Origin of the sequence: Agromyces italicus DSM 16388 (assembly GCF_000421545.1) — a bacterium.
In the GTDB taxonomy this organism is placed as follows: domain Bacteria; phylum Actinomycetota; class Actinomycetes; order Actinomycetales; family Microbacteriaceae; genus Agromyces; species Agromyces italicus.
Window position 1 is genome coordinate 1 of the sequence record NZ_ATXF01000009.1, and the last position, 112,512, is coordinate 112,512.

Annotated in this window: 103 protein-coding genes and 2 pseudogenes (1 of these 105 only partly in view); 49 read left to right on the top strand and 56 right to left on the bottom strand. The window is 71.5% G+C overall.

Features of this window, described 5'->3' with window-relative positions; genetic code table 11:
* Positions 1 to 448: 448 nt before the first annotated feature.
* The gene (locus tag H516_RS0113655) at positions 449 to 970 is read left to right on the top strand and encodes a hypothetical protein (RefSeq protein WP_022890273.1); all 522 of its coding nucleotides are present in this window, start codon (positions 449 to 451) and stop codon (positions 968 to 970) included.
* Positions 971 to 1,006: 36 nt separating this feature from the next.
* On the opposite strand, the gene H516_RS0113660 is transcribed toward H516_RS0113655, so the two are convergent.
* The 3 genes from H516_RS0113660 to H516_RS0113670 form a co-directional block, all read right to left on the bottom strand.
* On the bottom strand, positions 1,007 to 1,627 hold the full coding sequence (locus tag H516_RS0113660) for a GNAT family N-acetyltransferase (protein ID WP_022890274.1): 621 nt from the start codon (positions 1,625 to 1,627) through the stop codon (positions 1,007 to 1,009).
* Positions 1,628 to 1,732: 105 nt separating this feature from the next.
* Positions 1,733 to 3,613 carry a helicase HerA-like domain-containing protein gene (locus H516_RS0113665; protein WP_022890275.1) on the bottom strand — a complete coding sequence of 627 codons (1,881 nt, stop codon included), beginning with the start codon at positions 3,611 to 3,613 and terminating at the stop codon, positions 1,733 to 1,735.
* A gap of 36 nt (positions 3,614 to 3,649) precedes the next feature.
* Positions 3,650 to 4,108, bottom strand: coding sequence for a hypothetical protein (locus tag H516_RS0113670; RefSeq protein WP_157432270.1), 459 nt, complete (start codon positions 4,106 to 4,108; stop codon positions 3,650 to 3,652).
* A gap of 339 nt (positions 4,109 to 4,447) precedes the next feature.
* Between H516_RS0113670 and H516_RS20185 the strand changes: the two genes are divergently transcribed.
* Positions 4,448 to 5,749 carry a DNA polymerase domain-containing protein gene (locus tag H516_RS20185; protein WP_022890277.1) on the top strand — a complete coding sequence of 434 codons (1,302 nt, stop codon included), beginning with the start codon at positions 4,448 to 4,450 and terminating at the stop codon, positions 5,747 to 5,749.
* Complete coding sequence (locus H516_RS0113680; RefSeq protein WP_022890278.1) at positions 5,746 to 6,663, top strand: aminoglycoside phosphotransferase family protein; 918 nt, start codon at positions 5,746 to 5,748, stop codon at positions 6,661 to 6,663. The genes H516_RS20185 and H516_RS0113680 overlap by 4 nt, the downstream gene beginning before the upstream one ends.
* 53 nt (positions 6,664 to 6,716) lie before the next feature.
* Here H516_RS0113680 and pucL read toward each other — a convergent pair whose 3' ends face one another.
* The 12 genes from pucL to H516_RS0113740 form a co-directional block, all read right to left on the bottom strand.
* Positions 6,717 to 7,700 (bottom strand): factor-independent urate hydroxylase, encoded by a 984-nt coding sequence (gene pucL / locus H516_RS0113685; protein WP_022890279.1) that lies wholly within the window; start codon positions 7,698 to 7,700, stop codon positions 6,717 to 6,719.
* 7 nt (positions 7,701 to 7,707) lie between these two features.
* Positions 7,708 to 8,058, bottom strand: coding sequence for a hydroxyisourate hydrolase (uraH, locus tag H516_RS0113690; RefSeq protein WP_022890280.1), 351 nt, complete (start codon positions 8,056 to 8,058; stop codon positions 7,708 to 7,710).
* Entirely contained in the window at positions 8,055 to 8,552 is a 498-nt protein-coding gene (gene uraD / locus H516_RS0113695) for a 2-oxo-4-hydroxy-4-carboxy-5-ureidoimidazoline decarboxylase (protein WP_022890281.1), read from the bottom strand. Before uraD ends, uraH begins: the two co-directional genes overlap by 4 nt.
* Positions 8,553 to 8,716: 164 nt before the next feature.
* On the bottom strand, positions 8,717 to 9,193 hold the full coding sequence (gene bcp, locus H516_RS0113700; protein WP_022890282.1) for a thioredoxin-dependent thiol peroxidase: 477 nt from the start codon (positions 9,191 to 9,193) through the stop codon (positions 8,717 to 8,719).
* Between the two features lie 178 nt (positions 9,194 to 9,371).
* Complete coding sequence (gene allB, locus H516_RS22835; protein ID WP_022890283.1) at positions 9,372 to 11,852, bottom strand: allantoinase AllB; 2,481 nt, start codon at positions 11,850 to 11,852, stop codon at positions 9,372 to 9,374.
* 10 nt (positions 11,853 to 11,862) lie between these two features.
* The gene (gene gcl / locus H516_RS0113710) at positions 11,863 to 13,671 is read right to left on the bottom strand and encodes a glyoxylate carboligase (protein ID WP_022890284.1); all 1,809 of its coding nucleotides are present in this window, start codon (positions 13,669 to 13,671) and stop codon (positions 11,863 to 11,865) included.
* Between the two features lie 53 nt (positions 13,672 to 13,724).
* Entirely contained in the window at positions 13,725 to 14,708 is a 984-nt protein-coding gene (locus H516_RS0113715; RefSeq protein WP_281166833.1) for a 2-hydroxy-3-oxopropionate reductase, read from the bottom strand.
* On the bottom strand, positions 14,660 to 15,478 hold the full coding sequence (locus H516_RS20190; protein ID WP_022890286.1) for a hydroxypyruvate isomerase family protein: 819 nt from the start codon (positions 15,476 to 15,478) through the stop codon (positions 14,660 to 14,662). Before H516_RS20190 ends, H516_RS0113715 begins: the two co-directional genes overlap by 49 nt.
* Before the next feature lie 281 nt (positions 15,479 to 15,759).
* The gene (locus H516_RS0113725) at positions 15,760 to 16,572 is read right to left on the bottom strand and encodes a bifunctional allantoicase/(S)-ureidoglycine aminohydrolase (protein ID WP_022890287.1); all 813 of its coding nucleotides are present in this window, start codon (positions 16,570 to 16,572) and stop codon (positions 15,760 to 15,762) included.
* A gap of 75 nt (positions 16,573 to 16,647) precedes the next feature.
* Positions 16,648 to 17,967, bottom strand: coding sequence for a DUF6986 family protein (locus tag H516_RS20195; RefSeq protein ID WP_022890288.1), 1,320 nt, complete (start codon positions 17,965 to 17,967; stop codon positions 16,648 to 16,650).
* A gap of 3 nt (positions 17,968 to 17,970) precedes the next feature.
* The gene (gene aceB / locus H516_RS0113735) at positions 17,971 to 19,593 is read right to left on the bottom strand and encodes a malate synthase A (RefSeq protein ID WP_022890289.1); all 1,623 of its coding nucleotides are present in this window, start codon (positions 19,591 to 19,593) and stop codon (positions 17,971 to 17,973) included.
* On the bottom strand, positions 19,590 to 21,029 hold the full coding sequence (locus tag H516_RS0113740) for an NAD(P)-dependent malic enzyme (RefSeq protein ID WP_022890290.1): 1,440 nt from the start codon (positions 21,027 to 21,029) through the stop codon (positions 19,590 to 19,592). The genes aceB and H516_RS0113740 overlap by 4 nt, the downstream gene beginning before the upstream one ends.
* Before the next feature lie 220 nt (positions 21,030 to 21,249).
* Between H516_RS0113740 and H516_RS0113745 the strand changes: the two genes are divergently transcribed.
* The 7 genes from H516_RS0113745 to H516_RS0113775 all read left to right on the top strand — a co-directional run bounded on the left by H516_RS0113745 (position 21,250) and on the right by H516_RS0113775 (position 28,682).
* Positions 21,250 to 22,005, top strand: coding sequence for an IclR family transcriptional regulator (locus H516_RS0113745; RefSeq protein WP_022890291.1), 756 nt, complete (start codon positions 21,250 to 21,252; stop codon positions 22,003 to 22,005).
* A 337-nt stretch (positions 22,006 to 22,342) separates the two neighbouring features.
* The gene (locus H516_RS0113750; RefSeq protein WP_026378787.1) at positions 22,343 to 22,636 is read left to right on the top strand and encodes a GIY-YIG nuclease family protein; all 294 of its coding nucleotides are present in this window, start codon (positions 22,343 to 22,345) and stop codon (positions 22,634 to 22,636) included.
* Between the two features lie 152 nt (positions 22,637 to 22,788).
* Positions 22,789 to 22,953 carry a hypothetical protein gene (locus H516_RS22235; RefSeq protein WP_022890293.1) on the top strand — a complete coding sequence of 55 codons (165 nt, stop codon included), beginning with the start codon at positions 22,789 to 22,791 and terminating at the stop codon, positions 22,951 to 22,953.
* Between the two features lie 168 nt (positions 22,954 to 23,121).
* On the top strand, positions 23,122 to 24,603 hold the full coding sequence (locus tag H516_RS0113760) for a xanthine dehydrogenase small subunit (protein ID WP_022890294.1): 1,482 nt from the start codon (positions 23,122 to 23,124) through the stop codon (positions 24,601 to 24,603).
* Positions 24,600 to 27,017, top strand: coding sequence for a xanthine dehydrogenase molybdopterin binding subunit (gene xdhB / locus H516_RS20200; protein WP_022890295.1), 2,418 nt, complete (start codon positions 24,600 to 24,602; stop codon positions 27,015 to 27,017). Before H516_RS0113760 ends, xdhB begins: the two co-directional genes overlap by 4 nt.
* 13 nt (positions 27,018 to 27,030) lie before the next feature.
* A complete protein-coding gene (gene xdhC, locus H516_RS20205; RefSeq protein WP_022890296.1) occupies positions 27,031 to 27,918 on the top strand; it encodes a xanthine dehydrogenase accessory protein XdhC in 888 nt (295 codons plus the stop codon).
* Positions 27,915 to 28,682: an SDR family oxidoreductase gene (locus H516_RS0113775; RefSeq protein WP_022890297.1), complete on the top strand. Its 768-nt coding sequence runs from the start codon at positions 27,915 to 27,917 to the stop codon at positions 28,680 to 28,682. Before xdhC ends, H516_RS0113775 begins: the two co-directional genes overlap by 4 nt.
* 312 nt (positions 28,683 to 28,994) lie before the next feature.
* Here H516_RS0113775 and H516_RS0113790 read toward each other — a convergent pair whose 3' ends face one another.
* The 3 genes from H516_RS0113790 to H516_RS0113800 all read right to left on the bottom strand — a co-directional run bounded on the left by H516_RS0113790 (position 28,995) and on the right by H516_RS0113800 (position 32,501).
* Positions 28,995 to 30,227: an MFS transporter gene (locus H516_RS0113790; RefSeq protein WP_022890298.1), complete on the bottom strand. Its 1,233-nt coding sequence runs from the start codon at positions 30,225 to 30,227 to the stop codon at positions 28,995 to 28,997.
* A 140-nt stretch (positions 30,228 to 30,367) separates the two neighbouring features.
* A complete protein-coding gene (locus H516_RS20215) occupies positions 30,368 to 31,912 on the bottom strand; it encodes an NCS2 family permease (protein ID WP_022890299.1) in 1,545 nt (514 codons plus the stop codon).
* A 13-nt stretch (positions 31,913 to 31,925) separates the two neighbouring features.
* A complete protein-coding gene (locus H516_RS0113800; protein ID WP_022890300.1) occupies positions 31,926 to 32,501 on the bottom strand; it encodes a nucleoside deaminase in 576 nt (191 codons plus the stop codon).
* A gap of 230 nt (positions 32,502 to 32,731) precedes the next feature.
* Between H516_RS0113800 and H516_RS0113805 the strand changes: the two genes are divergently transcribed.
* From H516_RS0113805 to moaA, 5 genes are read left to right on the top strand one after another with little or no spacing between them, the layout of a single operon-like run.
* A complete protein-coding gene (locus H516_RS0113805; RefSeq protein WP_022890301.1) occupies positions 32,732 to 33,136 on the top strand; it encodes a TOBE domain-containing protein in 405 nt (134 codons plus the stop codon).
* Complete coding sequence (gene modA, locus H516_RS0113810) at positions 33,133 to 33,966, top strand: molybdate ABC transporter substrate-binding protein (protein WP_022890302.1); 834 nt, start codon at positions 33,133 to 33,135, stop codon at positions 33,964 to 33,966. The genes H516_RS0113805 and modA overlap by 4 nt, the downstream gene beginning before the upstream one ends.
* On the top strand, positions 33,963 to 34,808 hold the full coding sequence (locus tag H516_RS0113815) for an ABC transporter permease (RefSeq protein ID WP_026378790.1): 846 nt from the start codon (positions 33,963 to 33,965) through the stop codon (positions 34,806 to 34,808). Before modA ends, H516_RS0113815 begins: the two co-directional genes overlap by 4 nt.
* Positions 34,805 to 35,962, top strand: a complete 1,158-nt coding sequence (locus H516_RS0113820; RefSeq protein ID WP_026378791.1) for a sulfate/molybdate ABC transporter ATP-binding protein — start codon at positions 34,805 to 34,807, stop codon at positions 35,960 to 35,962. The genes H516_RS0113815 and H516_RS0113820 overlap by 4 nt, the downstream gene beginning before the upstream one ends.
* A 40-nt stretch (positions 35,963 to 36,002) precedes the next feature.
* A complete protein-coding gene (gene moaA, locus H516_RS0113825) occupies positions 36,003 to 37,130 on the top strand; it encodes a GTP 3',8-cyclase MoaA (protein WP_022890303.1) in 1,128 nt (375 codons plus the stop codon).
* A gap of 14 nt (positions 37,131 to 37,144) precedes the next feature.
* Here moaA and H516_RS0113830 read toward each other — a convergent pair whose 3' ends face one another.
* Together H516_RS0113830 and H516_RS20220 are read right to left on the bottom strand one after the other, a co-directional pair.
* Positions 37,145 to 37,558, bottom strand: a complete 414-nt coding sequence (locus tag H516_RS0113830) for a molybdenum cofactor biosynthesis protein MoaE (RefSeq protein ID WP_026378792.1) — start codon at positions 37,556 to 37,558, stop codon at positions 37,145 to 37,147.
* A 73-nt stretch (positions 37,559 to 37,631) separates the two neighbouring features.
* Positions 37,632 to 38,804, bottom strand: a complete 1,173-nt coding sequence (locus H516_RS20220) for a ThiF family adenylyltransferase (RefSeq protein WP_022890305.1) — start codon at positions 38,802 to 38,804, stop codon at positions 37,632 to 37,634.
* A 70-nt stretch (positions 38,805 to 38,874) separates the two neighbouring features.
* On the opposite strand from H516_RS20220, the gene H516_RS0113840 reads away from it, so the two are divergent.
* Positions 38,875 to 39,123: a MoaD/ThiS family protein gene (locus tag H516_RS0113840; RefSeq protein WP_026378793.1), complete on the top strand. Its 249-nt coding sequence runs from the start codon at positions 38,875 to 38,877 to the stop codon at positions 39,121 to 39,123.
* A 43-nt stretch (positions 39,124 to 39,166) separates the two neighbouring features.
* On the opposite strand, the gene H516_RS20225 is transcribed toward H516_RS0113840, so the two are convergent.
* Positions 39,167 to 40,399 carry a nitrate/nitrite transporter gene (locus tag H516_RS20225; protein ID WP_084620714.1) on the bottom strand — a complete coding sequence of 411 codons (1,233 nt, stop codon included), beginning with the start codon at positions 40,397 to 40,399 and terminating at the stop codon, positions 39,167 to 39,169.
* Between the two features lie 226 nt (positions 40,400 to 40,625).
* Here H516_RS20225 and H516_RS0113850 point away from each other — a divergent pair, with 226 nt between their 5' ends.
* From H516_RS0113850 to H516_RS0113880, 7 genes are all read left to right on the top strand, one after another.
* Complete coding sequence (locus H516_RS0113850; protein WP_022890307.1) at positions 40,626 to 44,396, top strand: nitrate reductase subunit alpha; 3,771 nt, start codon at positions 40,626 to 40,628, stop codon at positions 44,394 to 44,396.
* 31 nt (positions 44,397 to 44,427) lie between these two features.
* Positions 44,428 to 46,068, top strand: coding sequence for a nitrate reductase subunit beta (gene narH / locus H516_RS0113855; protein ID WP_022890308.1), 1,641 nt, complete (start codon positions 44,428 to 44,430; stop codon positions 46,066 to 46,068).
* A complete protein-coding gene (narJ, locus tag H516_RS0113860) occupies positions 46,068 to 46,799 on the top strand; it encodes a nitrate reductase molybdenum cofactor assembly chaperone (RefSeq protein ID WP_022890309.1) in 732 nt (243 codons plus the stop codon). The genes narH and narJ overlap by 1 nt, the downstream gene beginning before the upstream one ends.
* Entirely contained in the window at positions 46,796 to 47,560 is a 765-nt protein-coding gene (narI, locus tag H516_RS0113865; RefSeq protein ID WP_022890310.1) for a respiratory nitrate reductase subunit gamma, read from the top strand. Before narJ ends, narI begins: the two co-directional genes overlap by 4 nt.
* Before the next feature lie 347 nt (positions 47,561 to 47,907).
* Positions 47,908 to 49,194 (top strand): molybdopterin molybdotransferase MoeA, encoded by a 1,287-nt coding sequence (locus tag H516_RS0113870; protein ID WP_033197238.1) that lies wholly within the window; start codon positions 47,908 to 47,910, stop codon positions 49,192 to 49,194.
* Positions 49,187 to 49,669, top strand: coding sequence for a cyclic pyranopterin monophosphate synthase MoaC (gene moaC / locus H516_RS0113875; protein ID WP_022890312.1), 483 nt, complete (start codon positions 49,187 to 49,189; stop codon positions 49,667 to 49,669). The genes H516_RS0113870 and moaC overlap by 8 nt, the downstream gene beginning before the upstream one ends.
* Complete coding sequence (locus H516_RS0113880) at positions 49,666 to 50,169, top strand: MogA/MoaB family molybdenum cofactor biosynthesis protein (RefSeq protein WP_022890313.1); 504 nt, start codon at positions 49,666 to 49,668, stop codon at positions 50,167 to 50,169. The genes moaC and H516_RS0113880 overlap by 4 nt, the downstream gene beginning before the upstream one ends.
* A 735-nt stretch (positions 50,170 to 50,904) precedes the next feature.
* Here H516_RS0113880 and H516_RS20230 read toward each other — a convergent pair.
* A complete protein-coding gene (locus H516_RS20230; protein ID WP_022890314.1) occupies positions 50,905 to 51,675 on the bottom strand; it encodes a phosphatase PAP2 family protein in 771 nt (256 codons plus the stop codon).
* A gap of 58 nt (positions 51,676 to 51,733) precedes the next feature.
* Positions 51,734 to 53,020, bottom strand: a complete 1,287-nt coding sequence (locus tag H516_RS0113890; RefSeq protein WP_022890315.1) for a multidrug effflux MFS transporter — start codon at positions 53,018 to 53,020, stop codon at positions 51,734 to 51,736.
* A 245-nt stretch (positions 53,021 to 53,265) separates the two neighbouring features.
* Here H516_RS0113890 and H516_RS0113895 point away from each other — a divergent pair, with 245 nt between their 5' ends.
* Positions 53,266 to 54,636, top strand: a complete 1,371-nt coding sequence (locus tag H516_RS0113895; protein ID WP_022890316.1) for a GNAT family N-acetyltransferase — start codon at positions 53,266 to 53,268, stop codon at positions 54,634 to 54,636.
* A 54-nt stretch (positions 54,637 to 54,690) separates the two neighbouring features.
* Here the strand turns inward: H516_RS0113895 and H516_RS0113900 are convergent, their stop codons facing one another.
* Complete coding sequence (locus H516_RS0113900; RefSeq protein ID WP_211217099.1) at positions 54,691 to 55,818, bottom strand: AI-2E family transporter; 1,128 nt, start codon at positions 55,816 to 55,818, stop codon at positions 54,691 to 54,693.
* Between the two features lie 165 nt (positions 55,819 to 55,983).
* On the opposite strand from H516_RS0113900, the gene H516_RS0113905 reads away from it, so the two are divergent.
* Positions 55,984 to 57,366: an MDR family MFS transporter gene (locus tag H516_RS0113905; RefSeq protein WP_084620723.1), complete on the top strand. Its 1,383-nt coding sequence runs from the start codon at positions 55,984 to 55,986 to the stop codon at positions 57,364 to 57,366.
* Between the two features lie 344 nt (positions 57,367 to 57,710).
* Here H516_RS0113905 and H516_RS0113910 read toward each other — a convergent pair whose 3' ends face one another.
* The 3 genes from H516_RS0113910 to H516_RS0113920 are packed head-to-tail and all read right to left on the bottom strand — an operon-like array spanning position 57,711 to position 61,401.
* Positions 57,711 to 59,156: a lipase maturation factor family protein gene (locus tag H516_RS0113910; protein WP_022890319.1), complete on the bottom strand. Its 1,446-nt coding sequence runs from the start codon at positions 59,154 to 59,156 to the stop codon at positions 57,711 to 57,713.
* 47 nt (positions 59,157 to 59,203) lie between these two features.
* On the bottom strand, positions 59,204 to 60,667 hold the full coding sequence (locus tag H516_RS0113915; RefSeq protein WP_022890320.1) for a phytoene desaturase family protein: 1,464 nt from the start codon (positions 60,665 to 60,667) through the stop codon (positions 59,204 to 59,206).
* A gap of 2 nt (positions 60,668 to 60,669) precedes the next feature.
* Positions 60,670 to 61,401, bottom strand: coding sequence for an NUDIX hydrolase (locus H516_RS0113920; protein ID WP_022890321.1), 732 nt, complete (start codon positions 61,399 to 61,401; stop codon positions 60,670 to 60,672).
* 60 nt (positions 61,402 to 61,461) lie between these two features.
* Between H516_RS0113920 and H516_RS0113925 the strand changes: the two genes are divergently transcribed.
* Positions 61,462 to 62,295 (top strand): MBL fold metallo-hydrolase, encoded by an 834-nt coding sequence (locus H516_RS0113925; RefSeq protein ID WP_022890322.1) that lies wholly within the window; start codon positions 61,462 to 61,464, stop codon positions 62,293 to 62,295.
* 69 nt (positions 62,296 to 62,364) lie between these two features.
* On the opposite strand, the gene H516_RS0113930 is transcribed toward H516_RS0113925, so the two are convergent.
* A complete protein-coding gene (locus H516_RS0113930) occupies positions 62,365 to 62,937 on the bottom strand; it encodes an NADPH-dependent F420 reductase (RefSeq protein WP_022890323.1) in 573 nt (190 codons plus the stop codon).
* Between the two features lie 101 nt (positions 62,938 to 63,038).
* Here H516_RS0113930 and H516_RS0113935 point away from each other — a divergent pair, with 101 nt between their 5' ends.
* From H516_RS0113935 to H516_RS0113945, 3 genes are all read left to right on the top strand, one after another.
* Positions 63,039 to 63,575 carry a MarR family winged helix-turn-helix transcriptional regulator gene (locus H516_RS0113935; RefSeq protein WP_022890324.1) on the top strand — a complete coding sequence of 179 codons (537 nt, stop codon included), beginning with the start codon at positions 63,039 to 63,041 and terminating at the stop codon, positions 63,573 to 63,575.
* Positions 63,576 to 63,830: 255 nt separating this feature from the next.
* Positions 63,831 to 64,451, top strand: a complete 621-nt coding sequence (locus H516_RS0113940) for a ClpP family protease (protein WP_022890325.1) — start codon at positions 63,831 to 63,833, stop codon at positions 64,449 to 64,451.
* A complete protein-coding gene (locus tag H516_RS0113945) occupies positions 64,448 to 65,074 on the top strand; it encodes a ClpP family protease (RefSeq protein ID WP_022890326.1) in 627 nt (208 codons plus the stop codon). Before H516_RS0113940 ends, H516_RS0113945 begins: the two co-directional genes overlap by 4 nt.
* Here the strand turns inward: H516_RS0113945 and H516_RS0113950 are convergent.
* The 6 genes and pseudogenes from H516_RS0113950 to H516_RS22240 form a co-directional block, all read right to left on the bottom strand.
* Entirely contained in the window at positions 65,056 to 65,427 is a 372-nt protein-coding gene (locus H516_RS0113950; RefSeq protein WP_022890327.1) for a helix-turn-helix domain-containing protein, read from the bottom strand. The two genes, H516_RS0113945 and H516_RS0113950, sit on opposite strands and share 19 nt — an antisense overlap.
* A 116-nt stretch (positions 65,428 to 65,543) precedes the next feature.
* A complete protein-coding gene (locus H516_RS0113955) occupies positions 65,544 to 65,846 on the bottom strand; it encodes a DUF1540 domain-containing protein (RefSeq protein WP_022890328.1) in 303 nt (100 codons plus the stop codon).
* Between the two features lie 175 nt (positions 65,847 to 66,021).
* A complete protein-coding gene (locus H516_RS20235; RefSeq protein ID WP_022890329.1) occupies positions 66,022 to 66,213 on the bottom strand; it encodes a hypothetical protein in 192 nt (63 codons plus the stop codon).
* 91 nt (positions 66,214 to 66,304) lie between these two features.
* Entirely contained in the window at positions 66,305 to 66,433 is a 129-nt protein-coding gene (locus H516_RS22840; RefSeq protein ID WP_022890330.1) for an N-acetyltransferase, read from the bottom strand.
* Between the two features lie 43 nt (positions 66,434 to 66,476).
* Positions 66,477 to 66,584 (bottom strand): annotated as a pseudogene (locus H516_RS22940) (GNAT family N-acetyltransferase); the annotation flags it as partial.
* Between the two features lie 4 nt (positions 66,585 to 66,588).
* Positions 66,589 to 66,759, bottom strand: coding sequence for a GNAT family N-acetyltransferase (locus H516_RS22240; protein ID WP_157432271.1), 171 nt, complete (start codon positions 66,757 to 66,759; stop codon positions 66,589 to 66,591).
* A 430-nt stretch (positions 66,760 to 67,189) separates the two neighbouring features.
* Here H516_RS22240 and H516_RS0113985 point away from each other — a divergent pair, with 430 nt between their 5' ends.
* Positions 67,190 to 67,687 (top strand): NUDIX hydrolase, encoded by a 498-nt coding sequence (locus H516_RS0113985; RefSeq protein ID WP_026378802.1) that lies wholly within the window; start codon positions 67,190 to 67,192, stop codon positions 67,685 to 67,687.
* A gap of 11 nt (positions 67,688 to 67,698) precedes the next feature.
* Here the strand turns inward: H516_RS0113985 and H516_RS0113990 are convergent, their stop codons facing one another.
* Complete coding sequence (locus H516_RS0113990) at positions 67,699 to 68,400, bottom strand: NAD-dependent deacylase (protein WP_022890334.1); 702 nt, start codon at positions 68,398 to 68,400, stop codon at positions 67,699 to 67,701.
* A 59-nt stretch (positions 68,401 to 68,459) separates the two neighbouring features.
* On the opposite strand from H516_RS0113990, the gene H516_RS20240 reads away from it, so the two are divergent.
* Together H516_RS20240 and H516_RS0114000 are read left to right on the top strand one after the other, a co-directional pair.
* Positions 68,460 to 69,392 carry a hypothetical protein gene (locus H516_RS20240; protein ID WP_022890335.1) on the top strand — a complete coding sequence of 311 codons (933 nt, stop codon included), beginning with the start codon at positions 68,460 to 68,462 and terminating at the stop codon, positions 69,390 to 69,392.
* Between the two features lie 9 nt (positions 69,393 to 69,401).
* A complete protein-coding gene (locus tag H516_RS0114000; RefSeq protein WP_022890336.1) occupies positions 69,402 to 70,484 on the top strand; it encodes a trans-sulfuration enzyme family protein in 1,083 nt (360 codons plus the stop codon).
* A 6-nt stretch (positions 70,485 to 70,490) separates the two neighbouring features.
* On the opposite strand, the gene H516_RS0114005 is transcribed toward H516_RS0114000, so the two are convergent.
* Entirely contained in the window at positions 70,491 to 71,324 is an 834-nt protein-coding gene (locus tag H516_RS0114005) for an alpha/beta fold hydrolase (RefSeq protein ID WP_022890337.1), read from the bottom strand.
* A gap of 56 nt (positions 71,325 to 71,380) precedes the next feature.
* Between H516_RS0114005 and H516_RS20245 the strand changes: the two genes are divergently transcribed.
* Positions 71,381 to 72,151, top strand: coding sequence for an EI24 domain-containing protein (locus H516_RS20245; protein WP_022890338.1), 771 nt, complete (start codon positions 71,381 to 71,383; stop codon positions 72,149 to 72,151).
* An 80-nt stretch (positions 72,152 to 72,231) separates the two neighbouring features.
* On the opposite strand, the gene H516_RS20250 is transcribed toward H516_RS20245, so the two are convergent.
* From H516_RS20250 to H516_RS0114025, 3 genes are all read right to left on the bottom strand, one after another.
* Positions 72,232 to 72,819 carry a class I SAM-dependent methyltransferase gene (locus H516_RS20250; protein WP_022890339.1) on the bottom strand — a complete coding sequence of 196 codons (588 nt, stop codon included), beginning with the start codon at positions 72,817 to 72,819 and terminating at the stop codon, positions 72,232 to 72,234.
* A 203-nt stretch (positions 72,820 to 73,022) separates the two neighbouring features.
* The gene (locus tag H516_RS0114020) at positions 73,023 to 73,550 is read right to left on the bottom strand and encodes a hypothetical protein (protein WP_026378803.1); all 528 of its coding nucleotides are present in this window, start codon (positions 73,548 to 73,550) and stop codon (positions 73,023 to 73,025) included.
* 33 nt (positions 73,551 to 73,583) lie between these two features.
* On the bottom strand, positions 73,584 to 74,375 hold the full coding sequence (locus H516_RS0114025; protein ID WP_022890340.1) for a siderophore-interacting protein: 792 nt from the start codon (positions 74,373 to 74,375) through the stop codon (positions 73,584 to 73,586).
* A 191-nt stretch (positions 74,376 to 74,566) separates the two neighbouring features.
* Between H516_RS0114025 and H516_RS21415 the strand changes: the two genes are divergently transcribed.
* Positions 74,567 to 76,441: a choice-of-anchor A family protein gene (locus H516_RS21415; protein WP_169513527.1), complete on the top strand. Its 1,875-nt coding sequence runs from the start codon at positions 74,567 to 74,569 to the stop codon at positions 76,439 to 76,441.
* A gap of 163 nt (positions 76,442 to 76,604) precedes the next feature.
* Here the strand turns inward: H516_RS21415 and H516_RS0114035 are convergent, their stop codons facing one another.
* Positions 76,605 to 77,159, bottom strand: coding sequence for a TetR/AcrR family transcriptional regulator (locus H516_RS0114035; protein ID WP_022890342.1), 555 nt, complete (start codon positions 77,157 to 77,159; stop codon positions 76,605 to 76,607).
* A 77-nt stretch (positions 77,160 to 77,236) separates the two neighbouring features.
* Between H516_RS0114035 and H516_RS0114040 the strand changes: the two genes are divergently transcribed.
* Positions 77,237 to 78,142, top strand: coding sequence for an alpha/beta fold hydrolase (locus H516_RS0114040; protein WP_022890343.1), 906 nt, complete (start codon positions 77,237 to 77,239; stop codon positions 78,140 to 78,142).
* Between the two features lie 3 nt (positions 78,143 to 78,145).
* Here the strand turns inward: H516_RS0114040 and H516_RS0114045 are convergent, their stop codons facing one another.
* Positions 78,146 to 78,571, bottom strand: a complete 426-nt coding sequence (locus tag H516_RS0114045; protein ID WP_022890344.1) for a VOC family protein — start codon at positions 78,569 to 78,571, stop codon at positions 78,146 to 78,148.
* Between the two features lie 168 nt (positions 78,572 to 78,739).
* On the opposite strand from H516_RS0114045, the gene H516_RS0114050 reads away from it, so the two are divergent.
* Positions 78,740 to 79,342 carry a dihydrofolate reductase family protein gene (locus H516_RS0114050; RefSeq protein WP_022890345.1) on the top strand — a complete coding sequence of 201 codons (603 nt, stop codon included), beginning with the start codon at positions 78,740 to 78,742 and terminating at the stop codon, positions 79,340 to 79,342.
* A 35-nt stretch (positions 79,343 to 79,377) separates the two neighbouring features.
* Positions 79,378 to 79,704 carry an RNA methyltransferase gene (locus tag H516_RS20260; protein ID WP_022890346.1) on the top strand — a complete coding sequence of 109 codons (327 nt, stop codon included), beginning with the start codon at positions 79,378 to 79,380 and terminating at the stop codon, positions 79,702 to 79,704.
* Between the two features lie 24 nt (positions 79,705 to 79,728).
* Here the strand turns inward: H516_RS20260 and H516_RS0114060 are convergent, their stop codons facing one another.
* A complete protein-coding gene (locus H516_RS0114060; RefSeq protein ID WP_022890347.1) occupies positions 79,729 to 81,258 on the bottom strand; it encodes an ATP-dependent DNA ligase in 1,530 nt (509 codons plus the stop codon).
* A gap of 138 nt (positions 81,259 to 81,396) precedes the next feature.
* On the opposite strand from H516_RS0114060, the gene H516_RS20265 reads away from it, so the two are divergent.
* Positions 81,397 to 82,278, top strand: a complete 882-nt coding sequence (locus H516_RS20265) for a hypothetical protein (protein WP_022890348.1) — start codon at positions 81,397 to 81,399, stop codon at positions 82,276 to 82,278.
* Between the two features lie 151 nt (positions 82,279 to 82,429).
* Here the strand turns inward: H516_RS20265 and H516_RS0114070 are convergent, their stop codons facing one another.
* The 4 genes and pseudogenes from H516_RS0114070 to H516_RS0114085 form a co-directional block, all read right to left on the bottom strand.
* Positions 82,430 to 84,241, bottom strand: a complete 1,812-nt coding sequence (locus tag H516_RS0114070; protein ID WP_022890349.1) for a glycoside hydrolase family 35 protein — start codon at positions 84,239 to 84,241, stop codon at positions 82,430 to 82,432.
* 122 nt (positions 84,242 to 84,363) lie between these two features.
* Positions 84,364 to 85,703: pseudogene (locus tag H516_RS20980) on the bottom strand (ABC transporter substrate-binding protein).
* Positions 85,704 to 85,759: 56 nt separating this feature from the next.
* Positions 85,760 to 86,692, bottom strand: a complete 933-nt coding sequence (locus H516_RS0114080) for a carbohydrate ABC transporter permease (RefSeq protein WP_022890350.1) — start codon at positions 86,690 to 86,692, stop codon at positions 85,760 to 85,762.
* Positions 86,689 to 87,657, bottom strand: a complete 969-nt coding sequence (locus H516_RS0114085; RefSeq protein WP_022890351.1) for a carbohydrate ABC transporter permease — start codon at positions 87,655 to 87,657, stop codon at positions 86,689 to 86,691. The genes H516_RS0114080 and H516_RS0114085 overlap by 4 nt, the downstream gene beginning before the upstream one ends.
* 126 nt (positions 87,658 to 87,783) lie before the next feature.
* On the opposite strand from H516_RS0114085, the gene H516_RS0114090 reads away from it, so the two are divergent.
* Positions 87,784 to 88,818, top strand: coding sequence for a LacI family DNA-binding transcriptional regulator (locus H516_RS0114090; protein ID WP_026378808.1), 1,035 nt, complete (start codon positions 87,784 to 87,786; stop codon positions 88,816 to 88,818).
* A gap of 61 nt (positions 88,819 to 88,879) precedes the next feature.
* On the opposite strand, the gene H516_RS0114095 is transcribed toward H516_RS0114090, so the two are convergent.
* A complete protein-coding gene (locus tag H516_RS0114095) occupies positions 88,880 to 89,503 on the bottom strand; it encodes a VOC family protein (protein ID WP_026378809.1) in 624 nt (207 codons plus the stop codon).
* Between the two features lie 182 nt (positions 89,504 to 89,685).
* On the bottom strand, positions 89,686 to 90,435 hold the full coding sequence (locus H516_RS0114100; RefSeq protein ID WP_026378810.1) for an SDR family oxidoreductase: 750 nt from the start codon (positions 90,433 to 90,435) through the stop codon (positions 89,686 to 89,688).
* Between the two features lie 129 nt (positions 90,436 to 90,564).
* On the opposite strand from H516_RS0114100, the gene sigJ reads away from it, so the two are divergent.
* Positions 90,565 to 91,491, top strand: coding sequence for an RNA polymerase sigma factor SigJ (gene sigJ / locus H516_RS0114105; protein ID WP_022890355.1), 927 nt, complete (start codon positions 90,565 to 90,567; stop codon positions 91,489 to 91,491).
* A gap of 43 nt (positions 91,492 to 91,534) precedes the next feature.
* Here the strand turns inward: sigJ and H516_RS0114110 are convergent, their stop codons facing one another.
* Entirely contained in the window at positions 91,535 to 93,811 is a 2,277-nt protein-coding gene (locus H516_RS0114110) for a hypothetical protein (RefSeq protein ID WP_022890356.1), read from the bottom strand.
* 186 nt (positions 93,812 to 93,997) lie between these two features.
* On the bottom strand, positions 93,998 to 94,381 hold the full coding sequence (locus tag H516_RS0114115) for a PLDc N-terminal domain-containing protein (RefSeq protein WP_022890357.1): 384 nt from the start codon (positions 94,379 to 94,381) through the stop codon (positions 93,998 to 94,000).
* A 124-nt stretch (positions 94,382 to 94,505) separates the two neighbouring features.
* Here H516_RS0114115 and H516_RS0114120 point away from each other — a divergent pair, with 124 nt between their 5' ends.
* Positions 94,506 to 95,210 (top strand): endonuclease/exonuclease/phosphatase family protein, encoded by a 705-nt coding sequence (locus tag H516_RS0114120; RefSeq protein ID WP_022890358.1) that lies wholly within the window; start codon positions 94,506 to 94,508, stop codon positions 95,208 to 95,210.
* Positions 95,211 to 95,236: 26 nt separating this feature from the next.
* Here the strand turns inward: H516_RS0114120 and H516_RS0114125 are convergent, their stop codons facing one another.
* Both H516_RS0114125 and H516_RS21420 read right to left on the bottom strand, forming a co-directional pair.
* Positions 95,237 to 95,647 carry a hypothetical protein gene (locus tag H516_RS0114125; protein ID WP_022890359.1) on the bottom strand — a complete coding sequence of 137 codons (411 nt, stop codon included), beginning with the start codon at positions 95,645 to 95,647 and terminating at the stop codon, positions 95,237 to 95,239.
* A 154-nt stretch (positions 95,648 to 95,801) separates the two neighbouring features.
* Positions 95,802 to 98,399, bottom strand: coding sequence for a lamin tail domain-containing protein (locus H516_RS21420; RefSeq protein WP_022890360.1), 2,598 nt, complete (start codon positions 98,397 to 98,399; stop codon positions 95,802 to 95,804).
* A gap of 174 nt (positions 98,400 to 98,573) precedes the next feature.
* On the opposite strand from H516_RS21420, the gene H516_RS20280 reads away from it, so the two are divergent.
* Positions 98,574 to 99,827, top strand: a complete 1,254-nt coding sequence (locus tag H516_RS20280; protein ID WP_022890361.1) for an FAD-dependent oxidoreductase — start codon at positions 98,574 to 98,576, stop codon at positions 99,825 to 99,827.
* 548 nt (positions 99,828 to 100,375) lie between these two features.
* Entirely contained in the window at positions 100,376 to 102,007 is a 1,632-nt protein-coding gene (locus H516_RS0114145; RefSeq protein ID WP_022890362.1) for an ABC-F family ATP-binding cassette domain-containing protein, read from the top strand.
* Positions 102,008 to 102,141: 134 nt separating this feature from the next.
* Here the strand turns inward: H516_RS0114145 and H516_RS20285 are convergent, their stop codons facing one another.
* The gene (locus tag H516_RS20285) at positions 102,142 to 103,569 is read right to left on the bottom strand and encodes a hypothetical protein (RefSeq protein ID WP_022890363.1); all 1,428 of its coding nucleotides are present in this window, start codon (positions 103,567 to 103,569) and stop codon (positions 102,142 to 102,144) included.
* A 92-nt stretch (positions 103,570 to 103,661) separates the two neighbouring features.
* Positions 103,662 to 104,114 carry a MarR family winged helix-turn-helix transcriptional regulator gene (locus H516_RS0114155; protein ID WP_022890364.1) on the bottom strand — a complete coding sequence of 151 codons (453 nt, stop codon included), beginning with the start codon at positions 104,112 to 104,114 and terminating at the stop codon, positions 103,662 to 103,664.
* 95 nt (positions 104,115 to 104,209) lie between these two features.
* Between H516_RS0114155 and H516_RS0114160 the strand changes: the two genes are divergently transcribed.
* Both H516_RS0114160 and H516_RS20290 read left to right on the top strand, forming a co-directional pair.
* Positions 104,210 to 104,863 (top strand): FMN-dependent NADH-azoreductase, encoded by a 654-nt coding sequence (locus H516_RS0114160; protein ID WP_022890365.1) that lies wholly within the window; start codon positions 104,210 to 104,212, stop codon positions 104,861 to 104,863.
* Positions 104,864 to 104,935: 72 nt separating this feature from the next.
* Positions 104,936 to 105,508 carry a hypothetical protein gene (locus H516_RS20290; RefSeq protein WP_022890366.1) on the top strand — a complete coding sequence of 191 codons (573 nt, stop codon included), beginning with the start codon at positions 104,936 to 104,938 and terminating at the stop codon, positions 105,506 to 105,508.
* 63 nt (positions 105,509 to 105,571) lie between these two features.
* Here H516_RS20290 and fosX read toward each other — a convergent pair whose 3' ends face one another.
* A complete protein-coding gene (gene fosX / locus H516_RS0114170) occupies positions 105,572 to 106,012 on the bottom strand; it encodes a FosX/FosE/FosI family fosfomycin resistance hydrolase (protein ID WP_022890367.1) in 441 nt (146 codons plus the stop codon).
* A 152-nt stretch (positions 106,013 to 106,164) separates the two neighbouring features.
* On the opposite strand from fosX, the gene H516_RS0114175 reads away from it, so the two are divergent.
* The 3 genes from H516_RS0114175 (at position 106,165) to H516_RS0114185 (ending at position 109,331) form a co-directional block, all read left to right on the top strand.
* Complete coding sequence (locus tag H516_RS0114175) at positions 106,165 to 107,988, top strand: esterase/lipase family protein (protein ID WP_022890368.1); 1,824 nt, start codon at positions 106,165 to 106,167, stop codon at positions 107,986 to 107,988.
* A 47-nt stretch (positions 107,989 to 108,035) separates the two neighbouring features.
* Positions 108,036 to 108,431: a YybH family protein gene (locus tag H516_RS0114180; protein ID WP_022890369.1), complete on the top strand. Its 396-nt coding sequence runs from the start codon at positions 108,036 to 108,038 to the stop codon at positions 108,429 to 108,431.
* 123 nt (positions 108,432 to 108,554) lie between these two features.
* On the top strand, positions 108,555 to 109,331 hold the full coding sequence (locus H516_RS0114185) for a hypothetical protein (protein WP_022890370.1): 777 nt from the start codon (positions 108,555 to 108,557) through the stop codon (positions 109,329 to 109,331).
* Positions 109,332 to 109,581: 250 nt separating this feature from the next.
* Here the strand turns inward: H516_RS0114185 and H516_RS0114190 are convergent, their stop codons facing one another.
* Positions 109,582 to 112,257 carry an ATP-dependent Clp protease ATP-binding subunit gene (locus tag H516_RS0114190; RefSeq protein ID WP_026378813.1) on the bottom strand — a complete coding sequence of 892 codons (2,676 nt, stop codon included), beginning with the start codon at positions 112,255 to 112,257 and terminating at the stop codon, positions 109,582 to 109,584.
* Positions 112,258 to 112,425: 168 nt separating this feature from the next.
* On the opposite strand from H516_RS0114190, the gene H516_RS20295 reads away from it, so the two are divergent.
* Positions 112,426 to 112,512, top strand: the 5' end (the start) of a protein-coding gene (locus tag H516_RS20295; RefSeq protein WP_022890372.1) for a hypothetical protein. Its footprint extends 309 nt past the window's final position; the window shows 87 of its 396 coding nt (coding positions 1-87); the start codon lies at positions 112,426 to 112,428; its stop codon lies off the right edge, out of view.

Genomic DNA, 112,512 nt, shown 5'->3' on the forward strand with positions numbered 1-112,512 from the left:
GCGCACAGCACCCGCACACGGGGTTCGACCCCGACCCTCCGCCAGAAACCGACCCGCCGCCGGGTGCGCGCACAGCACCCGCACACGGGGTTCGAATCCTTCTTGTCCGGGTGTCCCCCACCCTCTCCAGAACCGCCTATGCTGTCCTGAGCCGGGTCGTGAGGGCCCGAGGTGTCGACGAAGACGACGGCGGCCTCGTTGACCCCACGACGCCGGCGCACCCTCCCGTCCCGCATCCGATTCCGCCTCCCAGAACCGCGGCCGAGTTCGACGTTCGTCGGCGACGCGTCGGCCCGATCCACGCCGTGTCCTCATTAATGCGGAATAGCGCCGCGCCCCGAACGGGCGCATCATGTGAGAGATGTCAGCAGCACCGGTGGAAGCGAGGAGTGGGGACGCAGGGGGCTCCTCCACCAGCGCAGCGGCAGCAGGGGGCGACGGCCTCAGGGTGATCACCCTGAGGCCTCGTCGCACTCTCGGATGGAATTACGGACTCGCGCTCGCCGCGCTCCTCGCGCCGCTGCTCGCCGCTGAGCTGTGGGTGCTCGATCAGCCCACCGCGTGGCCGATCTTCGCGGCGACGGCAGCGGTGCTGGGCGTGATCGTCGGGCTCGTCTGGGTCGCGTACCGACGCACCCGGGTGTCGGTGAGCAAGTACGGGATCGTCGAGCGCGGGTTCTTCGGCGCCACGACCGTCGTCGCGGCGCGAGACGTCGCTCGGGTGCTGCGACTCGAGCTCTACCGACCGAACAGTCTCGACACGACCGATGAGCTCTTCGTCGTCTGCCGGGGCGGGCGCGGGCGCTTCCGCATGCGCGGCCGCTTCTGGGACGAGCGCACGATGAATCTCGTCGCCGAGGTGCTCGAGGTCGACGAGACGACACGGTCCGAGCCGGTGACGCTCGCCGAACTGCGTGCCAGCGACCCGAGACTGCTCTACTGGTTCGAGCGGCGATCGCTCATCGTCTGAGCGGCGGGTCGGGCAGGCGGCTCGACCGCGGCCGGGTCAGCTCGTCGCGATGCCGAGCCGCGGCGACTGCGGCGTGCTCGACGGCAACTCGTGGAAGCCGAGGCGGTCGTAGAACGCCCGCGCCCCCGTGTTCGCTGCGGCGAGTCCGAGGTGCAGTGCGGGCACACCGCGGGCGGCGAGTTCGGCCCGCACGGTGTCGATGAGTCGGCGACCGAATCCCTGCCCCTGCAGCTCGGGCAGCAGGTCGATGTGCAGGTGGGCGGGGTACTCGGCGAGTTCGGGCACGATCATGCGCTCGGGGTGGAGGCCGGCGTCGATGAGCTCGGCCTCGGTGAAGTCGGGTGCGTGCTCGGTTGGCGCACCCGCGACAGGATGCCTCGCGGCGAAGCCGGGCGTCCACTCGCGCCGCCACCACTCGACGAAGTCGGCGGTGTCGGCGATCGCCATGACGTAGCCGAATGCCCGGCCGGTCACCTGATCGGCAACGACGAAGGCGAGTTCGGGCGCATATTCGACGTACGGGAGCGCGAACACCTCGGGCATGAGTGAATCGTCGGAGTAGACCCCGGTCGCGTCGCCGCCGGCCGCCGCGGTACGCAGGCAGATCAGCGCGACATCCTCGCGGTCCTCAGGGCGGTAGGGGCGAATCTCGAACACCGATCAATCCTCCCCGATCTCTCGAGGGTCTCGAGACGCTTCACTCCTCGGCCGGAGGGCGGGTGGCCTCGACACGCTTCGCTCCTCGGCGCTCCGCGACCACGGTCAGCGGCGTTTGGCCATGCCGAAGAGGCCGGTCAGCACTTGGGTGATGACCTTCTGCGTGCTCTTCGAGCCGAGCACCTGATCGAGCGTCGAGCGCTGCGGCGAGCGCGAGCCACCCGATCGCGATGAGCCCGAGGTCTTCTTCAGCAGCCGGTCGTACTCGGCCTGCGCCTTCTTGTCGGCCTTCGCCGCGTCGGCCTGGATCTTCGCCTGCATCTTCGCGAACTCGGCGTCGGCCTTCGACTTCGCCGCTGCGGCCTCGGCGGCGTCGGCGGCGGCCGCTGCGTCCGCCATGCGCTTCGTGAGCAGTTCATGGGCCGACTCGCGATCGATGGCCGTGCCGTACTTCGCCATCAGGGGGGATGCCACGACGGCGGAGTCGATCGCCGCGTCGGCGCTCGGCGACATCGAGGCCCGGGGTGCGCGCAGGCGGGTCCACGCGACGGGCGACGGGGCGCCCTTCTCGTTCATGACGGTGACGATGGCTTCACCGGTGCCGAGCACGGTGAGGGTCTCTTCGAGGTCGTAGCCCGACTTCGGGTAGGTCGAGACCGTCGCGCGCAGCGCCTTGGCGTCATCGGGGGTGAACGCGCGCAACTGGTGCTGCACGCGCGAGCCGAGTTGGGCGAGTACGTCGCCCGGCACGTCTTTCGGGGTCTGCGTGACGAAGAAGACGCCGACGCCCTTCGAGCGGATGAGCCGCACGGTCTGCACGACCTGCGCGAGGAAGTCCTTCGAGGCGCCGTTGAACAGCAGATGCGCCTCGTCGAAGAAGAAGACCAGCTTGGGCTTGTCGAGGTCGCCGACCTCGGGAAGGCCCGCGTAGAGGTCGGCGAGGAGCCACATCAGGAACGTCGAGTACAGCGCCGGCTTGTCGGCGACGCCCGGCACCTCGAGCAGGCTGATGACCCCCCGGCCGTCGGCGGCGTTGCGCAGGAACTCGGCGGTGTCGATCTCGGGTTCGCCGAAGAAGACGTCGGCACCCTGGTCGGCGAAGGTGATGAGTTCGCGGAGGATCACCCCGACGGTCGCCTTCGACAGCCCGCCGAGGCCCTCGAGCTCGGCCCTGCCGTCGTCGCTCACGAGGTAGGCGAGCACGGCGCGGAGGTCGTCGAGATCGAGGAGCGCGAGCCCGTTCGCGTTGGCGTAGTGGAACACGAGTCCGAGACTCGACTCCTGCGTGTCGTTCAAGCCGAGCACCTTCGCGAGCAGCAGCGGCCCGAAGCCCGAGATCGTCGCCCGGATGGGCACGCCGCGCCCGACGCCGCCGAGCGAGAAGAACTCGGTCGGGAAGCTCTCAGCGCTCCACTCCTGCCCGATGCCCTCGGTGCGCTTCAGGAGCTTCTCGTTGCCCTCTCCCGGCGTGGCGATCCCCGAGAGGTCGCCCTTGATGTCGGCGGCGAACACGGCGACGCCGTTCGCGGCGAGCTGTTCGGCGAGCACCTGCAGGGTGCGGGTCTTGCCGGTGCCCGTGGCGCCGGCGACCAGCCCGTGCCGGTTGGTCATCGCGAGCGGGATCCGCACCGGGACATCCGGCAGCGCCTCGCCGTTGACGAGCGCCCCCATCTCGAGTGCGGGGCCCTCGAAGGCGTACCCGGCACGGATCGCGTCGATCGCCGCCTGATCGAGCGGTCCGGATGCCGCGGTGCCGGCCGCTGCGGCGGGTGCCGCCTGCGCCGTGGCTGCGGGCTCGGGCTCGGGCTCGGGCTCGGGCTCGGGCGAGTCGGCCTGCGCCGAAGCCGCCGCTGCCGCCGCCTGCGCGAGCGCCGCCGCTTCCTCGGCGGCCTTCATCGCGGCCTCCGCCTGCGCCTGGAGCGCCTTCGCCGCCGCGGCGGCCGCTGCAGCCGCCTCCTGTGCCTGCTTCACCGCGTCGTCTGACATGTGCCGATCCTACTGATGCACCCCGGTGCACCCCCGTCACAATGGACGGGATTCGGCGATCGCCCGACGCAGCCCGTTCGGATTGAACAGGCTCAGCGCGGTCGCCGAGATGACCTCGACGGGCGCGTCGAGCAGCCGTCGAGCGAGGTCGGAGAGCAACGGTGCCGCCGCCGACCCCATCGCGACGTCGGTCTCGACGAGGAGTGCGAGCGCGCCGGGGTGCTCGCGGTACTCCTCGTCGAGCAGACGTACGTTCGTCGCGCCGTGCTGTTCGAACGCACGCAGCAGTTCACCGCGCCGGAGCACGAGCCGCTCGTCGAGCGGAAGCTCGGCGAATCTGCGGCGCTCGTCACCGCGCCCCGGTCGCCGCCTGCTCGCGGCGAACTCGAGCATCGCCTCGCGGAGCACCGCCTTCTTCGTCGTTCCGAGGAAGTACGCGAACTCGTCGATCAGGGCGTTCGTCGCGGCATCCACCTTCACCGGCCTCTCCGTCATCCGGGCTCCCTCCACGTGATCGTCACCCTTCGCCGCCACGACGGCATCGCCCACGGTGCGCCTCCGCACCTCCGCGCCTCGGCCTCCGCGCCTCCGCGCCTCCGCGCCTCCGCGCCTCCGCAGAGAGTTCCCTTCGCAAGGTCGGTACCGAAGTACCGAAGTACCGAAGTACCGGGGATTCGACAACGAAACTCTCCCCTACCGCGGGCCGATCGTGTCGAAGCCGAGCCCCGGCGGGCTCGCCCAAGGCGGCGGCGGGGTTGGGGAGGAGGAGTCGGCTCGTCTCCTGCCGGGGCGGGCGGGGTTCCGCGGGCACGGGGACCGCCCTAGGGTGAAGGAATGAGCCCGGCAGCGCGTGCGGCAGAGGTCATCGAGGTGGGGGGCCACGAGGTACGGATCTCGCACCCCGACAAGCTCGTCTTCCCCGAGCCGGGCCTCACGAAGCTCGGCCTCGTCCAGTACTACCTCTCGGTCGCCGACGGGGCGCTCTGCGGCGTCGCCGGCCGGCCGATGGTGCTGAAGCGGTTCGTGAAGGGCATCGACCAGGAGGCCTTCTTCCAGAAGCGCGCCCCCGAGAAGCGCCCCGACTGGATCGAGACCGCCACACTCCACTACGCCTCGGGGAACTCGGCCGAAGAGGTCGTGGTGACGGAGGCCGCGGCGCTCGCATGGGTCGTGAACCTCGGATGCATCGACCTCAACCCGCACCCGGTCAGGGCCGGCGACCTCGACCGTCCCGATGAGCTGCGGGTCGACCTCGACCCGATGCCGGGAGTCGACTGGTCGCAGATCGTCGACGTCGCGTTCGTCGCGCGGGAGGTGCTCGTCGACCACGGACTCGTCGGCTGGCCGAAGACCTCGGGCTCGCGAGGCATCCACATCTCGGTGCGGATCGCGCCCGAATGGAGTTTCGCCGACGTCCGCCTCGCCGCCGAGACCCTCGCCCGAGAGGTCGAGCTGCGGGCGCCGGGGCTCGCCTCTGCACGTTGGTGGAAGGAGGAGCGCGGCGAGAGCGTGTTCGTCGACTTCAACCAGAACGCGAAGGACCGCACGGTCGCTTCGGCATACTCGGTCAGGGCGCTGCCCGACGCCCGAGTGTCGACCCCGCTCGAGTGGGCGGAGGTCGCCGGCAGTCGCCCCGAACGCTTCACGGTGGCGACGGTGCTCGAACGCTTCGCCGAACGCGGCGACCCGGCGGCCGGCATCGACGACGCCGTCGGCCGGCTCGACGCGCTCCTCCGCCGAGCCGAGGAGCTCGGGCCGGCAGAGAAGCCGCCACGCGGCTCCGGCGGATCGGGGCGGCGGCGATCGACGATGCCGCTCGTCGAGATCGCTCGCGCGAAGACCAAGGACGAAGCGCTCGGCGGCCTCGAGCGGTGGAAGGCGAGGCATCCCGAGGTCGTCGCCCACCTCGCGCCGGCCGACGTGCTCGTCGACGGCATGCGCGGCAGCTCCTCGCTCTGGTATCGCATCCGCGTGAACCTGCAGCACGTCCCCGAGCGCGAGCGTCCGCCGCAGGAGCCGCTCGAGTCCGACTACGATCCGTGGGAGAGGTACCGCGATGACGACGGGCGGCTCTCGCGGCCGCAGGGGGTTGGCGAGGGGTCTGCGTCCGAGGCGACCGCGGACGACCCCTCGTGAGCGACCTCGGGCCGGTCGACCCCGGACACCGAGCAGACCTCGAATGGCTGCACCGCTGGCGGCTGCGCGCCGACGGAGACGTGCGGACGACCGCGTCGAGCACGCTCATGCCAGTGCGCACGTCCGACGGCGCCGCGGCGATGCTGAAGATCGCCCGCGTCGACGAGGAGGAGCGCGGTGGGGAACTGATCGAACGGCTCGCCGGGCGCGGGGTCGCCCGGGTGCTGCGCCGTGAGGGGCGCGCGGTGCTGCTCGAGCGGGCGACCGGCCCGAACGACCTCGTTCGCCTCGTGCTCGCCGGGTACGACAGCGAGGCGACCCGGGTGCTCTGCGGTGCGGCCTCGAGGCTGCACCTCGAGGTGTCGGAGCTCGACCCGCCGCGCGACCGCGACGCGCTCGCCGCCGCCGCCGACACCGTTGCACCCGCCGAATCGGGCGAACCGCTGCTCACACCGCTCACGAGCTGGTTCCGCGAGCTGCTCGCGCACGCCGACGGGCTGGCCCCGCTGCATCGCCGCGGCGCCGAACTCGCACAGGGCCTGCTGGCGGCGCCCCGCGACGAGCGGGTGCTGCACGGCGACGTGCACCACGGCAACGTGCTCGACTTCGGCGAGCGCGGCTGGCTCGCGATCGATCCCAAGGGGCTCCTCGGCGAGGCCGCGTTCGACTACTGCAACCTGCTCTGCAATCCCTCGCTCGAACGCGCGCTCGCGCCGGGCCGGCTCGAGCGGCAGTTCGGCGTCGTGCTCGATGCGACCGCCCGCGCCGGTGCACCGCTCGAGTCCGACCGTCTCGCCCGTTGGCTCGTCGCCTGGTGCGCCCTGTCGTCGACCTGGTTCAGCCTCGACGACGACCCGGTGCACGCCGAGGCCGTCGCCCGCATCGGCGAGCGCGCGCTGGAGCTGCTCGACTGAACCGCTGAACGCCCCGCCCAGAGCCGGGCGGGGCGTTCAGCACCGTGCGTCGATCAGCAGAAGGCGCCGGTGGACTCCCACGCCGCAGGGGCCGGTTCGAGGCCTTCGCGGGTGACCGTGGCCTCGATGAGACCGTATGAGCGGTCGCTCGCGTAGAAGACCTCGTTCGGGTTGTCGAGCCCGAACGGAGCGAGGTCGACGACGAAGTGGTGCTTGTTCGGCATCGAGAAGCGGATCTCGGCGATCTCGGGGTGCGCCTCGAGCACGGCCTGGCCCATTTCGAAGAGCGTCGTCTGCAGCGCCGCCGAGTAGTTCTCGGTGAACGCCTCGAGCAGGATCGCCTTCACACTGTCGTAGACCGCGTTGTAGTCGACGTCGGCGCCCGGCTGGTAGCGCCAGCGGGTCGAGACGCTCGTCGCGAGGATGCGGTCACTCGTCTCCTGGAGGGTCGTGTAGCGGTCCTTCGGGTACCCCTCGAAGCCCGACTGGGTCGTCTTCAGGACGACGAGGTCCTTCAGTCCGGCGAGCACGTGCCGGATGTCGCCGTCGGCGACCACCGCGGCGGTGCGCACCTCCTGGCCCTTCCGCACGAAGGAGTGGTCGTGCGGCTCGCCGTGCGCGACGATGCGCTCCCACGCGTAGCTCTCGGCGAGCCAGCGGCCGCCCGTCACCCAGTCGAACGACGAGGTGAAGTGCTCGGCGAGGCGCAGCAGGAACGCCTCGGGCGAACCGACGCCGTCGCGGGCGAACGCGAACACCGTGTTCTTCTGCGTGTCGGTCGCGACGACGTGCGCATTGTCGCCGTCGAGATGGGCCGCGGCGAAGTCGCCGCGGAGCTGCGAGGTGACGTTGAGGTCTTCGATCTCGTGGCGGTCGGTGTCGCGGGTCACCTTGACGACGCGGACCTCGGCCTTGCCGTACTGGTTCGGGCCGAGCACGATGGCGCCCTCGGCCGACGCGGTTGCAGCGGCGGTGTCGGCGCCGCTCGCGCTCGATGCGTCGGTGATGTTCACGGTGTTGATGAGCGTGTCGGTCATTCTCGTTCTAACTTCCTCGGTAGGTCGAATAGGCGAAGGGGCTCAGCAGGATCGGCACGTGGTAGTGCCGGCCCTCCTCGGCGACGAGGAAGGTGAGCTGCACTTCGGGGTAGAAGGTTTCGGTCTGCGTGGCGGCGAAATAGGCGCCCGTGTCGAACCGCAGTCGGTACTCGCCGTTCGGCAGGGTCTCGGGGCCGAGCTGTTTCGCCCGCCCGTCGCCGTCGGTCACCGCAGTGCCGATCGTCGTCCAGCCGCCAGGGCCGTCGCCCGAGCGCTGCAGGAGTTCGACGGGGACCCCGGCCGCGGGCCGGCCCTTCACGGCATCGAGCACGTGCGTGGTGATCTGCGAAACGGTCATCGTGAGATGAGGCCCTTCAGTCTCAGGACGGCGATCTCGCGCAACTGCTGCGCGACCGCGACGTCTTCGCTCGCCTCGTCGTTGTCGAGGCGCTCGGTCAACGCGTCGAGGATCTCGGGCGCCGACCGCCCGGCGGCTCGGATCAGGAACACCCTGCCGAACCGTGCCTCGTATGCCGCGTTGCCCTCGGCGATCGCCCGCGCGAGTTCGGCGTCGCCCTGGCCGAGCCCCGCCTGCTCCGCCCGCGAGAGTGTCGCTTCGGTGCTCTGCCCGCTCGCGCGCTCCCCGATGCGGGGGTGGTGGCTGAGCGCCTGCGCGACCTCCTCGGCCGTGAACGGCGACTCGGCCGCCTCGGCCTCGTCGACGAGCTCGTCGATCGAGCGGTACGGCCGATGGTCGGCGAGGTGTTCGCACCATCGCGTCACGTCGACGCACGGTCGAAGCACGGCGATCGCCTCCGCGCGATCGGCTTCATTGAACTGTTCAAGCAACATCGCTTGAGTCACTTTCTCATTCTGCTGGCATCCACGGCGTATGGAAATACGAGACAGTTGTTGTTTCGTATCGTGGAACTGTTATTTCAGCATGCGACAATCCTATCGAACGGATGCCACGGCGGCAACGACTTCGGAGAAGTTCGCGCCGTGGCATCCGATCATCAGAGACCCAGCTGCGCGCGCAGTCGCGCGACGTGCCCGTTCGGGTCGACGTTGTACTCGACCGAGGCGACCCGGCCCTCGGCGTCGACGACGACCGTCGAGCGGATCAGCCCGTCGAAGGTGCGACCTGCGACGGTCTTCTGCCCCCACGCGCCCCACGCCCTGGCGACCTGCGCCTCGGCATCGGAGAGCAGCGGGAAGGCGAGCTGCTCGGCCTCGGCGAACTCCGCGAGCCGTGCGACCGGGTCGGGCGAGATTCCGAGCACGGCGTAGCCGGCCGACTGGAACGACGCCAGATTCTCACGGAAGTCGCACGCCTCGGTCGTGCAGCCGGGCGTGAACGCCGCAGGGTAGAAGTAGACGATCGCCGGGGTTCCGCGGTGGTCGCGGAGCCGCCGCACGTCACCGCTCGCGTCGGGCAGGGCGAAGTCGGGGGCGAGCTGGCCGGGTTCGAGTTCGTCGGACGAGTTGATCATGCGGTGCTCCGTTTCATCGGTCGACGGATGCCTCGGAGGCCCCGCCGCTGGCTGGTACAGGGTGGTTGGTGGTGGCGCGCCGACGGCTCGGCGCCGGCGCGGCGTCGGCGCGCCTCGGCGTGGTGTGGCCGCGCCCGGCGCGATATCGGATCGCACCGGGCCGCGACCGCCCGGGATGCTACGCGTTCCCTTTCCGCAGCATCCGGCCCTGGGCCCGTTCGCGGTCGATCGGCGCGCCTGCGAGGTAGGCGCGACGCACCGCGCCCTGCAATTCGCGGCCGTCGTACGGCGTCACGGGGTGTCGGTGTTCGAGGCTCGCGGCGTCGACCGTGAACGTCTCGTCGGGCGCGAACACGGCGAAGTCGGCTGCGCCGCCCTCGGTGATCCGACCCTTCGTCGTGAGGCCGACGCGTTCGGCCGGCTTCGCCGACATCCATTCGACGACCCGCTCGAGCGCGATGCCCCGGGCGCGTGCCTCCGTCCAGATGAGCGGGAGCCCGAGCTGAAGGCTCGCGATGCCGCCCCAGGCGAGCTCGAAGTCGCCGTCGCCGGCGTACTTGAGTTCGGGCGTCGACGGCGAGTGGTCGGAGACGATGAAGTCGATCACCCCGTCGGCGAGACCCTGCCAGAGGGCGTCGCGGTTCGCGTCCTCCCGGATCGGCGGGCAGCACTTGAACGCCGTCGCCCCAGCGGGCACGTCCTCGGCGAACAGGGTGAGGTAGTGCGGACACGTCTCGACGCTGAGATCCGTGCCCGCGGCCTTGGCCGCCGCGATCTGCCCGATCGAGTCGGCGGAGCTGAGGTGCAGCACGTGCGCGCGGGCACCGGTGCGGGTCGCCCGTTCGATCACGTCGGCGATCGCCCGGTCTTCGGCCTCGTGGGGGCGCGAAGCGAGGAAGTCGGCGTAGCCGGGCCCACCCGTGTGCGGTGCGGCGTCGATGACGTGGGCGTCTTCGGCGTGCACGACGAGCAGCGAGTCGGCGGCGGCGATGACCCGCATCGCCTGCTCCATCTCGTCGGCCGTGACCTGGGGGAACTCGTCGACGCCCGAGTGCAGCAGGAAGCACTTGAACCCGAAGACGCCCTCGCCCACGAGCGGTTCGAGCTCGTCGAGGTTGCCGGGGATGACGCCGCCCCAGAAGCCGACGTCGACGAAGGTCTGGCCGGCCGCCGCCGCACGCTTCTCGTCGAGGGCGGCGACCGACACCGTCGGCGGAATGCTGTTCAGCGGCATGTCGATGATCGTGGTCACTCCCCCGGCCGCGGCGGCGCGGGTCGCCGAGGCGAACCCCTCCCACTCGGTGCGGCCCGGCTCGTTGACGTGCACGTGCGTGTCGACGAGTCCGGGGATGAGCACCTCGTCGGCGGCGAGCTCCTCGATCACGTCGCCGACGAGCGCGGTGCCGAGCGGGGCGATCCGGGTGACGACGCCGCCCATGACGCCGATCTCGGCGGCCGTGAAACGGCCGTCGACAAGCGCACGTTCGGCGCGCAGCACGCGGTCGAACCGGGTGCCGGATGCTTCGGGGCCGGCGCCGCTCGCGAATTCGCGCCCGAGCTCGGCAGCGAGTCGTTCGAGTAGTTCGCCCGCGCCGGCGATGCTGCGCGCCGCGTCGGGCTCGAGCTCCGCGAGCGACCTGGACCAGGCGAAACCCGCCGCCGACAGTTCGTCGATGCCGAGCTCGGAACGCCCCGAGACCGCGTAGGCGGGCACGCCGGCCGCCGCCGCCGCACGGGCGACGCCGACGGGCGTCTTTCCCATCAGGCTCTGCGCGTCGAGGCTGCCTTCGCCGGTGACGACCGCGTCAGCACCCACGAGGAGTCCGGCGAGGCCGGTGAACTCGAGCACGACGTCGATGCCGGGGCGGCGAACCGCACCGAGCACGGCGATGGCGGCGAAGCCGACCCCGCCTGCGGCGCCGGCGCCCGGTTCGACGGCGGCCTCCCCGGCACCGGGCAGCACCCCGTCGAGCACCTCGACGAAGCGGGCGAGCGCCGCGTCGAGCGCCGCGACGTCGGCCGCCGAGGCGCCCTTCTGCGGGCCGAACACCGCGGCAGCGCCGTCGGCGCCGAGCAGCGGGTTGTCGACGTCGCTCGCGAGCACGATCTGCGCGGCTGCGAGCCGCGGGTCGAGCCCCGAGAGGTCGATCTCCGCGATCCCCGACAGCGCGCCGCCGCCGCCGGGCAGCTGCGCGCCCGAGGCATCCGTCAATCTGGCACCCAGGCCCTGAAGCAGCCCCGCGCCGCCATCCGACGAGGCGCTGCCGCCGATGCCGAGCACGAGCTCGCGGCAGCCCGCGTCGAGCGCGGCGCGCACGAGCTCGCCCGTGCCGCGGCTCGAGGCGCCGAGCGGGTCGGGCCGGCCGCCGGGCAGGAGGTCGAGCCCCGAGGCGCGCGCCATCTCGATCACCGCCTGAGTGCCGCGCACGGCGAAGGCCGCCTCGACCGGTGCTCCGGTCGGCCCGGTGACCTTCGCGGTGCGCAGTTCGAACCCCGCGGCGACCGCCGCGTCGAGCGTGCCCTCGCCGCCGTCGGCGACCGGCACCGTCACGATCTCGAACCCCGGGTCGACCGACCGCAGTCCGGCGGCCACGCGCTGCGCGACCTCGGGTGCGGTCAGCGAGCCCTTGAACTTGTCGGGTGCGACGACGATGCGCATCGTGGCTCGCTCAGACCTTCGCGAGCGAGAGGATCGCGGTGGGCGCGTCGTCGGCCGAGGCCGCGAGCTCCTCGAACTCGTTGACGCCGTCGATCTCGACACCCATCGAGATGTTCGTCACGCGCTCGAGGATCACCTCGACGACGACCGGCACGCGGTACTCGGCCATGAGGTCGCGCGCCGCGTCGAACGCGGCACCGAGCTCGTCGGGCTGCTCGACGCGGATCGCCTTGCAGCCGAGGCCCTCGGCGACCTTCACGTGGTCGACGCCGTAGCCGTGTGCGACACTGCCCTCGTCGCGGGGCGAGTTGATGTTGTCGAAGGCGAGCGACACGTGCGCCTCCATCTCGAAGCCGCGCTGCGACTGGCGGATCAGGCCGAGGTAGCTGTTGTTCACCACGACGTGGATGTACGGCAGCTTGTGCTGGGCGCCCACCGCGAGTTCTTCGATCATGAACTGGAAGTCGTAGTCGCCGCTGAGCGCCACGACGGTCTCACCGGGCTTGCCGCGCACGACGCCGAGCGCCGCCGGGCCCGTCCAGCCGAGCGGGCCGGCCTGGCCGGCGTTGATCCACTTGCGCGGGCCGAACACGTGCAGCATCTGCGCGCCGGCGATCTGCGACAGGCCGATCGTCGTGACGTAGGTCGTGTCGGGCCCGAACGCGCGGTTCATCTCCTGGTAGACGCGCTGCGGCTTGATCGGCACGTTGTCGAAGTTGGTCTTGCGCTGCAGGCTCGCCTTGCGGGCGCGGCACTCTTCGGCCCAGGCCGAGTAGTCGGGCAGCGGCGTGGTGCCGGGGGCGGCGGCCGCGCGTTCGCGCGCGACCTCGAGGATCGCGTCGAGCGCCGCGCCGGCGTCGGACACGATGCCGTAGTCGGGTGCGAACACCCGGCCGATCTGGGTGGGCTCGATGTCGATGTGCACGAAGGTACGCCCCTTCGTGTAGGTGTCGATACCCCCGGTGTGGCGATTCGCCCAGCGGTTGCCGATGCCGATCACGAAGTCGCTGGCGAGCAGGCTCTCGTTGCCGTAGCGGTGCGAGGTCTGCAGCCCCACCATGCCGGCCGACAGCGGGTGATCGTCGGCGATGGCGCCCCAGCCCATCAGGGTGGGCACGACGGGCACGCCGAGCAGCTCGGCGAGTTCGACGAGCTGCGCGGACGCCCCGGCGTTGATGATGCCTCCGCCGGCGACGATGAGCGGACGCTCCGCCGCGGTGAGCAGGTCGAGCGCCTTCGCCGCCTGCGCCCGCGTGGCGGCGGGCTTGGCCACGGGCAGCGGCTCGTAGGTGTCGATGTCGAACTCGATCTCGGCCATCTGCACGTCGATCGGCAGATCGATGAGCACGGGACCGGGCCGGCCGGAGCGCATGAGCTGGAACGCCTGCTGGAAGGCGCCCGGCACCTGCGCGGGCTCGAGCACGGTCATCGCCATCTTCGTGAGCGGCTTCGCGATCGCGTCGATGCCGACCGCCTGGAAGTCCTCCTTGTGGAGCTTCGAGACGGGCGCCTGGCCGGTGATGCAGAGGATCGGCACCGAGTCGGCCTGGGCCGCGTAGAGCCCCGTGATCATGTCGGTGCCCGCCGGCCCCGAGGTGCCGATGCAGACGCCGATGTTGCCGTCGGCCGCACGCGTGTAGCCGTCGGCCATGTGGCTGGCGCCCTCGACGTGGCGGGCGAGGGTGTGCCGGATGCCGCCGTGGGCGCGCATCGCGGAATAGAACGGATTGATGGCCGCGCCAGGAAGGCCGAACGCCTCGGTCGCGCCCTCCTTCTCGAGAATGAGGACGGCGGCGTCGACGGTGCGCATGCGAGTCATGGGAGTACTCCTGGACGTTTCGAAGATGAGAAGAGTGGATGCCGCGGGGCGCGCTATTCGCGACCGGCGAGCTCGGCCGTGAGCTTGAAGAGCCCCGAGTGGTCGAGCGCGCCGTCGCCTCGGGCGACGAGCGAGGTGACCAGCTGGGCGACCGCCGAGCCGAGCGGAACGGAGATGCCGGCCTGGCGTGCGGCGGCGGTGACGATGCCCAGGTCCTTGTTGTGGAGCGCGAGGCGGAATCCGGGGGCGAAGTCGCGGTTCAGCATCTTCTGCCCCTTCTGGTCGAGGACCTTGGAGCCGGCGAGACCGCCGCCGAGGACCTGGAGCGCGGCGTCGGTGTCGACGCCGAAGGCTTCGAGGAAGACGACCGCCTCTGCGAGCGCCTGGATGTTCACGGCGACGATGAGCTGGTTGGCCGCCTTGACGGTCTGGCCGGCACCGGCCGGGCCGACGTGCACGATGGTCTTGCCGATGCCCTCGAGCACGGGCAGCGCCTTCGCGAAGTCGGCCTCACTGCCGCCGACCATGATCGAGAGCACGCCGCCGATGGCCCCCTGCTCGCCGCCCGAGACGGGCGCGTCGACCGCGCCGAAACCGGCTGCGACGGCCTCCTCGGCGAGCTCCTTGGCGACATCGGGGCGGATCGACGAGTTGTCGATCCAGAGCGCACCCGGCTTGGCGTTGGCGAACACGCCGCCCTCGCCGCGCACGACGCCTTCGACGTCGGGCGAGTCGGGCACCATCGTGATGACGACGTCGGCGTCGTGCACGGCATCGGCGATGCTCGAGGCACCCTGGCCGCCCGCGGCGACGAGCGCGTCGATGGGCGCCTGGCTGCGATTGAAGCCGGTGACCTCGTGGCCCGCGGCGACGAGGTTCTTGGCCATGGGCAGGCCCATGATTCCGAGGCCGATGATCGCGATCTTGCTCATGTGATGGTCCTTCTGTTCGCGTGCTGCGCTGGGTGCGTGTCGTGGGGTGCGGCCGGTCAGGCGGTCGCGGGGGTCTCGCTGCCGACCGTGTCGACGGTGAGCCACGTGAAGGCCTCGTCGATGGGCGCCTTGTACTCGAGGCCGATCGGGCCGTCGTATCCGAGTTCGCGGCTGCGGGCGATCCACGCCTCGAGCGGGAGGTCGCCGGTGCCGGGCGCCCCGCGGCCCGGTGCGTCGGCGATCTGGATGTGCCCGAAGGAGGCGGCGTGCGCCTCGATCACGGCGGCCACGTCGTCGCCGTTCACCGCCAGGTGGTAGAAGTCGGCGAGGAGCTTCACGTTGCGGGCGCCGGTCGCCTCGCGCACGGCGTCGATCACCTGGAGCGCGTCGGCCGCCTTCAGCAGCGGATAGCGGTCGGCACCGCTCACCGGCTCGAGCAGCACGGTGCCGCCGATCGCGGCGACCGCCTCGGCCGCCGCCGCGAGGTTCTCGACCGCCGCGCCGTCTTGCACCTCGGGAGCGACCCCCTCGATGCGGTTGCCGTAGAGCGCGTTGAACGCCCGCGTGCCGAGCGCGTCGCCGATGCCGGCCACGACCGCGAGGTTGTCGCGGAACGCGCTCGAGCGCTCGGGCCACGACACCAGCCCGCGGTCGCCGCCGGGCATGTCGCCCGCGTTGAAGTTCAGACCGGTGAGCGCGACGCCGGCGTCGCGGATCGCGCCGATGAAGGCGTCGACGTCGCGGTCGGCGGGCACCGACTCGGCGAACGGCCACCAGAACTCGACGGCGTCGAAGCCCGCGGCCTTGGCGGCGGCGGGGCGCTCGAGCAGGGGCAACTCGGTGAGGAGGATCGAGCAGTTGACCGTGTACGTCATCTTCGACTTCTTTCGTGGGGACGTTTCCGTATTCCGGAAGAATTTTTTTGCTGTATGAAATGATAAGTGGAGACGTGCACGACGTCAACCCACGCGCCCCTTTCGCCCGATCTCGCATCGTGATGTCGCACGAATCGTCGACTCGAGCGCCCGTTGCCGACGATTTGCGCGACATCGCGGCCGCGGATGCGGGATGGGCGGACACGACGAAGCGCCCGGCGACTGACCTCTCGTCGCCGGGCGCTTCGCGCGCGTGCCCGCGGGGCACCCGCAGCAGGGTCTCAGCTGAGCCGGATCTGCCGGTTGACGTCCTTGTAGAGGAGGTAGCGGAACGGACCGGGCCCACCCGCGTAGCAGGCCTGCGGGCAGAAGGCCCGCAGCCACATGAAGTCGCCGGCCTCGACCTCGACCCAGTCGTCGTTGAGCCGGTAGACGGCCTTGCCCTCGAGCACGAAGAGCCCGTGCTCCATGACGTGCGTCTCGGCGAACGGGATCGAGCCGCCGGGCTGGAACGTCACGATGTTCACGTGCATGTCGTGCGCGAGATCGTCAGGGTCGACGAAGCGCGTGGTCGCCCATGCACCGTTCGTGCCGGGCATCTCGCGCGGCACGACATCCTGATCGCGCGTGACGAACGAGGCCGGCGCGGCGATGCCGTCGACGGGCTCGTACGCCTTGCGGATCCACTGGAAGCCCGTGAGCTCGTCGCCCGGGTTCGCGAGCGACCAGTTCGTGCCGGCGGCGAGATAGGCGTATCCTCCGGCGCCGAGCACGTGCCGTTCGCCCTCGAGCGTCAGAACGAGTTCGCCGGCGGTGACGAACACGACCCCTTCGACGCCCGGCTCGACCTCGGGCCGCTCGGCCCCGCCGCCCGGCTCGATCTCGACGATCAGCTGCGAGAAGGTCGTCGCGAAGCCGGCGATCGGGCGGGCGATGATCCAGGAACGGGTCTTCGAGAAGCCCGGCAGGTTGCTCGTGACGATGTCGCGCAGCACGCCCTTCGGGATGACCGTGTACGCCTCCTTCACGATCGCGCGATCGGTCAGGAGTTCGGTCTGCGCGGGCAGTCCGCCCGCGGGGGTGAAGTAGCTCATTCGTGTTCCTTCCGGGTGGGGCCCGGAATGCTCGGGTCCTCGTGGATCGACGGTGTGGCGGGGCATCCGCTCAGTTCAATTCGCGACGTTCGCGACATTCGCGACGTTCGCGACATGCTCGACGCTCGCGAGCTTCGGGTGGGCGAGCAGCGCGAGCGCCCGCCGGTCGATGCCGACGTCGGCGACGATCTCCGGCTCGGCGACGGCGCCGCACTCGACGCCGCGCAGCACGAAGTCGGCGAGTGCTCGCGCGGTGGCCGGCTCGTCGAGCACGGCGCCCGGGGTGCGCTCGAGGTAGTTCCGCAGTCGCACGGATGCCTCGGGGTACCCCTCGCGGAAGAAGGCGTAGCTCGCGAGGTACCGGGTCGGCAGCTGGTGGGCGTGCAGGTCCCAGCCCTGGTAGAAACCACGCTCGAGCGAGCGGCGCACGAGGCGCGCGTGCAGGCGCCAGGCCCCTTCGGTGCGGTCGCCGATCGGCAGGATGTTCGTCGAACCGTCGGAGAGCCGGATGCCGGTGCCCGCCACGGCGAGCTGCATGATCTCCTTGGCGAGGTCGGCGACGGGGTGCTCCATCGACTGGTAGCGCGCGGCGATCTGCAGCGAGGCGCTGTAGTCGTACGTGCCGTAGTGCAGTGAACTGATGCGACCGGGGGCGGCCGCAGCCAGCTGCGCGACCGGCGAGGTGCCGTCGGCACCGATGATGAGCTGCGGCGTCTCGACCTGCACCTCGAACCGCAGCCGGCCGTCGGGCAGCCCGTGCGCGCGCTCGAGCGCCGTGACGATGTCGACCATCGCCTCGACCTGCGCGACCGTCGACACCTTCGGCAGGGTGAGCACGAGTCCGCTCGGCAGTTCGCCGAGTTCGGCGAGACGGCTCACGAAGAGATCGAGGGTGCGGATGCCACGCGCCCGCGTCGGCGCCTCGAAGCACTTGAACCGGATTCCGATGAAGGGCGGTGCCGTCCCGGCGAGCACCGCGGCGACGACCCCGTCGGCCGCGCGCACTGCTTCGGCGTCTTCGGCGGCATCGCCGCGGTCGCCGTAGCCGTCCTCGAAGTCGAGGCGCAGGTCTTCGATCGGTTCGCGTTCGAGCTTCTCGGCGACGCGCGGGGCGACGAGGGCGGCGAGCGCCGGGTCGATGCCGACTCGGGCGGCGAGCGCCTCGAGCCCGCCAGCGGCGGTCGCCGACTCCAGCGCCGCGCGCCCCCAGCGTGCGGGCAGCTCGGGCGAGAAGGTGTCGGCCGGCACGTACACGGTGTGCACGGGCTGGCGCGAGCCGTCGTCGCCGGGATAGACCGCCTGCAGGAGTTCGTCGGTCGAGGCGAGGCGCTCGTCGATGCGGGCGAGGTCGCGCGGGGTGAGCGCGGTGCGCGGGGTCGCGTTGCGGTCTGCCATCCGTCAGCCCAGCAGCTCGTAGGCCGGCAGCGTGAGGAAGTCGACGTAGTCGCTCGTGAGGCAGATCTCCTCGATCAGCTTCGCCGCGGGCTCGTAGTGGGCCGCGAAGGCGTCAGGGGCGACCTCGCCCCGAAGGCGCTCGACCTCCTCGGCCAGCACGGCGCGCACGAGTTCAGGCGTCACGGCTCGGCCGCTGTCGGCGAGGACCACGCCGTTCTGCAGCTGCTGCCACACCTGCGAGCGCGAGATCTCGGCGGTCGCGGCATCCTCCATCAGGTTGTGGATCGCGACGGCGCCGTTGCCCGACAGCCACACCGCCGTGTAGGCGACCGCGACGTACAGGTTGTTGCGGAGCCCGGCCTCGGTGACCTCGCCGCCGGCCGACGCGACGTCGAGGAGCTCCGCCGCGGTGACCTCGACCTCAGGGCGCTGCGTGTCGAACTGGTTGGGCCTCGCGCCGAGCACCGCGTCGAACACCTCGCGGCACACCGGCACGAGGTCGGGGTGCGCGACCCATGAGCCGTCGAAGCCGTCGTTCGCCTCGCGGGTCTTGTCGGCACGTACCTTGTCGAACGCCGCACGGGTGACCTCGAGGTCGTTGCGGTTCGGCACCACGGCCGCCATGCCGCCCATCGCCGCGGCGCCGCGGCGGTGGCAGGTCTTCACGAGCAGTTCGGTGTAGGCGCGCATGAAGGGCGCCGTCATCGAGACGGCCGAACGATCGGGCAGGATGAACGCGGCGCCCGCATCGCGGAACACCTTGATCATGCTGAACAGGTAGTCCCAGCGGCCGGCGTTCAGCCCCGAGGCGTGCTCGCGCAGCTCGTAGAGGATCTCGTCCATCTCGAAGGCTGCGGGGATCGTCTCGATGAGCACGGTCGCGCGCACGGTGCCGCGTGGGATGCCGAGGGACTCCTGGGCGAAGACGAACACGTCGTTCCAGAGGCGGGCCTCGAGGTGGCTCTCGAGCTTCGGCAGGTAGTAGTACGGCCCCTCGCCGTTCTCGATGAGCTGTGCCGCGGTGTGGAAGAAGTGCAGCCCGAAGTCGACGAGCGAGCCGCTCGTCTCCTGCCCGTCGACGAGCACGTGCCGCTCGGGCAGGTGCCACCCGCGCGGGCGGGTGACGACGGTCGGGCGGCGCACATCGGTGCGGAGTGCATACGCCTTGCCCGCGGGCGAGGTGAAGGCGAGTGTTCCGCGGGCCGCGTCGCGGAGGTTCTTGACGCCGCCGACGACGTTGTCCCAGGTGGGGCTCGTCGCGTCCTCGAGGTCGGCGAGCCAGACCCGCGCCTCCGAGTTCAGGGCGTTGATCGCCATCTTCGGCGGGGCTGCGGGGCCGGTGATCTCGACGCGACGGTCGAGCAGCGCTTCGGGTGCGGATGCCACGCGCCAGTCCCCCTCGCGGATCTCGCGCGTCTCGGGGAGGAAGTCGAGCGTGCCGCCCGCGGCGATGCGCTCGCGCCGCTCGTGCCGTGCGGCGAGCAGTTCGCGGCGGCGGGCGTCGAAGCGGTGGTGCAGCGCTTCGACGAAGGCGAGGGCCTCGGGGGTGAGGATCTCCTCGGCGCCCCCCACTCCGCTCGGCGTGGTGATCTCGATGGTGCCGGTGCTTGCGGTGTCGACGCTCATGCGGCCGCCCCTTCCTCGTCGGTCTCGTTCTCGACCTCGGCCGTGGCGTCTTCGCCACGGTGCGCCGCGGTGGCCACCGCTTCGGCGACCACCCGAGCGACGTCGGGATCGAAGACGCTCGGGATGATGTAACTCGCGTTCAGCTCATCATCGCGCACGCACGAGGCGATCGCCTCGGCTGCGGCGACGAGCATCCCCGGTGTGATGTCGACGGCGCCCGCATCGAGCAGCCCTCGGAAGAACCCGGGGAAGGCGAGCACGTTGTTGATCTGGTTCGGGAAGTCGCTGCGACCGGTCGCCACGACGGCCGCGTGCCGGGCCGCGATCACGGGGTCGACCTCGGGGTCGGGGTTCGCCATCGCGAAGACGATCGCGTCGTCGGCCATGGTCTGGAGCTCCTGCTCGCCGAGGAGGTCGGGGGCGCTCACCCCGATGAAGACATCGGCGCCGACGAGGAGTTCGGCGAGCGACCCGCTCGCCCCTCGCTCGTTGGTGTGCTCGGCGATCCAGGTGCGGTGCGGGTCGGCGTACTGCTCGCCGCGGTGGATCGCGCCGCTGCGACCGCACGCGACGATGTGACGGGCCCCCTCGGCCTGCAACAGCTGGATGATGGCCGAGCCGGCTGCACCGACTCCCGAGACGACGATGCGCACGGTGTCGAGTCGCTTCCCCACGACCCGTAGCGCGTTCATGAGGGCCGCGAGGGTGACGATCGCGGTGCCGTGCTGGTCGTCGTGGAAGACGGGGATGTCGAGTTCTTCGCGGAGGCGACGCTCGATCTCGAAGCAGCGGGGTGCCGCGATGTCCTCGAGGTTGATGCCGCCGTAGACCGGGGCGAGCGCCTTGACCGTGCGGATGATCTCCTCGGTGTCCTGCGTGTCGAGGGCGACCGGCCAGGCATCGACGTCGGCGAACTGCTTGAAGAGGGCGGCCTTGCCCTCCATGACCGGGATCGACGCCGTCGCGCCGATGTTGCCGAGGCCGAGCACCGCGGATCCGTCGGTCACCACGGCGATCGTGTTGCCCTTCACGGTGAGCCGGCGCGCGTCCGCCGGGTTCTCGGCGATCGCGAGGCAGACGCGTGCGACACCGGGAGTGTAGGCGCGCGAGAGGTCGTCGCGGTTGCGCAGCGGCGTCTTCGGAACGATCTCGAGCTTGCCTCCGGCGTGCAGCCGGAAGGTGCGGTCGGCGACGTCGTGGACGACGACGCCGTCGCGGGCGGCGAGCGCGTCGGCGACCTGGCCGGCATGCTCGGCGCTCACGGCGTAGCACGTCAGGTCGACGAGGACGCGGTCGGTGCTCGACTCGCTCACGTCGACGGCGGTGACGACGGCGCCGGCGTCGGCGGCGGCGACGACGAGCTGGCTCGTGGCCGTGACGCCCGCTGGGGCTTCGACGCGCAATTGGATGGAGTAACCGGGACTGGGATTCGCCATTGATCGACCTTCTCGACTTCCGCGGCGCTGCACCCGCGGCTGTTTCCGTATTACGGATGTTAATATCTGTATTTCGGAAAATCAAGCGGGCTCGGACTCGAGCGGTCGGCACTGTCCCGTCGAGCCGCCGAACTCGCCGGGCAAGGTGCGGTATCTTGGCAGCATCCGGCAGGTTTTCCGCGATGCGGATACCTGCTGCCGTGACGAGAAGGGACATCGGATGGCGGACAGCCCGACCGAAGGGGTCAAATCCGTTGCGCGGGTCTTCGACCTGCTCGAACTGATCGCCGACGCCGGCGGTGACGTCACCCTCAGCGAGCTGTCGACGATGGCCGAACTCCCGCTCCCGACCATCCACCGACTGCTGCGCACGCTCGTCGCACTCGGGTACGCCCGCCAACTCGCGAACCGCCGCTACGCCCTCGGGCCGCGCCTGGTGCGACTCGGGGAAGTGGCGAACCGTCAGTTCGGCCAGCTCGCGAAGCCCCAGCTGAAAGAGCTCGTCGATCGGCTCGGTGAGACCGCGAACCTCGCGACGCTCGACGGCGACCAGGTCATCTACGTCTCGCAGGCCCCGTCTCCGCACGCCATGCGCATGTTCACCGAGGTCGGCCGCCGCTCGCACCTGCACTCGACCGGCGTCGGAAAGGCGATCCTCGCGCAGTTCGACGACGCGACGGTGCGGGACATCATCGCCCGCACCGGCATGCCGCAGGCGACGGTGCACTCGATCGACTCGATCGACGCCCTGCTCGAAGATCTGGCGCTCGTCCGCCAGCGCGGCTACGCCATCGACGACGGCGAGCAGGAGATCGGCGTGCGCTGCTACGCGATGGCGGTTCCCGGCACCCCGGTGGCGACCGCGGTCTCGGTCTCGGGACCGGTCGCCCGCGTCGACGAGGACTTCGCCGCCCGCGCGATCCCCGTGCTCACCGAGGTCGTCCACGAGATCGCGGCCGTCACCGCCGCCGCCTGACCGTTCGAGGAGCGAGCGCACTCCGCGGGTTGAGGAGCGAGCGCATTCCGCGGGTTGAGGAGCGAGCGCATCCCGCGGGTTGAGGAGCGAGCGCATGCCGCGGGTTGAGGAGCGAGCGCATCCCGCGGGTTGAGGAGCGAGCGCATCCCGCGGGTTGAGGAGCGAGCACAGCGAGCGTCTCGAAACCAGAGCGTACGCACGGTTTCGAGACGGCGCTGGCGCGCCTCCTCAACCCGCCGATGGGGTCGTCCTCCACAGACCGAACAACGAGGCCACCTTCGCCCAATCGCCCGAAACCCCTCGGTCCGGTCGTCGCATGCGGACAGACTTCGGATCCATGGCCCACATGTATGACCTCCGCTGCCGCGACAACAGTTTCTACGTCGGCAGCACGCGGAATCTCGAACGACGCCTCGAGGAGCATGCACTCGGTGCCGTGCCGTCGTATACGTCGTCCCGGCTCCCAGTCGAATTGGTCTACGCCGAGGAGTACGACCGTATCGACGACGCCTACGCCCGCGAGAAGCAGGTACAGGGCTGGAGCAGACGCAAGCGCGAGGCGCTCATGGCGGGCGAGTTCGATCAGCTGCCCCGGCTGAGCAGTCGGGCGCGCGAGCGCGAGACCCCGTGATATGCGCGATCGGGTTTCGAGACGGTCGCTCCGCTCCCTCCTCAATTCACCCTTCTCAGGCAGCCTTGACGAACTGGACGACTCGCCGTACTCTTCCATCATTCAGAATTACGATTCCGAATGTCGGAATCGACAGATCGAGAGGAGCGAAGATGCACCACCACAGCCAGGAGCCGTCGAGCGTCGCACGCCCCGACGCTTTCACCGCCTCCATCGTGATCGACCCCGATATCCACATGCCGCCGCCCACCGGCCGGCACAGCCTGGTCGTGCGCCTGCTCCACCGTGTGCCGGGACTCCGATGGCTGGCATCCTGATGCAGGTGTTATCCGCTGTACGGAATCACCATTTCGAATAGCAAGAACTTCCTGCCGCCGACGCAGTATCATCGAGATGACTGCCGGAGGCAGGCGCGGTGCGAGGTGGGGCCATCGGGGCCCCGGTGCCGCAGGTGTCGATGTCGACGCCGAACCTGAGGAGATCCGATGCACGACCTCGTCGTCACCGTCAACGGGCGCTCCCGCCCAATGCAGGGCGCCACGGCCCACACCACCGCGCTCGACTGGCTCCGGGATTCCGGACTCACCGGAAGCAAGGAAGGCTGCGCCGAAGGCGAGTGCGGCGCCTGCGCGATGCTCGTCGCGACCCCCGGCGAACAGGGCGGCACGGAGTGGACCGCGGTCAACGCCTGCCTCGTACCGGTCGCCGCGCTGAATGGCCAGGAGGTCGTGACCGCCGAGGGCCTCGGCTCCCCCGACGCGCTCCATCCCGTGCAGGAGAAGCTCGCCGAGGCGGGCGGCTCGCAGTGCGGGTACTGCACGCCCGGATTCGCGTGCAGCATGGCCGGCGAGTACTACCGCGCCGACCGAGTTCCCTCAGGCGAGCACGCTGCGACCGACGAGCACGATGAGGGATGCTCCGTGCACGACCCCGAGCACGGACCGAACGGCTTCGACCTGCACGCGCTCAGCGGCAACCTGTGCCGTTGCACCGGGTACCGCCCGATCCGCGACGCCGCATACACGCTCGGCACGCCGGCCGACGACGACGAGCTCGCCGCCCGCCGCTCACGCCCGGCTCCGACGCCGGTGCCGACCGACTTCGAGGCCGACGGCGGACGGTTCGTCCGCCCGGCGAACCTCGACGACACGCTGCGCCTGATCCGCGACGAGCCGTCCGCGGTCCTCGTCGCCGGGTCGACCGACCTCGGCGTGGAGGTCAACATCCGCGGCCGCCGTGCGCCGCTCGTCGTCGCGATCGAGCAGCTCGACGAGCTCCGCACGCTCGCGATCGGCGACGACGTGATCGAGATCGGTGCAGCGCTCTCGCTCTCCGAGATCGAGCGCCGGCTCGCCGGGCGCATCCCGCTGCTCGCCCAGCTCCTCCCCCAGTTCGCTTCGCGACTCATCCGCAACCGGGGCACGATCGGCGGCAACCTCGGCACCGGCTCGCCGATCGGCGACACCCCGCCCGCGCTCCTCGCGCTCGGCGCACGACTCGTGCTCGCCTCGTCCGACGGCGAACGCGAGGTCGAGCTCGCCGACTACTTCACCGGGTACCGCCAGACCGTGCGGCGCCCCGATGAACTCATCCGCGCGATCCGCATCCCGCTGCCGCTCGCACGAATCACCGCCTTCCACAAGATCGCGAAGCGCCGCTTCGACGACATCTCGAGCGTCGCGCTCGGTTTCGCCCTCGACGTGGAAGACGGCATCGTGACGAGCGCCCGCATCGGGCTCGGCGGAGTCGCCGCCACTCCTCTGCGCGCAACCGCGACCGAGGCCGCCCTCACCGGCAAGCCGTGGAACGTCGCCACCGTGCGCGCCGCCTCGTCGGTGCTGCGGGGCGAGGGCACCCCGATGAGCGACCACCGCGCTTCGAGCGAGTACCGATCGCTCATGCTCGGCAACGCCCTGTTGAAGCTCTACAGCCAGACCGTCATCGAATCGAAGGAGGTGTCGGCATGAGCTCGCTCGCCGATCGCCCCGCCAACGCCGTCGTCGGGTTCCCGGCCGCGCACGAGAGCGCTGCGCTGCACGTCACGGGTGCCGCGATGTACACCGACGACCTCGCCGCCGAGACCGCCGGAGTGCTCACCGCCTGGCCCGTGCAGTCCACGAACGCGCACGCCCGAGTCACGATCGACGTCTCCCCCGCCTATGAGGTGCCCGGGGTCGTGCGCGTGCTCACGGCCGACGACGTGCCCGGCATCAACGACGCCGGCATCAAGCACGACGAGCCGCTCTTCCCGAGCGAGGCGATGTTCACCGGGCACGCGCTCGTCTGGGTGCTCGGCGAGACGCAGGAGGCCGCGCGCCTCGGCGCCGCCGCCGTCGAGGTCGCCTACGAGCCGCTCCCCTCATATGTCACCGTGCGCGACGCGATCGCAGCCGAGTCGTTCCAGGGCATCGCCCGAACGGTCGCCCGCGGCGACGCGGCCGCCGCGATGGCCTCGGCGCCCCGCGTGTTCGAGGGCGTCACCGAGTTCGGGGGCCAGGAGCACTTCTACCTCGAGACCCACGCCTCGCTCGCGCTCCGCGACTCCGAGGGTCAGTACTTCGTGCAGTGCTCGACGCAGCACCCCTCCGAGACGCAGGAGATCGTCGCGCACGTGCTCGGCATCTCGTCGAGCGAGGTGACCGTGCAGTCGCTCCGCATGGGCGGCGCGTTCGGCGGAAAGGAGATGCAGCCGCACGGGTTCGCCGCGATCGCGGCGCTCGGTGCGAAGCTCACGGGACGCCCCGTGCGACTCCGCCTGAACCGCACGCAGGACATCACGATGACCGGCAAGCGCCACCCCTTCCACATCAGTTGGAAGGCGGGGTTCAGCGAAGACGGCCTGATCCAGGCGCTCGAGGCGACGCTGACCGCCGACGGCGGCTGGAGCATCGACCTCTCCGAGCCGGTGCTCGGGCGTGCGCTCTGCCACCTCGACAACGCCTACTGGATTCCGAACGTGCACGCCGACGGCCGGATCGCGAAGACGAACAAGACCTCGCAGACCGCATTCCGCGGCTTCGGCGGCCCGCAGGGCGTGTTCCTCATCGAGGACATCCTGGGCCGGGTCGCCCCTGAGCTCGGCATCGACCCGACGATCATCCGAGAGCGCAACTTCTACCGGCCCGGCCAGTCGACGCCGTACGGCCAGCTCGTGAAGGACGCCCAGAGAACGCCCCTCATCTGGAACCAGTTGAAGGACGAGAGCGACTTCGACGCCCGCCAGCTCGAGATCGCCGAGTTCAACCGCACGCACGCCGACACCAAGCGCGGGCTCGCGATCACTCCGGTGAAGTTCGGCATCTCGTTCAACTTCGCCGCGTTCAACCAGGCCGGTGCGCTCGTGCATGTCTACAAGGACGGCTCGGTGCTCATCAACCACGGCGGCACCGAGATGGGCCAGGGCCTGCACACGAAGATGCTGCAGGTGGCCGCGACCGCACTCGGCCTCGAACTGCGCCAGGTGCGCCTCGCACCCACCCGCACCGACAAGGTGCCCAACACCTCCGCGACGGCGGCGAGCTCGGGCGCCGACCTCAACGGCGGCGCCGTCAAGAACGCCTGCGAGCAGATCCGCGAGCGGATGGCGAAGGTCGCCGGGCGCCTGCTCGGCGTCGACGAGCGCGACGTTCGGTTCGAGGGCGGCTTCGTCACCGGTCTCGGCAACCGCGACGGGCGGCTGAGCTTCGCGGAGGTCGCGAACGCCGCCTACCTGCAGCGGGTGCAGCTGTGGGCGGCGGGCTACTACCGCACCGAAGGCCTGCACTGGAACCCCGACCTCATGCAGGGTTCGCCCTTCAAGTACTTCGCGTACGGCGCCGCCGCGACCGAGGTCGAGGTCGACGGCTTCACCGGCGCCTACCGCGTGCGTCGGGTCGACATCGTGCACGACGTCGGCGACTCCCTCTCGCCGATGCTCGACATCGGTCAGATCGAAGGCGCCTACGTGCAGGGCGTCGGTTGGCTGACCCTCGAAGAACTCCGCTGGGACGAATCGGACGGCCCGAACCGCGGGCGCCTTCAGACTCAGTCGGCCTCGACGTACAAGCTGCCGAGCTTCTCGGAGATGCCCGAGGAGTTCAACGTGCGCCTCTGCGAGAACGCCCGCGAAGACGGGGCGGTGTACGGCTCGAAGGCCGTCGGCGAGCCGCCGTTCATGCTCGCGTTCAGCGCCCGCGAGGCGCTCCGCGTCGCGGTCGGCGCCTTCGGCCAGGGCCGGCGGGCCGTCGAGCTCGGCTCGCCGGCGACGCCCGAGGCCGTCTTCTGGGCGATCGAAGCGGTACGGGCCGAGGCATCGATCGATGCGGATGCCGCGGAGCAGGGCCGCACGGCAGCCGAAGCCGCGGCGGGCAGCCTGCCCGCACTCGCCGGCGCAGAGGCCTGAGCGGGGCCGCACGATGGACTGGCTCGACGCACTGCGACGGCTCCGCGAATCGCGGACGCCTGCGGTGATCGTCACACTCGCGATCGTGCGCGGCCACGCGCCGCGCAACGGCGGCGCGAAGATGGTCGTCGCCCCCGACCGCGTCTTCGGCACGGTCGGAGGCGGCAACCTCGAGGCGACGGCGATCGGTCGCGCCCGCGAGCTGCTCGTATCGGGCTCGGTCGAACCCGAACTGCTCGCGCTGAAGCTCAGCGACAAGGCCACGACCGAGTACGGCGTGCAGTGCTGCGGAGGAGAGGTCACCCTCATGCTCGAACCCGTCCGGGTCGTCCCCTCGGTCGCGATCTTCGGGATGGGGCACGTCGGGCTCGAGCTCGCACGCGTCCTCGCCCGGCAGGAGCTCGAACTGCACCTCGTCGACTCGCGCGCCGAGATGCTTTCGGCCGAGCGGATCGGCGAACCCGGGGTCTCAGGAGTGCTCGCCGACGCCGTCGCCGAGGTGCGCGTGCATCACGAGCCCGTTCCCGAGGCCGGCCTCGCCCTGCTGCCGCCGGGTGCTCACGTGCTCATCATGACGCACGACCACGTCGAAGACCTCGCGGTCACCGACACCGCGCTCAGGCGCGACGACCTGGGCTCCGTCGGGCTCATCGGCTCACGGTCGAAGTGGGCGCGGTTCCGCACCAAGCTCGGCGAGCTCGGGCACGACGACGACGATCTCGCCAGGGTGACGACGCCGATCGGCGTGCCCGAGGTCGCCGGCAAGGCGCCCGCGACGATCGCGGTGAGCGTGGCCGCGCGCATCCTGCAGCTGATCGAGGAGGCGCAGTCGGCCGAGGTCGACGCCGCCGACACGGGCGGAGCCGACGCATCGGCGCCGGCCGCCGGCCCAGCGGAATGAACTCACCAGAACGCTCGGTCATCGTCACCGGAGCGGGCACGGGCATCGGGCGGGCGACGGCGCGCGCGCTGCTCGCTGCAGGCTTCGGCGTCACGCTCGCGGGGCGCCGATCCGGCCCGCTCGAGGAGGCGGCTTCGATGCACGAGCGCGACTCGAGGCATCCCGCCGCACTCGTCGTCGCCTGCGACGTGACCGACGCCGCGCAGGTCGACGCACTCGTGGCGGCGCACGCCCGGCGCTTCGGTCGTCTCGACGTGCTCGTGAACAACGCGGGCGTGTCCGGCCCGTCCGCCGACGTCGGCGAACTGCGCCCCGACGACTGGGCGGAGGTCGTCGCCGTCAATCTCACCGGCGCGGTGCTCTGCGCCGGCGCCGCATTCCGACAGATGGCGGCTCAGCGACCGAGCGGCGGACGCATCATCGACAACGGCTCGATCGCCGCGCAGTCGCCTCGCCCGAAATCGGTCGCCTACACCACCACCAAGCACGCGATCGCCGGGCTCACGAAGTCGATCGAGCTCGACGGGCGACCGTACGGCATCAGTGCGACGCAGCTCGACGTCGGCAACGCCCGCACCGAACTGCTCGACGGATTCGTCGGAGAGGGTGCGCTCCCGGCCGACGGACGCCGCGTCGTCGAACCGACCATGGACGTCGGCGTCGTCGCGGACCTCATCGTGATGCTCGCCGGGCTTCCTGCTGAGGCGAGCGTGCCCCAACTCACGGCGACCGCCGCCGGCATGCCCTTCATCGGACGCGGCTGAGCGACGCCGGCGATCAGCTGTCCCCGCTGGCCCCGGCGTGCCCGGAGCCAGCGGCCGTCGCCCGTGACCCGTCGCCCTCGCACGTCGCACGTCGCACGTCGCACGTCGCACGTCGCACGTCGCACGTCGCACGTCGCACGTCGCACGTCGCACGTCGCACGGAGGATCACTCCCAGCACCGTGTGGTCATGTGGTCATGTGGTCGCACAAGGCGTGGTCATGCGGTCGCCCGTCGCGGCCGGGATCCCCGTCGAGAACGACCCGGCAGAGGTGGCAGCGCTTTCCGCCGCTCCGGCTCCTCGGCCCCCGGAATCAGGCGGAGGGCGCTGAACTGCGCCGCAGCAGCGCGAGGGGCAGCGTCGCGAGCGAGATCGCGGCCGCCACCAGGAAGGCGGCGCTGAACGAACTGCCCGTCGCGATCATGCCGACGACGACCGCTCCGATGCCGCTGCCGGCGTCGAAGCCGATGTTCCAGACGGCGCTCGCGAAGACCGACTGGTTCGGCGGCACGACGGCGAACGCCTCGCCCATGGTGAGGTTCTGGAGGGCGCCGTAGCTCAACCCGACCAGCGCGAGCCCGACGAGCAGCGGTGCGGTCGAGGCATCCATCGCCGGAGCACCGGCAGCATCGTCGGCTCCCCCACCGACGCCGGTCACCGCCCACGCGACGAGCGCGAGCCCGGTCATCGTCGCCACGATGAACGGCCACAGCAGCCGGTGCGTGCCGAAGCGGTCGGCCATTCCACCGACCAGCCAACGGGAGAGCGCCGCCATCGCGGTGAACAACGCGAGCCCGACGGTGACGGTCACGGCGTCGCCTGTGAGCTGCGGGGTGAACGTGATGAGCGCACCTCCAGCGAGCGTCACGCCGAGGAGGATCCCGACCGGTGCGATCAACCTGCGAAGCGCGGCCGCCCGTCCCACGTGGTGCACGTGCCCGGCCTCGGCGGCGGCAGCGGCCTGCTCCGTATGCCGGGCGTGCAGGCGCCGCGCGAGCCGGATCGCGGGCACGATGCCGACGAGCGGCAGCGCCCCGGCGAGGAAGACCCACTGATATCCGAACGTCTCGGCGACCCACGGCGCCAGTGGCAGCAGCACGAGCTGCGGCCCGGCGATCGCGAGCCCGAAGGCACCGATCGCCCGCCCACGTCGGGCGGGCTCGACGAGGTCGGCGACCGCACCCGATCCGGCGACGGTGAGCACCGCGAAGCCCGCACCGCGCACCGCGGCGACCGCGAGCACGGGGCCGAGCTCGTTCGAGACGAGATGCACGAGCGACGGTGCACCGAGGAGGACGAGGCCCGCCACGAGCACCGGGCCCCAGCCGAGACGGCGCAGCGCCGCCGGCACGAAGGTCTGGAACAGCACCGTGCACAGCATGAAGACGCCGGTCACGAGTCCCGCGCCTGCGGCGTCGGCACCGCCTGTCACCGCCCACTGCGGCGCCACGGGAAGCAGCACGGCATAGCCCGAGAAGCCCGCCGCGATCATCGTGAGCAGTGCCGGCATGCCGGGTGCGCGCCAGACCGAGTCCGTCACGTGCATTCCTCCTCCTCGTGTCGGCCGTATCGGCGGCCGTTCGCCGCGACCCGCGTACCCGCGACGCCGCGACGCCGCGACGCGGCCTGCCCCGGGCCGCACGAGGTGCGGGCCGGGGCAGGCCGTCGACGCGGTGCCTTCTGCTCCTAGCCTGCCAGCAAGCCCTCGATCGGTCCGCGCACGAAGTACAGTGCGAAGCCCGCGGCGACCACCCACATCAGCCAGTGGACCTTGCGTCCCCGGCCGGATGCGGCGTTGATCAGCGCCCAGGAGATGAAGCCGACGCCGATGCCGTTCGCGATCGAGTACGTCAGCGGCATCGTCACGATCGTGAGGAACGCCGGCAGTGCCACCGCGAAGTTGGAGAACTTGATCTCCTTGATCTGGCCCATCATCATGGCGCCGACGACGACGAGCGCGGCCGATCCGACCTCGATCGGCACCACGAGGGTGAGCGGCGTCAGGAACATGGAGAGGAGGAACAGCACGCCGACCACGATCGAGGCGAGGCCCGTGCGGGCCCCCTCGCCGATGCCCGATGCGCTGTCGACGTACACCGTGTTGGACGAGGTCGACGTCGCGCCACCGGCGATGGCGCCGGCACCCTCGACGATGAAGGCGGCACGCAGGCGCGGGAAGGTCCCGTCCTTGTGGGCGAGTCCGGCGTTCTTCGCGAGACCCGTCATCGTGCCCATCGCGTCGAAGAAGTTCGAGAACACGAGGGTGAAGACGAGCATCGTCGCGCTCAGCGCACCGATGCGGCCGAAGGCGCCGAAGACGTCGAACTGGCCGACGAGCCCGAAGTCGGGAACGGTGAACAGGGCGGTCGGCAGCTCGGGGATCGTCATGTGCCAGCCGTTCGGGTCCTCGAACGAGGGGCCGAGCTTCAGCAGCGCCTGGGCGATGATCGCGATGATGGTCGTCACGACGATGCCGATCAGGATGCCACCGGGCACGCGTCGCGCGACGAGGATGCCGATCAGCACGAGGCCGAGCAGGAAGATCAGCGTCGGCACCGACGTGATCGACCCGGCATCGCCGAGCTGCACCGGCGGGCCGCCGGGGGTGCGGTTGACGAACCCCGAGTCGACGAAGCCGATGAACGCGATGAACAGGCCGATGCCGACCGTGATCGCCGCCTTCAGCGCCTGCGGCACGGCCCTGAAGATCGCCGTGCGGGCGCCGGTCGCTCCGAGCAGCACGATGATGATGCCGTTGATCACGACGAGGCCCATCGCCTCGGGCCACGTCACCTGCCCGACGACCGAGACCGCGAGGAAGGAGTTGATGCCGAGGCCGGCGGCGATCGCGAACGGCAGCCGGGCGAAGAGGCCGAAGAGGATCGTCATGAGCCCCGCGGTGAGCCCAGTCGCCGCACCGATCTGCGCCTGCTCGAGCGCATTGCCCGCGACGTCGTCGGTGCCGCCCAGGATGAGGGGGTTGAGGATCACGATGTACGCCATCGTGACGAAGGTGACGATGCCACCCCGGATCTCGCGGCCGATCGTCGAGCCCCGGCGGGTGATCTCGAAGAAGCGGTCGAACGCGTTCTTGGGTTCGGCGTCGACCGTCGTCGTGGCGCCGGTCGGCAGCGGGTTCGGGATGCTCGCGACCGCGAAGGTGTCGGCGGGCTGTTCGGGCAGCGCCTCGGCCGGCTGGCCCTGGCCGCGGGTACTGGTGTCCTGCGTCATGTCGCTGCTCCGCTCAGTACTCGGTGCGGGTGGCGGTGTGCTGCCACTCGGTGAACGGGGCCACGCGCAGGTCGGCGGGCAGTTCGATGTCGGAGACCGGCATGATCGCGCGGTCGGAGGCGTCTCCCTCGAAGTAGCGGTAGAAGACGGCGTCGTCGAAGCCGGCGTCGGCCGCGTCGTCGCGGTTCGCCGCGAAGTAGACGCGGTCGATGCGCGCCCACAGCGACGAGGCGAGGCACATCGGGCACGGCTCGCAACTCGTGTAGAGCGTGGCGCCCGAGAGGTCGAAGCTCCCGGTGCCCTGGCAGGCGGCGCGGATCGCGGAGACCTCGGCGTGCGCGGTCGGGTCGAGGTTGGCGGTGACGCGGTTCACCCCCTCGAAGACACGGCCGTCGGCGGTGACGACGATCGCGCCGAACGGGCCGCCCGCGTTGCGGACGTTCTCGGTCGCGATGCCGACGGCTCGAGCGAGGTAGTCAGCCGGAGTGGGGATCGATGCGACCTCGGCGGGCTGGGTGTTGGTGGGCTGGGTGGTGCTGGCGGGCTGGCCGTCGGTAGCCGTGACGGTTGAGAGTCCGAGCGAATCCATGAGAGGGCTTCCTTGCTGTTCATCGCCGGCGCGGTGGACTTCCCCGGGGTACCGGGTGGATCTCCGTTGATCCGACTCATGGGCGGCCGAGCGGTGGGCAGGGTTGCTGCGTCGGCCGAGTTCGAAGGTACCAGCCACCGGGTCAACCGTCCAGACGTTTTTGGAATTGTGATTCCGATTTGCGGAAAGATGACTTGTATCTCCGCAGATGCGGAAGTATTGTCCTCACCATGACGCGCTATCGGATCAGTGAGGCGGCGGAACTCGTCGGCGTGAGCGACGACACCGTCCGCCGATGGGTGAACGACGGCCTGATGGCCGTCTCGAAGGATGCGTCGGGGCGCCAGGTCGTGCCGGGAGAGCAGCTCGCCGCCCGGGCCCAGGCGATGGCCGCAGCGGGCGACGACCGCTCGCGCGTGCGGCGCAGCGCGCGCAACCGATTCGTCGGCCTGGTCACCCGCGTCGAGATCGAGGGCCTGGTGGCGCAGGTCGAGTTGCAGTGCGGGCCGCATCGCGTCGTCTCGCTCATGTCGGCCGAGGCGGCCCGTGAGCTTCGACTCGAGGTCGGTTCGCGCGGCGTCGCGATCGTGAAGGCCACCATGGTGGTCGTCGAGACCGAGCAGGAGCCCGCGTGAGCCGCGGCACGGCGGCGACCCGGAGCGCGCTCGGCGCCCTCGCCCTCGTCGCCCTGCTCGCCGGGTGCGCCGCCCCGTCTCCCGGCGAGACCGACGCCCGCTCCGAGTCGACCGCCGGAGCCGGCGCCTCGGCCGCGGGACTCGACGGCACGCTCACCGTGTTCGCCGCGGCCTCGCTCGGTGGCGCCTTCGACGAGCTCGCCACGCGCTTCGAAGCGCGCCACCCCTCACTCGACGTGCTGCCGATCACCTACGACGGCTCCTCGGTGCTCGCGACCCAACTGATCGAGGGCGCCCGCGCCGACGTGTTCGCCTCGGCCGACGAGAAGAACCTCGAGCGTGTGGCCGACGAAGGACTCACCTCAGGCGACCCCGAGGTCTTCGCCACCAACGTGCTCGAGATCGCGGTGGAGCCGGGCAACCCGCTGGGCATCGACGGGCTCGCCGACCTCGCCGACGCAGGCGGAACCGCGCCGCTCGTCGTCGTCTGCGCACCCGAAGTCCCCTGCGGCGCCGCGGCGACCGAACTGCTCGAGAACGCCGGGGTCGAGCTCGCTCCGGCCAGCGAGGAGCAGAACGTCACCGCCGTGCTCACGAAGGTGCGAACGGGCGAGGCCGACGCGGGGCTGGTGTACGTGACCGACATCGCCGCCGCGGCCGGAGAGGTCGAAGGCATCGCGATCGACGGCGCGTCGACCGCGGTGAACCGATACCCGATCGCCGCGCTCGCCGGTGCGCCGAATCCTGAGGCGGCCGCCGCGTTCACCCGGTTCGTCTCCTCCCCCGAGGGCGCCGCGATACTCGCGTCGTTCGGCTTCGGCGCGCCGTGACCGCGGCTCCGGCGCTCGTCGCGACGGCGAGGGAGGCGGGTGCCTCGCGGCGGGCGAGCCGGGTTCCTGGCCTGCTCATCGTGCCCGCCGCGCTCGGCGTCGCAGTGCTCTCGCTGCCCGTCGTCGCCCTGCTGCTGCGCCTCGACTGGCGCGCGGTGCCCTCCGCCATCGCGTCCCCCGCCGCCCTCGAGGCGCTCTCGCTCTCGCTCTCGACCGCGGGCATCGCCACGATCTGCTGCCTCGCGCTCGGCGTCCCGCTCGCGCTGCTGATCTCCCGAGCCTCGCGACTCACGGCATCGCTGCTGCGCACCCTGGTCACGCTCCCGCTCGTGCTGCCGCCCCTCGTCGGCGGCATCGCGCTGCTCGCCCTGCTGGGGCGCACCGGCCTGTTCGGCGAGAGCCTCGCACTCGTCGGGCTGCGCGTGCCCTTCACGACCACGGCCGTCGTGATCGCCCAGGTCTTCGTGGCGCTGCCGTTCCTCGTCATCTCGGTGGAGGGCTCCCTCCGCGCGGTCGGCACCCGCTACGAGGCCGTCGCAGCAGGACTCGGCGCCGGGCCGTTCACCGTGTTCCGCCGGGTGACGCTCCCGCTCGTCGCCCCGGGCGTGCTCGCCGGCACCGTGCTCTGCTTCGCCCGAGCGCTCGGCGAGTTCGGGGCGACGGCCCTCTTCGCCGGGAACACGGCAGGGGTCACCCGCACCATGCCGCTCGCGATCTACACGGCGTTCAACGGCGCCGGCGTCAGTGAAGACATCGCGATCGCGCTCTCGCTCATGCTGATCGCCGTCGCGGTCGCGGTGCTCCTGATCATGCGCAGCTGGCGAGAGGATGCTCCGCGGTGAGCGCCGACCCCGAATCCGGAGCGCTCGTGGCCGAGCTCACGACCGCACGCGGCACGTTCCATCTCTCGGCGTCGCTGCGGGTCGACCGCGGAGAGCTGCTCGCGGTGCTGGGGCCGAACGGCTCGGGCAAGTCGACGCTGCTCGCAGTGCTCGCGGGCCACGTCGCCCCCGACGAGGGGATCGTGCGACTCGGCGAGCGCGAACTCGCCCGTCGTATCGCGGGCGAGCGCGCATCGATCGACGTGCCGATCGAGCAGCGACGCATCGGATTGCTCGGTCAGGAGCCGCTGCTCTTCCGCCACCTGAGCGCGCTCGAGAACGTCGCCTTCGGACCGCGGGCCCTGGGGCGACGAGCTGCTGCCGCCCGCGCCGACGCGGCGCGGTGGCTCGACCGGGTGGGGGCGGGCGAGTTCGCGGCGCGGAAGCCCGCCCAGCTGTCGGGCGGTCAGCAGCAGCGCGTGGCGATCGCCCGCACCCTCGCGGCGGGCCCCGAACTGCTGCTCCTCGATGAGCCGTTCGCCGCGCTCGACGTGCCGACCGCGGCGGCGATGCGCCGGCTCATCGGCGAGTTGTGCGCCGAGACGGCGACCCCGACCGTGCTCGTCACCCACGACCCGCTCGACGCGATCGTGCTGGCGCGACGCGCGGCGATCCTGCACGAGGGCCGCATCGTGCAGCTGGGGCCGGTCGGCGAGGTGCTCGGCCACCCCGCGACCTCCTTCGTCGCGGCGCTCGCGGGGGTGAACCTCGCGGTCGGCACCGCGACGACGACGGGTGGCGTCGCGGTGAGCGGAGCCGACGGATCCCCGCTCGTGCTCGCCCCCGCCGGTCTGGTGGAGGGGCGTCGTGCGACCGCCGGGCGCGCCGCACCCGGCAGCCCGGTCTCGGCGGTGTTCAGCCCGGCCGCGGTGCACGTCGCACCGTTCGCGGGCGACGGGCACGAGGCATCCGACGAGGCAGTGCCGAACCGCTGGATCGGCACCGTCTCGCTGCTGCAGCCCGCGCCCGGCGGAGTGCGACTCACCACCCTCGAGCACCCCGAGCTCGCGGTCGATCTGCCCGGCGCGGCCGCGGTGGCACTCGATCTTCGCCCGGGCTCGCGATTCGCCTTCACCGTCTCGGCGTCGGAGATCTCGGTGCGCGAACACGGCTGAGGCGGTGTTACGGTGGCATCCACGAACAGGGGGTGACCCGATGACGAACACGATCGTTCCGGTTTCGGCGCCCCGCGCCGCGACACCCGGAGCAACGCTCGGCGTGCGCCGACTGCCCTCGACGGGGCTCGCCGACGGCGCCCTCGCCGACCGGTTCGACCGCCCCATGCGGGATCTCCGCATCTCGATCACCGATCGCTGCAACTTCCGCTGCGTGTACTGCATGCCGAAGGCGGTCTTCGGCCGCGACTACGCGTTCCTCGACCGCGACGAGCTGCTGAGCTTCGAGGAGATCACCCGCATCGCGCGGATCGCGGCGGCGCACGGCGTCGAGAAGCTGCGGCTGACCGGCGGCGAGCCGCTGCTGCGACGCGGGGTCGATGAACTCGTGGCGATGCTCGCCGAGCTGCGCACGCCCGACGGCCGGCCGCTCGAGATCGCCCTCACGACCAACGGCTCCGCCCTGGCGGTGAAGGCCGCCTCGCTCAAGCAGGCCGGCCTCATCCGCGTCACGGTCTCGCTCGACTCGCTCGACGACGAGCGGTTCCAGGCGATGAACGACGTCCGGTTCCCGGTGTCTCGGGTGCTCGACGGCATCGACGCGGCCCACGACGCCGGTCTCGGCCCGATCAAGCTCAACATGGTCGTCAAGCGCGGTCTCAACGACGACGAGATCGTGCCGATGGCCAGGCATTTCAGGGGAACTCCGTACACCCTGCGGTTCATCGAGTACATGGATGTCGGCACCTCGAACGGCTGGTCGCTCGACGAGGTCGTGCCGTCGGCCGAGATCGTCGAGCGCATCTCGGCGGACATGCCGCTCGAACCCCTCGGCGCGACCGCCCCCGGCGAGACCGCGACCCGCTGGCGCTACACCGACGGCGGCGGCGAGATCGGGCTCATCTCGAGCGTGACGAACGCCTTCTGCGGCACCTGCAACCGCGCCCGCATCTCGACCGAGGGCAAGCTCTTCACCTGCCTGTTCGCCGACGAGGGGCACGACCTGCGGGCACTGCTGCGCGGCGGCATCGACGACGAAGGGCTCTCTCGAGCCATGGCGGGCATCTGGGGTGCGCGCGACGACCGGTACAGCGAGATCCGCTCGACGCTCACGCCCGAGCTGCGCGCGGCGCGCGCGAAGATCGAGATGAGCTACATCGGCGGGTAGCCGAGCCGGTTTGATCAGAGCCCGACCCACTCCGAGACGCCGTCGGCGAAGTGCTGCCGCTTCCAGATCGGCACCTCCTGCTTGATGAGCTCGACGAGGCGCTCGCACGCATCGAAGGCCTGCGCCCGGTGGCCGGCCCCCGCGGCGGCGAAGAGGGCGACATCGCCGATTCGAAGGTCGCCGACCCGGTGCGCCGCGGCGACGGCGAAGCCGGTCTCCTCAGCGATGCGTCGCACGCAGTCGGCGAGGAATCGCTCGGCCTCGGGGTGCGCCCGGTAGTCGAGCGCACGCACGCCCCGGCCCCCGTCGTGATCGCGGACGACCCCGCAGAACATGACGACGGCGCCGCTCGCGTCGGACTCGACGGCTCGCCGCACGGCGGCCTCGTCGAGGGGCTGCTCGGAGACGACGGCGTACGGTTCGATCACCACGCGATCCTAACTCCCGGCCGCCGGGGCGGGCGGCCTCGACCGCTGCGGTCGACGACCGGCTGCGTCGCCTTCACCGGATGACCAGCTCGCCCGCGACCCCCGCGACGCCCGCGAACCGCTCGATGCCGCCGTCGAGCGAGACCACGTCTGGGTGGCCTCGCCGTCGCAGTTCGCGCGCGGCCCGCAGCGAGCGCATGCCGACCTCGCAGTAGACGACGATCGGGGCGTCTCCGGGCGGCGGCTCGGCGCCGTCGAGCAGTTCGGCGAGCGGCAGCAGCGTGCTTCCGCCGATGCGGCGCATCGCCGCCTCGGCGGGCTCGCGCACGTCGATGAGGCGCAGCGGCTCGGTTCGGCGAATGCGCTGGAGGAGGTCGGCCGCCGAGATGGGGGCGACGGCGTGCGTGCCGGCTGCGCCGGCACCGGGCTCGCTCGCGGGGGCGATGCCGCAGAAGACCTCGTAGTCGACGAGGTTCGTGATCTCGTCAGCGTCGGCGATCACCGCGTACGGGATCTCGCGGGTGCGGGCGGCGAGCGCGTCGTAGCTCAGCACGCGGCCGAGCAGCGGCTCGCCGATGCCCGTCACGAGTTTCACGACCTCGGTCGACATGAGGGCGCCGATCGCGAGGCAGAGGCTCGGCAGCACTCCGCCCAGCTCGCACGAGGGCACCTCGCCGGGCGCGGGCGCGATGGGGAACAGGTCGCGGTAGCCGGGGCCGTGCCCGCGCCACCCCACACCGAGCTGGCCGTGGTAGCGCAGGATCGCACCCCAGACGAGCGGCTTGCCGGCGAGGTGCGCGGCGTCGTTCGTCAGGTATCGGGTCGGGAAGTTGTCGCTGCCGTCGACGATGAGATCGTACTGCTCGAGGAGGGCGGGAAGGTTCACCCCGGTGATCCGCTCGGTGTGCTGCACGACGCGGCACTCGGGGTCGATCGCGGCGACGGTGTCGGCGAGCGAGGCCACCTTCTGTCGACCGAGGTCGGCGACGCCGTGGCTCAACTGACGCGGGAGGTTGCTGAGCTCGACCGTGTCGAAGTCGGCGACGCCGATCGTGCCGATGCCGGAGCCCGCGAGGGCGGGCACCACCGCGCTGCCGAGACCGCCGGCACCGATGACGAGCACGCGCGCCGCCTGCAGCCGCCGTTGGGCGAGCTCGCCGAAGCCGGGCAGCATCAGCTGTCGGCTGAACCGGGCGAGCCGGGCAGGCGTGAGCATCGGCCCGGGTTGCACGAGCGGCGCGGTCATGCGGTAAGTGTACCCGCGAGGTTTCCGCGTGATGGATGCCGCGTTCCGAGACTCCGGTAGCATCATCCGCATGACGCTCGTGACCGTGCGATATTTCGCCGCCGCCGCCGAGGCCTCGGGCCTCGAGGAGGAGCGCCTCGAGCTGCCCGACGGCACGACGATCGGCGCTCTGCACGAACTGCTCTCCGCACGCTACGGCACGGCCATGGATCGGGTGCTGAAGAGCGGCTCGTTCCTCGTCGACGGTACGGTCAGGCGCGACCCCGCCCACCCGGTCGGCGGCGCCGTCGACATCCTGCCGCCGTTCGCCGGCGGCTGAGCCGCGGCGCCGGCACGGCGCCGCGGGGCGTGACCCTGCTCCGCTACTCGGCTCCTGACCCGCCGCCCGGCCGAGCGTCGCGGAGCATGCCCGCGACGACGAGCGCGAACGCCCCGACGATGACGAGGAGCCACAGCCCGAGCGCGTACGAGTTGGTCTCCGCGTTGTAGGTGGCCCCCATCACGAGCGGCGGGAAGTACCCGCCGAGACCACCGGCTGCGGCCACGACGCCGGTCACCGCGCCGACCTTGTCCTTCGGGGTCGACGGGCCGACCCAGGCGAACACCGCGCCCATGCCGAGGCCCATCGCCGCCGCCATGGCGATGAAGGTGACCCCCGTGAGCACGCCTTCGGGCGGCTGCTGCCCGACGACGTAGGCGAGCGAGACGATGCCCGCGAGCGAGATGAGAGAGATGATCTTCGGCCCCACCCGGTCGGAGAGCGCGCCGCCGATCGGCCTCGCGACCACCGCCGCCGCCGCGAAGAGCGCCGTGCGCGTGCCCGCGCCGACCGGATCGACGTCGTCGGGGTAGATCGTCGTGAGGTACTTCGGCAGGAAGGTCGAGAACGCGACGAATCCGCCGAAGACGATCGCGTAGAGGAACGACATCTCCCAGGTGATGGGGAGCTTCAGCGCGCCCATGACCTTCGGCACCAGGGGCTGCCGACTCGGCTCCCACACGGGCGAGTCGCGCAGGAACACCCAGACCAGCACCGCCATGCCCACCATGATCCCCGCGATCAGGAGGTGCGTCGGGAGGTAGCCGATCCATTCGGCCAGGCGCGGCGTGAAGAACGCCGAGACGGCCGTGCCGATCATGCCCATGCCGAAGACGCCGGTCGCGAAACCGCGACGTGCCGGTTCGTACCAGGCGCTCGAGAAGGGAACGCCGACCGCGAAGATCGTGCCGGCGACGCCGAGGTAGAAGCCCGCGCCGATCAGCAACGGGAAGCTCTTGATCTCGCCGGCGAGCGCGACCAACAGCACCGCGGGTACCGAGAGCAGCAGCACCGCGGCGAACATCGTGCGGCCGCCGAATCGGTCGGTGAGCGCACCGACGAGGATGCGGCCGAGCGCGCCGACGAGCACGGGGGTCGCGAGCATGAGCGAGATCTGCCCCTCGTCGAGACCGAGCTCATCGGCGTAGGTCTTCTGCAATGGGGCGATGACCATCCACGCCCAGAACCCGACCGTCGAGGCGAGGGTCGCGAGCAGCACCTGCCCGAACTGCCCCCGCAGCTTCATTCCCTCAGATTGCGTCGACGATGCGGTCATGCTGCCCCTCCAGCCGAGTGGAAACCCGTGACACTTCCTGACGCAGACAGTACCGGGCGGCCGCCCGGTGCGCACGCGCCGGGCACCGGTGATTCACCTACGGTGACGCGCTGACCCGTCGGGGGTTCCTTCCCATTCGCCCGTCCACGCACCACAATGTCGGGTAGGACGTGTCGGATCGCGGCCTCGGCCGCATCGACGCACCAGCCGAGACGAGGAGGCTTCGATGAGCCGAACGCCCCGACCTGCGAGCGAGCCGGCCACCGACGGCCCGCTCGCCGAATCCCTCCTCAAGTTCGGCCGGTTCCTGAGACCCGGCGAGTTCTCTCCCGACCTCCGCACGGTCACCCTCGAGGGCGGCCGGCAGGGCGACGTCTTCTATCGCGACCGCTGGTCGCACGACAAGGTCGTGCGTTCGACGCACGGCGTGAACTGCACGGGGTCGTGTTCGTGGAAGGTGTACGTCAAGGACGGCATCATCACCTGGGAGACGCAGGAGACCGACTACCCCTCGGTCGGGCCCGACTCCCCCGAGTACGAACCCCGCGGCTGCCCGCGCGGCGCCGCGTTCAGCTGGTACACCTACTCGCCGACCCGGGTGCGCTACCCCTACCTGCGCGGCGTGCTGCTCGAGCACTACCGAGCCGCGAAAGAGCGCGTCGGCGGCGACCCCGTGCTCGCGTGGGAGGCGCTCGTCACCGACCCCGTGGCATCCCGGGCGTACAAGCGGGCCCGCGGCAAGGGCGGACTGGTGCGCGCGAGCTGGGACGAGACGCTCGAGATCGTCGCGGCCGCCCACGTGCACACGATCAAGGCGCACGGGCCCGACCGGGTCGCCGGTTTCTCGCCGATCCCGGCGATGTCGATGGTCTCGCACGGCGTCGGCGCCCGCTTCATCAACCTCATCGGCGGCACGATGCAGTCGTTCTACGACTGGTACGCCGACCTCCCGGTCGCGAGCCCGCAGGTCTTCGGCGACCAGACCGACGTGCCCGAGTCGGCCGACTGGTGGAACTCGACGTACCTCATGATGTGGGGCTCGAACGTGCCGGTCACCCGAACGCCCGATGCGCACTTCATGACCGAGGCCCGCTACCGCGGCCAGAAGGTCGTCACCGTCTCGCCCGACTACGCCGACAACACGAAGTTCGCCGACGAGTGGCTCTCGCCGCACCCGGGCACCGATGCGGCGCTCGCGATGGCGATGGGGCACGTGATCCTCAGCGAGTTCCTCGTCGAGCGGCGGGTGCCGCGGTTCGAGCACTACCTGAAGACCTTTTCGGATGCCCCGTACCTGGTGTCGCTCGATGAGCGCGTGAGCGGCGACGGCGCCGGCACGTACGTTCCGGGCAAGTTCTTGACGGCCGCCGACTTGGGCGGCGATGAGGCCGCCGTCGACAACGCCGCGTTCAAGACGGTGCTGATGAGTCGGGACGGCTCGGTCGTGGTGCCGAACGGCGCGCTCGGCCACCGCTTCGGCCCGGCCGACGAGGGCCGGTGGAACCTCGACCTCGAGGGCGTCGACCCGCAGCTCTCGCTTCGCGACGGCGCCACCTGGAGCGGCGAGGTCGCCGAACTCGAACTGCCGCGCTTCGACGTCGCCCCCGAGGCGGGCGCCGAGCACGAGGGCGGCAGCGGCACGGTGCACCGCGGGGTGCCGGTCGCACGCGTCGGCGGCCGGCTCGTCACGACGGTCTTCGACCTGCTGCTCGCCCAGTACGGCGTCGCGCGCGAGGGTCTGCCGGGCGACTGGCCGACGAGCTATGCGGATGCCTCGACGCCGGGCACGCCCGCATGGCAGGAGGAGATCACCGGCGTCCCCGCCGAGCAGGCCGAACGCATCGGCCGCGAGTTCGCCGACAACGCCGAACGCTCGGGCGGGCGCTCGATGATACTCATGGGCGCAGGTACGAACCACTGGTTCCACTCCGACACGATCTACCGGACCTTCCTCGCGCTCACGACGATGACCGGCTGCCAGGGCGTCAACGGCGGCGGCTGGGCGCACTACGTCGGGCAGGAGAAGGTGCGACCGGTCACCGGCTACACCCAGTACGGCACTGCGAGCGACTGGTCGCGCCCGGGCCGGGCGATGATCGGCACGGCCTTCTGGTACCTCGCGACCGACCAGTGGCGCTACGACGGGCTGCCCGCAGACCAGCTGGCCTCACCGCTCGCCGAGGGGCTGTTCGCCGGCCGCACCACGGCCGACTGTCTCGTCGAGTCGGCGAAGCGCGGCTGGATGCCGAGCTACCCGACCTTCGACCGCAACCCGCTCGACCTCGTCGACGACGCCCGAGCCGCGGGCAAGGAGCCCACCGAGTACGTGATCGACTCCCTGGGCGACGGCTCGCTGCGCTACGCCTGCGAAGACCCCGACTCGCCCGAGAACTTCCCCCGCGTGCTGAACGTCTGGCGCGCGAACATCCTCGGCTCCTCGGGCAAGGGCAACGAGTACTTCCTGAAGCACCTGCTCGGCACCGACTCGGCGGTCCGCGCTGCCGAGGCACCGCCCGAACGCCGACCCGAGTCGATCGAGTGGCACGACGACGCGCCCGAGGGCAAGCTCGACCTCCTCGTCACCGCCGACTTCCGGATGACCTCGACAACGTTGTTCTCCGACGTCGTGCTGCCGGCGGCCACCTGGTACGAGAAGCACGACCTGTCGTCGACCGACATGCACCCGTTCGTGCACTCGTTCAATCCGGCGATCGCCCCGCCGTGGCAGACGAAGACCGACTTCGAGATCTTCCACCTCATCGCGAAGCGGTTCTCCGAGTACGCGCGCACGCACCTCGGCACCCGCAGCGATCTCGTCGCGGCCCCCCTCATGCACGACACCCCCGACGCGATGGCGACCCCGCACGGCACCGTCGAAGACGGGCTGCCCCTCGTACCCGGCGTCACGATGCCGAAGCTCGTCGTCGTCGAGCGCGACTACACGGCGATCGCCGACAAGCTCGCGACGCTCGGGCCGCTCGCGGTCACGGCCGGCATGGTGACGAAGGGCATCGTGTTCGACCCGACGCCCGAGGTCGCCGAGCTCGGGCGGTTGAACGGCGTCGCCGCGACGGGTGCGGGCGCCGGGCAGCCGCTGCTCGACACCGATGTGAAGGTGTGCGAGGCGATCCTCGCCCTCTCGGGCACGACGAACGGGCGCCTCTCGGTGCAGGGCTTCCGCCAGCTCGAGCAGCGCACCGGGCAGCGCATCGCGCAACTGGCCGAAGACCACGAGGGGGGCCGGATCCGCTTCGCCGACGTGCAGTCGCGGCCGGTCTCGGTGATCACGAGCCCCGAATGGTCGGGCTCCGAGCACGGCGGCCGCCGCTACACGGCCTTCGCGATCAACGTCGAGCACCTGAAGCCGTGGCACACCCTCACCGGCCGACAGCACTTCTTCCTCGACCACGACTGGATGCGGGAGCTCGGCGAGAACCTGCCGATCTACCGGCCGCCGCTCGACCTCGCCAGGCTCTTCGGCGATTCGCCGGCCGTCGGCTCGACCGCGCCGAGCGGCGACCCCGCGGCATCCGGGCATGCCGAAGTCGCGGTGCGCTACCTGACGCCGCACTCGAAGTGGTCGATCCACTCCGAGTACCAGGACAACCTGTTCATGCTCTCGCTCTCGCGCGGCGGACCGACGATCTGGATGTCGACACAGGACGCCCAGAAGATCGGCGTGCGCGACAACGAGTGGATCGAGTCGTACAACCGCAACGGCGTCGTCGTCGCCCGCGCGATCGTGTCGCACCGAATGCCCGAGGGCACCGTGTACATGTACCACGCGAAGGACCGCACGGTCGACGTGCCCCGCACCGAGACCAGCGGGCAGCGCGGCGGCATCCACAACTCGCTCACCCGGGTGCTGCTGAAACCGAGCCACCTGATCGGCGGCTACGCGCAGCTCTCGTTCGCGTTCAACTACCTGGGGCCGACCGGCAACCAGCGGGACGAGGTCACCGTGATCCGCCGTCGTGGTCAGGAGGTCGAGTACTGATGAACAGGCAGGGTCGAACAGGGGGTACAGCGTGAAGGTCATGGCGCAGATGTCGATGGTCATGAACCTCGACAAGTGCATCGGCTGCCACACGTGCAGCGTCACGTGCAAGCAGGCGTGGACGAACCGCTCGGGCGTCGAGTACGTGTGGTTCAACAACGTCGAGACCCGTCCCGGCATCGGCTACCCCCGCCGCTACGAAGACCAGGAGAAATGGGGCGGCGGCTGGGTCCGCACGAAGTCGGGGCGGCTGAAGCTGCGCTCGGGCGGGCGCATGAAGAAACTCGCCACGATCTTCTCGAACCCGAAGCTGCCCGAGATCCACGACTACTACGAACCGTGGACGTACGAGTACGACATGCTCCTGAACGCCCCGGCGGGCGAGCACACCCCGGTCGCGAAGCCGAAGAGCCTGCTCACGGGGGAAGACATGAAGATCTCCTGGTCGGCGAACTGGGACGACAACCTCGGCGGCTCGGCCGAGACCATGGCGGAGGACCCGATCCTCCAGCACATGTCGGAGCATGTGGCATCCGAGTACGAAGACACCTACATGTTCTACCTGCCGCGCATCTGCGAGCACTGCCTGAACCCCTCGTGCGTGGCGTCGTGCCCGTCGGGCGCGATGTACAAACGGGTCGAAGACGGCATCGTGCTCGTCGATCAAGACCAATGCCGGGGCTGGCGCATGTGCGTGTCGGGCTGCCCGTACAAGAAGGTCTACTTCAACCACAAGACCGGCAAGGCCGAGAAGTGCACGCTCTGCTACCCGCGCCTCGAGGTCGGGTTGCCGACCGTCTGCTCCGAGACCTGCGTGGGGCGCCTCCGCTATCTCGGCCTCGTGCTCTACGACGCCGACAAGGTCGCCGAGGCGGCGTCGGTCGAAGACGAGCACGCACTCCTCGACGCGCAGCGCAGCGTCTTCCTCGACCCGCACGACCCGGCGGTCGTGCAGGCGGCCAGGGAGGCCGGGATCCCCGAGGACTGGATCGACGCCGCGCAGCGCTCGCCGATCCACAAGCTCATCAACGAGTACAAGGTGGCGCTGCCGCTCCACCCCGAGTACCGCACGATGCCGATGGTCTGGTACATCCCGCCGCTCTCGCCCGTCGTCGACGTCATCGCCTCCTCCGGCAACGACGGCGAAGACGCGAAGACGCTGTTCGCGGCGATCGCGAAGCTGCGCATCCCGCTCGAATACCTCGCCGGGCTCTTCACCGCCGGCGACACCCGCCCGGTCGAGGCGTCGCTGCGCAAGCTCGCCGCGATGCGCTCGTACATGCGCGGCATCAACCTCGGCGAGGGCAAAGACGAGCGCATCGCCGACGCCGTCGGCATGACGGGCGACTCGCTCGAGGAGATGTACCGGCTGCTCGCGATCGCGAAGTACGAGGAGCGCTACGTCATCCCCGCGGCGCACACCGAGCAGGCCCAGGAGCTCGATGAGCTCGCCTGCTCGCTCGACTACGACGGCGGGCCGGGCATGGGCGGCGCGGGGCCGTTCGGCTCGTCGAGCGGGCAGCAGGTGCCCGTCGCGGTCGAGAACTTCCACGCCCTGAAGAACCGGCAGACCGCCGACCGGCCCTCGACCTCGGGCCGGGTCAACCTGCTCAACTGGGACGGCAACGGCGCACCGACCGGCCTCTTCCCGCCCAAGTCCGAGGGCGAATGATGGCGAACCTGCCGCTCATCTTCAGAAGACACGGGTCGGATGCCTCGCGCTCGTCCCGTGGGCCCGCCACCGCCCCGCTCGCGCTCGACGACGCCACGAGACGGCTCGCGCACATCGCGAGCTCACTGTTGCTCGACTACCCCGACGAGGGCTTCGACGCACGGGTCGCCGCGGTCGAGGCATCCCTGGATGAATTGCCCCCGGCGATCGCGGGCGAGCTGCGCGCCTTCATCGATCACGCCGCCGCGACCGACCGCGAGGCGCTCGCGATCGAGTACGTCGCGACCTTCGACCTGAAGCGAAAGTGCTGCATGTACCTGAGCTACTACGCCGCGGGCGACACGAGACGACGCGGCACGGCGCTCGTGACCTTCATCCAGGCGTATCGCGCCGCGGGCTGGGAGTTCGACGCCGACGAACTCCCCGACTACCTCCCGGCCGTGCTCGAGTTCTCGGCGCGCAGCGACTCCCCCGTGGCATCCGAACTGCTCTCGGCCCACCGCGACGGGCTCGAGGTGCTGCGCGAGGCCCTCGAGAAGCAGCAGAGCCCGTGGGCGGGTCTCGTGCGCGCCGTGTGCCGGTCGTTGCCCGAGCTCGACGACGCGACGCGCGACCGCTACCTCGAACTCGTCAGCCAGGGGCCGCCCGCCGAGACGGTCGGGTTGTCCTTCCTCGGCAACATCCCGCCGTTCCAGCCCGTCGGGGCCGCACACGAGGAGGCACGCGCATGACCACATGGGACATTCTGCTGTGGGTCGCGATGCCGTACGCCGCGTTCGCGGTGTTCGTCGTCGGGCACATCTGGCGCTACCGCTACGACAAGTTCGGGTGGACGACGCGGTCGAGCCAGACCTACGAGAGCCGGCTGCTGCGCTGGGGGTCTCCGATGTTCCATCTCGGCATCCTCATGGTGATCGCGGGGCACGCCGTGGGCCTGCTCATCCCGCGCGAGTGGCTGTACGCCATCGGCATCGACGAGCACATGTACCACCTCGGGGCGACCGCGCTCGGCACCGCGGCGGCGGTGCTCACCCTCGCGGGGCTCGCGATCCTGATCTACCGGCGTCGCACCGTCGGGCCCGTCTTCCTCGCGACGACCCGCATGGACAAGCTCATGTACGTCGTGCTCGGCGCGGTGCTGCTGTTCGGCACGATCGCGACGGTCATGTACCAGTTGCTCGGGCCCGGCTACGAGTACCGCGGCACGGTCGGCCCGTGGCTGCGGAGCCTCATCGTCTTCCAGCCGCGGCCCGAGCTGATGGTCGACGTGCCGATCATGTTCCAGATCCACGTGATCGCGGCGAACGTGCTGTTCGCACTCTGGCCGTTCACCCGGCTCGTACACGTGTGGTCGGCGCCGATCGGCTATCTGTTCCGCCCGTACATCGTCTACCGCTCGCGCGACGACGCACGGCGCCCCGGGTCGCGGCCCGCCCGGCCCGGGTGGGAGGGCATCCAGACGCCCGACCCGAAGAAGCTGACGAAGCTCTGAGTGATCGGTCGCGGCGCGGCGCCGGATCCGGATAGGGTGCCGGATCCGGCGCGCGGCGATCGAGTCGAAGAGCCGATCGGCGCCCGGGGCGCATGGGAGCAGCTCGTGGGGGGACGAGGCCGGCTCCACCCCGAGCGCCGATCGCGGGACACCCACTGGGGGTGTGGGTCAAACGTCCTAGTTCAGAAACTACGGCCCTCTCCTGTGAGTGACCTCGGTGAAAGCTGGATGATCTCTCCGAGCCACGGGTCGGGTGCCCGGAGGGCCGTACGCGTCCCTCCGGTACGATCGACGGCAGGCGGTCGACCGACGCGATCCCGCCGCTCACCGTGGAGAGCGAGGCACCGATGCGCAGCTACGCCGAACACCAACGGGCCGTGCACGAACTGCTCGACCCGCTCGCCGCCCGGTACGGCTCCGACGAGTCACATTCGGTGGCGGTCCCGGTCACCGCCGCGGTTGGGCCGAGCGACGCCCTCGGCCGGGTGCTCGCCCGCGAAGTGCACTCGCCCGTCGCGCTGCCAGGCTTCGACAACTCGCAGATGGACGGCTACGCCGTGCGATCCCACGATCTCGCCGAGGCGCGCCCGGGCACCCCGGTACGACTGGGGGTCGGGCCGACGAGCGCCGCAGGCGATGCGCCGTTCGGGCTCGCCCCCGGCACCGCCTCTCCGGTGATGACCGGTGCCGCGATCCCCCACGGGGCGGACGCCGTCGTGCCGATCGAGGCGGCCGACCCGTCCGCCTTCATCGGGCTCGGTGCGGGGCGCCACGACTCCCCCGACGGCTCGGTCGTCGGGTTCACCGCCCCCGTCGCGCCGGGCACGTTCATCCGCCGCGCGGGCAGCGACATCGCCGCGGGCGCCCTGCTGCTCGCCGCGGGGACAAGGCTCGGCCCGGCCCAACTCGGCTCGCTCGCCGCCGCGGGAGTCACCGAGGTGCCCGTGCGCCGCCCGCTGCGGGTGCTGCTGATCTCGACCGGCCACGAGCTGCGGGCGCCCGGGCTTCCGCTCCGCCCCGGGCAGATCCATGACGCCAATACGGCGATGCTCGGGTCGGCGTTGCGCGAGTGCGGCGTCGAGGTCGTCGAGGCGCTCGCCCCCGACGATGCCGCGTCCGTGCGGGCCGCGCTCGAGGCATCCGCACCCACGGTCGATCTCGTGGTGACCACCGGCGGCGTGAGCGCCGGCGCGTTCGAGGTGGTGCGCGAGGCGCTCGCACCGCTCGGTGTCGAGTTCGTGAAGGTCGCCATCCAGCCAGGCGGTCCGCAGGGCCTCGGTACCGCGCGCCTCGACGGCCCGATCGAGCTCCCGATCGTCTCGTTCCCCGGCAATCCGGTGTCGGCGCTCGTCTCCTTCGAGCTGTTCCTACGGCCGGTGCTGCGCCGCCTCGTGGGGCTCGCCCCCGATCGGCACCGCGCGCGCCTGCCGCTCGCGCACGACGTCGTGTCGCCGCGGGCGAAGCACCAGGTGCGTCGGGGTGTCATCGACGGCGACGGCGCCGTCGAGGTCGGCGCGCCGAGCTCGCACCTGCTGCACGCGTATGCTCAGGCGACGGTGCTCGTGCACCTGCCGGTGGGGGTCGACGCCCTTCCCGCCGGCGCCGCCGTCGATGTCTGGAGGATCGATGACTGACACCCCGCCCCGCCTCACCCACTTGCGCGACGACGGCTCGGCGCACATGGTCGACGTCACCGACAAGCAGGTCACGAAGCGCACCGCGAGCGCGCAGGCCGTGCTCACGACCCGCCCCGAGGTGGTCGCGATGATCGCCGACGGCACGCTGCCGAAGGGCGAGGCGATGGGCACCGCCCGCATCGCCGGCATCATGGCGGCGAAGCAGACCTCGACCCTCATCCCCCTCTGTCACCCGCTGCCGCTCACGAAGCTCGACGTCGACATCACCGCCGACGGCTCGCAGGTGCGCGTGGTCGCGACGGCGACGACGAAGGGGGTCACGGGTGTCGAGATGGAGGCGCTGACCGCTGCGAGCGTCGCGGCGCTCACCCTCTACGACATGATCAAGGCGGTCGACAACCGCGCCGTGATCGGCGAGGTGATGGTGCTCGCGAAGGCAGGCGGCAAGAGCGGCGACTGGTCGCGCGCATGACCGAGCGGATGCCACGGGCCGCCACCGTGCTCGTGGCCTCGACGCGTGCCGCGGCGGGCGTCTACGAAGACCGCACCGGGCCGGTGATCGCGGACTGGTTCACCGAGCGCGGGTTCTCGGTGCAGGGACCTCTCGTCGCCGCCGACGGTGTGGCGTTCGCGACGGCGCTCGAGGCGGCGGTCGCGGCCGCGCCCGCCGTGATCGTGACGACCGGCGGCACCGGCCTCGCGCCGGGCGACCGCACCCCCGAGGCGACCGCCGTGCTGCTCGACCGCGAACTGCCCGGCTTCGCGGAGGAGCTGCGCCGTCGCGGCGCTGCGACGACCCCGACCGCGCTGCTGACCCGCGGCGTCGCCGGGGTCGCCGGCTCGACGTTCGTCGTCAACCTGCCCGGTTCGCGCGGCGGAGTCCGCGACGGACTCGGCCTGCTCGGCGAGGTGCTCGAGCATGTGCTCGACCAGCTCGCGGGCGGCGATCACGCGCCCACCGACTCGGCATAGGGGCCGCTGAGTTCCCTCGCCGACGGCCCGCCTTGACCCCCGGGCGCCGGCCCGTCCTGACCCGCGTGCGCCCGCCCGCACCTGACCCGCGTGCGCCCGCCCGCACCTGACCCGCGTGCGCCCGCCCGCACCTGACCCGCGTGCGCCCGCCCGCACCTGACCCGCCGCCCGCACCTCATCCGCTGCCACCGGACCTTCCCTCGGCAGAGGGTGTGGCCATGTGGTCAAGTGGCCGCCCAGAATGTGGCCATGTGGTCAAGTGGCCGCCCAAGGTGTGGCCATGTGGTCAAGTGGCCGCCCAAGGTGTGGCCATGTGGTCAAGTGGCCGCCCAAGGTGTGGCCATGTGGTCAAGTGGCCACCCAAGGTGTGGCCATGTGGTCATGTGGCCGCCCTGCGAACATGGACATCTGGCGCTCGCGGCGTGCCCGGCGTGCCCGGCGTGCGCGGCGTGCCCGGCGTGCCCGGCGTGCCCGGCGTGCGCGGCGTGCCCGGCGTGCCCGGCGTGCCCGGCGTGCCCGGCGTGCCCGGCGTGCCCGGCGGGCCCGGCGGGCGCGGCGTGCGCGGCGTGCGCGGCGTGCGCGGAAGGTCGTATCGCCGAGGCGCCGAAACTCTGCGGAGCGTCGCCGACCGGCGGTGCGTAGCGAATGACGCGTGGCAGACCACGCAGACCCGCGAGCTATGGCATAGACCTGCGGTCGGGGTCCATCGCAGATGTGGCGGCAGGCCGGGTCAGGTCATTCGCGCGGCACGCGCGGCACGCGCGGCACGCGCGGCACGCGCGGCGGAGTCACGTGCGCCTGAGCGCGCTCGGCATTGCGAGCGGCGACCCGGTCGATCCAGTCGAGGCGTTCGCGCTCGAGCGGCACGGCGAAGATCGCCCACAGCACGAGGGCGACCCCGACGCCGACGAGTGCGCCGCCGACCGTGTCGGAGAACCAGTGCGCCCCGAGGTAGGTACGACTGATCGCCATGAGCACGGTGTAGAGCGCGCCGAGCACCCAGACCCAGAGCCGCGGCACGATCACGCCCACTGCCACGGCGATGGTCGCGGCGTTCGCGACATGCCCCGAGGGGAACGATCCGAAGTCGGAGACGACGATCATGTCTTCGGGTCGGGCGCGGCCGAACGCGGACTTCAGCACCTGCACGACCCCCGCGCTCGCCGCCGAGGCGGCGATGAAATAGAGCGCGGCCCACGGCCGGCGCAGGATGAGCAGCGCGACCGCGGTACTGACGGGAATGACGAAGACGCCGACGACCCCGCCACCGAGCGCATTCATGAAGTAGGCGAACAGGTCGCCGACGGGCCCGCGCATCGCGAAGACCTCCTCGGCCCACTGCTCGTCGACGGCGAACGGGAGCCCCTCGAAACGCCCCATGATCACGAAGCCGAGCAGGGCCGCCGTCACGACCGCGACGATGCCGCCGATGAGCGGCGCGCGTCGCCGCACGGTCCGCACCGAGGCATCCGCCTGCTTCTCGTCAACGGTGCGCGTCGGCTGCATCCTCCAACGCTAACGTCCGGCGCGCCGGCATCCGCCCGCCTCGCCGTCGCGACCTGGGTCAGTCGGCGAGCGGCGGCACGGTCTTCGGGCGCACGAGTGCCCAGAGGGCGACGATCGCGACCCCGGCGGCCGCCGTCATGACGATCGCCATCGGCAGGGCGCTGCCGACGCCCATGAGCCCGATGAGCGGCGAGATGAGGCCGGCGAGCCCGAAGTTCAGCGCGCCGAGCAGCGACGCGGCGGTACCCGCCTCGCTTCCGTGCGACGCGAGCGCGAGGATCTGCACCGCGGGGAACGAGAACCCGCACGCCGTGATGAACAGGAACAGCGGCACGATCGTGCCCCACAGGCCCGCGCCCGTCACGTCGAGAACGCCGATCGCGATCGACGAGCCGAACAGCACGACGGTCGTGACCGCGAGGATCCACTGCGGCGCGACCCGGCCGCGCATGAGGCGCGAGCTCGTCTGCACGCCGATGATGATGCCGATCGAGTTGACGCCGAAGAGCAACCCGTACTGCTGGGCGGTGAACTCGTAGACCTCCTGGAACAGGAACGACGAGGTCGACAGGTAGCCGAACAGCCCCGTGAACACCATGCCGCCGACGAGCGCGGCGCCGAGATACACTCGGTCGCGGAAGAGCGCCGCGTACCGGTCGCGCATGGTCGAGTGACCCGACACGTGCCGGCGCGACGGCGGCAGCGTCTCGACGATGAGGAACGCGACGCACAGCACGACGACGACCCCGTAGCCGGCGAGCACCCAGAAGATGCCGCGCCAGTCCATGACCTGCAGCAGCTGCGAGCCGATGACGGGCGCGAGCACCGGGGCGAGGCCGTTCACGAGCGCGAGGCGGGAGAGCATCTTCACGAGGGGCTTGCCGCCGAACAGGTCGCGCACCATCGCCATCGCGACGACTCCGCCCGCGGCGGCACCGAAGCCCTGCAGCAGGCGGAACACGGCGAGCCACACGATGTCGGGGGCGAACGCCGCGCCGATCGAGGCCGCGATGTGCAGCGCCGTCGCGAGCATCAGCGGGAGTCGGCGCCCGACCTTGTCGCTCCACGGGCCGACGATGAGCTGCCCGAAGCCGAAGCCGATCATCGTGCCGGTCAGCGTGATCTGCACCGCGGCCGCCGAGACGCCGAGCTCCTCCTGCAGCACCGGGAAGGCGGGCAGGTAGAGGTCGACCGTGAACGGCCCGAGCGCGGTGAGCGCGCCGAGCACGAGCACGTAGACGAGACGCTGACGGCTCGTCAGGCGGTCGCCGGGATGCACCGACACCACCGGCGTCGACCGGGTGTCGTCGGGGCGGATGATGGGAATGGGGCTCGTGGCGGACATGCGATCCTGGCGTGCTCGAATGCGGAAGAGGTCTGGTGCCGGGCGGGGCCGGCGGCCTCGGCGCGCGCCATCGGACACCGGGAACGACGACGACGGCGACGCGGTGCGTGCCGTCGTGCGGATTCGGCCGACACATCGGACTCGAATCGATTCGAAGTTTCGAGATTACCGCAAGTCGTGCCGCTGCGCGAGGGGAGTTCGCCGACTCATGCGACGGGCACGGGCGGCGTCGCTAGGCTGGATCGGTGCCGTTCGATCTCCGAGACATCCCGCTCGACCCGAAGGCCGAGGCCGCACTCGCGGCGCGCGGCCTCGAGTACCGTGTCGTCGATCCCGGCGACCGCGCCGCGCTCGAGGCCTGGGTCGCAGCCGACCGGCGCGGCTTCCACGAGAACCGGGCCGACGACGCAGAACTCGCCCGCGAGGTGTCGGTGTTCGCCGATCGGCGCGTGCACGGCGTGTACGACCCGACGCTCGACGCCCCCGAGATCCCGGTCGCGACGGTCGCGAGCTGGCCCACCGGCCTGAGCGTGCCCGGCGGCCGCAGCGTCGACGGCTGGGCGGTGAGCTCGGTCACCGTCGCACCCACCCACCGTCGTCGCGGTGTCGCCCGGGCGCTGATGGAGGGCGAACTGCAGAACGCCGTCGCCGCCGGCGCCGCTCTCGCCATGCTCACCGCGTCGGAGGCGACGCTCTACGAACGGTACGGGTTCGCGCCCGCGGCCCGCGCCGCCACCGTCGAGGTCGCCCGTCGCCGGGTCGAGTGGGTCGCGCCGCTCGAGCCCGGTCGTGTGCAGTTCGTGGCACCCGAGGTCATGCGCACCGCCGCGGCCTCCATCGCCCGCCGAGCCGTCGCGCGCACGCCCGGCGAGATCGACCGCTGGCCGGGCCTCCTCGACCGCATGCTCGGCACCCACGCCCCCGACAGCGAGCGCTCGCGCTCGATCCGGGTGGCGCGCTACGACGACCGCCACGACCAGCCGCAGGGCTTCGTGGTGTTCCGGGTGCGGCATGATCCGGGCGACGCCGACAACGACGACCGCAGCGTGCTCGAGTTCGACTTCCTCGCGGCCGCCACCGACGAGGCCGAGCGTGCGCTCTGGCGCTTCCTCACCGAGCACGACCTCATCGGGCGGGTGCGCGGCCGGCTGCGCTCGGTCGACGAGCCGCTGCCGTGGCTCATCGCCGATCGGCGGGCGATCACGGTCAGCGACGTCGTCGATCACCTCTGGTTGCGCATCCTCGACCCCGTCGCCGCCCTCGAGGCGCGCCGCTACTCGGGCAGCGGCTCGCTCGTGCTCGACATCGACGACCGCCAGGGGTACGCCGCCGGACGCTTCGAGATCGAGTTCTCGGCGAAGGGTCACGCCGAGGTGCACCGAGCCGAGTCGGCACCGGCGGATGCCTCGGCGCGCGCCGCACGCAGGTCGAGGCCGACGCAGGGGCTGGGCCTGCGGCTCGGCGTGGCGGAGCTCGGCGCGATCTACCTCGGCGACGTCGCACCGTCGCTGCTCGCCCGCGCGGGCCGGGTCGTCGAGACGACGCCCGGATCGCTCGCCGTGGCCGACCGGCTCTTCTCGTCGCCGCGGGCGCCGCATCTCAGCATCTGGTTCTGAGAGTTTCGAGACGCGTCCTCCTTCGTCGGGCGCTCCTCAACCCACGGTATGCCGCTAGATCGAGTCCTGACGGGGGAAGACGACCTTCTGCACGATGATGATGAGCGACGCCGCGACCGGGATCGCGACGAGCGCCCCGAGCACCCCGCCCAGTGTGCCGCCGGCGACCGCGGCGATGACGACGAGCGCGCCGGGCACGGCGACGGCCCGGTTCATGATGCGGGGGCTCAGCACATAGGCCTCGACCTGCATGTAGACGAGGTAGTAGATCGCCGCCGCGAGTGCGGTGTACGGGCCCGCGGCGAGGCAGATGAGCGAGATGATGACCGCACCCGAGAGCGTTCCCACGAGCGGCACGAGTGAGAAGAGGAAGGCGATGAACGCCAAGAGGATCGGCGCCGGCGCCCCGATGATCGAGAGGTAGATGAGGCTCAGCACGCCGTTGACCGCGGCGAGGCTCACCTGGCCCATCACGTATCGGCCGACCGAGCCGGTGATCTCCTCCGACACGTCGCGGTAGCCGGCCCGCGAGGAGGCGGGCACGAATCGAGCCGCGTAACGCTTCATCGAATCGAGCGAGGCGAGGAAGTAGAGGGTGAGGATCAGCACGATCGTCGCGCCCGTGAAGCCGCCGGCTATGCCGGCTCCGACGGCGAGGATGCCGCCGCCGAGCGAGCCGAGATTCGCCGGGTCTGCAAGCCACTTGCCTGCCGCCTCGATCGCCTCCTCGATCGCGTGGCCGGTGCCCGAGAGGTTGTTGAGCCAGACGACGAGGTCGCTGTTCTTCGCGTTCTCGACGATCGCCGGCCAATCCTCGATGACGTTGGTGGTCTCGCGCACGACGATCGGCACGATCATCGCGATGAGTCCGACGAACAGCCCGATGACGACGGCGAAGACGATGAGGATGGCCGCCCATCGGGGCAGCCCGCGCCGCTGCATCCAGCTGACGATCGGATCGAGCCCCAGCGCGAGGAACAGGGCGAGGGCCACGTACAGGATGACGGTGCCGAGCTCGGAGACGATCCCGCCGAGCATGAGGGCGAGCAGCACGCCGAGGGCGCCGATGAATCCGATGCGGAACGCCCGGATCTTCACCTCGGGGCCTCGTGCATCGCCGTCGCTCGTCACCTCGGTCGAGGGCGACGCCGGCAGAGGGGCCCGCTTCGTACGGATTCGCATGGTCCAGACGCTACCGCCGGCTCGCGACATCCCGCGGGAATGAAACGGATGCCGCGGCGATTGTGATCAGAGGGGCGCTGCCGCGCGCCCGAGGTGAGGAGTGGTGTGGGCGACGTTGCTGGTGTGGGTTTCCGATCCGAGCGGGGGCCGGTGCTCATCGCCGTGATGCTCGCGACCGGGCTCATCGCGATCGACTCGACGATCCTCGCGACGGCGGTGCCCTCGATCGTCGACGACCTCGGCGGCTTCTCGCAGTTCCCGTGGCTGTTCTCGATCTACCTGCTCGCGCAGGCCGTCTCGGTGCCGGTGTACTCGAAGCTCGCCGACACGGTGGGCCGCAAACCCATCATGCTCGTCGGGATCGGGCTCTTCCTCCTCGGTTCGATCCTCTGCGGCGTCGCCTGGGACATGACCTCGCTCATCGTCTTCCGGGCCGTGCAGGGGCTCGGCGCCGGTGCGGTGCTGCCCGTCTCGATCACCATCACCGGCGACATCTACACGGTGCGCGAGCGGGCGAAGGTGCAGGGCTACATCGCGAGCGTATGGGCGGCCTCCTCGGTCATCGGGCCGACCCTCGGCGGGGTCTTCGCCGAGTTCCTGTCATGGCGGTGGATCTTCTTCGTCAACATCCCGCTCTGTCTGCTCGCCGCCGTCATGCTGTGGCGGGCCTACCACGAGTCGCTCGGACGCGAGAAGCACCGCATCGACGTCGCCGGCGCGACGGTGCTCACCCTCGGACTCACCCTCGTCATCCTCGCCGTGCTCGAGGGCGGGCAGGCATGGGCGTGGCTCTCCTGGCAGAGCCTCGGGGCATTCGGTCTCGGCGGGCTGCTGCTCGTCGCGTTCGTGTTCATCGAGCGCCGCGCCGCCGAGCCCGTGCTCCCGCTCTGGGTGTTCTCGCGACGCCTCATCGTCACGACGTCGCTGATCTCGCTCGGCGTCGGCGCCGTGCTCATCGGGCTCACCTCCTACGTGCCCACCTTCCTCGAGATCACAGCGGATGCCTCGCCGCTGGTCTCGGGCCTCGCGGTCGCCGCCCTCACCCTGGGCTGGCCGATCGCCGCGTCGAACGCGGGTCGCCTGTTCCTCCGCATCGGGTTCCGCGCCACCGCACTCATCGGCCTCGCGATCGCGGTGCTCGGCAGCGCGGCGCTCGTCGCGGCCTCGTTCGTGCCGAACGTGTGGACGACGGCCGTCGCCTGCTTCATCGTGGGCCTCGGCCTCGGACTGGTCGCCTCGCCCACCCTCATCGCCGCCCAGTCGTCGGTGCCGTGGGAGGAGCGCGGGGTCGTGACGGGCGCGAACATGTTCCTGCGCTCGGTCGGCAGCGCCGTCGGCGTCGCGATCTTCGGTGCGGTCGCGAACGGGGTGATCACGCGCTCGGGGCTCGGCCCGCAGTCCCCCGTGGCGATCCAGGCGGGGTCGGCCGCGGTGTTCCTCGCGGTGCTCGTCGCGGCGTTCCTCACGATCGCCGCGGGTCTCGCGATGCCGCGCGCCAGGGTCGACGAGATCGAGCACCGACCCGCGGAGGCCGCCGCCGCGGGCTGAGCCGCGGCATCCCACAGCCCGCGCCGACCCCTCGCCCCCAGGCCCCGCCGCCCGCACCCCTACCGCCACCCTCCCCGGTCTCGCTCCTCCGTCCCGCTCGCGGTCCCGCTCGCCGTCCCGCTCCCCGTCCCGCTCCCCGTCCCGCTCCCCGTCCCGCTCCCCGTCCCGCTCCCCGTCCCGCTCCGTCGGCGTGGGAGGAGATCGCACGATCGGGAGGACGAATCCGCGATCGGCCTCCTCCCGATCGTGCGTTCTCCTCCCGATGCGAGGTCGGGCGAGGTCGGGCGAGGTCGGGCGAGGTCGGGCGAGGGCGGGCGAGGTCGGGCGAGGTCGGGCGAGGGGCGCTACTCGAGACCCGAGGTCGCCGGCGGCATGACCTCGCCCTCGAGCGTCCGCACCCAGCGCTCCCGCGTCGCCAGGAACTCCCGCCGCGTCGCGAAGCGGTAGTGGTAGGCCCGCACCCGCAGCCAGCGAGGCGGCACCCCGTCGAACGGGTCGTGCGCGAGCAGCGCGAGCGTCGGGGCATCCGCCGCGAGCAGGCGCTCGAGCAACACCTCGAACCACGGCTCCCACAGGCGCCCGAGCGGCAGGAACCACATCAGCCAGTCGAGCCGCAGGTGGTACGGGGCCCACTGCCGCGGCAGCGCTCGCACGTCGCCCGGCTTGCCCTTGAAGCCGTACTCGCGCCACGCGGCATCCTCGTCGGGCACCTCGTCGAGGGTGCCCTCGACGACGATCTCGATGCGCCGCTTCGTGACGGTGCCGAAGGCGCCGTAGGCGTTCACGAGCATCCATCGGTTGAACGCGGCGTTCATGAGTTGGCGGTGCGCGAGCAAATTGCGCAGCGGCCACCAGCTGAGCACGAGCAGCAGGGCGGATGCCACGAGCACGATGGGCATCCACCAGAGGGGCGAGGCCGTGGCATCCGTGCCGAGGCTCTGCGGAATCGCCGGGATGATCGCATGCCACACCGAATCTGGCACGGCCGAGGCGGCGAGCACGACCGTGATCCAGTTGAGCCAGGCGAAGTTGCCCGTCACGATGAGCCACAGCTGCGTGACGATGACGACGACGGCCGCCGCCGCGCCGACCCACCCCGGCACGAACAGGAGGAACGGCACGACGAGCTGCGCGAAATGGTTGCCGAGCACCTCGCCGCGGTGGAACCAGGGCGGCAGCAGGTGCGCCTGCCTGCTGAGCGGGCCCGGCATCGGCTGGGTCTCGTGGTGGTACATGAGCGCCGTGAGGTCGCGCCACTCGCGGCCGCCGCGGATCTTGATCATGCCGGCGCCGAACTCGAGCCGGAACACGAGCCACCACACGGCGACGATCACGGTGACCGGCGGCGGAACCTGATCTGACCCGAGGAACGCCGCCGTGAAGAGCGCCTCGCAGAGGAGCATCTCCCAGCCGAAGCCGTAGAAGGTCTGGCCGACGTTCACGATCGAGAGGTAGAGCAGCCACAGGGCGAGGAAGACGAGCATCGGCAGCCACGGCGGTCCGAGTTGGGGCAGTCCGAGCACGATGGATGTCCCGAGCGCGATCCCCGCGACGGCGACCGCGACGAGCCGCCGGTCGGTGTACCCCCAGCGGAACAGGCTCGGCCCGCGCAACCACGAGGCCCGCCGCAGGAGTTCGGGCACCGGCAGCAGGCCGTGCTCGCCGAGGAGGGGCCGGAACTGGTTCAACGTCGACCAGAACGCGACGACGGCGAGCGCGCCGATGCCGCGTTGCAGCACCTGGCGGGCGACCTCGTAGTCGTGCGCGTCGAACCAGACGGTCCAGTCCACCCCTCCACGCTACGCCCGCGGGCATGCCGCGCTCTGAGCGGACCGCCTCAGACGCTGAGGCCGAAACGCTCGCGGAGGGCGAGCTTCGCCGCGTACCAGCCGTTCATGCCGTGCACGGCCGGGCCGGGCGGAGTCGCGCTCGAGCAGAGGTACACGCCGTCGACGGGCGTGCGCCACGGCTTCGTCGAGACCACCGGGCGCTTCACGAGCTGCGCGAAGTCGAGCGCGCCCGAGTAGATGTCGCCGCCGACGTAGTTGCGGTTGTACGCGGCCACCTCACGTGCCGAACTCGCCGTGCTCGCGAGCACGACGTCGCGGAACCCCGGCGCGAAGCGCTCGACCTCCGCGGTCACGAGTTCGGTCGCGTCGAGCGTCGACCCCGCGGGCACGTGCGTGTAGGCCCACAGCACCTGCTTGCCCGCGGGCGCACGGCTCGGGTCGACCACGCTCGGCTGGCAGACGAGCACATACGGATGCCTCGGGGCACCGCCGTCACCGGCGACCCCCGCGTTGAGCCCGGGTTGCAGGCCCCGGGCGACCGCGTTCTCGGCCGCGGCGATCTCGCGCCGGCTGCCCCCGAGGTGCACGGTCGGGGCGAGCCCGACGGCGGGGTTCGCCCACGGCACCGGGCCGTCGAGCGCGAAATCGACCTTCGCGACGCCCGAGCCGTAGCGGTACCGGCGCAGTGCCCTCTCGTAGCGGGGCGGCAGCGAGGCGGTGAAGAGGAGTTCGGGCGAGGTGTCGAGCAGCACCGCGCGGGAGCCCTGCACCTCGTCGAGCGACTGCACCGGGGCATCCGTCACGATCTCGGCGCCGTGCCCGGCGAGTTCGGCCACGAGCGCATCGGCGATCGCCTGTGATCCGCCCCGCGGCAACCCCCAGCCGACGCCGTGGGCGTGCATCGCGATCAGCAGGCCGGCGCCGGCGGAGGAGAGCGAGGGCATCCCGCCCGCCGCGTGCGCCGTGACCCCGGTGAAGAGCGCCGGCGCGACGTCGCCGGTGAAGCGCCGATCCCACGCGCGGGTGCCCTGCTCGAGTGCGCGCAGTCCGAAACGCAACGCGGCGATCGGGTCGCGCGGCACGCGCAGCAGCTGCGATCCGGTGAAGTCGACGACGCCGCGCTGCCGGGCGAGGAGCGGCGCGATGAGACGCCGCCACGCCGGCCCGTCGGCGCCGAGCCCGTCGACGGTGCGATCGAGGTCGCGCCAGGCGATGCCGGCGCGGCCGCCGGGCAGCGGGTGCGCGTACGAGGCCTCGGGCACGATCCACTCGGGCGCGTGCGGGCCGTCGACGAGGCCGAGCTCGCGGAACACCGGTGAGGCGAGCGCCGCCGGATGCACCGCCGAGCAGACGTCGTGCCGGAAGCCGGGCAGGGTGAGCTCGGCCGTTCGCACTCCCCCGCCGATCGTCGAGGCCGCCTCGACGACGCGCACGGTGAGGCCGGCGCGCGCCGCCACGACGGCGGCCGTGAGCCCGTTGGGTCCCGATCCGACGACGGTGACGTCGACCATGCTCAGAAGGTGTGGAGATAGACCCAGGGCAGGCGGTCCATCATGAGTCGGTGGCGATTGCCCCGCGCGTCGGGGGCGTCGTCGGGCACGGCGGCGGGGCCGCGCCGATCCCCGGCGAGGATCGCGTCGTACTCCTCGTCCTCCTGCCAGAGCACCATGCGACGTGCCTCGTCGCGGCGCGCACGGAACGGGCGGACCTCGCCCGCGGCGAACCCGGCGAGCGCGGCGTCGACCGACGGCGCATCGAGCAGGCCGTGCAGGGTGACCCAGGTCGGCGGCCACAGCGTCAGGCCCCCCGCGGCGTGGCGGTCGAGGGCGTCGATCGGGCGCAACCACTCGGCGGCGACGACCTCGTCGGGGGCGAGTCGAAGTTCGCCGTCAGGCACCCGTACGGCGAAGAACGCGGTCGTCAGCTGCTTGGGCGCTCCTCGGGGTGGGGTCCAGAGGGAGAAGGGCACGAGCTCCTGTGCGTCGATGACGAGTCCGACCTCCTCCTCGACTTCGCGCACGGCGGCGCGTCGAGCCGCCTCGAGGCCTTCGGGTGGGGCGCCGACGGCGTCCGACTCGTCGACGGCGCCGCCCGGGAACACCCAGGCGCCCGCGAACGAGCCGCGATCGCTCGGTCGCTCGGCGAGCAGCACCTCGAGGCCGAGCTCGCCGTCGCGCAGCAGCACGACGGTGGCGGCGGTACGGGTCGCGACGGGTGCGTTCGGGGACTCGGGCACGCTGTCCATCTCTTCAGACTAGGCCGGTCGACCCCGGCTCGCACCGGGGCGGGCCGATACACTGCCGGGATGGATGACGCCGCAGCGCACGAGCGGGTCGACACGGCCGGGCCGTCGCGGCTGGCCCGCAGGGTGCTCGCACCGAACGCCGGACCGATGACCCTCGACGGCACGAACTCGTACGTGCTCCAGGCGCCGGGCGCCCGTTCGACGATCGTCGTCGACCCGGGGCCGGCCGATGCGGGCCACCTCGACCGACTCGCCGCCCAGGGCCCGATCGAGCTCGTGCTCATCACGCATCACCATGCCGACCACACCGAGGCGATCGACGCCTTCGTGCGGCTCACCGGTGCCCCGGTGCGGGCGATCGACCCCGCGTTCTGCCGCGACGCGACGCCGCTCGTCGACGGCGAGCTCATCGCCGCGGCGGGGGTCGAGCTCGAGGTGATCGCGAGCCCCGGGCACACGGCCGACTCGGCGTGCTTCGCGCTCCTCGGCGAGCGCGAGCGCAGCGGCGACCGCGAGGGTCGTGCCCCGCTCGCCGTGCTGACGGGCGACACGGTCCTCGGCCGCGGCACGACGATCATCGCCGACCCCGACGGCGCACTCGGTCCGTACCTCGACTCGCTCGCGCGTCTGCGGGGGCTCGGCACGCCAGGCCCGATCGCCGTACTGCCGGGTCACGGCCCCGCGCTGCCCGATCTCGCCGCGGTGTGCGACGCCTACCTCGCCCACCGCGCGGACCGCCTCGAGCAGGTGCGCGCGGCCCTCGCCCGCCTTGGTGACGACGCCTCGGTCGGCGAGGTCACCGACCTCGTCTACGCCGACACGGATGCTTCGGTGCGGGGTGCGGCGGAGGCATCCATGCGTGCGCAGCTGAAGTACCTGCGCGGCCCCGCCTGACGCCCGCGCAGACGAATCGCCCGGTTCCGTGAGGAACCGGACGATTCGATCTGCATGGCGAGACGCGGGTCAGGCGGCGACGGCGAAGCCGCCCGTCCAGCCGATCTTCTCCTGCACGGCGAGGGTGAGCTGGAGGAAGCCGATCGACTCGAGTTCACGGGCCCGCTTGAGCGCGCCCGCGTCGATCGCCTTCACGCCACCGGCGCGCACGACGTCGATGAGCGCCTGCTTGGCCACCGCGTCGTCGCCGGCGACGAGCACCGTCGTCTCCTCGTCGCCGACCGACTTCGAGGTGAGCGTCGCGGCGAAGTTCGTGTTGAACGCCTTGAGCACGCGCGAGGAGGGCAGGAGCGCGGCGAGCTCGGCCGCCTTCGAACTGTCGGACGCGGGAACGAGCGAGTCGAAGGTCTCGAAGTCCAGCGGGTTGGTGATGTCGACGACGATCTTGCCGGCGAGCTCGGCGCCACGGGCCTCGACGATCTCGGCGAGCGCGAAGTGCGGCACGGCGAGCACGACGATGTCGCCCGTGATGGGCTGCGATGCGTCGCGGCCGACGACCTCGACGCTGTTGCCGCCCGCGGCGACGATGCCGCCGATCGCGCTGCCCATGTTGCCGTTTCCGATGATGCTGACGGTCGTCATTGCGATTCCTCCCCGCGCCGTTCGACGCGATTACTTGTTTCGACAACCATTACCCTAGACCAATTCAGTTGTTGCGTCAACCAATGCGCTAGAATCGAGTCATGGCAGACGAAACGCAGTGGCTCTCCCCCGAGGAATCGGCGGCCTGGGTGCGCCTGATCGCCGTCGCCGAACTGCTGCCGGGGGCGCTCGACGCACAACTCCTGCGCGACGCCGGCCTCACCCACTTCGAGTACGTCGCGCTCATGGCGCTCGCCGATGAGCCGACCCGCACCCTCCGCATGACCGAACTCGCCTCCCGGACGAACGCGACCCTGCCGCGGCTCTCGCATGTCGCGCGTCGCCTCGAGGAGCGCGGGTTGATCCGCCGATTCCCCTGCCCTGAAGACCGACGCGCGACGAACGCGACGATCACCGAAGCGGGGCTCGACCTCATGGCCGACGCCGCGCCCGGGCACGTCGACACCGTGCGCACGAACGTGCTCGACGTGCTCACCCCCGGCCAGCTCGAGCAGCTCTACGTGATCGCGGGCGCGGTGCTGTCGAAGCTCGACCCCGACGAGAGGCTGAGCGCGACCTCCTGCCAGTACAGCGAGGGGCCGGTCGCACGCACGCTCGCGGAGTCCCCGCCCGCCTGAGCAGAGTCCGCGCTGCCTCACCTTCCATCGTCCATCGCCACGCCCTTTTGCCGGCAGACGGCAGTTCGACGGACGTTCCGAAGGGACGTGGAGCGGCAAAACATCGTCACGCCGCGCGGAGGGCGCGCGGGTGCGCGGGTGCGCGGGAGCGCGGGCGCGAAGCGCGCGGGTGCGCGGGGCAGCGCGCTGCCGACGGCAGCACTGCCGTGAGCAGCATCCGGCCCGCGCCGCGCCTCGGCCGCGCAGGCTGGGGTCATGAGCGAACAGACCCCGGCCATCCAGCCGATCGACGCCGAGCTCGCCGCCCGGCTCTTCCACGAACGCATCATCGTGCTCGGCGACGAGCTCGACCAGCAGGGCGGCAACCGCCTCTGCGCGCAACTGATCACCCTCGCGGCCGACGACCAGCGCCGGGACATCCGCTTCTGGATCAACTCGCCCGGCGGCTCGGTGTCGGCGATGCTCGCCATCGCCGACCTGATGCGGGCGATCCCGAACGACGTGTCGACGATCGCGTACGGGATCGCCGCGAGCGCGGGCCAGTTCCTGCTGAGCGCCGGCACGCCGGGCAAGCGCTTCGCCCTGCCGCATGCGCGCATCCTCATGCATCAGGGATCGGCCGGCATCGGCGGCACCGCGGTCGACGTCGAGCTGCAGGCCGACGACCTGCGGCACATGCGCGACACCGTGCTCGGCATCACCGCGGCGAACACCGGCCAGCCCCTCGAGCGCATCGCCGAGGACTCCCTCCGCGACCGCTGGTACACCGCCGTGGAGGCGGTCGACTACGGCTTCATCGACCGCGTCGTCGACGGCTTCGACGAGATGTTCCCGCGGGCCGTGCGCCCCCAGACCGGATTGCGAGTGCCCGCATGACGAGCTACACCATCCCCTACGTCGTCGAGAAGCGCGGCAACAGCGAGCGTTCGCTCGACGTCTACAGCCGGCTGCTCTCGGAGCGCATCGTCTACCTCGGCACCGAGATCGATGACGGCGTCGCGAACGTGCTCATCGCGCAGTTCCTCCACCTCGCCTCCGAATCGAGCGAGAGCCCGATCAGTCTCTACCTCAACTCCCCGGGCGGTTCGTCGGGCGCGGCGCTCGCGGTCTACGACACGATGCAGCACATCAGGCCGGATGTCGCGACCACATGCGTCGGCCAGGCGGCGGGGCCGGCCGCGGTGCTCCTCGCGGGCGGGGCGAAGGGCCGGCGGGCGATCCTGCCGCACGGGCGGGTCGTGCTGCACCAGCCCTCGACGCAGGGCCGGGGCTCCATCCCCGACCTCATCATCCACGCCGACGAGGTGGTGCGGGTGCGCGCCGAGCTCGAGGCGGCGCTCGCCGCCGACACCGGACACGACGCGGCGACGCTGCGCCGCGACACCGACCGCGACCGCATCCTGTCGGCTTCCGCCGCCGTCGAGTACGGGCTCGCCGATCACGTGCTGACGGCGCAGGTCGCGGTCGGCGCGGGTTCCTCCTACGCGGCGAGCAGGTAGGCGCTCCCGCGAGCAGGCGTGAACGACACCTCGCGTTCGAGGCGTTCGCGCCGCTCGGCCTCGCGCCGTTCGAGCTCGCGTCGGGCCCTGAGCGAGTCGGCGACCCGGTGCACGACCTCGACGAGCTCGAGCCCGAGCGCCTCGGTCACGGCGCCGAGCACCTCGCTCGAGGGCTCCTTGCGACCGCGCTCGATCTCGGAGAGGTACTGGGGCGAGACCCCCGCCGTCCCCGCCACCTCGGTGAGGATGCGCTCCTGGGCGAGACGCTCGCCGCGGAGCACCTCACCCAGCTCGTTGCGCCAGAGCGGCTTCGCAGTGCGGGGTGTTCGCGGGAACTCGACGACCTTGCCCATGCGCCGAGGCTAATCGCGCGCCTTCGCGGGCGACAGGGCGATCCGCTCACAGCAGAACGGCCCGAGCACACGAAACGGGCCCTGCCGATCACTCGGCAGGGCCCGCTCGCGTCGATTCAGGCGACTTCGTACGTGAGGCAGTCGGCGTCGTCCGTGCCGGCGCCGATCCGCACCGAGGCCGCGGTGCACTCGAGCTTCGAGTTGTGCACGCACTCGGAGCGCTGACACGCACCGACGTGCGTGATCACCTTGTCGAGGCCGCCCTTGCTGCCCAGCGGGATGAAGGTCGCGCACTCGGCGTCGCCGACCGAACCGGCGATCGTCACGGCGGCGGCGTGGCAATGCGAATGGTCGTTGTAGGAGCATCCGGACACCGAGCATTCGGCGACTGCGGGCAACTCGTCGAGCGTCATGCTCATGGTGACCTCCTCTGGCGGTTGCGGCTCCGTCGAGACGGCCGCTCGGTATCTGGATGCTAACCCCGCGCGGGGCGATCCCGCAGCATCACCGGGACGGAATTCCGCAGATCAGTGGGACTTTCTTCTGAGGATTGCCTTACCTTTCCGGCACCGATGCCGCGCAGCCGGAGCAGGATCAGGCCGGTGCGTTGTCGGGGTCGACCGTCTCGATCGTGTCCTCCTCGACGGCGTTGTCGGCCTCGACATCGTTCGCGTCCTCGCCGCGCTCCTGGCCGCCGTCCACCGGCTCGCCGTCGCGGTCCAGGCGCACCGTGTCGGACCGCTCGGAACCTCCTGCTGCCGATCCGCCGCGCGTCGCGTCGCTCATCGCGCCCTCCCTCGTCTCGATCCTTCGAGCGTGCGCGGGCGCGTGGCATCCGTCAACCGCTTGACAGCACGGCCGATGCGGCGCCCGCTCCTCAGTACTCGCGCACGTAGCTCTGGTGCGAGTGGACGACCTCGAACCCGAGCTCCGTGTACAGGCCCAGCGCCCCGGTCGGGCTCTCGGCGTCGACGTCGAGCGTCGCCTTCTCGAGCCCCTGCGGCACGGCACGGCTCGAGATGCCGACCGAGCAGGCGCCGGGCGATGCCCTGACCGCGCCGGGGCCGCACCACGCCGACGAGCTGCACGTACGAGGAGCTGAACCCCTGTCCCGCCCAGTCCTGCTCGTTGCGCAGCGCGAGCACGAAGCCGACCACCTCGTCACGACCGTCGCGTGGCGCGACGGCGACGAAGGACAGGCTCGAGGGTGAAGAAGTGGCGGCGCAGCAGGAGTCGTCCGATGCCGCAGCCGCGCGCCTCGGGGTGCTCGGGCACGACGGGCGCCGGTGCGTCGCCCACGCGGCTCGAGCGGGCGACACGTGGATCAGGCATCCTCGGATCCTGCCATGCACGGGCCGGGGCGGCGATCGTCCTCGGCCGGATGCTGGAGTTCGGGCCGCCGCACGGGCATGATGAAGCCACGGACACGGAGGTGGGCGATGTCGATGGAGACGATGTTGTGGTCGATCCTGGGGCTGATCGGCGCAGTGGGCGGGGTACTGCTCGTCGCCGCGCTCTGGTCGTTGATACGCCGCCCGCGAGGGCAGTGATGCGGCGGGAGCTCCTCGACCGGTTCAGCGGATCGCGTCGGCGATCGGCGTCGCGCCCGCGTTGAATCGGATCGTGCGGCCGATGGTCACTCGTTCGAGTCGCAATGCGACCCTCCCGTGCCGCCGATGAGTACGATGCGTGCCATGCGGAACTCCTTCGCGTCTCCTGCCCCACGCTGCCCGGACCGGTCGCCGGAGGACGGCCGGGCGCCGTGCCGGTGACCAGCGCGGGCATCCTGCTCTACCGGACGACGCCGGTGGATGCCGCGCCGACGGGCCCCCGGCTCGAGGTGTTCATCGCGCACATGGGCGGCCCGTACTGGGAGCGCCGGCACGAAGGGGCCTGGACGGTGCCGAAGGGCGAGTACCTCGCCGCCACCGAGCAACCGCTGCTCGCGGCGCGTCGCGAGTTCGGCGAGGAGATCGGCGTGGCGGCACCCGAGCTCGACTACGCCGACCTCGGCGAGTTCCGTTCGTCGACGGGCAAGCTCACCCGGGTCTTCGCGGCCGAGGCACCCGGGTTCGAGATCGGCCGAGTGGAGAGCAACGCCTTCGAACTCGAGTGGCCCCCGCGCTCGGGTCGCCTCCAGTCCTTTCCCGAGGTCGACGACGCACGCTGGATCGCGATCGACGAGGCGCGCACGCTCGTCGCGAAGGGTCAGCGGCAGGTGCTCGCCGCGCTCGAGGCCCGGCTCGCCGCGTCGAGCTGATCCCGCGCCGCTCAGCTCGGGCCGTGCCCCGCCAGAAGCTCTGCGCACCACGCGGGCACCACCGTGCTCGCCGGCCCGTGCCGCACCTCGTCGAAGAGGCCGGTGATCTCACTCGAGGCGAGATTCAGCTCCACGGTGCGCGCACCCCTCGCCCTCGCGGTCGAGACGAAGCCGGCCGCAGGGTGCACGGCGCCCGAGGTGCCGATCGCGGCGAACACCTCGCACGCGGCGAGCGCGGCCTCGATCTCGTCGAGTCCGTACGGCATCTCGCCGAACCAGACGACGTCGGGGCGGAGCATCCGCTCACCGCAGGCCGGGCACGGCGGGCGCTCGATGAGGTCGCCGGGCACCGGCGAGCGCCCGGCGCAGGCGGGGCATCTGGCGAGCGCGAGTTCTCCGTGCAGGTGCAGCACACGACTCGAGCCCGCCCGCTCGTGCAGCGGGTCGATGTTCTGCGTGACGACGAGGAGTTCGTCGCCGAGCTCGCGCTCGAGCCGGGCGAGCGCCTCGTGCGCGGGGTTCGGTTCGGCGAGTGCGACGGCGTGGCGGCGCGCGTCGTAGAAGCGCTGCACGGTGTCGGGATCGCGTTCGAACGCCTCGGGCGTCGCGACGTCCTCGACGCGATGCCCCTCCCACAGCCCGCCGGCGTCGCGGAACGTCGGCACCCCGCTCTCGGCTGAGATGCCGGCCCCGGTCAGCACGACGACCCGCATGCCTCCATGAGACCACGTCGCGGCTGTCGGAATCGCCCGCGATCTTGCAGGATGGCCGTATGGGGGGCGATTCGCTCATCGAGGAGGCGGCGGCGCTGTACGCGCGCCGGCCCGAGGAGTTCACCGCGGCCCGGAACGACCGCGGCCGAGAACTGCGGAGCGAAGATCGCGCGCTGGCCGACGTCGTCCTCGCGCTGCGTCGCCCCGCTCCGGCGGCGTGGCTCGTGAACCAGCTCGTGCGCCACCGTGGCGACGAGCTCGACGAACTGCTCGAACTCGGAGCCGAACTGCGCGCCGCGCAGGCCGAGCTCGACGCGCAGGCCCTGGCCCGGCTCGCCAAGCAGCGCCGCGCACTCGTCGCGGCGCTGGCGCGTGAGGCCGGCGCACTGGCCGAGGAGCTCGACTCGCCGGTGCGGCAGCCGGTGCTCGACGAGGTCGCGCAGACGCTCAACGCCGGCATGGTGGATGCCTCCGCAGCCGACGCGGTCCGCAGCGGACGGCTGATTCGGAGTCTCGAGGCCGTCGGCCTCGAGGTCGACCTCGACGGCGCGGTCGCGGGCGGCACTGCGGGCGAAGGCGGCGCCGCCCTACCGACCCGCTCCGCCCCGCGGAAGACGCGCCGGAGCGGCGACGGTGCGGCCGAGGACCGAGCGGCCGAGCGCGAGCGCGAAGAACGCGAACTCGCCGAGCGCGAACGCGCGGACCGCGAACGCGCGGACCGCGAACGCGCGGCCGACAGTGCCGAGGAGCGCGCCGCCGAAGCATCCGCTGCCCTCGACGCCCTCGAACGCGAGCTCGCCGCGCTGAACGACCGGATCGCCGAAGACACCGCACGACGCGACGAGATCGACGCCGAACTGCGCGAGGTCGAGGAGCGGCTCGGCGAGCACGGCCGGGAGGAGCGGCGGCTCGGGCGCGAGCGCGACCGTGCGGCCAGGGCGGCGGAGTCGGCGCGTGACGAGGCGGCCGCGGCGCGCCGGGTGCTCGACTAGCCTGTCGGCATGCGCGACACCTCCGACGACGCCCCCGCACTCAGCCCCGAGACCGTCGCCGTGGTGGCGGGCCGGCCGCCGCACGCACCCGATGCGCCGGTGAACGTGCCCGTCCACCTCACGTCGACCTACGTGGCGGGCGGCGACCTCGCGTACGGACGGTACGGCAATCCGAGCTGGACGGCGTTCGAGGACGTGCTCGGTGCGCTCGAGGGCGGCCGCTGCGTGAGCTTCGCCTCGGGCATGGCCGCGATCTCGGCGGTGCTCGACCTCGTCGCGCCCGGCGGGCTCGTCGTCGCGCCGCGGCACTCGTACACCGGCACGGTGGCCGCGCTCGAGGAACGCGCGGCCCAGGGACGGATCCGCGTCCGATTCGTCGACATCGCCGACACGGCCGCCGTCGTCGCCGCCTGCGCCGGAGCCGCGATGGTGTGGTTCGAGACGCCGACGAACCCCGCCCTCGAGCTCGCCGACATCGCGGTCATCTCGGCCGCCGCGCACGAGCACGACGCGCTCGTCGCCGTGGACAACACCTTCGCGACTCCCCTGCTGCAGCGCCCGCTCGCGCTCGGCGCCGACCTCGTCGTGCACTCGGCGACGAAGTACCTCTCGGGGCACAGCGACGTGCTGATGGGTGCCGCGATCGCCGCGAGCGAGGAGCACGCCGCCGAGCTCGTGCAGCGGCGGAGCCTCGCGGGTGCGATCCCGGCGCCGCTCGAGGCGTTCCTCGCGCTGCGCGGGATGCGCACCCTGGCCGTGCGGCTCGACCGGGCGCAGGCCAACGCGCAGGAGCTCGTTCGCCGCCTCGACGTCCACCCCGCGCTCGAGGAGGTGCGCTACCCCGGCTTCGGCGCGATCGTGTCGATCGTCGTGCGGGGCGGCGCCGCGCCGGCGGAGGCTCTCGCCGAGCGAACGCGGCTCTGGGTGCATGCGACGAGCCTCGGCGGGGTCGAGTCGACCCTCGAGCGGCGTCGGCGCTGGCCGGCCGAGCAACCGACGATCCCCGAGGGCCTTGTGCGGCTGTCGGTCGGGATCGAGCAGGTCGACGACCTGTGGCACGACCTCGGATCGGCCCTCGACTCGCTCGTCTGAACGCAGTCAGCCCCCTCGCGCCAGCAGCCAGTCCATGGCGTCCGGCACGGTGTCGAGCACCGAGATGTGTCCGTCATCGAGGCGCATCCAGAGAGCGGCGTCGGGCAGGTGTGCGAGCATCCAGGCCGCGTGCCGCCGCGGCACCACCCGGTCGCCCTCGCCCTGCACGAGCAGCACCGGGGAGGCGACCTCGGCGAGTTCGAATCCCCATGGGCTCGCGAAGGCGACGTCGTCGTCGATGAGTCCGTCGGGGCCGAGTTCGGCAGCGCGGCCGGCATCGGCGCCGAGCGCCGTCCAACGTCCCGCGAGTGCCGCGAAGTCGACGGGAAGAAACTGCTCGGGGTCGAACTCGTCGTGCTCGGCGAAGCGGGCGCGTGCCGCACGCCCCCGCCGCGCAGCACGCAGCGCATGGGGCGCATGCATGCCGTCGAACCAGTCGTACGCCTCGGTGAAGGGGGCGATTCCGGCGAGCACCACGGCGCCGACCACCCGATCGGGGTGTCGCGCGGCGCTGGCGAGCGCGTGCGGACCGCCGCCCGACGCCCCCATCGAGGCGATGCGCCCGACGCCGAACGCGTCGGCGACGGCGACGGCATCGTCGCCCGCAGAGGCGACATCGCGCCCGGGGTTCGGCGATGAGCCGCCGTAGCCCGGGCGGCCGTAGGAGATGAGCCGGATGCCCCGTGCCGCCGCCGCGGCGACGACGGGATCGAGCGGCGCACCGGTCTGCGGCGAGCCGTGGTGCCAGACGAGCGTGAGCGACGCCGAGGCATCCGCGCCCGAGTCGTGGGCGCGCAGCACGCGACCGTCGGCGAGTCTCACATCGCGCGTGGTGAACATGCGTGCCTCTCGGTCGAGCCGGCCTGCGACCGGCTCTGCCAGCCTAGGCTTGGCGGGTGATCGACGGGTTCCTCAAGGGCGTACGGATGCTCCTGCGCGGCTTCGCATTCTGGGCGAAGCGCCCACAGGTGATGCTGCTCGGGCTCATCCCGGCCGCGATCGTGTTCGTGCTCGTCGTCGCCGCCCTCATCGGGCTCGGCCTCGGGCTGCCCTCGGTCACCGACTGGCTGACGCCGTTCGCCGACGACTGGGCCGAGCCGTGGCCCGGCATCGTGCGGGGCGCGCTCGGCGCGGTGATCCTCGCCGCGGCGGTCGTGCTCGCTGCGGTGACCTTCACCGCCGTGACACTCGCGGTCGGCGACCCGTTCTACGAGGCGATCTGGAGCGCCGTCGAGACCGAGCTCGGCGGCGAGGTCCCCGAGCACGGCCCCGGGTTCTGGCGCGCGGTCGGCGATTCGCTCGGGCTGATCGGCATGGGCGCGGTGATCGCGATCGGGGTCGGGCTGGTGGGGCTCGTCCCGCTCGTCGGCGCTGTGGTCGGGCCGGTGCTCGGCGTCGTGCTGTCGGGGCGGCTGCTCGCGGGCGAGCTCGGTTCGCGGGCGTTCGCGGCCCGCGGCCTTCACGGTGAGTCACGTCGGCGGATGCTCCGCGGCCGGCGCTCCGAGCTGTTCGGCTTCGGGGCGGCGACGCAGCTGTGCTTCATGGTGCCGCTCGGCGCTGTGATCGCGATGCCGGCAGCGGTGGCGGGTTCGACGATGCTCGCCCGCGCGGCCATCGATGCCGCCGCTGCTGCTGCTGCTGCTGCTGCTGCTGCTGGAGGAGAATAGGCTCCTTCCCCAGCTGTGAGCGCCGCTCAGCGCAATTCTCCTGCCGAAACAGAAACAGAAGCCGGGTCAGGGGAAGCTGGTCAGGGCGCGCGACCCTCGAACAGCAGAATGGGCACGGGCCCGAACGGCAGCGATCTCGCGCGCACGCGCCGCACCTCGCCGCCCGCGAACCCCGCCGCGAGGAGGGCCGACTCGGTCTCGCGATCCCAGTGGCATCCGTGGCACCACCGTTTCGACAGGGGGGTCGCGACCCGCTGCACCGCGCGCTTCAGCGTGCCGCGGGGTGCGGCGACGTGGTCGACGAAGACGACCCGGCCGCCGGGCACGAGCACGCGTCGCACCTCGGCGAGCGCGGCCGCCTGGTCGGTGACCGAGCAGAGCACGAACGTGCCGACGACGGCATCGACGGACCGGTCGGGCAGCGGGATCCGCTCGGCGACCGCGTCGAGCGGCTCTGCCGGGTGCCCCCATTCGCGCCCGCGGGTGGCGAGCTCGGCACGGCGCTTCGCGTCGGGTTCGAGGCCGATCCACTCGACCCCGAGCTCGAAGGCGCCGAAGTTCTCGCCCTCGCCTGCGCCGATCTCGAGCACCCGGCCGCGCACGCGCCCGAGCATCTCGCGGCCGAGCTCGTCGACCGCGTCCTGGCTGATCAGTTCGCCGGGTGCCACCACGGCACGCTATCGCGGCCGGCCGCTCGTGTCACGCGGTCGCGTTGACTCGACTCATACCTCCGCGTGTCCGCCCGCCCGCCCGGCCGCCCGCCCGCCCGGCGGCGCGGCAGCGGGCAGCAGCACGGCCGTGCGGACCCGGGCGGACGCGTCGGTGTCGACCGGCCTGCGCCCCACCGCCACGGCGCTCGGTGGCCCGAAGGTCAGCCGAGCCCGACGCGATCGGGCACGGCGGCCGCGACGGACGGCAGCCACGCATCGACGTCGGGCCAGGCCCGCGCCGCGGGCAGCCGGCGCAGCAACTGCGCCAGCGAGGCGTCGGCCGCGGGCCACGGGATGACCCGGCTCGGCGACGCACTCGCGAGCACGCCGAGCCACCAGTGCTTCCACGTGATCGGCAGCGTCTCGGGGTGGATCACGACGTAGTAGTCGGGAACATTGAGGTCGTGACGACCGGCGGCCGCGCGCGCACGGGCGATCTCGAGTTCGAGTACGCCGTAGCTCGCGAGGTCGTCGAAGAACTCGACCCACGCGGCCGCGACGTGCGCGAGCGGATCGTGATCGTGCACCAGATACGGCGCCCCCGCAGCGGCCGACCAACGTGCGACGTCGGCGTCGCTCGCGTCGGGGAGCGTCGCAGCGCGCACGTTCGCGAAGCCTTCGAGCGCATGGATGGCCTGCGCCGTCTCATCCCCGACGACGACCAGTGTGGTGCTGGCCGGAGCCTCCATTTCCGCAGTCTACGCCGCGGAGGGGGCGAGGGTTCAGCGGGCGCGCCAGTACCCGCAGAAGGTGACGTTGCGCTTCGGAACACCGCGCTCGTTGACGAGGAATCGGCGTGCGCCCGTCGCGAGTCTCGACTCCCCCGCAGCGAACGCGTACACCGAACCGTCGGCGAGGGGCAGCCCTCGAAGATGATCGAGGGCGGCCTGCCCGGCAGGCTGCTCGGGTCGGCGAACGAGCCAGTGCACGTCGACGCCGTCGGGGGCGTCGACGTGCTGCCGGTCGGCGAGGTCGGGCAGTTCGATGATCGCCTGACCTCGCGCATCGCGCGGGAGGTCGCGGAGGATGCCGAGCACCGCGGGCATCGCGCTCTCGTCGCCGACGAGCAGGGTCTGGTCTGCGTCGACCGGCTGGTAGCCGCAGCCCTGGTCGATGAGGGCGACGGATGCCCCGACCGGGAGGCCGCTCGCCCAGGGGCCCGCGACGCCGTCGTCACCGTGCACGACGAAGTCGATGTCGAGCTCTCTCGCCTCGGGGCGGAACTCCCGCACCGTGTAGTTGCGGATGACCGGACGGGTCGCCTTCGGCAGCGTCAGGTACCGGAGATAGCCGGCCATGTCGTAGGTGGCGGCGAGATTGTCGAACCGCGTGTCGCCGGCGGTGGGCACCGCCAGCCGGAACCACTGGTCGAACCCGAGATGGCGCCATCCGGCGAGCCCGTCGCCCGCGACCGTGAGCCGGACGAAATGCGGCGAGATGCGCATCGCCTCGATGACGTCGGCCTCGACGACGCCGCTCGGCGCGTGAGTGACCTCGATGTTGCTGACTGCCACTGGGGCCCTCCCTGAATTAGGTAACCCTTACCTTACATCGCGCCTACCGACCGCGCATGCCGGGTGATGTTCGCGGACGTTCTGCATCATGATTCCCACGAAACACGGTCCCTCTGGTTGAGTAGATGAATCGTGTGCCCGCACGAGCCGACCGCACGGTCGGCGGCACCCCGAAGCGAAAGAACCCGCGCGTGAACATTTTCCGATTCCGACGCCTCCTGCGCACGAGCACGACGGCCCTCGTCGTCGGCGGACTCGCCGCGATCGGCGCCGTCGCCCTCGCGACCGCCCCCGCGACCCCAGCCAGTGCCGCCGAGCCGGCACCGATCTGCCCTCCCGACGGCGGCATGCCGCCGATCGACAACCTGCCGAGCTACACCGACGCGAACGTCGCCGTGTACGCCGGCGGCGACTACCTCGCCACAGGTGCGGCCGCCGAGAGCGAAGGCCTGCTGCTCGTGCGCGGCAGCGCGACGTTCGACAAGGCCGAGGGCGGCATCTTCAACGTCGGCGCCGTCGGCGTCGGCTCGGGCATCACGCCCCCCGGCGGCGACACGATGCTCGCGGTCGGTGGCGAGCTCGACGTGGTCGACCCGACCCGCATCGACGTCGGACACAACGTCGACGGCGGCGGTGCGGTGCACGTGGGCGGTGCGGGCAGCCCAGCCGGCGGCGGAGCCGGCCAGGTCGAGACCAACGGTGCCGAATACCTGACGGGGCTCGGCCAGGCCACCGCGATGGCACCGTACGCCGACTTCCAGGACGTCATCGTCGAGGCCTCCTCGGTGCTCGCCGCGACGCCGTCGAACGGCGCCACGCAGGTGTCGGGCAACCGGGTGACGTTCACCGGCGGCGACACCGGCATGCAGGTCTTCGCGATCGACGCCGCAACCCTCGGCCCCGTCTTCGAAGTGTTCTTCGAGAACATCCCCGAGAACGCACCCATTCTCGTGAACGTGACGGGCGGCCCGCTCACCTTTGCGCCCGGCTACTTCGACCTGAACGGCGAACGCGTCGACGACTTCGCATCGCCGAACTACGGCAATGCCGCCTCGCAGATCATGTGGAACATCGCCGACGCGACCGCGCTCTCGCTCACCGGGGCAAGCCAGATCATGGGCTCGTTCCTCGCACCGGCGGCCGACGCCACGATCACCGCGTCGACGAACGGCCGCGTGCACATCGGCGGCAACCTCACCACGAGCGGTGTCGGCAACGAACAGCACAACTACCCGTGGATCGGCGGCGGCCCCTTCGACTGCGGCTCCGCGAGCTTCGATGCGGTGAAGGTCATCACCGGCTCGGGCGCGAGCGCTGTGCCCGATGACGCCGTCTTCACGCTGCAGTACTCCTACGAACTCGAGGGCGAGACCGTGACCGGCGAGCTGTTGCTTCCCGCCGACGGCACCGCGGTCGACGGCCCCGAACTCCCCGAGGACACCGTCGTGACCTTCACCGAGATCGATCTGCCGGAAGTCGACGGCATCGAATGGGGCCAGCCCGTGATCGATCCCTCCGAGATCACGATCGGCGACGACGTCGTGACCCGTATCACCGTCACGAACACGGCCGACGCCATCATCAACGCCGTCGGCGGCTTCTCGGCCTCGAAGCGGGTCGAGGGCGACGCGGCCGACCAGGTGCCGACCGACACCGTGTTCGCACTCGCGTACTCGTACGAACTCGATGGCGAGCAGGTCGGGGGCGAACTCTCGCTGCCCGTCGACGGCACCGTCGTCGACGGCCCGCAAGACCTGCCGACCGGCACGGTCGTCAGTTTCGAGGAGGTCGAGCTGCCCGCGATCGACGGCATCGAGTGGGGCACGCCCGAACTCAGCGCGTCGACCGTCACGATCGCCGCCGGCACGAACGTCGAGGTGACGGTGACGAACACCGCCACGCCGGTGACGCCCGCGCCGACGCCGATTCCGACGCCTGAGCCCGACGACGCCGACGCCGACCTCGCCGAGACCGGTTTCTCGCCCCTCGTGCCGATGACCGCCGCCGCGCTCGCCCTACTCGTCGGCGCAGCGCTGTTCGTCGTCGCACGTCGCCGCAAGGCCTGAGCGGCGGGGCTCCGGCCCTGACCGAACGAGGATGCCTCGCGTCGCACGTCGCCGCGAGGCATCCTCGTTCTCTGGATGATTCGGTCAGACGCCGATCAGCGGCGCGGCGGTGTGCCCGGCAGCGAGCATGGCTCGGGTGCCTCGCCTGCAGCGGTGAGCCCGGCTACGCCTCCGCCATGAGTGCGCGCACCGCCCGCTCGATGAGGGGACGTGCGTCGAGCGCCGGGTCGACGGTGAGCCGGTGCAGGACCAACCCGTCACCGAGTGCCATGACGGTCTTCGTCGCGGTCGCGGGGTGGGGCATGCCGATGCCGACCAGGAACGCCTCCGTCCAGCGTTCGAACTCGAGGCGCTGCCGGCGCAACGGCGCGCCGAGCTCGGGGTCGCTGCCGAGCTCGAGCCAGAGCGAGTAGCGGGCCCGAGTTCTCGCCGACAGCGGGCCCGTCTGAAGGGCGAAGATCCGGCAAAGACCCTCGACGAATTCGCCGGGAGTGCTCGGCGCGGGCGCCCCTGACGAGTCGAAGTCGGCGCGCTCCTGCTCGGCGAGGTGGTCGACGCACCCGGCGAGGAGAGCCCTGCGGGTGCGGAACCAGTTCGAGGTGCTGCCGTTGGGGAGACCCGCGGCCGCGTCGACCCGGGCATGGGTGAGTGCGCGCACCCCCTCGGTACCGAGCAGCTCGATTGCCGCATCGAGCGCACGATCTCGGGTCGTGGGCATGTACACCTCGCTCGTCCGGGTCTACTATGAACATAGTCCTACTACGAACGTAGTATCGCCGCGACGAAGGAGTCGTCATGGATACCCCTGCACTCCACACGGTCGATGCCCAAGCTTCCGCATGGTCGCCGCCGTTGCCCGACGCCCCGGGTTTCGAGCACCTGATGGTCGAGACGCCCGGGCTCCGCACGCACGTGGCCGTCCTCGGCGGGGGCGCACCGATCGTGCTGCTGCACGGCTTCCCGCAGCATTGGTGGCAGTGGCACACGATCGCGCCGCGACTCGCCGAGCACGGCTACCGAGCGATCTGCCCCGACCTGCGCGGCGCGGGATGGACCGAGGCCGATGACCCGCGCATCCGCCGCGATACCCGGCTGCACGACCTCACTGCCCTGCTCGGCGTGCTCGGGATCGATCGACTCCACCTGCTCTGCCACGACATGGGGGCGATCACCGGGGGCCAGTTCGCCTACTCACAGCCCGAACGCGTCGAGTCGATGGTCATGCTCTCGGTACCGCCGATGTTCATGTCGTTCAGCCCGAAGCTGCTGAGCGGGCTCAGCCACCTACCGCCGCTCAGCCTGCACCGACGAGGCCGCTCGCTCGCCTGGCTCTTCACCGATGAGTACGCCGCGCAGGGCTTCGCGGTCGAGACGGTGGAGTCGTATCTCGCTCCGATGCAGCGAGCCGAGATCGACGGGGCGGTCGGCAGGCTGTACCGCGGCATGATCCTGCCCGAGGCCGGCCGACTCGTGAGCGGCACCTACAAGACGCAGCGACTGCATCCCCCGACGCTGATCGTGTTCGGGCGACGTGACGAGCCCTTCACCGAGGAGCTCGTCCGGCACATCTCGGGCGATCCGGCGCAGTTCGCCGACCACGTCGAGTTCGCCTTCGTCGACGACGCCGCGCACTTCATCACCGATGACGCCCCCGACGCGGTCGCCGAGCTCGTGCTCGACTGGTTCGATCGCACCGCCTGACGGCTACATCGCGCGGGTGCCGTCGCTCATGACCGGCGAGATGATGCCGAACACGTTGCCGTCGGGGTCGATCAGCGAGGCGGTACGACCGACGCCCTCGGTATCGTCGAGCGGCACCGCCTCGGTCGCGCCCAGTTCGACTGCGCGGGCGAAGACGGCGTCGGCGTCGTCGACGCCGACCACGATGTTGCACCCGTTGACCGGTGCTCCGGGGGCCGGCGGCTCGCCCTGGCGTTGCGTGAGCCCGCCGTTGATGCCGAGCCCGGGCGACGCATCGGTGTTGCCGATCGAGCCCTCGCCGGTCTGGATCATCCAGTACGGATAGTCGCCGAACTGGGTGAACTGCCAGCCGAGGAGTTCGCTGTAGAAGTCGACGAGCCGCTGGGGCTCGCTCGCATGGATCTCGAAATGCACGACCAGGTTCGCCATCGTCTGCTCCGTCTCATCGGTGCCCCGAGCGCATCGGCGCGCCCGTCCACCCGCGACACGCTACGCCGCACCCCCGACATCCTCCACCCTCATCTCCGGCGCGATGCGGGAGAGCCGACCCGCCGGCCGGGGGTTCCGTTCGCCATGGTCGGGGCGCATCATGGGGGCATGGGCATCATCGCGGCAGACCTGTTCGTCACGCTCGATGGGGTGTACCAGGCCCCTGGCGGCCCCGAGGAGGACGAGGAGCACGGATTTCCCTACGGAGGCTGGCAGGCGCCGTACCTCGATGACGACAACGGCGCCGACATCATGGTCGGCATCGACCGGCTCGACGCGCTGCTGCTCGGGCGCAAGACCTACGACATCTTCGCGGCGTACTGGCCGCAGCAGTCGGGCCCGATCGCCGAGAAGTTCAACACGGTGCCGAAGTTCGTCGTCTCACGCACGCTCGGCGACGCCGACTGGTCCGGAACGACGGTGCTGCACGATGCGACAGGCGAACTCCCTGCCGTGAAGGAACGATTCGACGAGATCCACATGATCGGCAGCGGCGACCTGCTGCAGACCCTGCTCGACGACGACCTGGTCGACCGGCTGAACCTGTTCGTCTACCCGATCGCCTTCGGCACCGGCAAACGCGTGTTCCGCGACGGGGTGAAGCCCGCGTCGTTCACGCTCGCCCAGCCGGCCCGCACGTACTCGAGCGGCGCGATCGGGCTGGTCTACGACCGGGCCGGGGTGCCGGTGACCGGCATCTCGATGGAATGATGCGCGGATGAGCAGACGGGCGGGAGACACGGAACATGGGTACTCGTGACGAGGGCTTCGAGCTCCTCGGCGAACTCGCACCGGAGCTCCTCGCCGAGCCCGACGTGGCGTTCGGCCGCATGTTCGGCTCGGAGGGGCTGTCAGTGCGCGGCAAGTTCTTCGCGTTCGTGTCGTCGCACGGCGACCTCGTCGTGAAGCTCGACGCCGAGCACATCGAGGCTTCGGGACTCGACAACATGGTGATGCGCGGGCGCCCGATGCGGGAGTGGGCCGTCGTTCCCACCGCCGACGGTATCGAGCACTGGCGCGCGGTATCCCGCAAGGCGTACGAGTTCGTCGACTCGATCACCCCGCCGCGCTGACGCCGCCGACGCTGCCGACCGCGCCTACCCCCGCAGCAGACCCCGCAGTGTCTGGATCGTGTCGGCCTCGGCCGGGCCCTTGTCGTCGCGGTAGCGCTTGACCCTGGCGAAGCGCAGGGCGATGCCGCCCGAGTACCGGCTCGACCGCTGCACGCCGTCGATCGCGATCTCGACGACGGTGATCGGCTCGACGAAGACCGTGCCGGCCGTGCGCCGCACCTCGATCTCGGGGAAGCGCTCGGTCTGCCGGCGCAGCAGTTCGTCGGTGAGCCCCTTGAACGTCTTGCCGACCATGACGAACCCGCCCGGCTCGCCGAACTCGCCGGTCGGATCGAGCGCTCCGAGGTGCAGGTTCGAGAGCAGCCCCGTGCGGCGACCCGAACCCCACTCGCACGCGAGCACCACCAGGTCGTACGTGAGCACGGGCTTCACCTTGACCCAGCTCGCTCCGCGCCGCCCTGCGGCGTAGGGCGAGTCGATCGCCTTCACGACGACGCCCTCGTGGCCCGCGGCGAGCGCCTCGCGCGAGATCCGTTCGGCCGTCTCTGGGTCGGCGGTCACCTCGCCGGGGATGCGGTACGCGGCGGCGATGCGCTCGAGTTCGGCGAGGCGTGCGGCGAGCGGTTCGTCGATGAGGTCGCGCCCATCGACGTGCAGCACGTCGAAGAACCACGGGCGCAGCACGGCGTCGCGGGCGTTCTCGGCGCCGAAGCGCGACATCGTCTCTTGGAAGGGCCGCGGCGCCCCGTCTTCGCCGAGCGAGAGGGTCTCGCCGTCGAGGATGACCCGGCCGACCGGCAGCCCGCGCACGACCTCGACGACCTCGGGCACCCGGTGCGTGATGTCGGCGAGGCTGCGGGTGAACACCCGCACCTCATCGCCCGCACGATGCACTTGGATGCGCGCGCCGTCGAGCTTGAATTCGACGGATGCCTCGCCGGTCTGCTCGATCGCGGCGCTCGGCGTGCCCGCAGTCGCCGCGAGCATCGGCTGCACGGCTCGCCCGACGACGAGCCCGATCGCCTCGAGTTCGCCCGCGGCGCCGGTGAGCGCGACGCGGGCGGTCGCGCCGAGGTCGCCCGAGAGCATCGCGGCCCGGCGGACGACCTCGGCGGAGCGGTCTGCCGCACGGGCGACCGCGTCGGCGAGCACGCCCGCGAGTGCTCCGGTGCGCACCTCCCCGAGCAGCACTCCGGCGATGAGATGCTGCTCGCCCTCGGTCGCCAGGGCGAGGAGTTCGCGCAGCTCGCGCGACCGCTCGCCCGATGAACCGGTACCGGCGGCGCCGGCGAGCCGGTCGAGCGCGGCGTCGAGCGCGGCGACCGTGATCGTCGGCGTTTCAGCGGCCGGGGTCGTCTCGACCGAGTCGGACAGGCTGCGCCACCCGACGCCGACTCGCCCCTGTCTCGGCTTGCCCACGAGGAACCCGACCGCCGGGGCGATCTCGTCGGGCTCGAGCCGGCGCAGCAACCCGGCGAGCGCCTCGATCTTCGCGAGGCGCGAGCGGGTCGCGGCGACGGCCGCAGAGGTGGTGACGAGCTCGTCGATCAGCACGCGCCCAGTCTGGCACGCGCTGAGCGGGTTGAAGAGGGAGCGGAGCGACGGTCTCGAAACCCGGTGATTGCTCGGCCCGTGGGTTTCGAGACGCTCCTTCGTCGCTCCTCGACCCACTCGAAGCGAACGTACCCTTGAATGATGAGCACGCTCCTCGCCGCCGACGAATGGCGCCCCCGCGCCGAGGCGCACGCGGAGCGTGCCGACGCGCTGACCGCCGGTCATCGCGAACGCGCGGCGCGCGGCGCGAAGCATCCCATCGAGGACTTCCTCTTCACCTACTACTCGTACTCGCCGAGCCTGCTGCGCCGTTGGCACCCGGGACCCGGCGCCGAACTCGCCGACGCCGCAGACACCGCGCGCGCCGAGTGGCGCTGGTACGCGCCGGGACGAGAGCCCGGTTCGCTCGTCGTCGACCGTGCCGCGATGGAGGCGGAGAAGGGCGCGCTGCTCGGGGTCGTCGAGCGCATGCTGCGGCTCACGGCGTCGCGGCCGGGTTCGTTCGGATGCTTCGGGCTGCACGAGTGGGCGATGGTCTACCGCCGGGGCGAGCACCGGCATCCGGTGCCGTTGCGACTCGGGCAGGCGGCCACCGACGACGTGGTCGAGGCGCACGAGCTGCGCTGCACCCATATCGACGCCTTCCGCTTCTTCACGCCCGAGGCGACTCCGCGCAACCGCTTCGCACCGACCCGCGAGTCGCAGCCCGAGCTCGAGCAGCCCGGCTGCCTGCACGCCGGCATGGACGTCTACAAGTGGGCGGTGAAGCTCGGTCCGCTCGCCCCGGGCGAACTGCTGCTCGACGCCTTCGAGCTCGCCCGGGACATCCGGTATCTCGACATGCGGGCCTCGCCGTACGACGTGGAGCCGTGGGGCGGCCAGCCGGTGCGCATCGAGACGCCCGAGGGCAAGGCGGAGTACGTACGGCAGCAGCGCGGCTTCGCCGAGCGCGCGAACCGGCTGCGCCGCGACATCCTGGACGCCGCCTTCGCGCCGGTGCCGGTGCCGGTGGTCGAGTAGGTCTCGATACGTGACCGTGAGCCTCCGCCCGTCGGCACGTGGGCGGGCGGCGCGCGGGTGTCGTCAGTCGCGAGCCGCGACGAGGTCGTGCGCGCGTTCGTGACCGCAGCGGGCCTGCGGTCGCCGGCAGAGCGCAGCGGGTGCGACCGGTTCAGATCTCGGTGTGCCCCAGCTCGGGCCCCGCGACGAGGCGCAGCACCGGGTCGGCGATCGACTCGAACTCGAGCAGGACGACGTCGTTCCGCCCTGCCCGCACGACCGGCGCTGGCACGTACAGCGTTCGCTGCGGGCCGCGCCGCCAGTAGCGGCCGAGCATGAACCCGTTGATCCACGCGATGCCCTTTCCCAAGCCCGCGGTGTCGACGAAGAGGTCGGCGGGTTCGTCGAGGTCGAATACCGCAGTGGCGAGCGACGGTCCGGCCGCGGCGCGCGGCGAGGCCTCCGGCTCGCCCACGGTCCCCGTCGACGAAGACCCGCCGCCCGACCGACCGGCAGCGGAGGCGAGCTCCGGAGTCCGCCCGAGGTCGAGCGGAGTCGCCCGCCACCCGGTCAGCTCCCGGCCGGCGAGGTGTACGCCGCCGATGAGTCCCTTCGGTTCGCCGAGGCGCGCCCCGTAGTTCACCCGCCCTTGGTCTTCGACCACGAGCGTCAGCCGGCCGCGCGGGTCGGCGAGACGGATCGCCCGCTCGTGCGCGTCGCGCGAGAGCACCCCGACCGGCACGCCGTCGACGAGCACCCAGCACCGGTCGCGCACCTCGTCGCCGACCGTGAGCGTCGCCGGGCCGTCGTGCTCGATCGTCGCCTGGAACACGACCACCCCGCCGTCGTGCCCGAGTTCGTCGAAGCTCGGCATCGCCTCGCACTCGACGCCGTCGCCCAGCCGGTCGGCCACGTCGAGCAGCGCCGGGCCGAGGAGCAGCGGCGCCACGAGCTCGGGCGCGGCGCTCTGCCTCGGCGGCACCTCGTCGGGCACGGCCCGGTACTTCGCGATCACCTCGCGGAACGCGAAGAACTTCTCGGTCGGATGCCCCGCCTCGTCGAGCGGCGCGTCGTAGTCGTAGCTCGTCGTGATGGGGGCGTACCGCCCCTTGTCGTTCGCCCCGTTGGTGAGTCCGAAGTTCGTTCCGCCGTGGAACATGTAGATGTTCACCGAGCCGCCGGCGGCCAGCAGCGCGTCGAGTTCGGCGGCGGCGGACGCCACGTCGGTCGTGTGGTGGTGCGAACCCCAATCGTCGAACCAGCCGCACCAGAACTCCATGCACATGAGCGGGCCGGTGGGCTGGAACTCGCGCAGGGTCGCCAACCGCTCGGTCACGCGCGACCCGAACGATCCGGTCAGGTGCAGCCCCGGCAGGCTGCCGTCGGCGAGCATCTTCGGAGTCGGCTGGTCGATCGTCGTGAGCGGCACCGTGATGCCGGCCTCGCGCGTGACGTCGACGAGCCGCTGCAGGTAGGCCTTGTCGGCGCCGTAGGCGCCGTACTCGTTCTCGATCTGCACGAGCACGACGGGGCCGCCGGCGTCGATCTGGCGCGGTACGACGATCGAGTACACCCGCCGGAGGTACTCGCCGACCGCATCGAGGTATCGCGGCTCGGAGCCCCGCACGCCGACCGCGGCGTCGCGCAGCAGCCAGGCGGGCAGGCCCCCGTTGTCCCACTCGGCGCAGATGTACGGACCCGGCCGGACGATCGCGTGCAGGCCCTCGGCCGCAACGAGGTCGAGGAACCGGCCGAGGTCGAGGTCGCCCTCGGTGCTCCACTCGCCGCGCCGCGGCTCATGGGCGTTCCAGGCGACGTAGGTCTCGATCGTGTTCAGCCCCATCAGCCGGGCCTTGCGAATACGATCCGCCCACTGGTTGGGGTGCACGCGGAAGTAATGCAGTGCGCCCGCGATGATGCGGTGCGGCCGTCCGTCGAGCTCGAAGTCGGTCTCGCCGATGGCGAAGCGGGAAGGGGCGGTCACGAGGCATCCGTTTCTGGTCGTACTGAATGGTGGAGCGGGTTGAGGAGGAGCGGAGCGACGTCTCGAAACCCCGTGAGGTTTCGAGACGCTCGCTGCGCTCGCTCCTCAACCCGCCTGAACTGCTACTGGTCGACCGTGAAGCCCTGCTCGTTGCCGTAGTCGACGAGCTGTTCCTGCCAGGCGGCGAGGCCGTCGTCGAGGCTCGTCTTGTTCGCGTACGCCTGGCCGACGGTGTCGCCGAAGATGCTGTTCGCATAGACCTGGTACGGCAGGTACTGCCAGCCGCTCGAGACGTCCTTCGAGGCCTGCGTCAGCACCTCGTTGATCTTCTGGCCGCCGAAGTACTCCGACTCGTAGGCGAGGAACTCGGGGTCTTCGAGTTCGGCCGTGGTCGACGGGAAGCCGCCGGCCTCGAGGAAGATGTCGATCGACTCGGGGTCGCTGTTCAGCCAGCGGAGGAAAGCCGCAGCAAGCGCCGGGTTCTTCGACTGCTTCGTGACCGACTGGCCGCCGCCGCCGTTCTCTGCGGCGACGGGGGTGCCGTCGTAGCTCGGCATGGGAGCCACGCGCCAGTCACCGGCGGCGTCGGGCACGCTTGCCTCGAGCGGGCCGGGCATCCACGCGCCGATCACGAGCGTCGCGATGGTGCCGTCGCCGAGGCCCTGGTACCACTCGTCGCTCCACCCGGGGATCGGTGCGACGAGGTCGTCCGTGATCAGCTGGTCCCAGACGGCAGTCCACTTCTTGGTGCCCTCGTCGGCGAGGTCGATCGTGACGTCGGTGCCGTCGGCCTCGAACGGCCGTCCGCCCGCCTGCCAGATCATGCTGGTCGTGAAGCCCGAGTCGCCGGTGTCGCTCGTGATGTACTTCGTCGGGTCGGCGGCGTGCAGCTGCTGGCCGCCGCGACGTACTCGTCCCAGGTGGCCGGTACCTCGATGCCGTACTCGTCGAAGACGGTCTGGTTGTAGAAGAGGGCCATGGGGCCCGAGTCCTGCGGCAGGCCGACGAGTTTGCCGCCGACGTTCACCGAGCCCCAGGTCGAGGCGCTGAACTCGTCCTCCAGGGCGTCGAGGCCATACTGCGACAGGTCGACGAGCGAGTCGGAGAGCGCGAACTGCGGGATCGCGTAGTACTCGATCTGTACGACGTCGGGGGCACCCGAGCCGGCCTTGATCGCGTTCTGCAGCTTCGTGTACTCCTCGGTGTTGGTTCCCGCGTTGACGAGTTCGACGTCGACGTTCGGGTACGCCTCCTCGAAGGCGGCGACCTGCGCCTCGGCGCTCGGGGTCCAGCTCCAGTAGGTGAGCTCGCCGCCCTGCTCGAGAGCGGCGTCGAGGTCGTCGGCCGAACCGGATGCCTCGGACCCGCCGCCGCTCGGCGAGCAGGCGGCGAGCGAGCCGATCGCGAGCGCGGCCGTTGCGGCGACCGTCAGCGCGCGACGCGCGGTGCGTGAGATGGCCATGTGGGGATTCCCTTCACTTCGTTGTGCCGTGTGGTGGTGCATGGCAGTGGTGCGCGTCATTGCTTGACGCTGCCGGCGCTGAGCCCCGACTGCCAGAACCGCTGCAGGCCGAGGAACGCGACGACGATGGGGATGATCGTGAGGAGCGACCCCGTGATCACCAGGTTGTAGATGGGCTGCGCGGCGACGCCCGAGGCCTGCGCGCTCCACTGGTTGAGGCCGACCGTGAGCGGGTACCACGTCGGGTCGCTCAGCATGATCAGCGGGAGGAAGTAGTTGTTCCAGGTCGCGACGACCGTGAACAGCAGCACCGTGACGATGCCCGGGGCGAGCAGCCGGATCGTGATCGTGAAGAACGTGCGGAACTCGCCCGCGCCGTCCATGCGGGCCGCCTCGAGGATCTCGGTCGGCACCGAGTCGACCGCGTAGACCCAGATGAGGTAGAGCCCGAACGGGCTGATCAGCGACGGGATGATGATCGCCCACGGCGTGTTCGTGAGTCCCATCTGGCTGAACATCAGGAACGTCGGCACGGCGAGCGCGGTGCCGGGCACGGCGATCGCACCGAGCACGACCGCGAAGATCGCGCGGCGGCCGAAGAAGCGGAACTTCGCGAGCCCGTACCCGGCGAGGGTCGCGAGCAGCGTCGCGCCGCCGGCGCCGACGACGACGTAGAGCAGGGTGTTGCCGAGCCAGCGCACGAAGATGCCGTCGCGGTAGGTCAGCGTCTCGTAGACGTTCTGGAAGAACACGAAGTCGTCGTCGAACCAGAGGCCGAAGCTCGAGAACAGGCCGGCCTGCGTCTTCGTGGAGTTGATCACGAGCCACACGAGCGGCACGAGGGCGTAAATCGCGAGCAGCGCCATGAGCGCGGTGAACGCGACCGACTTGCGCGGCTTCAGCGACGAAGCGCCGCGGCGGCGCCGGCCCGATGTGCGGCTCCGGCCCGAGGCATCCGCCGTCGTCATCGCCTCGGTGAGCGTGGTCATCGCTCCTCCTTCCGTGAGCCGCGGAGTTGCACGACGTAGGCGATCACCGCGGTGATGACGCCCATGACGATGGCGACGGTCGCGGCCTGGTTGTACTGCTGGCCCGAGAACGACAGGTTGTAGGCGTACATGTTGGGCGTGAAGAACGTCGTGATGATGTTCGGCGCGAGGGTGCGCAGGATGTTCGGTTCGTTGAACAGCTGGAAGCTGCCGATGATCGAGAAGATCGTCGCGATCACGATCGCGCCGCGCAGGGCGGGCAGCTTGATGCCGGTGATCACCCTGAGCGGGCCGGCTCCGTCGAGTTCGGCGGCCTCATACAGATCGGTGGGGATGACGCGGAGGGCCGAGTAGAAGATCAGCATGTTGTAGCCCACGAACTCCCAGGTGACGATGTTGCCGATCGAGACGAGGATCACCTCGCGCGAGAACGGGGCGAGCACCGTGGAGCCGAGCCAGTCGTTGAGGTTCGCGACGAGGCCGAACTGGTCGCCGTAGATGAATCCCCACATGAGCACCGCGACGACGGCGGGCACCGCGTAGGGCAGGAATATCGCGATGCGGAAGAAGCCCGAGGCGTGCAGGCGGGCGCTGTCGATGGCGAGCGCCGCGACGAGGGCGAGGCCGAGCATGATCGGCACCTGGACGAGGAGGAAGAGCACGACCCGCCAGAAGCCGTCCCAGAACTGCGGATCGACGGCGAGCTCGGCGTAGTTGTCGAGGCCGACGAAGGCGTTGCCGCCGACGAGCTGCTCGCGGAAGAGGCTGAGGTAGAGCGAGTAGACCACCGGGGCGATGAACACGAGCAGGAACACCACGAGGAAGGGGGCCGTGAAGGCGAGGCCCTTCCATTCGTTGCGATGGCCGCCCCGACGGCGGCGCGTGCGTGCGACGCCGGGTGCGGCCTGCGTCGCGTGCCCGGTCGGCGCCGCCCGGGCGGGCGTCGGTGGAGGTGCAGACGTCATTGTCATCGTGATTCCAATCGGGGTTGCATGTTCACGTCAACATGCGATGCGGACACCGTAGCATGTTGACGTGAACATGCGCCAGTGGGCAACATGGACTCAACAACAGGAGGAGTGAGGATGACGATGGCCGAACACCGAGCGACGCACGCAGCGAACGGGCGCCGGCGCGGGCCGTCGATGGCCGATGTCGCCCGTGAGGCCGGCGTCTCGGGGCAGACCGTCTCACGCGTGTCGAACGGCCGCGACAACGTCGACCCCGAGACGCGCGACCGCGTGCTCGAGGCGATGCGCTCGCTCGGCTACCGGCCGAACAGTGCGGCGCGCGCGCTGCGCTCGGGCCGCTTCCACAGCATCGGCGTCATCATGTTCACGCTCTCGAGCTTCGGCAACATGCGCACGCTCGACGCGATCGCCGTGGCGGCGGCCGACGCGGGGTACTCGATCAACCTCATCCCGGTGCCGCACCCCACGCAGGGCGAGGTCTCGGTCGCGTTCGACCGGCTGAGCGAAGAGGCGGTCGACGGCGTCATCATCATCATCGAGGCACACCTGCTCGACGAGAGCGACGTCGTGCTGCCGCCCGAGCTGCCCGTCGTCGTCGTCGACTCGACCGCGGGCGACCGCTATCCCGTCGTCGACACCGATCAGGCGCACGGCGCACGGCTCGCCACCGAGCACCTGCTCTCGCTCGACCATCGCACGGTCTGGCACGTCGCCGGGCCCGAGCGCTCGTACTCGGCGACGCACCGACGCGAGGCGTGGGAAGCGACGCTGCGCGCCCACGGTGCGGAGGTGCCGCCCGTACTCGTCGGCGACTGGTCGAGCGAGTCGGGCCACGAGCTCGGGCTGCGCCTCGCGCGCGACCCCTCGGTGACGGCGATCTTCGCGGCGAACGACCAGATGGCGCTCGGCGTGCTGCGCGCCATGCACGAGACGGGCCGGGCGGTGCCAGGCGAGGTCAGCGTCGTCGGCTTCGACGACATGGAGGAGTCGCGCAGCTTCTGGCCGCCGCTGACCACCGTGCGGCAGTTCTTCGACGAGGTCGGCCGCCGCTCGGTCGAGGCGCTCATCGGCGAGGTCGAATCCGGTTCGGTGGCGACGAGCACGCTCGTCGCCACCGAACTCGTGGTGCGGTGCAGCACCGCTCCCCCGGCGTAGCCCGGTCGGCGCCCACGCCGGCTGCGCCGCCGCTGGGCTGCGGGCTGCACGGGTTCCGCGGTTACGCGGCCGCAGTCTGCGCGGCCGGCGCCCACGCGAAGCCGTCGGGATCGGTGTACGCGCCGCCTGCGCTCGAGATGACGAGGCGGTGCGAGCCGCCGCCCTCCTCGGGCACGCCCGCGTCCTTCGCCAGCGCGCGGCGCTTGTAGAGTCCGAGGCCGATCGGGCTGCCGGGCGTCTCGAAGTCGACGTAGCTTCCGAGGCTCTTGCCGACGGCGAAGCCGTGGTCGGCATAGAAGCGCTTGCTCGCAGCGACGTCCTCGGCACCGAGCAGCAGCACGACGCGCTCGAACGCCCGGCTTATCGGCGCGGTGTCCTTCTTGGCCGAGGTCGCGAACTTCCAGATCGCGCCGTCGGGCGCCTGCACGACCCCGCCGACGCCCCACAACGACTTCGCGACGGGCTTCAGCACGGCCGCCCCGGCGGCGACGGCCGCGTCGAAGAGTGCCCGCACGTTTCCGGGTTGGGCGACGACGAGCGACAGCGTGTAGCCCCGGAAGCCGCTCGTCGGAGCCTCGGCGCGGCTGGTGCGCACCTGGCCGGTCATCCCGAAGGCGTCGGCGTAGAAGCGATCTGCGGCGGCGGGGTCGTTGACCTCGAGGGTGATGGATTCGATAGTTGACATGTCCGTCACGCTACGAGCGCGGCGGCTGCCGGTGCTTCTCGAATCCTGACCGATACGCGCGGCGCTCGGCTGACCCGTGTGCCGCCCGCGCCACGCATTCGGAGATCGCCACCCGTTCGGACCTGCGCGCGCGATCGCATCCGATCTTGTGGCGATCGCCACAAGATGTTGCGGCCGGCCGCCTAGCGGCGCGGAACGGAGGCGAGCCACTCGTCGAAGCTCTGGCGCCCGAGCATCGCATCGGGGCCGGGCAGCACGGCGCCGCGGCGCATCTCGCGCATCCCCTTGAGCGGCAGCGCGACCTTCAGCACGGGCCCGCGACGGCCCTCCGCCCGGACCAGGCGCCGGACCATCTCTGCGAGCTGCTCCGCGCGCGGGCCCGCGAGCTCGCGCGCACGACCGGCTGCGGGATGCTCGGCGAGCTCGACGAGGCGTTCGCCGACCTCCCGGGCCGCAATCGGCTGCGTGCGCATCCGGGGTGCGAGCTGCACCCCCGCGACGCGCAGCCGCCCGGCCATCTGGCCCGCGAACTCGTGGAACTGGGTCGCCCGCAGGATGGTCCACGGCACGGGACTCTGCTCGACGACGCGCTCCTGGGCGAGCTTCGCCTCGTAGTAGCCGTAGGGCACCTCGTCGATGCCGACGATCGAGAGCAGCACGTGATGACCCACACCCGCCCGCTCCTCGGCCGCGAGCAGCGTGCGCGAGCTCGTGGTGAAGAACCGCTCGGCGGTCTCGCGGTCGATCGACGCGATGTTGGCCGTGTCGACGACCGCGTCGACCCCTACGAGCGCCGCGCCCAGCCCGTCGCCCGAGATGAGGTCGACGCCGGCCGAGCGCGCCAGGATCACGACCTCGTGGCCGTGTTCGCGGGCGACGTCCACGACGTGACGTCCGACGGTTCCGGTGCCTCCGGCGACGGCGATCCTCACGGTGCTGCTCCTCTCATCGGGTGCGGCCGAGTGCCGCAGGCGGGGCATCCGTTCGCCCCTCACCTTGACGACGACGCAGCCCGCCCGAATGTGACGTGGAGATGGATAACGGGATGAGAGGCTTGGCGCATGACCCGCGACGACGCTGCGGAAGCGGCTGCCCTGGAGGCCGAGCGGCCGAGGCTGCTCGGGCTCGGCTACCGCCTGCTCGGCACGGTCCCCGATGCGGAGGACGCCGTCCAGGAGGGGTACGCGCGCTGGTTTCGGATGCCTCCGGCCGAGCGCGCCGCGATCGAGAATCCGGGGGCGTGGCTGATGCGGGTGACGAGCCGGATCTGCCTCGACCTGCTGGGTTCCGCCCGAGCCCGGCGCGAGACGTACGTCGGCGAGTGGCTGCCCGAACCGTTGCCGACCGCCGATGTCGCGCGCTTCGCCGTGCGTGCCGCCGACGACCCGCTCGACCGCGCGATGCTCGACGAGTCGGTGTCGACGGCGCTCCTCGTCGTGCTCGAGGCGCTGAGCCCGGCCGAGCGGGTCGCCTTCGTGATGCACGAGGTGTTCGCAGTGCCGTTCGCCGAGATCGCCGAGGCCCTGGGGCGCACCCCCGAGGCGTGCCGCAGGCTGGCCTCGACGGCGCGGCGCCGCGTGCGCGAGGGGCGCGCCGGCACGGTCAGCCGCGAGCGGCACGACGAGGTCGTGCGCGCCTTCGTCGCCGCAGCCGGGAGCGGCCGGTTCGAGGCGCTCGTCGCGCTGCTCGACCCCGAGGTCGTGCTCGTCGCCGACGGCGGCGGGCTCGTCTCGGCGGCGCGCCGCCCGGTGCTCGGGCCCGACCACGTGGCCCGTTACGTCGCAGGCATCCTCGCCCGGCGCGGCCCCCTGCTCGAGTGGGCGGTGCACGAGAGCGCTGACGGACTCGTGCTCGCGTTCGGCGTGTACGGCGAGGTCGACTCGGTCGCCTCAGTCGAAGTCCGCGCCGGGCGCATCTCGCAGGTCTGGATCATGCGCAACCCGGAGAAGCTCCGGCGCTGGAACCTGGGCCCGCGCGGCGCGGAGTGATTGTCGGAGGCCCGCCCCCCTGCTGAGCCGATGGGGCTCGGGTTCAGCGGTGAACCGCGGCTCCGGCGCGGGCCGGCACCCGGGCACTTCGTCTTCGTGCCGCAGTGGCCGGATCCGCGGTCTCCGCCGTCTCCGAGTCACTCGGCGACGCGGCGCGCACGAGTTCGACGAGTCGGTCGAGGTAGTCGCCGACCGCTCGGCGCTCATCGTCGTCGGCGACCCAGAACATCGCCCGGGCGACATCGTCCACGATCGACTCCGCATCGTCGTCGTACTCCGCGATCAGGCTCCGCGAGCTGTGCCGTCCGTCGTCGAGCAGGCAGCGCGCGGCGCGGAGTCGCGCCCAGCGTTCACGCCGTGAACGCCGTTCCGACGCATCGCACTCGTCGCCGACGCCGCCGTCGCCGTCGCCGTCGCCGAACCCGAACTCCGCCTCGAGTGCCGCGCGCAGGATCCGAGCGGCGTCGGCGAGCGCGGCGACCTCGGCGCCGCCGAGACCCGAGCGTTGCACGGCGCGGTGCTGGGCTCCCGCCGCCGCGAGCTCCTCGGGACGGCGCACGCCGGCTGATTCGAGCTGGAGGCGCGCTTCCCTGAATCGGTCGATCTGCCAGGCGTCCAGCATGTCGAAGAGCACGGCGTCGCGCATGGCGGGCTCACGGCCGAGCGGTATCAGCTCGGGGTCGATGATCGCGAGGTCGCGGTACTCCTCGACCCAGCAGACGCCGGTCAGCCGTTCGACGACGTCGGCGAGCTCGCCGTCGCCGTTCGCCCGGCCGGCCGCGATACGCCGGCTCTGGTAGCAGGCGACCGAGTACTTGACCTCGACCTCGGTCGAGGCCATCGCGGCCTGCTTCCAGCGCTCAGCCGTAACGCGACGATCGCGCAATCGTTCGTCCGGCTCGCCCCCGCGGAGCCCGTCGTGGTCGTCGAGGAGCAGCAGCAGCCCGAGACCGGCCCGCTGCTCCATCCGCGCGAAGACCTCGTCCGCGGCGTCCCTCTCCCGCAGGGGCATCGACTCGAGCGCCGCGACGAACTCGCCGACGATGGCGATCGCCCGCTCGGTGCACGCGAGGCGCTCGGCATCGCTCGCGAACGCCGTATCGCCCGACATGAGCCAATTGCGCACGGTCATCGTGTAGTAAGTCAGGAGACGCATCATCAGCAGCTGCGGCTCAGGGTGCGCGGTGATGCGGCGCCAGCGGCGCCGCGCCTCATCGCTGTCGCGCTTCGGCTCGCGGTCGAGCGCGTGCCAAGGCCGGAATCTCGCGTCGTGCAGCGCCTCGACCCTGCGCCCCGCGAGCACCGCGGCGACGTGGATCATCGGCTCGAGCCGGTCGAGCAGTTCGCGCAGCCTCAACGGGTCGGTCGCGCCGCGGTATCGCTCGTAGACGTCTTCGAACTCGACGAGGATGCTTCGTGGGTCGGCCTGGATCGCACGGGCGATGTACTGCTCGCGCAGTTCGTCGTCGCGGGTGCGGCGGGCGATGCCGATCAGACCGAGCCCGAGCCATTCGCGCGTGTTGTAGAAGCCGATGATGTCGGGGTACCGACGCGCGACGTTCGTCGCGGCGAACGCCGCCGCGAGCACGAGCAGTTCGCCGGGGTGCTCGGCGACGGCCGGGACGGCCGGCAGTTCGAGCGCGGCATCCTCGACGATGCGGCCGTTGCGACGCAGCCGAGCGACTCCTGATTCGGTGTCGAAGATCGTGACCTCGAGCCGCCAGGGCGTGAGGTTCAGGAGCATCGACATCGCACCGCCGATGAGGGCGACGGCCCAGTTCTCGGTGCGGTCGGCGATCGTGACGAGTTCGTTGAGGTCGGAGCCGTCGGGCCGTTCCACACGACCGCTCGGGTTGTCGGCGTTGAGGTCGCGCATGCGCACCGTGACCTCGGTCGCCCAGGCGTCGTTCGACGAGCCGCTCGGACCGATCACGGTGATCTTCAGCCACGGGGTCGTCGCCATGCCGTGCGCGAGCACGATGACCCCGACGATCGCGAGCACGACGACCACGGCCCACGCGAGGGCGAGCCACGGGCCGACGGCGCTCGTGAGTGCGCCCGCGCCGACGAAGCCTGCTGCGGCGACCGCGGCGATGAGCCCGCCGATCCATTTGGCCCGCATGCTGTAGCGCCGCGTGACCGGCGAGCGCGTCCAGCCCCGCCATGCCGAGAGCAGACGTGCGCCGACGATGCAGACGAGCCAGGCGACCACCCAGACGACTCCGTAGTCCACGAGCGGAGCGAGGAATCCCGACTGGAACGCACCCCAGTCGGAGGCGTCGGCCACCTCCCCCGTCACCGCTCCGACGAGCCCGTGCATGTTCCCTCCCGGCGGGGGCAGTGCCGTGCGGCACCGCGGCGCCCGTGTGCATGATAGAAACTCATCTTCTACGGCGGCATCCGGGCTGCCACCGAGGCACGCGCGTCGACGACGGTGGCCAACGGCTCGAACAGCTCCCCTCGGTCGCACAGAAACGTCGCTCGAGGCTCGTCTCGTCGCCTCGGTTCAGCCCTCAGCGCCGCCCTCGAGCTCGCGCCTGCGCCGCTCGAGTTCGGCGCGCTTCTCGAAGTACTCGATCTCGCGGTCGAGGTCGGCGAGCTGCTCCTCGGTGGTGCGGGCGTCGGTCGAACGCGGCGTGCCCGCCTGCGGGTCGGTCGGCGGTGCCGGCGCTCGCCCTGCGGGGGTGAAGCCGCCGAGTCCGGCCGCGCGTGACGAGTACTCGCGGCCCAACGCGAACCACAGGATCGTGCCGACGAGCGGCAGCAGCACGACGAGGAGGATCCAGCCGAACTTCGGCAGGTGCTTCACCTCCGACTCGTCGCGCATGATGATGTCGACCAGCGCATACACCAGGGCGGCGAGCGTCAGGATGGTGAACACGAAGGGCATGGGCGTCAGCCTACGACCGGACCCCGCCACCGGTCGAGCGGGGCGGCTCGGCACGGCGCCGAAGGGCTATGACCCGTCTTGTCATCCACGGCTCACGTTCACCCTGAACGCCTAGGCTGAGGTGATGCTGGTCATCAGCTACAACCTCCGCAAACACCGCGCGATCACCGAGCTCGCGGCGCTCGACGAGCGCTACTCCCCCGACGTGCTCTGCCTGCAGGAATGCGACACCACCGACCTCGCCGAAGAGGTCGGGCGGCTGCGCCTCGCCCACTCGACGACCGGCAATCGGCTCGGGCTCGCCCTCTACTTCCGGCCCGACCGGTTCACACCCCGAGACATCCGCGCATTCGCCCTCAAGAAGTCGCTGCACGACCGCGTGCTGCGACCCGCCCACGAGCGCCTGCTCGGTGCCCGGCTGATCGACCTCCAGCACGACCGCGAGGTGATCGTCGCGTCATTCCATGCGGCGCCGCTCACCGCGCTCAACTCGTTGCGGCGACACCAGATCCACTCGGCGCTCGGCTCGTTGCAGTTGATGGGCCCGCATCTGCCGACCCTCATGGTGGGCGACTACAACTACCCCGTCTTCAAGGACAACCTCGCCGAGAAGGTGCGCGACGCCGGCTACGAGCTCACCCTCAGCGACAGCCGCACGTACACGCGCTACAAGTACTTCCGCGGGCACTTCGACTTCGCGACCTCGGCCGACTTCGAGATCCGCCGCGTCGAGACGCTGCCGCGCGGATCGAGCGACCACCTGCCCATCCTCATCGACGCGCAGTACGTGGGCACGCACGCCGAGGACGAGATCGACGTCGTCATCTGATCACTCCCCTGGCGCGGCGGTGCAGCTCACCGCCCGAGCAGTTCGTTCAGCCAGCCCGGCCCGGCAGTGAGCACGTCGTCGGCGAGCCTGGCGCGCAGCCCGCGGTCGGCGGTCACGACCAGGGTTCGATGCGGGGATGCCTCGTCGCCGGCGAACTCGACGATGCTGGCGTCGCCGTCGGCCGGAGCGGCGACCACCGCGATGCCGTCGGGTCGGACCGCGGCCTTCGCCGCTCCCTCGACCACGGCCACGACCCCGGCGATGCGGAGCACGGCCCCGTCGGGGCCGCGCACCTCACGCCCGACGAGCGGCGGCAGCGCGTCGAGCAGACGGCTCGCCGCGCCGGCGCGGTCGCGCCACCAGCCGTCGGGCCGCGAGCCCATCACGTTGGCGACGTCGACGATGAGCCGCACCGGGGTCGCGTCGTGTCCGTCCATGCGGCGATCCTCCCACGGCCGCGCCGCCGTATCGCATGCGAGCACGACCTCGGCCCGCAACGCTGAGTCGCCGAGCGCCCCAGAGTCGGAGTGGTGCGGCCGGGCGCTCCGCTTGGAGTCGCCCGGCCGCCGGTCAGGTGGTGCCGCCGCCCGGCTACTCGGCAGCCCCGGTGCGGTGGCGACGGCGCGCCGCAACGACGAGCGCTGCGCCGAGTCCCGCGATGAGCACAGCCAGCGGTGCGAGCGCGAGCAGCCCCGCGTCGACGCCGGTCTCCGCGAGGCCGCCGGATGCGGCGGGCTCCGCCCCGGCGCCGTCGGTCTGGCCGCCGTGGCCGTCGCCGTCGCCGTCGTCGCCATCACCCGAGCCGGGCTCACCGCCCGGCACCCCGGCGTCGCCCGGCAGGGTGCCGACGCGGAGCGCGGCGGGCTGCTCGCCGTCGGCGAACCACCACACGGCCCGGGCGGCGGCGGCCGCATCGGCGTCGGCAGTGAGCCCGGACGACGTCGCCGCGGCGCGCACCCCGGCGCCGGTCGCGCCGGCCGTCGCGGGCATCGTCGCGAAGCCCTCGTTGTTGAGGTTCGGCATGCCTGAGGGGCGGGCGAACAGGCTGATCTCGGGAGCCCCGCCGGTGAACGCGATACGGGCCGAGCGACCCTCGCAGCCGTCATCGCAGACGGCCCAGAGCTCGCCGAGCACCGTGTCGTAGTCGAGCGCCATGACCCCGCCGAGTCCCGGGTCGATCTCCGCGACCTGCGCGACCGAGCCGTCGGCGCCGAGCGCGTAGGCGTAGACGAAGCCGTTGTCCTCCACGGCGACGAAGAAGAGCCCGTCACCGTGGCCGGGGTAGTCGGCCGGCTCGTACGGCGCGCCGCTGTTCCGGTCGACGAGAAGGCCGGCGAGCGAGACATCCGACACCCATTCGACGGCCTCGATGCCGGTGTTCGCGGCGACCTGCGGCAGGGAGGCGGTGAGGTCCCACTCCTGGGCGGCGACCACGTCGCGGCCGGGCGCCTCGGGGTCGACGGCGAGCACGACGTTCTGGTTCACGCCCTTCCTCGAGTTGTCGCGCTCGGAGGCGAGGTAGACGCGCCCGTCGCCGTCGACCGTGATGCCCTCGGCGTCGGGGCCGGCCGCGGCCGGGGCGCCCGCGTCTCGCTGGAACCGGGCGCGCTTGCCCTCGGCCCAGCCGTCGGCGAACGAGGCGTCACCCGAGGCCGAGACGTCGAGCTTCCAGAAGGTGCCGGTGCCGTTGTCGACGGCCCAGAGCACGGTGCCGTCCGCGGTCGCCTGCGCGTCGAGGCCCGACGAGTCCTCGAGGAACATCCCGGTGTCGTCGAGCACGGTCACCTCGGCCGAGCCGGGCCATGCCTTCGCGGCGGGCTCCTCGGGTCCGCCGGGCTCGCCGGTGCCGTCGCCGCAGTTCGTCGCGCCCTTGGTGGCGGCCTTCGCATCGGCGAAGTCGCCGGTGCCGTCGGGGCAGCGCGCCCAGGTGACGGTGGCGTGCTCGGTCCAGGCGTACTCGGCGACGGTGAGGCCGCTCGCGTTGCGCACGGTCGCGACGTCCGCGCCGCCGAGCCCGAAGGCGAAGTGGCTGCCGCCGTCGAAGACGAAGAACGCCCCGGGCGCGAGCGTGGTGCCGGCCGCGAGCGGGGCGACGTCGGCCGCGTGCCCGGCGGGATCGCTGTCCATGACGGTCCAGCCCGAGAGATCGATCGGCGCCTCGCCGGTGTTCACGACCTCGACCCAGTCGGTGGCATCGCCGTTCGACTCGACCTCGTTGATCGCGAGGTCGGGCAGCACGCAGTCGTTGGCCGCACCGGGCGTGATCCGGGCGAGCGCGAAGTCGCCTGTCGCGTCGGGGCAGCGCGCGGAGCTCGCGGCCGCCTCGTCGCCGTCGATGGCCGGATGCCCCGTCCACGAGGTCTCGTCGATGAGCGTGCCGTCGGCGCCGAACACGCGGATCGAGTCGGAGCCGCCGATGCCGATCGCGGCCTGGAACGACTGCGGGGCGCCGTTCACGTCGACGCCCTCGGTCTCGGCGTCGACGACGAGCCGCTCGCCCGCGGCGAGGCTCGCGCCGGCCGCGAAGAACCAGCGGTGGTCGTCGGAGTTGTCGCGGATCTCGACGCCTGCGAGGTCGACGGCCGCGTCGCCCGGGTTGATGAGCTCGATCCAGTCGGCGGGGCCCGAGTCGACCTCGTTGAGCACGATGGTGCCGGCTGCGGCCGGGGTCTCGCAGGTGTTCGGCGCACCGAGGGTGAGTGCGGTGCCGTGCGCCCAGTCGCCGCCGTCGGCGCAGCGCGACCAGTCGCCGAGCGGCGCCGTTGCGGCGTAGGCGTACGAGTCGACGTCGGCGTCGGCCGCGTCGACGAGCGTGACCGTGTCGCCCTTGCCGAGTCCGAACGGGAATCCGAGCGGGGCGCCGTCCTTCTCGAGCACGAGGAACCCGCCGGCGGCGAGGCTCGTGCCCGCGGGGATCACGCCCGCCTCCTCGCGCTGGTCGTCGAAGACCTTCCAGCCCGAGAGATCCACGCTGGATGCCCCGGCGTTGAACAGTTCGACCGAGTCGACCGCCCCGGCGACGACGTCGTCGTAGACGATCTCGTTGACGACGACGCCGGCCTCCGCGGCGGTGGCGAGGCTCGGGCTCGCGGCGACCGCGAGGCCCGAGGCCGCGACGGCGAGCGCGGCGAGCATCGCGGGCACGTGCCGGCGCGGGGTGGTGGACGGATTCGGGTGCTGCACGGGCATGCTGGCGCTCCTGACGCGGGCGGGTGCGGGGTCGGGAGCCACTCGACCGGGCCTCGGTGACGCGAATCCCACGCGCGGGTGAACGGACGGTGTCGGGCGGCTGTCCGAACCCGGTCGCGGACGCGCACCGTCACGCGGTTCGCCCCGGCCGCGGGGTCGGGCGAGGATGGAACCATGCAGATGATCGTCATCGGCGCCGGCGCCTGGGGGCTGCCCGCGGCCGCCGAGCTCGCCGAACGCGGACACCGGGTCACCCTCGTCGACCGGTACGGGCCCGCGAACCCGCTGTCGTCGTCGCACGGTCCGACCCGCATCTGGCGGCTCGCCGATCCTGACCCTGCGAAGATCACGATGACCCGGCAGAGCCTCGCCGCGATGGAGCGGCTCTCGCGGATCGCGGGCGAACCGGTGTTCCTGCGGCGCGGCCTCGTGTGGCGCGACTCGGCCTCGGCGCTCGACGCCTTCGAGTGGGCACTCGCGATGGAAGGCATCCCCCATCTGCGGCTGGCCGCCGACCGGGTCGGCTCGCGGTTCCCCGGGCTCGTGCCCGACGGGCGCGGCGCGATCTTCACCTCCGAGGCGGGCCCGGTGCTCGCCGAGGTCTCGCTGCGGGCGCAGCTGTTGCGCTTCGAACGGGCGGGCGGCACGCTGCGCATCGCGCACGTCGTCGACGTCGAGGCGCCTGTGCCTACGGAGGCCGGCACGGGCGACGGCCCGCACCGGGTGCATCTGGCCGGCGGTGAGACGCTCGAGGCCGATGCGCTCGTCGTCGCGGCCGGCCCCGGGGCATCCGCCCTGCTCGAGCGTCTCGGGCTCGACGTGCCGCTGCGCCCGCACCTCGAGCAGGTCGTGCACGTCGCCGACCCGGCTCAGCCGTTCGACGAGCTGCCCGACCTCATCGACATCGCGAGCGGCGACCGGCCGACGCTGTACGCCATGACGACGCCGGGGGTGGGCTTCAAGCTCGGACTCGACGCGCCGCTGCGCGACGCCGAGTGGGGCGTCGACGACGACCGCACGCCCGACGCCGCGCGCACCGCGTTGCTGCTCGACTACGCGCGCACCGAGCTCGGCATGCGCGGGGCCGAGGTCGTCGACGCGAAGGTCTGCAGCTGGACGGACTCCCCCGACGGCCGCTTCGTCATCGGCACCCCGCTGCCCGGCGTCACCGTCGCGTGCGGCGACTCGGGCGAGGGCTTCAAGTTCTCGGCGCTCATGGGCCTGGTGCTCGCCGACCTCGCCGAGGGGGTCACGCCCTCGGTCGACCTCGAGCCGTTCCGCTTCGACCGTTTCTCGGGCGGCGGGGCCGGTGCCGGGAGTGGGGCGACCGCCGCGCGGGCCTCGCGCGCCGCGCTCGCCGCTCCGACCTCGCTCGGCGCGCTCGCCGCTCCGACCTCGCTCGGCGGAACGCCGGAAGCATCCGCCTGACGCCACGGACCACCGCCCGCCCGAGGTGCCCGGCGCACGCGAGCACGCCACGACTTCGGCGATCACCACGAAATCGGAGCGCTGGCGCCGAATCGTCCGAAGACGTGGCGATCGCCGAGGCTGCGGCGGCGGCGGGCGGCGGGCGGCGGCGGGCGGCGGGCGGCGGCGGGCGGGCGGCGGGCGGCGGCGGCGGGCGGCGGGCGGCGGGTGGCGGCGGGCGGGCGGCGGGCGGCGGCGGGCGGCGGCAGTGCGCGAGCGCTCCGCGAGAGCGCGTGTCGCGAACACAACACTTGACACGACCCGGCCCCGCGCACTAGCGTCACTCGGCAATGGGTACGCTGATTCACTCCTGAGTGGTGAGCCGTGTCGAGCCTCGCTCCACGGCGCATCGACCGCAGCCGGCACTGACCGGCGCTGATCGACGCGCAACCGACCACTGATCATTCGGCCCGCTGCCGCCGACGCTCGCGCGCACCCACGGTGTTCGCCGACGAGCTCGACCGGCGCTCGCGTCGTCCGCGAACCCGGGCCGGGGAAGGAGCTCTCTCATGTACCCGACCAGCCAACTCTCATTGCACTCCGTGACCAAGCGCTTCGGCGACCGCATCGTGCTCGACCGCGTGGAGCTTTCGCTCCGGCCGGGCGAGCGCGTCGGCGTCATCGGCGACAACGGCTCGGGCAAGTCGACGCTGCTGCGCCTGATCGGCGGCGCGCTGAGCCCCGATGCCGGCGAGCTGATCGCCCGTTTCGCCGGCGGCGTCGGCACCCACGACCAGGTGCTCGAGCTGCCCGCCGGAGCGACCGTTCGCGACGCGATCGACGCCTGCTCCGCGGAGCTGCGTGCCCTCGAGCGTGCGATGCACACCGCAGAACGGGGGCTCGCGGGGATCGACGAGGCCGAGCTCGACGACGCCCTCGCCGAGTACGCGGCACTCACCGCGAGGTTCGAGGCTCGCGACGGCTACGGTGCGCCCGCCCGGCTCGACGCCTCGATCGAGGCGCTCGGTGTCGGCGGCCTCGATCGCGCTCGCGCGTGGCAGACGCTCTCGGGCGGTGAGCGCTCGCGCGTCGCGCTCGCGGCGACCGTCGCGTCGAACCCCGAACTGCTGCTGCTCGACGAGCCGAGCAACGACCTCGACGACGACGCGTGGCGCTGGCTCGTCGAGCGCCTGCGCGCCCACGACGGCACGGTCGTGGTGGTCACGCACGACCGGGCGTTCCTGCAAGCGCTCACGCAGGTGACCTGGGAGGTCGACGCCGCCTCGGTCGCCCGCTACGGCGACGGCTACCAGGGCTACCTCGTCGCGAAGGCGAACGAACGCGAACGGCGCCGATTCGCCTACGAGACGTGGAAGGCCGAGCTCGCGCGCAACCGCGGACTCGTCGCGGCGAACGCCGGGCGGCTCGCCGCGATCCCGCGGAAACTCGACAAGGCGGGCATGGGCACGGGTGCGTTCACGCCCCGCGGTCGCGACCACGGGGCGATGGGCCGCATCCGCAACGCCAAGGCACGGATGTCACGGCTGCTCGCCGAGCCGGTCGCGGCCCCGCCGAAACCGCTCTCGTTCCGGGCGTTCGACCTGGCGCGCACACCCGGCGACGAGGCCGCAGACACCCCCGCCGCCGCCCCGCTCCTCGTGCTCTCGGGAGTGCGAGTGGCCGGGGCATCCGTCGACGATCTCGTGCTCGCGCCCGGCGGGCGCCTCCTCATCACCGGCCGCAACGGCATCGGGAAGACGAGCCTGCTGCGGGTCATCACCGGAGAGCTGCGTGCCGACGCCGGAACCGTGCGGGCGACGCCGCGCATCGGGCACCTGCGCCAGCAGAGCGCGATCCCGCCGAGCCGCCGCACCCTGCTCGAGGCGTACGCGGCGGGCATCCGCGAGGATCTGACCACTGCGGAGGGGCGGCTCATGCCGCTCGGACTGTTCCACCCGCGCGATCTCGCGGTGCCGGTCGGCGCCCTGTCGTACGGGCAGCGGCGACGGCTCGAACTCGCGCTCCTCGTGAGCGAGCCGCACGAGTTGCTGCTGCTCGACGAACCCACGAACCACCTCTCGCCCGACCTCGTCGAGGATCTCGAGGGGGCGCTCGAGACGTTCACGGGTGCGGTCGTGCTCGTCTCGCACGACCGGCTGCTGCGCGAGCGGTTCGGCGGCGAGCGGCTCGATCTGGGGTGAGCGGCCGAGGCGCCCGAGGCTCCGGACGCCTGGGCACAGGCGAACCCGTCGGGGTCGACGAATGGAGCGGCGGGAGCCCGTGGCATCCGCGGCCACGTCGCCGTTGGAGTAGCGCCCGACGAGCGGGGCCGCCCTCAGCCCCGACCGCGGCGCTGGGCCCGCCTCGCCCGCTTCGCGCGAGCGCGCTGCTCGGCCGCGTCGCGCACTGCGATCGAGGCGGCGTCGGGATCGCCGGGCGACAGCACGGCGCGAAGCACGTTGCGTTCGCGCGCGGCGCTCCGCAGGTCGGCCAGGCCGACGAGCGCCGCCACGACGGGTGCCGCGACAGCGACGGCGAGTGCGATCGCAACGGCCACGCCCCCGAGGGGCAGTTCGGGGTCGACGAGTGCCGCGAGCACCACGAAGGCGGCGAAGGGCGCGAACACCGCCACGATGAGGCGCGAGGTCCATAACCCGGCGCGCGGCCCGAGCAGCATCGACTCGGCCACCTCGCCCGGCACCCGCCGCGGTCGTCCGTCGGCGACCCACCGCATCGCGCCCACCTCGACGCGTCGCATCAGCACGAGCCGGACGACGACGAGGGCGGCGGTGACCACCATCGCGCAGGCGATCGCGACGCCGCCCCAGAGGCTCAGCCCGTCGATCAAGCGTTCGATCGGGTCGTCGAAGTAGCGCTCATCGCAACGGCGGCACGGCTGACGCAGCCACACCGAGACGAACCAGATCGCGACCGCCGCCCCGAGCGCGCAGGCGGCGACGACGATCGCGCGATCGATCCGCCGCGTGAAGGTCGGCAGCAGCTGCGGCGGCGGTTCGATCGCGGTGGATGCCTCGCGGCGACGCTGCTCCGAAAGGTCCGCGACGGTGACGGTGTCGGCCCACCCCGCCTCGAGCACCGCCCGACGATATTCCTGCCGCTCCTCGACGCTGACGAGCGACGATCGAACGACCAGCCACCCGAGCACCGCGACGAGGCTCACCCCGATGATCGTCCACACGATCGGGGTGCGGCCTTCGTCGTCGATCAGCGCGAAGAGCAGGCAGAACCCGCCGACGGCCATCGCGATCACGGCGACGACGAGCGCGGCACGGCGGACGTGGCGCGCGGGTAGGATCGCGAGCCGCGCGCGGTGCACCGACGACGGCACCTGCCCCGGCTCGGCGCTCGCGTGGCGCTCGAGCAGCCGCAGGGCCGCCGCGACGTCGAGGGCGCCGAGCAGCGGGATGGTGATCGCCAGTGCGGCCGCGAGTCCGAACAGTGGGAGCACCGTCGCACGCAGGAACGCTTCGACGTCGAGCTCGTGGGAGAGCTGCCAGAGGGCCTCGTCGCCGACGATCGCGGCGATGAGCAGCGCCGCCCAGCTCGCGCCGGTGCCGACGGCGAGCGCGATCGACAGGCCGACCGCCGTTCGCCAGAATGCCGAGTCCGCCGTCTCGGGCACCTCGACGAAGCGGAGCTCCGCCAGCTCGCGCTCGGCGCGGGAGCGCGCCGCACGCCGTCGCTCGGTGCGGGCCGCGCGCCCCGAGCGGGCGCGATCATCGCGTTCGTCCGTGCCCGCCATCGCCTTAGGCCTCCCGCGCGGCGAACTCGCCGTCGACGAGCGCCGCGGTCGACCGGCGGGGGCTTGCAGGCGTGGCGTGCATCCGGGACAGGCTATCGCCTGCGGATCGGGGCGTCGGGGTCGATCGCGGCGAGTGCCGTCTCGAGAGCCTCGGCGAGCGCGCGCACGCCGTCGGCACCGACCGGCGCGAACTCGTGATCGATCGCCGGCAGGTACGCTCGCGCCCCGGCGAGGAAGCGGCGACGACCGTCGGCGGTGAGCACCGCGTAGGCCGAGCGCCCGTCGTCGGGGTTCGCCTCGCGGGCGACGAGCCCCGCGGCGACGAGCTCGTCGACGAGCCGGCTCACCCGGGTGCGACTGAGCACGACGCGCTCCCCCAGCTGGCCCATCGTGAGCGGGCCGCCCTCGTCGTGCAGTTCGAGCAGCACGTCGTACCAGCTGAGCGGCAGGCCGCCCTCGTTCGCGACCGCCCGCTCGAGGCGCGGCAGCACGGCGGCGTGCAGCCGCAAGAGAGACTCCCAGGCGCGTTCGGCATCACTCGGCATGCTCCGACCCTATCAGTTGCGTGCGTGCGCACACATATGCAAGGCTCGCTCTCGACCATTTATGTGCGCCTGCACACACTTGAAGGGACCGAGCCATGACCACGCTCCTGCACATCTCCGCCTCCCCGCGCGGCGAGGCCTCGCACTCGCTCGCGATCGCCACGAGCTTCGTCGAGTCGTTCGAACAGGCGTTGCCCGAGGCATCCGTCGAGCACTGGAACCTCTGGGACGGATCGCTGCCCGCCTTCGGGCCCGACGGGGCCGGCGCCAAGATGCGCGTATTCGCCGGCGAGGAGCCCGTTGGTGCGGAGGAGATCGCCTGGCACCGCGCCCGCCTCGCGTTCGAGCGATTCGCCGCCGCCGACCTCTACCTGTTCAGCCTGCCGATGTGGAACTCGGGCGTGCCCTACATCGCGAAGCAGTTCATCGACGTCGTGAGCCAGCCCGGCTGGGTATTCGGCTTCGACGGCGAGACCGGGTACTCGGGCCTGCTCGAGGGCAAGCGCGCCGCGGTCGTCTACACGAGCGCCGTCTATGGAGAGGGTCGCCCGACGGCCTTCGGCGACGACTTCCAGCGTCCGTTCTTCGAGGGCTGGCTGCACTGGGCCGGCGTCGACGAGATCGACTCGATCGAGTTCCGACCGAACCTCGCGACGGCCGACCCGGAGCCGGGCCGACTCGCCGCCCTCGCCGAGGCACGGCGCCTCGGTGCCGACTTCGCGCGCGACGCGCGGGCCACGGCGGCCTGACGGCGCCCGGGCCGGCGATTCGGGGGGTTCTCCCGATACCGCCCACCCGCCGGCATCGGCTTGGCTCGAGACATGTCTCTCGTCACGTTCCTGCGCGGGTGGGCGGCGATCGCCCTCGGATGCCTGCCGCTCGCCGCCCTCATGCTCAGCCCCCAGCTCATGCGCAGTCGCGCGGGCAGCGAATCGCTGCTGATGGTCGGGATGCTGCTGCTCCTCGCGCTGCTCACCGCGGCGATCGTGCTCGCGCCCGTGCTGAGCGCCGTGGCGACGCCGGTCGCCGGCCGATGGGAGCCGCGGACCGCGCTCCGCTCGACCCGCGAGGTGTGGCGCCGCCGCACCGGGCAGGCGTGGCTGGCGCTCGGCGCGCTCGTGCTCGTCTACGGCGCCGGCCAGGCGATCGGCTACCTCATCGGCGAAGCGGTGCCGTACGTGCACGACAACCCGGCGAGCGCGAGCGACCCGACGGCGCCGATCTGGATCATCGACTACCCGGCCTATGCTCTGCAGGCGGTCGTGCTCTACGCCGTCACCGCTCTCGCGATCGCGATCTACGCGGCGCGACTTCGCGCGCTGGCGCTCGGGAGCGGTCGACCGAGGTCGGAGGGACTTCGCCTCCAGAGCAATGCCAGTTCCCCCTCACCATGAGGTGTGAGGCGCAACCGGCATGGCCGACGCGATACCCCTCGCCTCGAGCAGCGCGTCGTCCCTTCACGCCCCGCCCTCGTCGGCGACCGCGGGCACGTACACCGCGAGGCGCTCGCGAAGCGATCCCGCATGCAGCTCGAAGAGGTGGCCGTCGTCGTCGTAGAAGTAGATCGAGTCGCCCTCACCCTCGACGCGCGAGCGCGGCGGACGGATGTCGAGGCCGAGACCGGCGATCTTCGCGCGAAGGTCGGGGAGGTCGGCCCGCTCGACCTGGAAGGCGACGTGGTTGTAGCTGCGCGGCAACCCGCCGTCGCCCCGCATGGTCGCGACCCAGGTCGCCGCGTCGCCCTCCCCGATGAGGAAGAACCGCTCCTCCGAGAGCGAGAAGGTGTCGCTGCCGCTGTCGTACACGCGCACCGCGCCGAGCACGGTGGTGAGCATGCGCTCCATGCGGTCGAGGTCGCGCACGATGAAGGTCACGTGGCTGAGGCCGCTGCTGGTCACCGCGTCAGACTATCCGGGCGCGCGGTACGGGCGGGTCACGGCGAGAGGAGCGGTAAGCCGCCGCCTGACGAGTTTCGGTGCTGGCCCGGGTGACCGAGCGCCCGCGCAGCACTAGCCTGATCGCGCTCGATCGGCGTGAGGGGGCCCCGCGAATGACCGAATACACCGAGATCAGCACGGTGTCGAAGGGGCTCTTCGTCTTCATTCCCGGGCTGCCACCGCGATCCCTCACGACGCGCGCACCGTGGAAGACCCTCGTCGACCGTCTGCGAGCCGACCTCGAACCGAACTGGCGGGTGGAGGTGTTCGAGCACGAGCTCACCGCGACCTCGCGCGAGGACCTCGACGATGTCGTGCGCCGCCTCGCCGCCCAGATGCGCGACTGGACGGGCGAGCTGTCGACCGATGTCGAGCCGCCCGACGGCATCATCATCGCAGGGCACAGCTTCGGCGGCATCCTCGCGCGCGCGGCCTACCTGCTCGACGCGACGGCGCCCGACGCGACGAACACCGACCGCGACGAGCACCCGTGGACCGGGCTCCTGAAGCGGATCGTGCTGCTCGGCAGCCCGAACTCGGGGTACCGCACCGATGCCCGAAAGACTCCCCTACGCTGGCGCCTCGCCTACGCCCTCGCCACCCCGTTCTTCGACTTCACCTTCGAGAAGGTGATGGCGGGCGGCTACTGGATCACCGATCTCCGCCTCCGCTGGCTCGAGGCCTTCCGCTCGGCGAGCGACCGGCCACGGGTCATCCAGATTCTCGGCACCTCCGACCCGCTCGTGACCCACGCCGACGTGATCGACCAGAAGTTCATGCCGCGCACGAAGGTGTACGAGATCCCGAACGCCGACCATCGCGGGCTCATCGAGGTCGACGCGGCGCCCGACCCGGATCGTCGCTATCGGCAACTGAAGGACGCCATCCTCGGCAGGCCCGACGAGACGTTCGACGACGAGCTCATCCGCAAGTCGGGCCCGACCGCATTCATCCTGCACGGCATCCGGGCCTCGGCGCTCGGCACCTGGGTGGAGGACCTGGGTGCCGACTTCGCTGCGGCATCGGGGCATGCCGACGATGAGGAGACCCTCGTCATCAATCCCGACACCGGGTACTTCAGCGCGCTGGAGTTCGCGCTGCCGGGCACGCGTCGCCGCAAGGTGCACGAGTTCCTGCGGCTCTACGGCGAGGCGTATGCGACGCGCGACCCCGAGCAGTTCGTCTTCGCCGGCCACTCGAACGGCACGTACATGATGGCGCAGTCGCTCGACCGCGTGCCCGCGATGCGGTTCAAACGCATCTACCTCGCCGGCACGGTGCTGCCACGGCGATACGAATGGCAGCGCGTGTTCGAGAACGAGCAGATCGGCCATCGAGGCGAGGCCGGTTGGCAGGCCGGCGAGGTGCGCATCGACCGCGCCACCCGCGACGTGCCCGTCGGGATCCTCTGCTCGTGGCTGCGCGGACTCGGCAGCGCCGACGTCGGCACCGCAGGGGTCGACGGATTCGAGAACATCTCGGGGCGCGCAATCGACCAGCACCGGCGGGTACCGGGAGGGCATGGTGCGGCGCTCAAGAGCCCGGAGCAGTTGCGCGAGATCGCGGGCTACCTCGCGCAGGATTCGGTCGCGGTGGACCGAGCGTCGCGCCGGGCGTCGTCGGCACCGACGACGGCAGCCGCGTCGTCGTCGAGCGCACCGGCAACGGCGACGGCGACGGCGGGGATGACCCCGGCAGCGGCGCCTGGCGCGGCGCCCGGCGCCGAGAGGTCGGGACCCGGCTGGGGCGAACGTCTCTTCAACGGTGCGAGCCGCTTCGTCGGGCTCCGGCCCGTCGCGTGGATCCTGCTGCTCGGCCTCGGAGCGCTCGCCGCGACGGGCCTCGTGAAGCTCGGCCGGGCGAAGGGTGCGAAGGTCGCCGTCGGCACCGGTGCCGCCGCGGGCATCGGCTTCTGGGCACTGCTGCGCTCGATCTGAGCGCGCCGGTGATTGTGCCCGGCCGCAGACGGGAGGATCCTGAGACCATGACCGATCGTGAGGAATTCTTGATTTGGTTGCAGCGCGATGTCGTGCGGGCAGAGCGCGCGATGTTCGACGGCGACGCCGCTCCGCGCCGGGCGATCTGGGCCGAAGACGAACCGGTGACCGTGCTCGGCGCCTGGCGCAACGTCTCGAACCACGCCGAACTCGTCGAGGCGTTCGACGAGCTCTCGACGAGCTTCTCGAACTGCGCCGACTACGAGTTCGACCTGATCTCGTTCGAGGTACTCGGCAAGATGGCCTACACCGTCGGCTACGAGCGGGTCGCCGCGTCGATCGACGGCGAGCCGCGCGCCTTCACGCTGCGCGCCACCCAGGTGTATCGACGCGGCGACGACGGCTGGCGGGTCGTGCACCGGCACGCCGACCGCGTCGGGTAGTCGGGCGGCCTCGTGACCGTCACGGTCGATGCGGACGCCCTCGCGCGCCGAGCGCGAGCCGCTGCTCGACGCCTGCGTCGACGCGCGGCCGCTCGACCCGATCGTCACCGCAGGGCGGGGCTCGTGCTCGCCACGGCCGCTGCGGTCACGGCCCTGTCGGGGTGTGTGCTGCTTCCCGCGGCGATCGACGCCGACGCGCACGCCTTCGCCCGCGGCGAGGTGGCCGACGTGGCCCGCGGTCTGTACGGCGAAGGCGACGCCACCACGATCGAGCACTACGCGCGGGCGGCCGATGAGGCGCTGGGCCGGTACAGCTGGCCGGTGCTCATCGGCTACGAGGCCTACCCGGGTGCGAGCGACGAGGCGCCGGTCGGCCGGCTGCAGTTCCGGGTGGTCGTGCCGAGCCCGGGGTACGGCGCCGAAGATCACGTCGCGTGCTTCTGGTCGGAGTTCGACCGCTACGGGGTGGCGCCCGGCCCCACCGCCGGCGATACCGCCGTCGCCCACGACCTCGACTGCCCACCCGGTGCGCAGAAGATCGACCCGCCGGTCGACACCAGCCCGGTGTACGTGGTGCCAGAGGGCACCGAACAGGTCGTGGTCGACGTGCTCACCGCCGCCCCGCCGGATGCGACGGCCAACGCGATCGTCGCCGAGGTGATCGCGCGGATGCCGCAGCCGTCTGGCCGCTACGACGTCGCGTACGAGCCGACGGCGATCGCCCATCGCGACGCCATCGGCTTCGCGATGGGCCAGGGCGACGAGTGCCTGCTCGTGAAGCGCACCGCCTCAGTCGTCGAGGTCGTGCACGCGCCCTCGATCCTGCTCGAACCCGGCGAGCTCGGCTGTCAGCCGAGCACCGCGCTGCGACCGCCCGAAGATCTGCGGGCCCCGCACTGACGACGAACGACCGGGGCCGGGTGTTCGCACTGGAGCGGTTGCGGTCGCCGCTTCAGGTGGCTTCGCGCGCCGCGGTGCGGCGTCGGGCACAGCGCAGCGGCGCTGCCCTGGCTGCAACCTCGGTACTTCGGTACCGGCGCGCCCGAAGGCTTCCGCGCACCGCACTCGGCCAGTCGAGCAGCGAAGCGTATCGAGACCTCACACGGGGTCTCGATACGCTCCTTCGTCGCTACTCGACCGGCGGACGCGGTTACGCCGCCATCGGCACGACGCCCGACGCCGCGACGACGAACTCGCGGTCGCGCGCGTCGACGTGCACCGCTCCTCCGTCGCCGAGCACACCGCTCACGAAGAGGTCGCTGATGCGGTCGTCGATCTCGCGCTGGATGACCCGGCGCAGGGGCCGCGCGCCGTACTCGGGCTCGTAGCCGCGCTCCGCGAGGAGCGCCACCGCGGCATCCGTCACCTCGAAGGCGACCTCGCGCGCGGCGAGCCGCGACGCGGTGGCGCCGAGCATGAGGCGCACGATCTGCGCGAGCTGCGGCTCGTCGAGCTTCTGGAACAGCACGATCTCGTCGATGCGGTTCAGGAACTCGGGGCGCATGGCCTCGCGCACCTTGCCCATGACGCGGTTGCGCACGTCGTCCTGCGAGCTGAAGCCCGAGGCATCCGTGCCCGCGACGAAGCCGAGCGCACCCGAGCGCGACGCGAGGAACTCGGAACCGAGGTTCGAGGTCATCACGACGACCGTGTTGCGGAAGTCGACCGTACGGCCCTGGCCGTCGGTGAGGAGTCCGTCGTCGAGCACCTGCAGCAGCAGGTTGAACACGTCGGGGTGCGCCTTCTCGATCTCGTCGAACAGCACGATCGAGTACGGGTTGCGCCGCACGCGCTCGGTGAGCTGCCCGGCCTCGTCGTAACCGAGATAGCCGGGAGGGGCGCCGACGAGCCGGCTGACCGTGTGACGCTCGCCGAATTCGCTCATGTCGAGACGAATGACGGATGCCTCGTCGTCGAACAAGCTCGCAGCGAGTGCCTTCGCCAGCTCGGTCTTGCCGACACCCGTCGGGCCGAGGAACAGGAAGCTGCCCACGGGCCGACGCGCGTCGCCCATGCCGGTGCGGCTGCGGCGTACGGCCTTCGCGACGGCGGTGACCGCGTCGTCCTGGCCGATGACCCGCGCGTGCAACTCGCCCTCGAGGTCGCCGAGGCGCTCGCGCTCGCTCTCGGTGAGGCGGTTCACCGGAATGCCGGTGGCCCGCGAGATCACCGCGGCGATCTCGGCCTCGTCGATGACAACACCCCGCTGGTTGAGGAGGCCGCCCGCGGCCGCCTCGAAACCGCTCTGCTGGTTGAGCTCGTCGAAACCCGGGTCTCGAGACGGCGCTGGCGCGCCTCCTCGACCCACAGCAGTCGCCTCGTCGAGCTTCGCCTGCACCTTCGAGATCTCGTCGCGGATGCGCGAGGCTTCTTCATAGTGCTCGGCGCCCACGGCGGCGTTCTTGTCGGCCTCGAGGTCGGCGAGTCGCGCGATGAGCGCGGAGACATCCGTCTTCATGCCGAGCTTCAGGCGCAGCCGCGCCCCGGCCTGGTCGATGAGGTCGATGGCCTTGTCGGGCAGCACGCGGTCGGTGAGATAGCGGGCGCTCAGCTCGACGGAGGCGCGCAGCGCGGCATCCGTGTACTGCACGCCGTGGTGCTCCTCGTAGGCGGGCTTCAGCCCGTGCAGAATCAGCACGGCGTCTTCGATCGAGGGCTCCCCCACGCGCACCGGCTGGAACCGGCGCTCGAGGGCGGGGTCCTTCTCGATGGTGCGGTACTCCTTGAGCGTGGTCGCACCCACGAGGTGCAGCTCGCCGCGCGCAAGGCGGGGCTTCAAGATGTTGCCCGCGTCGGTTCCGCCGTCGCCCGAGCCGCCCGCCCCGACGACCGTGTGGATCTCATCGATGAAGACGATGAGCTCGCCCTTGTGAGCGGCGATCTCCTCCATGGTCTTGGTGAGGCGCTCCTCGAAGTCACCGCGGTAGCGGGTGCCCGCGAGCATGCCGGGCAGGTCGAGCGAGATCACGCGCTTGCCGAGCAGGGCCTCGGGCACGCTCTCCTCGACGATCGCGCGGGCCAGGCCCTCGACGATCGCCGTCTTGCCGACGCCGGCCTCGCCGATCAGCACCGGGTTGTTCTTGGTGCGACGGCTGAGGATCTCGATGGTCTGCTCGATCTCGTCGGCACGGCCGATCACGGGGTCGAGCTCGCCGTTGGCGGCCAGTTCGGTGAGGTCGCTGCCGAACTTGTCGAGCATTGGCGTGTCGGAGTCCGCGGAATCAGGAGGCGCGTCAGCGCCGTCTCGAAATTCGCCAGCCTCCGCGGATTGAGCCTGTCGAAATTCGTCCCGCATCCCGTGCGTCAGCGCCTCGGCGGTCACGCCCGCCCGAGCCAGCACCTGCCCCGCAGGCGCATCCTGCCCGAGCACGAGCGCGAAGAAGAGGTGCTCGGGGTCGATGTAGGTCGAGCCTGCCGAGCGCGCCACCTGATAGCTGTGGAACAGCGCGCGGGAGGCGCTCGGCGTCAGCGTGGCCGAATCCGCTGGTCGAGGAGGCGCGCCAGCGCCGTCTCGAGACCCAGCCGCAGGCAACCGCGCCTCGGTCATCGTGACGATGCGCTCGGGGCTCGCTCCGAGACGCTCGATCGCCTGCGTGACGCTCTCGTCCTCGACGATCACGCGCAGGATGTGCAGGGCGTCGAGCTCGGTCTGGCCGCGCTCGAGCGCGAAGCGTCCTGCTTGACGCAGGATGCCTTGAGTACGGGCGGTCAGGAACCGGCTGAGGTCGATCGACCGAGCCTGACGCGCCTGCTCACCCGCGAGATAGCGGGCGAGAAACTCGTCGAACGAGCTCGCGCCGGCTCCGGGGTTGAAGTCTTCGGGCACCAATCCTCCTGGAGAGTTGAGCGGGGTACGCTCAAGTTCAACGCGGAGGGGGCGCGGGTATTCCCGTGGAGTCGGGTCGGCGACGCGGGGGTCCGGATCCTCGCGATGCCGTTGACGTACCGCGCGCCCGGGCGTAGACCTGAAGCACCCGAGAAGTGAGGTGCCGTCATGGCGAAAGATCTCTTGATCACCCTCGAGGACCACCCCGGCGAGGGGGCTCGACTCGGCGAGGCGCTCGGTCACGCGGGCGTCAAC

Excerpts from the sequence above, each read along its gene's own strand:
- H516_RS0113665 (WP_022890275.1), bottom strand. The coding sequence starts at position 3,613 with ATGTCAGACGACGCGGTGAAGCAGGCACAGGAGGCGGCTGCAGCGGCC.
- H516_RS0113670 (WP_157432270.1), bottom strand. The coding sequence starts at position 4,108 with ATGACGGAGAGGCCGGTGAAGGTGGATGCCGCGACGAACGCCCTGATC.
- H516_RS20185 (WP_022890277.1), top strand. The coding sequence starts at position 4,448 with ATGAGCCCGGCAGCGCGTGCGGCAGAGGTCATCGAGGTGGGGGGCCAC.
- pucL (WP_022890279.1), bottom strand. The coding sequence starts at position 7,700 with ATGACCGACACGCTCATCAACACCGTGAACATCACCGACGCATCGAGC.
- uraH (WP_022890280.1), bottom strand. The coding sequence starts at position 8,058 with ATGACCGTTTCGCAGATCACCACGCACGTGCTCGATGCCGTGAAGGGC.
- uraD (WP_022890281.1), bottom strand. The coding sequence starts at position 8,552 with ATGTTGCTTGAACAGTTCAATGAAGCCGATCGCGCGGAGGCGATCGCC.
- bcp (WP_022890282.1), bottom strand. The coding sequence starts at position 9,193 with ATGATCAACTCGTCCGACGAACTCGAACCCGGCCAGCTCGCCCCCGAC.
- allB (WP_022890283.1), bottom strand. The coding sequence starts at position 11,852 with ATGCGCATCGTCGTCGCACCCGACAAGTTCAAGGGCTCGCTGACCGCA.
- gcl (WP_022890284.1), bottom strand. The coding sequence starts at position 13,671 with ATGACTCGCATGCGCACCGTCGACGCCGCCGTCCTCATTCTCGAGAAG.
- H516_RS20190 (WP_022890286.1), bottom strand. The coding sequence starts at position 15,478 with ATGACGTACACGGTCAACTGCTCGATCCTCCTCACCGAGTTGCCCCTG.
- H516_RS0113725 (WP_022890287.1), bottom strand. The coding sequence starts at position 16,572 with ATGAGCTACTTCACCCCCGCGGGCGGACTGCCCGCGCAGACCGAACTC.
- H516_RS20195 (WP_022890288.1), bottom strand. The coding sequence starts at position 17,967 with ATGGCAGACCGCAACGCGACCCCGCGCACCGCGCTCACCCCGCGCGAC.
- aceB (WP_022890289.1), bottom strand. The coding sequence starts at position 19,593 with ATGAGCGTCGACACCGCAAGCACCGGCACCATCGAGATCACCACGCCG.
- H516_RS0113740 (WP_022890290.1), bottom strand. The coding sequence starts at position 21,029 with ATGGCGAATCCCAGTCCCGGTTACTCCATCCAATTGCGCGTCGAAGCC.
- H516_RS0113745 (WP_022890291.1), top strand. The coding sequence starts at position 21,250 with ATGGCGGACAGCCCGACCGAAGGGGTCAAATCCGTTGCGCGGGTCTTC.
- H516_RS0113750 (WP_026378787.1), top strand. The coding sequence starts at position 22,343 with ATGGCCCACATGTATGACCTCCGCTGCCGCGACAACAGTTTCTACGTC.
- H516_RS22235 (WP_022890293.1), top strand. The coding sequence starts at position 22,789 with ATGCACCACCACAGCCAGGAGCCGTCGAGCGTCGCACGCCCCGACGCT.
- H516_RS0113760 (WP_022890294.1), top strand. The coding sequence starts at position 23,122 with ATGCACGACCTCGTCGTCACCGTCAACGGGCGCTCCCGCCCAATGCAG.
- xdhB (WP_022890295.1), top strand. The coding sequence starts at position 24,600 with ATGAGCTCGCTCGCCGATCGCCCCGCCAACGCCGTCGTCGGGTTCCCG.
- xdhC (WP_022890296.1), top strand. The coding sequence starts at position 27,031 with ATGGACTGGCTCGACGCACTGCGACGGCTCCGCGAATCGCGGACGCCT.
- H516_RS0113775 (WP_022890297.1), top strand. The coding sequence starts at position 27,915 with ATGAACTCACCAGAACGCTCGGTCATCGTCACCGGAGCGGGCACGGGC.
- H516_RS0113790 (WP_022890298.1), bottom strand. The coding sequence starts at position 30,227 with ATGCACGTGACGGACTCGGTCTGGCGCGCACCCGGCATGCCGGCACTG.
- H516_RS20215 (WP_022890299.1), bottom strand. The coding sequence starts at position 31,912 with ATGACGCAGGACACCAGTACCCGCGGCCAGGGCCAGCCGGCCGAGGCG.
- H516_RS0113800 (WP_022890300.1), bottom strand. The coding sequence starts at position 32,501 with ATGGATTCGCTCGGACTCTCAACCGTCACGGCTACCGACGGCCAGCCC.
- H516_RS0113805 (WP_022890301.1), top strand. The coding sequence starts at position 32,732 with ATGACGCGCTATCGGATCAGTGAGGCGGCGGAACTCGTCGGCGTGAGC.
- moaA (WP_022890303.1), top strand. The coding sequence starts at position 36,003 with ATGACGAACACGATCGTTCCGGTTTCGGCGCCCCGCGCCGCGACACCC.
- H516_RS20220 (WP_022890305.1), bottom strand. The coding sequence starts at position 38,804 with ATGACCGCGCCGCTCGTGCAACCCGGGCCGATGCTCACGCCTGCCCGG.
- H516_RS0113840 (WP_026378793.1), top strand. The coding sequence starts at position 38,875 with ATGACGCTCGTGACCGTGCGATATTTCGCCGCCGCCGCCGAGGCCTCG.
- H516_RS20225 (WP_084620714.1), bottom strand. The coding sequence starts at position 40,399 with ATGACCGCATCGTCGACGCAATCTGAGGGAATGAAGCTGCGGGGGCAG.
- H516_RS0113850 (WP_022890307.1), top strand. The coding sequence starts at position 40,626 with ATGAGCCGAACGCCCCGACCTGCGAGCGAGCCGGCCACCGACGGCCCG.
- narJ (WP_022890309.1), top strand. The coding sequence starts at position 46,068 with ATGGCGAACCTGCCGCTCATCTTCAGAAGACACGGGTCGGATGCCTCG.
- narI (WP_022890310.1), top strand. The coding sequence starts at position 46,796 with ATGACCACATGGGACATTCTGCTGTGGGTCGCGATGCCGTACGCCGCG.
- H516_RS0113870 (WP_033197238.1), top strand. The coding sequence starts at position 47,908 with ATGCGCAGCTACGCCGAACACCAACGGGCCGTGCACGAACTGCTCGAC.
- moaC (WP_022890312.1), top strand. The coding sequence starts at position 49,187 with ATGACTGACACCCCGCCCCGCCTCACCCACTTGCGCGACGACGGCTCG.
- H516_RS0113880 (WP_022890313.1), top strand. The coding sequence starts at position 49,666 with ATGACCGAGCGGATGCCACGGGCCGCCACCGTGCTCGTGGCCTCGACG.
- H516_RS20230 (WP_022890314.1), bottom strand. The coding sequence starts at position 51,675 with ATGCAGCCGACGCGCACCGTTGACGAGAAGCAGGCGGATGCCTCGGTG.
- H516_RS0113890 (WP_022890315.1), bottom strand. The coding sequence starts at position 53,020 with ATGTCCGCCACGAGCCCCATTCCCATCATCCGCCCCGACGACACCCGG.
- H516_RS0113900 (WP_211217099.1), bottom strand. The coding sequence starts at position 55,818 with ATGCGAATCCGTACGAAGCGGGCCCCTCTGCCGGCGTCGCCCTCGACC.
- H516_RS0113905 (WP_084620723.1), top strand. The coding sequence starts at position 55,984 with ATGCTCGCGACCGGGCTCATCGCGATCGACTCGACGATCCTCGCGACG.
- H516_RS0113915 (WP_022890320.1), bottom strand. The coding sequence starts at position 60,667 with ATGGTCGACGTCACCGTCGTCGGATCGGGACCCAACGGGCTCACGGCC.
- H516_RS0113920 (WP_022890321.1), bottom strand. The coding sequence starts at position 61,401 with ATGGACAGCGTGCCCGAGTCCCCGAACGCACCCGTCGCGACCCGTACC.
- H516_RS0113925 (WP_022890322.1), top strand. The coding sequence starts at position 61,462 with ATGGATGACGCCGCAGCGCACGAGCGGGTCGACACGGCCGGGCCGTCG.
- H516_RS0113930 (WP_022890323.1), bottom strand. The coding sequence starts at position 62,937 with ATGACGACCGTCAGCATCATCGGAAACGGCAACATGGGCAGCGCGATC.
- H516_RS0113935 (WP_022890324.1), top strand. The coding sequence starts at position 63,039 with ATGGCAGACGAAACGCAGTGGCTCTCCCCCGAGGAATCGGCGGCCTGG.
- H516_RS0113940 (WP_022890325.1), top strand. The coding sequence starts at position 63,831 with ATGAGCGAACAGACCCCGGCCATCCAGCCGATCGACGCCGAGCTCGCC.
- H516_RS0113945 (WP_022890326.1), top strand. The coding sequence starts at position 64,448 with ATGACGAGCTACACCATCCCCTACGTCGTCGAGAAGCGCGGCAACAGC.
- H516_RS0113950 (WP_022890327.1), bottom strand. The coding sequence starts at position 65,427 with ATGGGCAAGGTCGTCGAGTTCCCGCGAACACCCCGCACTGCGAAGCCG.
- H516_RS0113955 (WP_022890328.1), bottom strand. The coding sequence starts at position 65,846 with ATGAGCATGACGCTCGACGAGTTGCCCGCAGTCGCCGAATGCTCGGTG.
- H516_RS20235 (WP_022890329.1), bottom strand. The coding sequence starts at position 66,213 with ATGAGCGACGCGACGCGCGGCGGATCGGCAGCAGGAGGTTCCGAGCGG.
- H516_RS22240 (WP_157432271.1), bottom strand. The coding sequence starts at position 66,759 with ATGCCTGATCCACGTGTCGCCCGCTCGAGCCGCGTGGGCGACGCACCG.
- H516_RS0113990 (WP_022890334.1), bottom strand. The coding sequence starts at position 68,400 with ATGCGGGTCGTCGTGCTGACCGGGGCCGGCATCTCAGCCGAGAGCGGG.
- H516_RS20240 (WP_022890335.1), top strand. The coding sequence starts at position 68,460 with ATGGGGGGCGATTCGCTCATCGAGGAGGCGGCGGCGCTGTACGCGCGC.
- H516_RS0114000 (WP_022890336.1), top strand. The coding sequence starts at position 69,402 with ATGCGCGACACCTCCGACGACGCCCCCGCACTCAGCCCCGAGACCGTC.
- H516_RS0114005 (WP_022890337.1), bottom strand. The coding sequence starts at position 71,324 with ATGTTCACCACGCGCGATGTGAGACTCGCCGACGGTCGCGTGCTGCGC.
- H516_RS0114020 (WP_026378803.1), bottom strand. The coding sequence starts at position 73,550 with ATGGAGGCTCCGGCCAGCACCACACTGGTCGTCGTCGGGGATGAGACG.
- H516_RS0114035 (WP_022890342.1), bottom strand. The coding sequence starts at position 77,159 with ATGCCCACGACCCGAGATCGTGCGCTCGATGCGGCAATCGAGCTGCTC.
- H516_RS0114040 (WP_022890343.1), top strand. The coding sequence starts at position 77,237 with ATGGATACCCCTGCACTCCACACGGTCGATGCCCAAGCTTCCGCATGG.
- H516_RS0114045 (WP_022890344.1), bottom strand. The coding sequence starts at position 78,571 with ATGGCGAACCTGGTCGTGCATTTCGAGATCCATGCGAGCGAGCCCCAG.
- H516_RS0114050 (WP_022890345.1), top strand. The coding sequence starts at position 78,740 with ATGGGCATCATCGCGGCAGACCTGTTCGTCACGCTCGATGGGGTGTAC.
- H516_RS20260 (WP_022890346.1), top strand. The coding sequence starts at position 79,378 with ATGGGTACTCGTGACGAGGGCTTCGAGCTCCTCGGCGAACTCGCACCG.
- H516_RS20265 (WP_022890348.1), top strand. The coding sequence starts at position 81,397 with ATGATGAGCACGCTCCTCGCCGCCGACGAATGGCGCCCCCGCGCCGAG.
- H516_RS0114080 (WP_022890350.1), bottom strand. The coding sequence starts at position 86,692 with ATGACCACGCTCACCGAGGCGATGACGACGGCGGATGCCTCGGGCCGG.
- H516_RS0114085 (WP_022890351.1), bottom strand. The coding sequence starts at position 87,657 with ATGACGTCTGCACCTCCACCGACGCCCGCCCGGGCGGCGCCGACCGGG.
- H516_RS0114090 (WP_026378808.1), top strand. The coding sequence starts at position 87,784 with ATGGCCGAACACCGAGCGACGCACGCAGCGAACGGGCGCCGGCGCGGG.
- H516_RS0114095 (WP_026378809.1), bottom strand. The coding sequence starts at position 89,503 with ATGTCAACTATCGAATCCATCACCCTCGAGGTCAACGACCCCGCCGCC.
- sigJ (WP_022890355.1), top strand. The coding sequence starts at position 90,565 with ATGACCCGCGACGACGCTGCGGAAGCGGCTGCCCTGGAGGCCGAGCGG.
- H516_RS0114110 (WP_022890356.1), bottom strand. The coding sequence starts at position 93,811 with ATGCACGGGCTCGTCGGAGCGGTGACGGGGGAGGTGGCCGACGCCTCC.
- H516_RS0114115 (WP_022890357.1), bottom strand. The coding sequence starts at position 94,381 with ATGCCCTTCGTGTTCACCATCCTGACGCTCGCCGCCCTGGTGTATGCG.
- H516_RS0114120 (WP_022890358.1), top strand. The coding sequence starts at position 94,506 with ATGCTGGTCATCAGCTACAACCTCCGCAAACACCGCGCGATCACCGAG.
- H516_RS0114125 (WP_022890359.1), bottom strand. The coding sequence starts at position 95,647 with ATGGACGGACACGACGCGACCCCGGTGCGGCTCATCGTCGACGTCGCC.
- H516_RS21420 (WP_022890360.1), bottom strand. The coding sequence starts at position 98,399 with ATGCCCGTGCAGCACCCGAATCCGTCCACCACCCCGCGCCGGCACGTG.
- H516_RS20280 (WP_022890361.1), top strand. The coding sequence starts at position 98,574 with ATGCAGATGATCGTCATCGGCGCCGGCGCCTGGGGGCTGCCCGCGGCC.
- H516_RS0114145 (WP_022890362.1), top strand. The coding sequence starts at position 100,376 with ATGTACCCGACCAGCCAACTCTCATTGCACTCCGTGACCAAGCGCTTC.
- H516_RS20285 (WP_022890363.1), bottom strand. The coding sequence starts at position 103,569 with ATGGCGGGCACGGACGAACGCGATGATCGCGCCCGCTCGGGGCGCGCG.
- H516_RS0114155 (WP_022890364.1), bottom strand. The coding sequence starts at position 104,114 with ATGCCGAGTGATGCCGAACGCGCCTGGGAGTCTCTCTTGCGGCTGCAC.
- H516_RS0114160 (WP_022890365.1), top strand. The coding sequence starts at position 104,210 with ATGACCACGCTCCTGCACATCTCCGCCTCCCCGCGCGGCGAGGCCTCG.
- H516_RS20290 (WP_022890366.1), top strand. The coding sequence starts at position 104,936 with ATGTCTCTCGTCACGTTCCTGCGCGGGTGGGCGGCGATCGCCCTCGGA.
- H516_RS0114175 (WP_022890368.1), top strand. The coding sequence starts at position 106,165 with ATGACCGAATACACCGAGATCAGCACGGTGTCGAAGGGGCTCTTCGTC.
- H516_RS0114180 (WP_022890369.1), top strand. The coding sequence starts at position 108,036 with ATGACCGATCGTGAGGAATTCTTGATTTGGTTGCAGCGCGATGTCGTG.